The sequence below is a fragment of the Serratia bockelmannii genome, from assembly GCF_051803255.1.
GTDB lineage: Bacteria > Pseudomonadota > Gammaproteobacteria > Enterobacterales > Enterobacteriaceae > Serratia > Serratia bockelmannii.
In genome coordinates this window covers 3,008,966-3,121,491 of sequence record NZ_CP196512.1, presented here as the reverse complement: position 1 = coordinate 3,121,491, position 112,526 = coordinate 3,008,966, and the positions used below count along the sequence as shown (strand labels likewise).

Genomic DNA, 112,526 nt, shown 5'->3' with positions numbered 1-112,526 from the left:
ATCGACCGTCAGATCGATGGCGATGCCGCGCGCGAACACGATGGGGCCGGGTTCAGGCACTCGCCGATAGACCGGCCGCAGGTTGCAGTGGCGCACGCCCTGGATCTGTTTGGCGATCGCCGGCTCGCTCAGGTTGCCATACAGCCCCAGCAACTGGCGCAGGCTGGCGGCGCCCTGTTCCGGATCGCCGTCCATCATGCTGAGGTAATTCAGCTGCAGCTGACTGATCAACCGCCAGGTGATCATCCCTTCGGCCAGCGCCGGGCGTGGCGGGGTGGGGCCTTTGCGCAGCGAGACCTGCTTGATCGGGATTGAATCGGGCATCACGAAGTTGCCCTGATCCTGCTGCAGCAACATCAACGGCAGGTCGCGGCTGGTGCACAACACGTCGGCGGTGAGGTATTTCAGATCGCTGTGCCACGGCGATTGCCGTTCGTCCACCAGCGATACGAACACTTCCGAACCGGCATAGCCGGTGCGGGTGCCATAGCGGCGGGCGTGCTCCGAGAGCGTGCGCTGTTCGCGCCGCAGCGAGAAGTAGGCGCCATAGTTGCCGTCGTCCGCGCTCAGGGTGCTGTAAAACGGCCGAAACTCTTGCTCGTAGCGTTTTTCGCTGGCGCTGCCGCCGAGCCGCTGCACCGAGAACACTTCGTAATCCAGCGGCCGGATATTGTCGACCACCAGATGGTATTCGTGGTTTTTTTCGTTGATCGCGATGCGTTCGGCGATCTTCGGAAACAGGTTGATCACCGGCGTGCAGTGCAGCGCCAAATGGGCAACGTCGACCACCCGTTCCAGCGCGGCGTCGTGCCGATCCAGCAGCACCACGATCTCGAACTGGCGCAGCGCCTTTTTCCCTTCGCGCACGCTCTGCAGCAGCGGACGCAGGCCGTTGACGCTGAAAAACTGGAAGCGCGCCGGGAAGGCGAAATACTCCTGCAGCAGCCGGTAGCCTTCAAAGTTGCGCAGGTCGTTGGGCAGCAGCGCCTGCTCGGCGGCGAAGCCCTCCTGCCGCAGCCCGTCCAGCGCCAGCGCCCGCCGCTGCGGTTGCGCCTCCACCGTTTGGCAGACAAGCCCGACGCTGTGCTGCATCAGCAGTTCCAGCAGCTGCTGCGCCTGCATGTCCGGCCCGGCCAGGTAAAACATCAATTGGTCCAGCTGCAGGTTGTTGAGCGTCACGCTTTCGTAGCACTCGAGCCGAATGCGTAGCGCGCTGACGCAGCCGCTGTGCTGCAGCCCCAGCGAGGCCAGCGGAATATCGGCCGGAATGCCGCCCAGCTCGACGCCGGCGATGCGCACCGGCTGCAGCGTGACGTCATGCGCCGTGGTGTAACTGCAGGTGATGCCGCTTTTCTTCAGCGTCTGGCTGTCCATCATGGTGCCGCGCGGCACCACGAAACCGTTGCTGATGTCGCCTTTGCTGCTGTCCGGCTGCAGCTCGGCGATCGCCATCGACGGCGTCGGCGACAGGTAGTTGGGGTAGATGATCTCCAGCAAGCGCTGAGAAAAGCGCGGGAACTCGGCGTCCATTTTCAGCTGCACGCGCGAGGTGAGGAAGGCGAAGCCTTCCATCAGGCGCTCGATATAAGGGTCCGCCACGTCGATGCCGCGCATGCCAAGACGGCCCGCGACCTTCGGGTACTGTTCGGCGAACTCGGCGCCCATCTCACGCAGATAGGCCAGCTCGCGGTTGTAATAGTCTAACAGTTTACTGTCCATCGCCTTACCCTATGTCTTTCAGATCGAAGTGGCCGTTTTCCAGATCCACGTCGGTACGGAACAGAAACTCCAGCGGATAGGGCACGCACCACAGGCGGCCCTTGATTTCGATCGACAGCACGTTGTGCAGTTCCAGCGAACCGGTGTCCGAGATGCAGCGCACCTGCAGCCCTTCGGGCAGAATGCGCGGTTCGAAATGGAGGATGGAATCGGTCAGCGCGCGCTGAATGTCGAGCCATTCGATGTCCGACATGCGCTTGCCCGCCAGCGAGGCGATGCCGTAATTCAGCGTGGAGCGCCGCACCTGCGGAAAATCGCCGAGATCCAGATTGGATTCGCTGTTGACGCAGTTGAACAGCCACTGCAAATCGCGCAGCACCCGACGGCGCAACTCGCTGTGCGACACCAGGTTGCGCACCTGCGCCTCCTGTTTTTTCTGCGGTTCGTCGTCGGTCAGCATGTCGAGCAGCACCGGCTGCATTTTGTCGCGTGAAGTCAGGCGCTCGCTGTCCTGACGATTGCGATAGCCCTGGCGGCGCAGATCGCCGCCGTCGTAGTGGGGTGGGCGTTTATCGTTCATGTTCAGGCGCTCGCGTCGAAGCTCAGCTGCCGCAGGCTGTGCAGCGGGAATTCGTCGCTTTCGCTGAGCCAGGTCTTCAGGCCCAGCCCCGCATAGTGGGTGCCGTCGCCCAGCGGTTGCCATTCGGTGCGTTTGCCCAGCAGCAGCGCGTCGTCGCTGCCTTCGGCCAGCGGGTAACGGGCGGGCAGTTGGCATACCTGTTCGCGGCCGTCGGTCAGGCGCACCAGTGCATGGCTCCACACCAGATCGATGGCGCTCTGCGGCGCCTGGAACTGGATCGCGGCGATATCGGCGAACGGCAGCCAGTAGTAAACGCCGTTCAGCGCCAGCTCGCATACCGGCCCGAGGCGGCCGTCACCGTCGGTCAGCCAGTCGAAACTCAGCTGCCGCTCTTGGTCCCCATCGGCCAGCGTTAACTGCCCGGCGCCGGCCGGTGCGGCCTCCAGCGCTTCGTCACGCAGCGCCTGGGCCTGTTCGGCCGCCCCTTGCGCATCCTGATGCAGCGCCTGCACCAGCAGTTGCAGCCAGGGCTGATCCTGCCGCAGCAGCGCCGGCGCGGCCGCGCCGGCAAACACCGCCTGGCGTTGCAGCTCGGCGTTGACCGACTGCATCAGCAGCAGCGTGGTCGGTTGAGCGATCGGTTTCAGCGCCTGCCAGGATTTCAGCTGCGCGTTGGCGCGCGTCCAGTTGCCGCTCAGGCACAGCAGTTGCACCAGCGCAGCGCGCAGGTCGGCATCCGCCGGTTTCGCCTTGATATCGTTTTCGACGGCGGTGATGGCCGCGGCGATCGACTGGCCTTGCAGCATGCTTGCTAATGATTTCACAGGCTTTCCTTATAATCAGTGAGTGGCGCCGTTAACCGACAGGTAGCTGCCGCTGGCAGGATCGACGCGGTCTGCGGCCAGCTTTTCCACCAGCTTGAAGGTCAGCGGGGCGGGGGCGCTTAGCAGCGGCTGCCAGGCGGTTTGCGCCTGCTGTACGCGCTGTTTGACCTTGTTCTCGTCGGCGGCATCGACGCGCGGCATTTCAACGATCGCTTCACCGTTGAACGCCCAGGCGTGCAGCTTCGGTTCGAAGCTCAGCAGCAGGAAGCTGCCCGGCGCCTGCGGGTTGCCGCCCAAAACCAGCCGTTGGGCGTTGGCGCTGACGACGGTCAGCGCGCGATCGCCGCCGTTCACCTTCGCCAGCGGGTAACCTTGCAGGAACCACAGCGTCGGCGAGAGGGTTTGGCCGCCCTGTTGCAGCGTGACCGTGCCGCTGCCCTGCAGCCAGCCGTCCTCGCCGCAGCGCAGCGCCTCACCAGCGGGAATGAATAGCGCGCCGCCGTTGGCTTCGTCACCCCAGAAGGTGCGGAAGTGGCAGCCCTGCGGCAGGCTGAAACGCTGAGGCGGCGCGGTGTCCGCCTGCGGAGAAGTCACGGCCACTGCAGCAGGGATAGCCGGCTGCGGCGGGGTTTCCGGCTGCTCGACGGCCTCCTGTTTGACCACCGGTTTCCAGCCGCGCGCTTTGGCGGCTTCGCCGCTGGCCAGCTTCTCACCGCGCTTGTCGGTCAGCGTCCAGGGCAGGTGGCCGGCTTTCGGGCACTGCTTTTCCAACAGATTGCCGACGCGCGGCAGGAAGTCGTTCAGCACCGCCGGATCCTGGCTTTGCGCCGAGACGATGCGCAGCGGGATGCTCTTGCCGCACCAGCTTGCCGGATTGCTGTTTTTGACGTCATCGATAAACACTTCCAGCTTCTGGCTGGGGGAGTAAACCAGGCGATAGTTCATCGCCTGCGCGGTCGGCACCGCCATCAGGGCGACGAGCCCCGGCATCCAATATTTCATAGTGAACCTTGCTGTGAATGTGCGCTGCTCAGTCGCGGCTCAGAAACCGCTCCGCATCCGCCAGCGAATGCAGCAGGGTGGTTTCCTGCGGTGAGCCAATCCAGACGGCGATAGCGCTGTAGTTATCGCTGTTATTGTTTTTCTTCCATGCCTGCTGCATCAGGGCGATCCACTCGCTGGGGGAGTTGACCATATGCAGCGACTGTTCCAGTTCGGCCTGGCTGAAGCTGTGCCAGAAGCCGTCGGTGCACAGCAGGAAAACGTCGCCGTCTTCCAGCTGCAGCACGTCGCTGTAGGTGGCGTCGCGCTCTTCGTTGAGTCCCAGCGCGAAATACAGCAGGTTGCTGTTGATGCCGTTGGTCTGGTAGCCGGCGTCCTGCATCTGTTGGATCAGGCTGTGGTCGGTGGTGACGGTATGCAGGTAGCCGCGGCGGAACAGGTACAGGCGGCTGTCGCCGGCGTGCGCCCAGTAGGCCAGCTGGTAATCGCGATCGATAAACAGACTGACCAGCGTGGTGCCCATCTTGCTGTATTCGTCCGACTGCCGCTGCTGCTGGTGGATGGCGGCGTTGGCGCTGGTGATGTGCTGACGAATGCTCTGGGCGTTCAGGTGCTTTTCGCCGTCGAAGTTTTGCAAAATGGTGTCGCGTGCCAGTTTGGCGGCGATATCGCCGCCCGGAAAACCGGCGATGCCGTCGCACACCACGAAGCAGGCGGCGCGGTTGCCGAGCACCTCGCCGGTCTGATCCTGGTTGGAGGCGCGGCCGCCCTGGTTGGAGGTAGAGGCTATGGTGATATTCATTACGCGTCCGGTTTGGTCTGTGAGTCTTTGTATTGATTCACTTCAACGTCATAGGCGTGCAGGAAGGCTTCGCCGAACAGGGTGTGGAAATCGTCCTCGATTTCGCCGGAGGTTTGCTGATAGTTCTTTACGAAGTAGTCCCACAGCGCGGCCTTGCGGTTGGCGGGCAGCGACAGACGCGGCGCCACGCCTTCCTTGCGCGCTTCTTCTTCGAGACGCTCCGGGTTAAACGACTGCAGCATGGCGGCGATGATGGCGCGAATACCGGCGATCATCCCCAGCTGGTGCGCCTGCAGGTCGATCAGCGCGTCGCGCACCGCCTGCTCCGGCGGCATAAAGCCCGGCATCTGGCTGCCGAACATCTGCATCAGCACCGTTTTTCCCGAAGGCAGCAGCTTGAACGGGTTGTTGGCTTCGTCGAGGATCATGGTCATCTCGGCCTTCACGCCGCGCTTGAGGATCGAGCGGGATGAGAGCAGGGCGACGGTGCCTTGCGAGAACAGGCTCAACAGGCGACCGGCCTGGCGGATCTGTTGTTCGTCAAAGTGCGGCTGCGGTTGCAGATCGTCGAGACCGATGCCTTGCAGCAGCGCCGCCAGCAACGGCCCTTCCAATGCGTCGCCACTTGGCGCGGCGGCGTGCTGCCGCTGGGCAGACTGGTAGGCAACTGGATCGATGCCCAGGCGGTTGCCCTGGCGCGGGCGCGGCGGCTGTGCAGGCGGTTCCTGCTGGCTGAACTGCGGCGCAGGTTGGGGCTGTGGCTCAGGCGTCTGCACGGGCGGCGGCGTCGGCTGTGGGCGCAGCGCCGCCGGTTGTGCGGCGACCGGAGCCGGTGACGGCGGTGCGGGCGGCTGTACCGGCTCCTCCGGCTGGGCCAGCGGCACGGCGCCGCCCATCAGCAGCCCCAGCGGATCGTTGCTGTTTAACGTCTCTGGCGAAGCGGGCGCGGATGAACCGCCGAACAGCGCCAGTGGATCCAGCTCTTGTTCCGGTTGCTGCGCATTCTGGACGGGGGGAGCCGGGCGCGGTGGCGCAGCCTGCTCCGCCAGCAGCGCGCTGGGGGTGGTGTCGGCCAGAATGTGTTCGCGCTCAAAGGTGGTGTCGGTGTTGAACAGCGCCGCCGGATCGGTTTGTTGCTGCTGCAGCTGGCGCAGATCGACCTCGCCCGCCAGCTGCGCCAGCGGATCGGCCGGGTTCAGCTCGCGAGCGGGGGTCTCCAGCAGTGGATGGCTGTCTGGATTGGCGACTGGCGGCGGCGTGACGGCGGCCGGCGCGTTCGGCGTAAATTCTTCCACCAGGCTGTCCCAGATTTCGTTGGGGATCGGCGCGGCGGATTTTTCTTTGGCGGCGGCTGCGGGGGCCGCAGCCGCGGCAACGGCCTTGGCCACCGGTTGAGCCTGCGGCGCGGCGTGCTGTTGCAGCGCGCTGACTTCAATCTGGTAATCGTCGATGCCGAGCACGTCGCCGTCCTGCAGTTCAACCTGGCGGCCACGTTCCAGCGGAATGTCGTTCAGCAGCACGCGGGTAACGTTGCCGCGATTGGTGATGCGGCATTCGCCGTCAGCGGAAATGTGCACGATCGCCTGCAGGCGGGAAATGGCGCGCTCTTCGTCCGGCAGCACCAGGTTGTTGTCCACGCTGCGGCCGATGGTGCCGCCCGGCGGCAGAAAATCGCAACTGCTCTGCGGCGGAACCTGGCCGCTTTTATTTTTTACAATGGAAAATCGCATAAGGCATTCCTGCTGATGGGGATTTTAGACTGCTTTGGGCGTATGTTGATTTAGTCATCTAATCTGATGGCTAACTTCTATTCTGTTCTTTTTTGTAATAGGTGTTTTTTGGTAGTTGAGTTAAGTAGATAAAGGTGAATATCAAACTGCCATAGTGTATAGAGTCATAGTCATCGTTGCCTAGTGGGTAGAAGAGATTAAGAAAATCATTCCCGTATGCAAAAATTGAGAGCTGTATGACGCCCATGACAACTACAATGAGACAGTTGAAAACAAAAAATGGATAATTGTGTTTGCGAGCCGATAATTTTTTTAAGTAATATAATGCCACTAAAGTTATGAGTGACAATGAAAAATAGGAAGGTAAGAATCCATATGAGTAAGTTGATAGCGTGACGTCTGGAGTCATGTTAATAATCAATAAGTTTTAATTCTCTTGAGTTGATAACTTTATGAAATTGGATTCAACAATCCTGACTATTACTTAGAGTAACGTTCAAAAATGGTTTCAGCTTCACTGGCGTTCTGCAGTGAAAGACAATCTAAAGTATGGTAAGTCCCTTGAACTGAGCCTTGGCTATTTTTATTTGCGTACTGTTCAGCCAGTTTTTCACCTTGTTCAAATGCATCCATCGGCAGTTTACTCAATTCTAAATAGGCGGAAGCGGAACGGAAGGCGTCTTGCTTGGTTCTTTCTGAGTCAGTGGACTTCCCAATGCAGCGGCTGGTTAACCAATTTTTATAAAGTGCCTCTTGCGATAAAGCATTGAGCGAGTTTTCAGCAAGGACTACATGGCTTCCGAGCAGCAGAGACATTAAAAAGTACGTGTATCTTCTCATCCGAGATAACCTTTGATATGAGCCGTCGTTTGAGCAACTCTGATATCAGTTGTCGTCTTTTCCTTGGTATTTCTTGATGATGGCTTGCAGCTCTTGGCTGTGTACAAGATCGATGCACTTGGCCATCGTCATCGGCTCCCCTGACATACTGTCATAGGGCTTTGCCAGAAATTCTTTTGCCAGCGCCCTGACGGCGGTATGCGCTTCCAGAGAATAATCGCCGAATTCCGTGTAACCCCGAGCGGCGGCGGCGGCATCGTTTTTGACTTCTTTTGCTGAGTACCCCTCGGCGATGCAAACGCTAAGCGCGTAGTTTTTGAGGTACTCTTCGGGGGTATAGGTTTCTTTGGCTTGAGCCGATTGAATACATCCCAAAAATATCATGCTTGCAACACACAGGGATTTTATTTTAGTAACCATATAGATGCCTCGCTGGATTTTGGAAAGTAACAATGATCTGAGCAGGTTGTACCGTTCCATAATGTTGCGTGTCCGCTGGCATCATTCCATCCTGGAACAGTGAAAACCAATATCCCTTTGTCTTTTGAAAAATCACTAGGGGTAGGGTTTTTAATCGTTTTATCAGGTTTGCCGAACTTATAATTCAAAAAGTTAATAATATCTCTGACGCGATAAATGTACCAATTTTTATCTTTGCCTGAAACGGTCTTCCATGCTCCTCGTTCAACTTTAAAACCAGAATAATTGAGCGTGTAACTCATGCGTATTGCGCAGGCATTGGTGAATCCTTGCAATGGGTCATTGACGCCAAGCTCAATGTTAAGACCTACATTTCCACCTATCTTTTTGCCAACGTCAGTAATATCTACGTTGATTTCGCTAAATCGTTGCCACGCTTGTTGGAATGAAGGGCGACTCATTATAACGTCCTCTGTTGATAGATGCCCCTAAGTCGGGGCATCTGTGTGGGAAGATTAAGCTTCGCGGTTTTCCTTGATGTTCCAACCTGCGCTGCTTTCGGCGCCTTTGCCGCCTTTGTCGCTCTGCTCCCAGTATTGCTGTTTCACTTTCGCCGCCTGGAAGGAGTAGGTGACGCCCACGGTGTCTTCGCCGCCTGCGCCGGTGTACTGCACGGCGGTGACCAGCACGTCGTCCAGGGTGATTTTAACGTACTCAACCTGAGTACCGCCCGCCTTGCAGACAGACAACTCAACCTTGGTCAGGTGCTTACCGCTGGAGCAGTGCTTCAGCAGCGCCGGGGTTGACTTGTCGACCAGCGCGTTAACGTGCAGATCGTTGAAGCACACTTTGCCGGCGCCACCGCCGCCGCCAACGCCCATATTGCCCGGTTGAGAAGCGCCCCAGGAGAAAGAAGTGATGTCGGTCCAGCCTTTGTGATTCGAATCTTTAGATTCGCCGCTGGCACCTTCAACTTTCAGGAACATATCAATAGCCATAGTTTCTTCACTCTTTATTAAGGGTTAACAGTAGTATTAACGTTACGTTGAAAAACTCAGGTAATAGCAGCAGGAATTGCAAGTGTGGTAATGCATTACCAATTTATATCCTTGTGCCATGCACCTTCTTAAATACCGAAAACTATCGGTACGGGTTACCGAGCCACTATTAAGTGCTAATGGCTCAATGCTTAATTATTTCGCGTTATCTTGATTCCACGTGCGATCTGGGTTGCCTGCTATGAGCTGTCGAGAAAGCTTGTCCAATTCAGGGCTATGGTACAACCGCAGGCAGTTTAGGGTGACACCTTGACTCTTGTCTTTAGTTTCGCTGTGAAACTCATTGATTCTGGATTTATATTTGTCGATGAGAACATTGATTTTCTCATCACCTGATTCGATATCGAATGGCATCCATTCTCTCATCGCATTCGCCGTTCTGGCTGCATCAAGAGAGAATGCTTTATCCGAATCGGAGACCTGTGCCAGGCAGCGTGACAATGCCAGTTCTTTTACGACCTGGTGATAAGGCATCTGTTTGATAAATGCCACCGGATCCTGAATCGGCGCTGCTTGCAGCCTTAATGAGGTGATAAGCAAGCATGCAGTTAAACCAAACCTCATGCATTTACTGATAAGCCGATGGAACACTAGCTCAACTCCCAAAACCAGACCTCTTTGCAGTTAAAATAGCAATGGGAATGGCAGGTTAATAGCGAGTTTTCTGGTTCGATAAGATCAATGTGTCCGCCATCATAGTTGGTGATCTTATTGAAGAACACGACTCCTTTTTTATTGCCAATACCTTTCTCTGCATCTGGAGCATTAAAGAAAATTTTGGCTTTGCCAAAACTACTGGAGCGATGCAACTGATCGGCCAGCAATTTGGCTCCCGGTTCAATCGTTTTACCCTTATAGGCGCCTTTCTTGATTGGCAGGCGGCCTTTGAAGCTGATACCGGTTTTCAACAGCGCCAGGCTCATGCGGACGGCACAGGTATTGGCATAACCAGGATTTTGCTTTAGAAGCGTATCAAGCTCATAGCCAATCTCAGCGTAAACGGCTTCTGCTGCCAAATATCCCGGGCTAGAGTAATCAGAGGAGTAATGGCTGCTTTTTAGCTGACGATATAAAGGTTTCATGCTTTGCCTCCTTTGCAGGGGAAGCGAGTCGCCAGAGCCTCTTCAATCAGGGGGGCAGCCCTTTCGTGCAGGCGCGCAGCGGGAAGTTTATTAAAGAATTCGAACACAAACTCCTGCAGAGTGACGGTTTGTAGCTGGCTGTATTGGCACCAGCTTTTTCCTTCCGTCGCGTCCAGCACGCCCAGCAAATAAATCCGCGCTTTCTCTTTTTCCTGTTTATCTGCACTGCGATAGAAACGGAAAAAGTCGCTGCCTGGCAGATTGACATCATCGGACGTCAAATGCGCTATCGATGTCTGCTCTGCGAAAGCTGGCGGCGCGGCGGAGAGCGAGCAGACGACTGCCAACAGCGATGCCAGATAAAACCGTTTTGTCTTCATCTTTCTTTCCCTGTGATGAGGTTAATGTATCAGCCAGGCCGCACTACCGCGGCCTGACTTCAGCCCATCAGGACGCGTCGTTTTGTTTCAGCGAAGGCAGCTTCGACACCAGGCGCAGGGAGACGGTCAGGCCTTCCAGCTGGTAGTGCGGGCGCAGGAAGAACTTGGCGCTGTAATAGCCCGGGTTGTCTTCGATCTCTTCCACCTGCACTTCCGCCGCGGCCAGCGGTTTGCGCGACTTGGTTTCCTGCGAGGAGTTGGCCGGATCGCCGTCCACGTAGTTCATGATCCAGTCGTTCAGCCAGCGTTCCATGTCATCGCGCTCGCGGAAGGAGCCAATTTTGTCGCGCACGATGCACTTCAGATAGTGCGCGAAGCGGCAGCAGGCGAACAGGTACGGCAGGCGCGCGGAAAGCTGGGCGTTGGCGGAGGCGTCGGCGTCGTAGTATTCCGCCGGCTTCTGCAGCGACTGCGCGCCGATAAAGGCGGCGAAGTCGGAGTTTTTGCGGTGCACCAGCGGCATAAAGCCGTTTTTGGCCAGCTCGGCTTCACGGCGGTCGCTGATGGCGATCTCGGTCGGGCACTTCATGTCCACGCCGCCGTCGTCGCTCGGGAAGGTGTGGCACGGCAGGTTTTCCACCGCACCGCCGGATTCCACCCCGCGAATGGCGGTGCACCAGCCGAACTCTTTGAACGAACGGTTGATGTTGGCGGCCATGGCGTAGGCGGCGTTGGTCCAGGTGTAATTGCCGTGGGTCGCGCCGTCGGTGTCTTCTTCGAAGTCAAACTCGTCTACCGGGTTGGTGCGGATGCCATACGGCAGGCGCGCCAGGAAGCGCGGCATCACCAGCCCCAGGTAGCGTGCGTCTTCCGATTCGCGCAGGCTGCGCCAGGCGGCGTACTCGGTGTTCTGGAAAATCTTGGTCAGATCGCGCGGGTTGGAGAGCTCCTGCCAGGACTCCATCTGCATCACGCTCGGCGCGGTGCCGGCGATGAACGGGCAGTGCGAGGCGGCGCCGATCTTGGCCATTTCGCCCAGCAGCTCCACGTCCTGCGGGCTGTGATCGAAGTAGTAGTCGCCCACCAGGCAGCCGAACGGTTCGCCGCCGAACTGGCCATACTCTTCTTCGTAGACTTTCTTGAAGATCGGGCTCTGGTCCCAACCCACGCCTTTATAGCGCTTCAGCGTGCGGCCCAGCTCCTGCTTGGAAATGCTCATGAAGCGGATCTTCAGCATCTCGTCGGTTTCGGAGTTGTTGACCAGATAATGCAGGCCGTGCCAGGCGCCTTCCAGCTTCTGGAAGTCGTCGTGGTGAATGATCTGGTTGATCTGCTGCGACAGCTTTTCGTCGATTTCCGCGATCAGCGCCTGGATGGTGCGATAGGCGTCGGAAGAAACGGTGACGGTGTTTTCCAGCGCCTGCTGCGCCAGGGTTTTCACCGCGTTCTCGACCGCTTCTTTGGCCTGATCGGTCTTCGGCCGGAACTCTTTGTTCAGCAGCGCGCTGAATTCATCGCTGGAAAAAGTCTCGGTGGTTTGCAACGCATTCTGTTGCTGAGGCGAGTTGCTCATCGATTAATCCTCACGCTCGTTGTTGTCGTCGTTAACCGCCGGCTTCGGCGCGTCGGTCAGAGATTGCAGCAGCGCCGGGTTTTGCAGGATCTTGGAGATCAGCTCTTCGGCGCCGTTCTTGCCGTCCATGTAGGACAGCAGGTTGGAAAGCTGGGTGCGGGCGTCCAGCAGATTGTCCAGCGCGTCGACCTTGCGGGCGATAGCGGCGGGGGAGAAGTCTTCCATGCTTTCGAAGGTCAGATCGATGTTCAGCTTGCCTTCGCCGGTCAGGGTGTTGTCGACCTGGTAAGCGACGCGCGGCTTCAGCGATTTCATACGCTCGTCGAAGTTGTCGACGTCGATTTCCATGAATTTGCGCTCTTCCACGCTGGCTTGCGGGTCGACCGCTTTCCCCACCAGATCCGCCATCACGCCCATCACGAACGGCAGCTGGATTTTGCGCTCTGCGCCATAAATTTCGACATCGTATTCAATCTGTACGCGCGGCGCGCGGTTGCGGGCGATGAATTTCTGCCCGCTGCGGGATTTCGAGTTTGACATGATTTACTCCATCTAATGGCGATTGGGAACGCGCCTCGTCCGGCTGGGAGAGTCAGGTTCTGATTCGGGTCTGCGCAGGGCAGACGGTATCGGATGCGTCAAGAGAACAAAGGTCGGCGGCTAGCTGTTCTCCTCGTTGTCGGGGCGACCGAGAATGGTCTCCAGTTGGTTAAGCCCATCGGGCGCCAAATCGCGGACGATTTGCATAAAGTCCAGCGTAATCAGTCGCTGGACTCGATCGATCATCAGTGGCGCCGGGTGGCTCGGCTCATGAAGACGAAAATAGTTTTTCACCTTGTCCAGCATCAACTGGGCGTCGTCGCGCGACTGGATCTGCGCGCTGCGCCAGTTGAGTGGAGCGGTGGCGCTCTGTACGGCGGCCGGTTGCTGCATGGCAGCCGCTTCAGGCGTCGCGTCTGGTTCGTCGGCGGCCGGGGCATCGCTCTGGCCGGCGAGCGCCACCAGAGAAAACACCTTGGTCAGCGCGCTCATTTCCGGCAGCGCGCTTTCCCCCAGATGGCGGGTCACTTCGCTGCGAATGGCGCTCAGGGTGTTGGCGATGCGCGTCACCAGGGCGCCTTCGGGGCGATCCTGCTGCGCCAGTTCATCCTGCAGCCGCGCACGGCCGCCGGGAAAGTTGGGGCACTCCTGTTTGCTGCCGTCGAGCAGGGCACCGGCATCGCGCAGCGAGATTTCTCCGGCGGCGCTTTTCAGCAGCGGCGCGGCGCGTACGCTGGCGGCCAGCGCCGCTTTGTCGCCAAGGTCGGCCAGCGCGTTGATGCGAAACAGCGGATCGGCTTCTCCATCGAACTCCAGCGGCGGCTGCAGGGTGTTCCAGTAACGGGTCATCGACTGGTGGACCAGCGTCAGCCCGTCGGCGTAGCCCGGCAACCCGCGCAGCTGGGTCCAGGCGCGGGTGAGATACAGCATGACGCGCAGGTCTTTGGTGCGCGTTAGCAGCGAGGTCGCGAGGCGCTCGACCTGCACCCAATCCGGCGCTTCTTCCGGAATGATGGTGCTGCCGAACTGTTGTTCGGCCTTGCCGGTGGCGGCTTGTTCCATCGCCAGAAAGTCGGCGTCGTATTCCAGGTTGTCGCCGCAGGGATTGTCCGCGTCAACCGGGGCCAGCAGGGTATCGGTATCGATAGCCATAGAATTTCCTTCAACGAACGATGTTAATCAAACATTTGCGGGTACTGGCCGCCGCGGCCGGGGCGCGCCCAGCCGTTGGGTTCGAACAGCAGTGAAAACAGCTGCACGGTGAGGTTGCCGCTGTGCACGTGGGTGTAGAGCGGATGTCCGTCGGCCTGATTGGTCCACCAGAAGCTGGTGTACTGCGCCGGATCGAAGCAGTCGGCGGCCTGTTGCCAGCCGAGGCCCGGTACGTCCGGATGCTGGAAACCGATAATCGACAATATCTCGGAATCCGCTTCCGCCGGTGGGCTGGGCAGCGCCGGGATCGCCTGCAACGTGCGGTCGATCTGCTCGGCGGAGAAACCGTTGCGCACGCCGTTCAGCAGGGTATGGCCGAGCTGTTGATACCAGCTCGCCGCCATGTTCAGCTGTTGCGGGCGCCATTCTTGCAGGCTGAACAGGCGCAGTGCGCAGATGGGGTAGCGCCGCCCGACGCGATCGCGCGCCGGCAACAGGCAACCCATCTGCACGTACGGGCTGCCGAGCGTGGCGGGGATCACGAAGTTCCACACCGGTGCGTTGCTGAACGGGTGGCCGTTCGGCCCCTGTGCATCGCGCTGTAAATTCACCAGCCCGTTATGGAACCAGTGGGCCCAGTTGTTGACCACCGGGTCAGGCAAACGGCGTTGCAGGAAGTCACCGGCGGAAGGAAGTTTGCCGTACCAGCCGATGCTCGTCGGGGCGCTTGAATCAGTGCTCATGGTCATGTCCTTTCGGGGCTACGGGCACGAGAAGGCCGGCAGTTGGAACGGATTGCGGATGCTGTTGGGCGTGAACTCCAGCGTGACGCGGTGGCCGTCGAGATTGAACGTCGCCTGGCGGCCGAGGCCGCCGGTGCCCGACGATTGCGCCATGTCGACCAGGCGATTCAGCGCCCATGGTCCGCTGGTCACCAGGCTGGCGGTGGTGCCGTTGGCCAGCGCCAGCTGCAGATGCACCTGGTTGGTATTGCGGGTGCCCGGCCAACTGACCACCAGCGGTACCTGTGGGCCGTGGCTGTATTTGAACAGCTGCCCGTCGATATCCAGCGTCAGGTTGAGGATGTCGTTATCCATCCGCACCGGCCGCACGGTCACGCGGTAGGAGGGCGTCGCCGTGCCGTTGGCGAAAAAGGCGTCGCGGATGCGCTGCGCCTGCTGGAACGACCGCAGGATGCCTTCGCCGCCGGGCAGCGTCTTGCCGTCCACGCCGGGCGTGAAACGCCAGTTGGCGCGGGTGGTATCGACCTTGCCCTGCAGATTGTCGCGGAAGAAGCTGTCCATCAGCCCGCTGTTCGGCGCGAACATGCGCGCCAGATCGTCCGGCGTCACTTCCTGCCGCGCCCGGGCCACCAGCGGATAACGGCCGGCGATCGCCTGGCGGCAGAAGCTACCGACCTCGAAGCTGATGCGCTTTTTCACGTTCTCCATCTCTTTGCGCTGGGTATCGCTGCTGGCGCCGATCGCCAGCGACAGCAGCATCTGTTTGAACGGCACCGGCAAGCGGCCGGATTCGGCCTGCAGACGCGGGATAATGTCGCTCGGCGGCGCCGACATGCCGCTGTTGGCCGCGCCCTGCACCGCCGTCAGGTAACTGTACAGTTCATCGACCTGTTTCAGCACGCTGTCGAAAGGGATCGCCTTATTGCCTTCGCCCTGGCTTTGCGCCAGCTCCAGCAGCGGCGCGAAGTGCGCCATCACCAGCTGTTCCGGCTGGGCCGACACGTCACCGTCGGCGTTGGCCGGTCGGTTGGTGAACAGCGCTTCCAGCGTGCGGTTGGCATTTTGGTTCAGCTTATCTTCGGTTTTTGCCAGCAGCGAGCGCGAATCGGCGTCGTTTTTTTCGTCGCGCAGGGTGACGTTTTTGCTGACGTTGACCAGCAGATTGCGCATTGGCGACGGGTTGCCGGACAGCAGGCGCGCGCTGCTGATGCGCTGGGTCAGGTTGCCGATGTTGGCCAGTTGGATATCCCCCAGCAGCTCATCCCAGGCGCTGATGAAATCTTGCATGTACAGCTGGCGGATGGTCTTGGTCAGATCGGCGCTTTTCTGCTCCGGCGTCTGGCTGTTCAACACCCAGACGTCTTCCTTGCGCAAGGTGTCGGTCACCGGGTCGATGTTGTCGTTGAACGCTTTCCAGTACCCTTGTGAGGTGAACAGGCCCGGTACGCCGTCGGTGACCGGTTTGCCGCTTTTGCGGCTGAACGCCAGTTCGGTCTGCGGGCCGGCCAAATCGACCAGGCTGACCGGCTTGATGTCGGTCTGTTTCAGCAGCAGGCGCTTGAGGCGGCCATAGACGCGCTGCGACAGCGGCGCCCGATTGAGTGCGGCCTGCGCCTGCGCCACCAGCTGTTCGTCTTTGGCGTAAGGCGAGGCCTGGATCTGCGCATCCAGCAGTTGGCTGAGGTGCCATTCGATCTGCTGCAGCTGTTTCTGCGTGCTGCCCTGCGGCAGGTTGCGTTGCAGGTTGAGCATCACCCAGGCGCGCAGGAATTTACCGTCGTACTGCTTTGGCAGATACAGCATCTGATAGGCCTTCAGCGCTTCGTAGCTGAAGTCCGCGTCGCCGTGGTTGTCGTTGCGCAGCGTGGTGGCGATCTGTTGCGCCACCTGCGGCAGCAGCAGCTCTTTCAGCGCTTTTTGGTACAACGCATTGCCGGCGTCGCCCACCTGATCGCCGCGGAACAGCCCCATGCGGTAGGTGAACGGCGGATCGTCCAGCGAAAAGTTCTGGCTGTCCGGCAGATGCAGCAGGCTGTTGAGGAACGGCAGCAGCGAGAACATGTCGCCGTTGCCCAACGGGGTCAGGCTTTGTCCCTGTCGCTCGACGCCGGGCACCTTGGCGGCCACTTCCGCCAGATAGGCCTTGTTGTTGCCGTAGCTGGTGAACCACAACATCGCCAGCACCGCCAGGATCACCGCCAGCGCGATGTACCCTGCCCAGTGCAGGGCGCGGTTGCGGTATTCCCACCAGCGGTTGCTGCCCGCCAGCCCGGACTCCTGGAAGACCACCGATTCCAGCGTCTCTTTCAGGAAGAAGCTCTGGCCTTTGGCTGCCGGGATCGGCGTTTCCTGCCCCACGCTGTCCCAGGCCGCGTTGGCCTGCACCCCTGAGTTGGCCGTCGGCAGCTGCAGGTAGCGGTTCAGTTCGCCCATCACCCGGTCAAACGGCAGACCTTCCTGCGTGCCGCTGGTGAAATAGATGCCGCGCGGGGTAAAGCGGGTTTCAAAACTGGAGGTGGCGAACACCTGTTCCAGATATTGGCCGAGCAGCGGGCGCAGCGCGGCGAACTCCTGCGGGAACAGGTAGCTTTCGGCGCGTTGGCGCGCGTCGTGCTCCATCAGCAGCGTATCCGGCAGCGCCGCATCCAGCCGTTGTTGCAGCAGGGCGTATTGTTGTTCGAAGGCGGCGTTCAGGTTGAAGTCCGGCTGCCGTGAGCGCTCGTAAGGGAAGGTGAATCCCCAGATCTGGTCGCGCTGCGCTTTATCGAAGCTGCCGAAGTAGGCCATAAAGCCGTTGAGCAGGTCGGTTTTGGTCACCAGCACATAGACCGGGAAGTGAATGCCCAACTGTTCGTGCAGTTCAATCAGGCGTTTGCGCAGCGCGCTGGCCTGGGCGGCGCGTGCTTCGGCGCTGTCGCTCAGCAGATCGGCGACGCTGATGGTCACCATCACGCCGTTGATCGGCTGGCGGGTGCGGTATTTTTTCAGCAGCGCGACGAAGCTTTGCCATTCACCGGCGTCTTCTTCGCGCTGGCTTTCCTGGGTGGTGTAGCGGCCGGCGGTGTCGAGCAGCACGGCGTCGTTGGTAAACCACCAGTCGCAGTTGCGGGTGCCGCCCACGCCGCGCAGCGCGGCTTTGCCGAAGCGATCCGCCAGCGGGAAGTGCAGGCCGGAGTTGACCAGCGCGGTGGTTTTGCCGGCGCCGGGCGCGCCGATGATCACATACCACGGCAACTGGTACAGATATTGACGGCTGAAGCGGGTCATCCAGCGATGTTTACCGTCGCCCTGGCCCGGTGCGAAGCGCGCCTTTTTCAGCAGCTGCGCCGCTTCGTCGAAACGCTGCGCCAACTGATCGTCTTGTTTGACCTCGGGCTTGCCGTCTTCCGCCGGCACCGCTTCGGCGGCGCGCAGATTGCTCAGCAGGCGGCTGTTGAACCAGGCACTGTAGAGGCGCGGGATCAGGCGGCACAGGAACCAGATCAGGTAAATCACGCCGATGGCGATCTGGCGGTTGAGTTCCGGCTCCAGCGGGCGATAGTCGCCGATGGCCACCAGCGGGCCGATCGTCCAGATGATGAACGCCAGCGCGGTGATGCCGACAAAGCCCCACAGCAGGCGGCTGGTGATGATGGAGAATAACGTACTGAGCATTACTTTCCGGTTCCTTGCGGCAAGCCGTTGATTTCCGCCTGGGTGTTTTCAGGGGCGACCAACAGCGTAATTTCTACCCGGCGGTTCAACGCGCGGTTCACTTTGTTATCGTTCGGCGCGACGGGGTTGCTCTCGCCGCGGCCCTCGGCCTTGACCCGCTGCGGGTTGGCGAGGTGTTTTTGCAAGCGGGCGCTGACCGCTTCGGCGCGCGCCAGCGACAGCTCCCAGTTGGAGGCGAAACGGGCGCTGCGGATCGGCACGTTGTCGCTGTAGCCGGTGACCAGGATCTTGCCGCTGACGCCGTTCATGGCGGCGGCGATGCGGTCGATGACCGGAATATAGTTGGCGCGTACCGTGGTGGCGGCAGAGTCGAACAGCCCGTCACCTTTGAGGATCACCACGCTTTGCTGCGCTTCGTCGCGCACCACCACCAACCCCTCGGCGATCTCTTTACGCAGGAAACTTTTCAGGCTCAGCGTCGGCGGCGCGGCCGGCGCCGGGTTACCGATCGCCACCTGCGGCAGATTGGTTTGGTAAATCGCCGCCAGCACCGGGCTGGTGTTGTCGCCCAGTCGCCAGTTGAGGGCGATGAACAGCAGCGAAGCCAGGAAGCCGGTCAACGCCACGCAGGCCCACAGCGGCACCAGCGGGCGCCACAGTTTCTGCTGTACCGGCAGGTCCAGCGCATGAGGCGACAGCGGCGGGGCATAGCCGCCACGCACCGATCGGATCAGCTGCAGCAGGCGCTGCTTCATGGTTTCCAGCTGTGAGCGGCCGTTTTCCATCACCCGGTAGCGGCCTTCAAAGCCCAACAGCAGGCAATAATTGATCAGTTCCAGCAGGTTGATGTGCTCGCGCGGGCTTTGCGACAGCTTGGCCAGCAGCTGGAAAAACTTCTCGCCGCCCCAGGTTTCGTTATGGAAAGTCACCAGCAGCCCGCTGCCGGACCACACGCTGTTGCTGCCCCACGGGGTCAGCGCCGCCGCTTCATCCAGCGCGGTGCACAGACAATAACGCGCGCCGATGATCACCTCGTAAGGCAGGTTGGCGCGTTGGCCGCGGATCTCGAAGCGGCGCATTTCGTCAATCAGCTGTTGGCGCAGCTGCGCCGGGTTGGCGTGCGTGGCCGATTGGCGGATCTGCGAAATGGCGTTCAGCAGCGGGTTGGCGGCGTCTACCAGCGGGTTGGCCGCCGGCGCCATGCTATTTTCCTGAGTCATAGGTTACCGGTCCGTATGGCTGCGAATCGCCCAAAATTCCATGTCCAGCCCCGGGAATTCGCCGGCCAGGTGCAGGGCGAAGGCGCTGGATTTTTCCATCTGTTTCCACAGGTCGCCGCCTTTTTCCAGCTCGAAGTAGGTGTAGCCGGCGTGATAGGGGATCTGGCGCGGCGCAGCGGGCATGGTGCGCAGACCGATGCCCGGCAGCTGCAGCTGCACCAGATCGCGGATGCGCGTGACCGGGGCGATCTTCATCTGCGCCGGGAAATGGGTCAGCAACACCTCGGCGGCCACGTCGGCGCGCACTGCCAGCACGAAGCCAAAATCGCGCATCATTTTGGCGTCCTGCACGGTGGCGACGTTCAGCCCGTGGGAGCGTTCGACCAGCGTCAGCTGAATGGCGTTGTCTTCCAGCACCACCGACAGCCCCTGACGCAGCAGCAGCATCAGCTTGCCGAAGCACAGCGCCAGGTTGTCGTGGTCATACACCGGCAGGCGGCCTTCCGGGGTGCGCTGCGCCGAGAAGCTGGCGAGCTCGGTGGCGAACTGCAGCCAATCGGCGAACAGGCGCTCCGGGTGCAGATGGTCGAGGTGGTAGGCGTGGCTCACCTGGCCAAGATGGCGATTGATCAGCTGCAGCAGCATGAAATCGACCATTTCGGAACTGCCGCCGCGGCCCGGCTGCAGCAGGCGCTGGCTCATCTGCTGGCTGCGCTGTTGCAGCAGGCCCTGCAGATCGTTGATGAAGGTTTTCAGTACCGGGTTGCCCTGGCAGTTCAGCATCGGCGGGATCTGCGTGGTATCGAGACGCAGGCTGTTGTCGCCGCGCTTTTCCAGCACGCGGGTAACGCCGAGCGCCGTCCATTCGGCGTTGAGCTCACTCTCCAGCATCAGCCGCAGGCGCAGGCGACCGAACTGCAAGGCCGCGCTGCCCACCGAGACGGCGTTGAGATCGTCGACTTCGTTCTCATAAGCCAGATAGCGCGCCAGCGCCTCCGGGCTTTCCTGAAAGATCACGTCTTCACGCCCCGCGCGGTAGGTCGGCAGAGCCAGCACCACGTTTTCACCGGTCTTGTTTTCAGCGATGGTCAGCGGCGCGGGCGCCTGCTGGGCGCCGGAGAAGCGAAACGGCGTGCCGTCCGGCATGATGCCGCTGGCGGCGTTGAGCGCAATCTTGCCCTGGCGCAGCAGCGTTTGGTCCAGATCCAGGGTGAGGAACCCCCAGAAACAGCCGCTGTGGGCCTGGCCCCAGTTGCGCATATAGCCTTCGAGATAGTTTTCCGCCTGCTGGAAATGGTGAGGGCGCAAAAACATCCCCTCAGTCCAGACAACCTTATGAGCATCTTTCATCATCACACCTATAGTTACTTCGCTTCAGCGCAGCGGTAGGTCAGTCGACCTTTTTTACGGGGCGCAGGCCACTCACGCCCGCGACGATATGCGCTTCCAGCTCATCCGGCGAGAATTGCCATACCTTGTAGAAATTGGTTTCGGTAGGTTCCGGCAGCGGCAGTGACATGCGCCAGGTCTTGCCGTCCAGATTTTGATATTCGGCGATCACGCCGATGTAACGTGCGTCCAATGCGCTTTGCCCACCGAGCTTCTTGCCGGTCTGGCCCGGCGTCAGGAAGAACTGATCGCTGTCCAGCAGGCTGTTGCCGAGCACGCTTTTGGCGTCGTTTTGCAGACTGAAGAAGTCGGCATCCATGAATTCCGCATCCGAGCGCAGCAGCAGCACGCGAATTTTGATCGGCGCCGGTTGCGCGCCGGCGGCGGCGTTGACCTGGCGGTCAGCATCAAACACCAGACTGTAACGCGACGGCACGCTTTTGGCGGAAGACATGCAGCCGCCGAGCGCCAGCGTGCCCAGCAGCAGAAACAGCATCCCGCACCAGCGGGAAGCGATAGGGGTCGTCATCATAGGAATCTCGTCGCCCGCAGGCGTGCTGACTACTGGAGGATCCAGGTGGCTGAGCCGGCGTTTTTACACGCCTTGCTGTCGCCGCCGACTTTGACGCAGTCCTGTTTGGCTGCGCGCGCGCGACGCGGCAGATCTTTGCGCAGCGTTGATTTGTAGCGCGCTTCCGGCACGCCGGCGTTGGCCTGAATATACCCCATCAGATCGCCCCCGCGGATGGCGGAGATCGCCAGCCAGTTGTTTTCCACTTCGCCCAGCGCGTAGAACGCGGCGGCGTTGTCCAGGCTGCCGACGGCGGTGCCGGTATAATTCGGGCTACTCATGATGCTGGCGGCATACAGGCTGCGGTACTCCTCACCGATCGGCTTGAACTGTTTCGGCGCGCTTACCGCGGCGCGGTGCTGCAGGGTGACGCCGTTGACTTCACTGCTGATGAGGGCGTCGTTATTGAGCGCCGGCGGCGGTGGCGGCGGGGTGGAACAACCGGCAAGCGTCAGAGCGGTCAGCAGCGTCAGGGTAATCCGTGTTTTCACAATGTCCTCTTTTTCTTGATTGAATGGCTGTGTAATAAGGCGCCGTCATCAGGGCGCAAGCAGCAACACTTTTAATTGGCTCGGCACGATGCGCATGCCGAGCGCGTTGGTGGAATTCTGCAGGCTGAGGCTGGTCAGCCGGGTGGCCGGAGTGCCTTTGAGCAACACGGTAAAGGCGCCGGTCAGGTGGCGGGATGGCCCCATCACCGTCCCGGAAGCGACACCGGTGGCTACGCCGGGGTTGTCGCCGTTGGTCAGGGGCGTTACCGTCGCCATGTTGTGCGCCGGGGTACCGACGAACAGAATGTTGAACGCGTTCGGGATGGCGGTCGGCGCGAGGGCGATATCCGGGTAGGGTACGGGCACCGGCGCCGGGCTTGGCGTCAGACAGACGTCGGGAAACGCCAGGTCCACGCCGATCATTTGGCTGTTGGCAAACATAAAAGGCCTCCGCAGGTTATCCGACGTGGATTTGTTCCGAATCCAGCTTGGTGATGTCTTTTGAGGTAATGAGCGTGTTGCGGGCATGAATGCGGGCGTAATCTTCCGCCTGATAATCCAGCTGCCCGGCGCGCACGTGCTCGGTTTGGCGCACTTTGCGGAACAGCGAATGGCTGATCTGGCTGACCGAATGCCACAGCGACTCGCAGCGTTTACCGACCAAACGGCTGATGCTGACGAAGGCCGACAGCTCTTCGCCGCTGTATTTCATCTTGTCGACGTGGCAGTCGCCGCTGTTCGCCTGCAGCGTCATGGCGTCGCCGCTCAGTTTCAGCGCCTGCGCGCTGTGCAACGACAGCGAGCCGTTCGGCGTTTCAATCTGCAGATCGCCTGCGACGCAGAGCCGCGCCGTGCTTTGCGGCTCTGCCCGCTCGAGGACGGCGATCGCCCACAGCTGGTGGCCGCAGCCGGCGACCAGCACGTTATCGCCGAGGGCCGGCGTCAGCAGGCAGCTCGCCGCCCGGCGACAATGCCAGCCACGACCTTCACATTCCACCACCAGACTGCCGTCCGGCAACAGGTTGACGACCTGGCCAGCGGCCTGTTGGGGCGGTGCGATGTTGACGGCGCGAGTTGTGTTGGCAACGCTCATGGTGATCCCCTCGTGAAGTGGTCAATGCATTCAGATTCGGCTCTGGCGCTGTGCGCTCCAGGTTTCGGCGGCGTACAGCTCTTCGTCGCTCTCGAGGATCCCGCTGCGATCGCTCCAGCGCGTTTGCTGCTGGTGGGCGCGATGCATACGGGTGCGCATAAAGCGCGCGCGCCGGAAATCGGCGGCGCCAATGTCGGCATAACAGAAGTCGGCGTAGGTCAGGTCGCTGTCGCTGAAATCACAGCGCGCCGATCGGCTGTGCTGAAATACGCATTGATACAGGCGCGCCTGGCTGAAGTTGGCGGCATCCAACGTCGCTTCGCTGAAGATCGCCTGATCGAACTGCCCGCCGCGACACTGCGCCTGAGTCAGATTGGCCTCCAGCCACAGCGACTGCTGCGCCTGTACGCTGGTCAGGTTGGCGCGCCGCAGCGAAGCGCCCTTGAAATTGCTCTGGCGCAGCGTCGCCTGGCTGAAGTCGACGTCGTCCAATTGGTTATCGGTAAACTGGCAGGCGATCAGGCTCTGCCCGGCGTAACTTTTGCCGCGGTGGTCACATTCGAAAAACGTGACGCGGTCGAAGTTCACGCCTTCAAACTGCGTTTTACAGAGATTTAATCGAAAGAACGTGACAAGGCATAAGCGCGCCTGATTCAACATGGCGCCGTCGAGCGGGCTTTCGTAAAAGGTAGTGCGATCGTGCTGAGTGGCGGAAAAATTCGCGCCGGCCAATTGGCACGACATCCAGTGACTTTGGTTGAGCGACAGCCGGCTGAAGTCGCTCTGTTCAAGCCGACAATCGTTGAACATCGTCAGTTCGATATGGCTCTCGCTGAAGCGGCTGGCCGACATGGCGCACTGATTGAAGGCCGTTTGCTTCAGATCCGCCCGCGTAAATTGTGCGTGTTCGAGCTGGCAATCGCTGAAAACGCTGTCGCGCAGATCGCAGTCAGAGAAGTTCACGCCGTTCAGGTTCAGTTCGTTGAACATGCCGCCGGCCAAATCCAGACCGGCGAATGACAGGCCGTGCAAGTCCTCTCCGGCGATCGGCTCGCCGCGTTTTACGCGCTGGCGTATCTGCTCTGGTTTTGAGGTCATACTTCCTTCCCGTTGTGGCGAGGCAATGTTTTCACCCTGGCGGTATAGGCGCTCTCGAGCCGGGTTGCCTGATCCACTTGCGACTGCGACAGGTCAGCCCGGAACAGATTGGCGCCCTGCAGGTCGGCGCCTGACAGCACGCATTTTTGCAGGATAGCCGCAATGAAATTGGCATCGCGCAGGCTGGCGCGAGACAAATCGCTGCGGATGAACAGGCTGCCACTGCCGTTGGCCTGGCGGAAATCGGCCTCGTTCAATCGGGTTTCCGACAGATCGCAATTATTGAGACGCGCCCGGCTAAAATTGGCCCGCTGCAACGGCATCTGGCGTAAATTGCACTGGTTTAGCGTCGCGTCGCTGAAATCCGCCTGCGGCAACAGTGTCTTCGCTGCGAAGGCGCAGGCGGTGAGGCGCGCGGCGCGGAAGCTGAGGCTTTGCGTCTCGGTATCAACCCAGGCGCAGCTTTCCAGCCGCGCCTGACTGAAGTTCACCGCCAGCAGCCGGCATTTGACGAAGCTGACTTTGTCGAGCCGGGCGTGGCTGAATGTTAGCTGCTCCAGCTGCAGTTCCATCAACGTCATGTTGGCCAGCGTGGCGCGGCTGAAATCACATTGTCCGAGCAAGGTTTCGTATCCCAGCAAATCGCGTAATGACGCCATCGTGAAATCGCAGCGTTGAAACAACGTTTGCTGAATATTAGTCTCATGCAGCTGCGCGCCGCCGAAATCTGTCGCTTCGCATTTCGCCAGGGCCAAAGAGGCGTGGCTCAGATCGGCCTGCTGCAAGACGGCGCCGCTGAGATCGGCGCGCGCCAACATCGCCTCGCGAAGATCGCAACCCACCAGTCGGGTTTGGCGTAGATTGGCGTTTTCCAATAAAGCGCCGCGTAAGTTAGCCTGGCAGAGATCCATGCCGGACAGATCGGCGCCGGTGAGATCAAGGCCGCTGAGATCTTTATCGCGCAGCATGGCGGCGGCGACGCGTTGGCGAATGATTTGCGCCAGATCGCCACTTAAGCGCAGTGCAGGGCTTTGCGCCTGCGCTGACATTAAATACATTTGGTGCAGCGCGCGCTCGCTTTCCCCCAGCTGCTTCTCGCTGAACGCGTCGGGATGCTGGCGCGCCTCCTGGAACAGCAGATCGCGCTGCTGCTGGTAGCTTTCCGCACCGGAGGGCGACACGTGATCCCCTCCGGGGTTAAGCGGGTCGATACCCTCGGCGTGCGCCAGCTTGAGCATGTCCTGATACTGCACCTCGGCCTGGCTTTCCAGACGCTCGACGAATTCGGCGAGTTGGTCCAGCTTCGGCGGCGCTTCTTGCGACGGTAGCGGGAACAGTTCATCGATGTCCTGGCCTTCACGCAGCAGGCGCTGGCGATGCTCTTCGCGCTGCTGGTGCTCGTAGGCGGCGATATTTTCCGCCATTGGGCTTTGCTGCGTCGGCGTTTCCGTATCCAGCCAGGCACCGATGCACGCCTCCGGCAGCAATTCTTGTTCGCGAAAAGCGTGCAAAGCACCCTGTTCTTTATCCAGCCGCTGGGCCAACACCTGCCGATAATGCGCGGTGGAACGGGGCTCCCCTTCGGTTTCCAGGGCCGGCATCAGTTGCATCACGTCGGCGGCATCGTCCTCATTGATGCGCGCGCTACCCTGATAGATCAACAGCATCTGTTCCCGATGCGGGAAGAACCAGACGGTGGTATGGCGCATCGCGATCTCTTCGAAATGCGTTTCACCGCCGCGCAGTCGGTTGATGAAGCAGCGCGCGCGCCACGGCGGTAAATGCCCTTGCTGCACCGGTTCTGAAGGGTGCATATTCCAAATCCGATAGGCAGCCCGCGGCGGCAAGCTATCACGTTGAGGAAACTGCTGATCGCTTTCCGCCATGTTGAACAGGCGCCAGTCGATATCGTTGGCGAAGCCGGGAAAGCCGTGCTTCAACCAGTCGGCGTCGTAGTTTTTACCGATGCGGGAGAAGCGACGCGGCCAGGTGATATCCAGCGCGTCAAAGCTTGCCGGCAGGGCACTTTGCCGAGGAGACGCAAGGCGTCCCTGCAGCGGTTCAACATTGGGTAGGCGATGGATGCGGCCCTGCGGAAATGTTTCGGGAGTGGCGCCGATGCCGTGCGGATTATCGGCGAACTGGGTGCCGCCGTAAGCCCGGCGCCAGTCCAGACGCATTTCTGCAAAGGGAAGAGGCGTGGAGGGACGATCGTTGATCCAATGGCGATCGCCGAAAACCACCAGCGTTTTCTCCAGCGAATCAAACTGGATCTTCACGGCGCAGGCGGTTTTGTCTTGTTGATGGTGGGTGTAGGCGTTGCCAGTGGCGAGAAACTCCGCACAGGCTTTTGGGATAGCCAGATCGAGCACGCCGCCACTTAACGTAAGTTCGTCGGCGGCCAACTGCCACAGCTCCGGTTCGGGGCGCAGACGCGGGGAGGCCCCCATGTCGGCCAAGGCCAAAACGGAAACGCCCAGATGATTTTGCCCTTGCCAAGAGAAGGGGCGATGAAGCGCGCTGAGGCGCAGAGGTTTTACGACTTTCATTGTGTGTGTAAAGCTTCCTGTGGATATCAGCTGGCAGCCAGGCTGCTTGCTCAAAAACAATCCGTTTTTCGGTTTAATAGATATCAGGCTATGTCACAACAGATGAAGAAAACGATGCGGCGTTCAGCGCCGATCGCTAATGCGGGGAGAGTCCCACTTCGAAATGGATGATCAAGAGGACAGTGCGTTGTCCTTCCCGTTTATTCCGCGAGCCAGCAGCACGGCGGCGACGGACAATGACGCGGCGATCGCCTTGGCGGTAAATTGGCCGGTGCTCTCCAGGTGATAGGGCGCAAAAAATCCGACGCCGGCGGTGCTCAGAACCAGCAGCGCGACGAGCGCCGCAAAACAGGGCAGCTCTATCGCCAGCGTCAGTCTGCCGGGTGTCGCCGCACCGAGGTAACGCATCAAAAAACCGGGCAAAATCAGGAACCCGATCAGCTCTGCGGGAGCATTCACCGCAGACATCACCTGCTGATTGTATTTCAGGAGCGCCAGCATCAGCGCGACAAAGATCAGCAACCGCATGGGTAAGGCGGCCGCTCGGCTTGCCGACAAAAAGGTTTTGCCGATCGCAGCGAGCAATACGCAGCCGACCAGGATGCCAAAGACGGTAAACAGGATCTGTCCCCAGAGGCTGTCCTGCGTCGAAAAGGCAATGAACGCGCCCATCGTGACACTTCCTTATGCAAGGTGATTTAGCGAACTGATGAACGATAAGCCGTTTGCAGAACGTTGAAATCGGATCGCGTAATTGAAGGGATCCTTTTCGCTCAAAGCCGGGAAAGCTCTTCGATCACCGCTTTTTTGGGGTTCTTCGGATCGTACTTTATCGCGGTGAAATGGCCCGGTTGATAACGCGGCAGATCCACGACGCTGATCGGGCCTTTCGCCACGGCCGTATGGTTTTTTCCGTCTTGGGCGATGTACTTGACTTCGACTTCGCAGACCGGCCGATTTCCGTCCCACAGGTTGGTCTGGCGAATGCTGACGATTTGCCCAGAGGCGGAAATACCGTTCTCCATCACGCTGAGGGAAGAACCGATATGTTTGAAATAACCCCAGATATCGACCGTGATGAATTTGAAAAAGCCCACCAGACTGAGGATGGGAGCCAATAAAATCAACCCGATAACGGTGAAAACATTTTTGGCCTTCGACATGGGAGTCCCTTTACAAGAAGATCGCCAGCGCCTTGGTGCTCAGCCGTAAGGCGCCGTTGGTGACCAGCGCGCCAAGCTGAGTGAACGTCATGGGATCATTACTGAGCTTGAAATTGGTTTTGCTGATCGACAGTGGGTTATGCGAGATATCCAACATCGTGTGTTTAAGGCTGGTCGCCGTCAACGAAAGATTGGAGCCGTAGAAGGCAAAATTGGCCCCGGTCGCCACCCATTTCCAGCCGTGGCAGTTATCTTTCCAGTTCGGCGTTTGTACCGAGACGCCGTCCGCACTGGTGATATCAATGGTTTTCGCCTTGATGGTCAGCGTGCCGGTGATCGTCGTGTTCTGGTTATTATTATAGGTTTCGGTGACATCCCCGGTCACGGTAGCGGTCTGGCCGCCCGCTTCAATCGTCAGGACTTGCCCGCCGGCAGTAATGGTGGTGTGCTGACCGCCGGCGGTGATGTTGACGGTCTGCCCCTGCTTGATGGTGCTGGTCTGTTGCCCTTCGGTAATGTCGAGGGTCTGGTTGCCTTTCACCGTGACATGCTGGGTTTGCGTAATGTTTTGCGTCTGCGCGCCGTCAAGCTTGAAAGACTGATTGCCGGTGATGTCGATTTTATCGCCGCCGTCGATAATCGTCAGGTCGCGGCCGCCTTTGATGTTCACCGTCTGGTGAGCGTTCAGGTTGGCGGTGTCCAGCCCATTGACGGTCGTCGTGCGTTTCGCTTTGTACAGGAACGTGGCGTCGCCGGTGACGGTGTCGTCCTGCTGGCGCCCGATGGTGGTGGTGCGACTGCCGTCAATATTGACGTTCTTGTCGTTTTCCACCGTCATGTTCATGTTGCGTTCGGCATGCATGTCGAACGATTCGTTGCCGGGCGAGTCTTCCAGGAACAGGAAGCTGGCGTTGTCGGCGCCGCCGCCTTTACTGCGGCTCATAAAGCCCATTTTAGTGGCGTCGCCGGGCAGATCCCACGGCGGCATGCTGTCTTCGTTGTAAACGCGGCCGGTGATGATAGGGCGATCCGGATCGCCGTTGATAAAGTCGACCACCACTTCCTCACCCACGCGCGGGATCTGGATCCCACCGTATTTCCAGCCGGCCCAGGCGCTCGAGACGCGCACCCAACAGGAACTGGTTTCATTGCCGCTGCCGTGGCGATCCCAACGGAATTTGAGTTTCACCCGGCCATATTTATCGGTCCAGATGCTTTCGCCTTCCGGGCCCACTACTTCGGCAGTTTGCGGGCCGTGGGTTTTCGGCCAAGGCGTGGTGCGCGCCGGGCGCCAATTGATGTCCGCCGGAACGACCTGAAATTCGGTTCGCTGCTCGCCAACATCATTATCGTTGCTGGCGTAGCTGTTTTCCTGCATGAAGTACTGCGCGTTGACCACCAGGTAGGCGCGGTTGTCTTCCATACGCGGCGCCTGGGTCAGTTGAAAACGGTAGCCGGGCGCAATGCCCTGCGAATTGCCTTCGCCGCTCATCTGCTCGTGCTGCGCTTCGAACTCCTGTTGGCGAACCTTGACGTAAAACTGGCCGTGGGCGTGATCGGTATAGCGACCGGGCCAGTCGAACACCTCGGCTTTGTCCTGCGCGAACGAGGCGGGATTCTGCCGGGCCTCCAGCAACCGCGCGCGCGGCTTACGAAAATCGTAGTCATCCAGGCTATAGAGGCTGGGCGTGATGGCGTCAGAAACGCTCCAGCTATTGATGCTGTCCTTGTTTTCCACCAGGCCACCTTCCGCGAGCTGGTAGGGAATGCTGGCGTAGCCGGCGAGTTCCTGATGGGCCGCCGGCGCGTCAGCCAGCACCAGCGTATGGCCGTCTTGCTGGTGCGTGAAATAATAATAGATGCCTTCGTGTTCCATCAGACGGCTGATGAAATCGAAATCGCTCTCCTGATACTGCACGCAGTATCCCCAGATGCGGTAGTCGTAACTCAGGCGGTTATCGATTTTCACCTGATACTGCCCCAGCACTTGAGTCAGGATGTCGGGAACGGTTTTTTCCTGGTGGATGCGAAAATCGCGGTTTTGCGTCAGATACCACAGCGTGGGGCGCAGCACGGCGCGGTAGATATAGTAACGGTTGCCGCCAGCTTCTCGGCCGGAGAGGGTCATGCGCGTGATATTGCCGTTGAGATAACGCGGTGCCAACGGATTGCCCCGCAGCTCCAGCGTGATTTTTTGTCCCAGCAGCGCTTTCAGATCGAGCCGATTGTCGGGGCTGAGCAACTCGACGTCGAACTCGAACAATCCGGCCAGTTTTTCCTCGCCGGAAAGGCTTCTGAACAACAGCTGATGGGAGGGCAAGGGCGTGTGCGCAATGATAAGACGATCCATACTATTCCCCGCTTTAGGCATAGCTACCGCACGAGAATTGACGCGCGATCCCGATGGCGTATCTGTCACGAATAGAGACAGGAACTGACGAAAGATTTAACAAAGTTTACACAAAGGCACGATTTGTGCAGTCTACAATAGAGCTCTGCATTTGCAAAATAGCCTTGTGGATCAATGCTCAATTCGTTAACTTGCTCACGATCTTATTTTTTATTATCTAAAACATATAGATGCGAGCAGATCATTTTTTATCTCAAATTATTGGGAAATTGGTAATACCAAAGAATAAATGTGTAACACATAAGTCAACGTGCTTATAAAACAACTCTTTTTTTACGTAAAAAAAGTCGCTGACTGTTTTTTATCCTTACCATTTGCCAGTTAAAGATGATCAAATATATAAATTTGGCGAATGTTAATTCGGATGATTCCTATTTGGTGGGCGTCCCAGGGCCCACCGACGGGCCTGGGAACATGCGTTTGAACGGTTGAAAATGCAGCGAATACCGTCGTTAACGTGGAGAGGAGTCGAAGGAGAGTTGACCTACCAGCTCGCAGAGCCAGATTAACGCCGGGTCGCGTTGCGCCTGCCGGCCGGCGATCAGCTCAATGGGGAAAGGCGCGATGGCCAACTCGTCAGGCAGCGGGAGAATGCGTACGCGTTGCGGATCGGAAAAATGCCGGGCCGCGCTGGCGGCCAGCGTGGCGATCAGATCGCTGTCGGCGACCACGGCCGGCAGAGCGGCAATATGTGAAAAGGTCACGGCGACGCGCCGCTGACCGCCGATTTCCGCCAGACGCCGATCGACCAACCCTCTGGCAGAGCCGTCGTCTGCCGGCGCGTACAGCCCATGCGGCAGGCTGAGGTAGCGTGCCAGATCCCAGCGGCCATCCGCCAGCTGGGGGTGTGAACGGCTGGCGATACACACCAGGTGCTCTTCAAACAACGTGCGCACATAGTGGCTTTCCGCACCGGAAAGGTGCCCTCCCAGCGCGATATCCACCTCGCCGCGATCCAGTTGCCGATAAATATTGTGGCGATCCAGACGCGAAACGCGAATATCGATGCCGGGGGCGGTCTGACGCAACCGGCTGATGAGGGTGGGCAGCAGCAAGATATCGGCATAGTCGCCGGCCGCCAGCGTAAAACGCCGCTGCCCGGCGGTGGCCGGATCGAAACGGGCAGGGGGGGCCAACGCCAGATGGATCTGTTCAAGCACCTGCTGTATTTGCGGCATCAATTGGTGGGCGCGCGGCGTGGGTGACATGCCGCCGCCGCTGCGCACAAACAGGGGATCGTTGAGAAGAATGCGCAGCCGCGCCAATGCATTGCTGACGGAGGGCTGAGCGCGGTTTAGACGCCGGCCTGCGGCGGTGACGTTGCGCGTCTGATACAACGCCTCAAACACCACCAGCAAGTTGAGATCGACGCTGGCTAAATTCATTTTATGAATACTCTATATACAGATAATCCATTTCCAGAATCATACTGTGTTCTTTAGGCTGAAAGCACACAAATTTAGCCTTCAATCAGGGGAAATGATGAACAAAGTCTTGGTCACCGGCATTGAGCCGTTCGATGGCGATGCGGTGAATCCTTCCTGGCAAATTGCGCAGGCGCTGGCCGGTGAACATATTGCCGGCGCGGAGATCGCGGTGCTCGAGCTGCCCTGCGTATTGGGCGTGGCCAATCAGCAATTGATCGCGGCGATTGAGGCGCTGCAGCCGCTGGCGGTGATTTGTCTGGGCCTGGCCGGCGGCCGGGCCGAGATTTCGCTGGAACGGGTGGCCATCAATCTGATCGATGCCCGCATTCCCGACAATGCCGGTAAACAGCCGATCGACGTACCGGTGGTGGCGGGCGGGCCGGTAGGGTATTTTAGCACGTTGCCGGTGAAGGCCGCAGTGCAGCAGCTGCGCCGACAGGGGATCCCGGCGGCGGTCTCTTATACGGCAGGTACCTATAACTGCAACCATATTTTTTACGGTCTGCGGCACTATCTGGAGACGCAGCACGTGAGTGTCAGGGGGGGATTCGTACATATTCCGTACAGTCATGAACTGGCGGCGTCCCATCCGGGCAAGCCGAGCATGGCGCTGGCGACGATGGTGGAAGCGGTGCGCACGGTCGTACAGGTGACGCTGACGGTAGAGGAAGATGTGCGATTCGGCGACGGCGCCGTACATTAAAAGCAGGGCGTGGTGTACCACGCCCTGCTACGGGTTATTCGTCGGCGACGCGGATCACCAGTTTGCCGAAGTTTTTGCCCTGCAGCAGGCCGATAAACGCCTGCGGCGCCTGCTCCAGCCCATCAACGATGTCCTCGCGGAACTTGATTTTCCCCTGTTCGACCCAACTGCTCATTTGTTGCAAGAATTCGTCAAAGCGTGAGCCGTAGTCGTCGAAGATGATAAAGCCCTGCATGCGGATGCGTTTGCGCAGGATCAGCCCTTCCAGCAGGGGCAAGCGGTCCGGCCCCGCAGGTAATCCGGTGGCATTGTAATGGGCGATGATGCCGCACACCGGAATGCGTGCTTTGGTGTTCAACAGCGGCAGCACGGCGTCGAACACCGCCCCACCGACGTTTTCGTAATAGATGTCGATGCCTTTTGGGCAGGCGGCCGCCAGCTGTTCGGCAAAGTCAGGGGCGCGGTGATCGAGACAGGCGTCGAAACCCAACTCTTCCACCACATAGCGGCATTTTTCCGCACCGCCGGCGACGCCGACGACGCGGCAGCCTTTCAGCTTCCCGATTTGGCCGACCACCGAACCGACCGCACCGCTGGCGGCGGCGACCACCAGCGTTTCACCTGCCTGCGGTTGGCCGATGTCGAGCAACCCCATGTAAGCGGTAAATCCCGGCCTGCCCAGCACGCCCAGCAGGCGGGAAGGATGCGGCAGGTGCGGGCCTAGGTTGCGCAGGCCGCTGCCGTCAGACAGGGCGTAATCCTGCCAGCCGTCATAACCCAACACCCAATCGCCGACGTTGAAATCGGGATGCTGTGAAGCCGCCACGCGCGATACCGTACCGCCCACCATGACCTGACCGATCTCCACCGGCGGCGCGTAGGAGGGGGCATCGCTCATGCGCCCGCGCATATAAGGATCCAGCGACAGATAAACAGTGCGCAGCACCAGCTGCCCGGCGGCGGGCTGCGGTGCGGGGACGGTATCGAGACGGAAGTTGGCCGCCGTCGGTTCGCCGTGCGGACGCGAAGCCAGCAGGAAGCGGCGGTTCTGTTGAGAAGGGGACATCGAAAGCTCCTTTGCGTTGCGACAAACAAGATTCGTTAAGCCTAGTCCAGGGGCGGCAAGGCAACGTTACCGAATGTGCTTAGCCTTAGAGCGGAACGATCAGCACGTCGATATGGCTGATATTGATAAAGCGGGCGGCGGAACAGGAGACCTTATTCATCATGCCGTCGCGATGGTTGCCGCAGAGCAGCAGGTCGAACGGCTGACGGCGGCTGGCGTATTCCAGGCTATCACCCAGCTCGCCGTGCACGATCAACGTATCGGCGATCGGGTAACCGGCGCGTTGACGCAGTTCCTCCATAAACAGCCGGGTTTCCTCCTCCATCAACGTGCGTAAATCGCCCAGCATTGGCCCGGCGAAATTATTGTACATTTCCGGGTTGGCGAGCGTGCTCAGCAAGGTGATGCTGCCGCTGTAAGGGCGGACGATGGAGACGGCCTTTTCCACCAGACGGTGGCTGTCAGGGGCAACGGCAACGGTGACCAGAACGTTTTGATACCCCATATCCTACTCCTTGTTGTATCCATCGTGTTTCAGGCTGCCGCATCGGTGGCCTTGGTGGAAGTCTTGCGTCGGATAAAGGGTAGAACCTGGCGGGTGGAATAAATGTGTTTCGCATCACGCGCGGCAATAAAAGCTGAATTTGCACCGGTTATATAGCAATAAAAGATAAAACCGTTGCCGCACGTAATTTCACTGAATTAAAGCACCTGCGTCCACAGCGTTTTCGGCACCTTGCCCAGATCGAACAGTTTACCGGCAACCAGCTCAGCGCGACGGTGGTCGGCAGCGCGGTACATATTGCTCATTTCTGTATCATTTTCAATGGAGTAGTTCAGTTTGTCGTACACCTTCTCCAGGCTGTCCAAAGAGGAGCATTTACGGAATGTCAGCAGATATTCGAGCGTATCGGTCATGATTAAAATATAGCCTGTTAATAGTTAAAGCCGGGTGAATAACACATCGGCGGCTCACGGCGACGCCGTCGAGGTAGCGATGTACGACCTGACAAAAATCATTTCAAGTAGATAAATTGCACTGGGTAATGATGTCACGCCGCCCGTAGCGGCGCTTTGATAAATCATAATATGCCCGTGCGCCGTCAGCAATCTCATCCTGCTGATAAATGGAGAAATAGGGAAAGTCTCAGGGCGGCTGACGGCAGACGCGTCGTCGTCGCTGCTGTGCACAAGCACGCGCTGCCGTGCCAGGCCTCATTCTGCAGTGATTTTTTCACCCGGCCGCGGCATTGGGTGGTGTTTTTCGCCGCCGCTGACGTTAAAACGCCGTTTTTCTCGATGGAGAAATATGAAGAGTAAAACAAAACTGCGTTTTATTTTATGACCATAAGGGGATGAAATCGTAAGCCATGTAAATAATCATCTGGGGATGAGGGGAAATTATCACGACGACAAAAAAGAAATAAAAAGCATTAAAGTTTTATGGCGTGCTGCCGATATATCGTTTTGGCGGAATTTAACGCAAAAAAAGTATTCTTGCATCGTGCTAATACGGAAACATATCGTTACGTCTGTGAGCTTGTTCACTACGCCCGCGAATCATTGATAAGCCATAATCACCTGATGTTGAAAATTAAAACAGCCTCAGGCTGGGGGCTTAAGTCAAATCCGATAGCTAATAACCTTATAGTTTACACTGGTTATTTTTCAGCTTGGATATTTTTTAGTAACTCAAATGGTTATTTATACTGAGTTTGTTGCCTATATGCAGATTTTTGTTCTGTTATTTTGGTTTGGTGATGCTTTTGTTCGAATTGATCTAAAAAAGATAATTTTTTGGCGGATAAACATTGTTTTTAAGACGTTTTTTTACCTATGGTTGTTTTGTGTACAAAATGGCGGTCAATAAGTGAGCGTATTTGGGGGTATTTGGCTTAATTATTTTTTATTTTTGTGATCTATGTCACATTGTATTTAAAATTGCCTCTCACTTACATTGTGTGTGCTAATGGTTCGGGGGTAGAGTTGCGCTGCTTTAGGAATAATCTTATTAAATTTGTAAAAATAGTTTCATGGTGACTAAACACTATCGAAGCAGAATGCTGTACATCCATACACGTAGGTTTACGCTCGTAGCAAATACTGAACAGTGGTCGAATTTAGCGATTGTAGAAAATTATAGCAGTCGTTTTTGAGAGATTAATTTGCCAACTTTGGGAAACAACCCAAGTCACGGGCGATAAAATTTATCACCCAGCGTATGTTTTTAAACATAGTCTGTCGGGATGGGGAATATGGGTACGTCTGAATTACTTAAGCATATTTATGACATCAATTTGTCATATTTACTTTTAGCACAGCGTTTGATCAACGATGAAAAAGCGTCCGCGATGTTCCGCCTGGGTATTGATGAAACCATGGCCGATGCGCTGGCGCAGCTGACTTTGCCGCAAATGGTCAAACTGGCCGAGACCAACCAGCTGGTTTGCCACTTCCGCTTTAACGAAAGCCAGACCATCGAACGCCTGACCAAAGAGTCGCGCGTCGACGATCTGCAACAAATCCATACCGGCATTTTGCTATCAAGCCATTTACTGCAAGAGCTATCGAGTAAAGACGCTAGCCCGACGAAGAAAAGAGCCTGATGATGGTTGAGAAAAGTATCGTTCAAGAAGCCAAGGACATTCAGCTCGCTATGGAGCTGATTTCGCTGGGAGCCCGACTGCAGATGCTGGAGAGTGAAACTCAGCTCAGCCGTGGGCGCTTGATTAAACTTTACAAGGAGTTACGCGGCAGCCCGCCGCCAAAAGGAATGTTACCGTTCTCAACCGACTGGTTTATGACCTGGGAACAAAATATTCACTCGTCGATGTTTTACAACGCCTACCTGTTTCTGATGAAAAGCGGGCAGTGCAGCGGAGTGGAGGCGGTGATCAAAGCCTATCGCCTCTACCTGGAACAGTGCCCGCAGCAGGCCGGCGAGGCGCCGCTGCTGGCGCTGACCCGTGCCTGGACGCTGGTGCGTTTCGTCGATAGCGGCATGTTGCAGCTCTCCGCCTGCAGCTGCTGCGGCGGCGCATTTATCACTCATGCGCATCAGCCGCTGAATGGTTTCATCTGCAGTTTATGCCAACCTCCATCCCGCGCCGTAAAAAGACGTAAACTTTCGCCGCAACTGGCCGATATTATTCCTCAACTGCTGGACGAGCAGGTCAAACGCGCCATTTGAGCCGCCACGTTGCCGGCTCTCGGCAATGAATACCGACGTGTGATACGCAGGGGCGGCATGCCGCCCCCAGACACGCAGCCTGGTCTGTCGCGCCAGGGCGCGTTTGCCCCACCTTCCATCCACATTGTTAATTTAAGGAATGCGTGTGCTAGTTATTTTGGGTTATCTCGTGGTATTGGGTGCGGTGTTTGGCGGCTACCTGATCGTGGGCGGTCATCTCGGTGCGTTATACCAACCGGCGGAGTTTCTGATTATCGGCGGGGCGGGTGTCGGCGCTTTCATCGTCGGCAACAACGGCAAGGCGATCAAGGCCACGCTGCGCGCGCTGCCGCGGCTGATGCGCCGTTCCAAATACAACAAAGATCTGTACATGGATCTGATGGCGCTGTTGTTCCGCCTGCTGGCCAAATCGCGTCAGCAAGGCATGCTGTCGCTCGAGTTCGACATCGATAATCCGCAAGAAAGTGAAATTTTCTCTAATTATCCGCGCATCCTTGCCGATAACACCCTGGTGGAGTTCATTACCGACTATTTACGGCTGATGGTGAGCGGCAATATGAATGCGTTCGAGATCGAAGCGCTGATGGACGAAGAGATCGAAACCTACGAGCAGGAAAGCGAAGTGCCCGCCGGCAGTTTGGCGATGGTGGGTGACTCCTTGCCTGCGTTCGGTATCGTCGCGGCGGTGATGGGGGTGGTACACGCCCTGGCTTCGGCCGATCGGCCGGCTGCGGAACTGGGGGCGCTCATCGCTAACGCCATGGTTGGTACTTTCCTCGGTATTCTGCTGGCCTACGGCTTCATCTCGCCGCTGGCCACGTTGCTGCGCCAGAAGAGCGCCGAAAACGTCAAGATGATGCAGTGCATCAAGGTCACGCTGCTGTCGAGCCTGAACGGATACGCACCGCAGATCGCGGTCGAGTTTGGCCGCAAAACGCTGTATACCACCGAACGTCCTTCTTTCGTTGAGCTGGAAGAACACGTGCGCCGCGTGAAAGCGCCGGCGCAGCAGGCGACGGAAGAAGAAGAAGCATGAAACAGAATCATCCGGTCGTTCTGGTCAGAAAGCGCAAGTCGCATCATGCCGCCCATCACGGCGGCTCCTGGAAGATCGCTTATGCCGACTTTATGACGGCGATGATGGCGTTCTTCCTGGTGATGTGGCTGCTGGCGATCGCCAGCCCGCAGGAGCTGACGCAAATCGCCGAATATTTCCGCACGCCGCTCAAGGTTGCCCTGACCAGCGGCGACAAGAGCAGTTCCGAAAGCAGCCCAATCCCGGGCGGCGGCGACGATCCGACGCAACAGCATGGCCTGGTGAGAAAGCAGGTCGACTCGCCGGACTCGCGCGCCGAAGAGCTGCGCCTGAACAAGCTGCGCGAAAAGCTGGATGAGTTGATTGAGTCCGATCCGCGCCTGAAGGCGCTGCGTCCGCATCTGTTGATCAACATGATGGATGAGGGGCTGCGCATTCAGATTATCGATAGCCAGAACCGGCCGATGTTCAAAACCGGCAGCGCGCAGGTCGAGAGTTATATGCGCGATATTCTGCGGGCGATAGCGCCGATCCTCAACGACCTGCCGAACAAGATCAGCCTGTCCGGCCACACCGATGATATCCCTTACGCCACCGGCGAGCGCGGCTACAGCAACTGGGAACTGTCGGCCGATCGCGCCAACGCCTCCCGACGCGAGCTGATTGCCGGCGGCCTGGCGGAAGGCAAGGTGCTGCGGGTGGTGGGCATGGCGGCCACCATGAGCCTGAAACAGCACGGCGCCGATGATGCGATCAACCGTCGTATCACCGTGCTGGTGCTGAACAAGCAAACGCAAGAGGGCATCGAACACGAAAATGCCGAAAGCAACGCGATGGATATCGCCCAGCCGGATAGCCTGAAGCAGCTGGCGCCGTCGGCGACTGCGCCGGCCAGCCAAACGCCGGAACCCCAGGCGGTAACGCCGACCGATCAAGCGACGCCGCCGGCGATGGACCCTGCCGCCCAATCGCAGACATCCCCGGCGATAGCCCCGGCCGGCCAAACGCCGGAACAATCGGCGGCTGCGCCCGCACCGACTAACCGCGACTCACAGCCAGAGGTGACCCCGTGAGCATGGACATTAGCGATTTTTATCAGACCTTCTTTGATGAGGCGGACGAGTTGCTGGCCGACATGGAGCAACACCTGCTGGAGCTGGATCCGCTGGCCCCCGATATCGAGCCGTTGAACGCCATCTTCCGCGCGGCACACTCGATCAAGGGCGGTGCGGCGACCTTTGGCTTTTCGGTGCTGCAGGAAACTACCCACCTGCTGGAGAACCTGCTGGACGGTGCAAGACGCCAGGAAATGAGCCTGAGCACCGAGATTATCAACCTGTTTCTGGAAACCAAAGACATTATGCAGGAGCAACTGGACGCCTATAAAACCTCGCAACAGCCTGACGCCGAAAGCTTTGAATACATTTGCCAGGCGCTGCGCCAGCTGGCGTTGGAAGCGCAACAGCAGCAGGAGGCGCCCGCGGTTCAACCGGCCGTTCAGCAGCCCGTTGTTCAGCACGCAGCCGCGCCGGCGGCGATCGAAGGCGGCATGCGCATCAGCCTGAACGGGCTAAAAGCCAGTGAAATCCCCTTGATGTTGGAAGAGCTGGGTAACCTCGGCGAGGTTAAAGACCCGCATCAGACGGAACACAGTCTGGACGTGACGTTGCTCACCTCCGCCAGCGAAGACGACATCAGCGCCGTGCTGTGCTTCGTGCTGGAACCGGAACAAATCAGCTTCTCGACGCCGACGCAAAGCGTGCCGGCCGTCGCGGAGGCGAGCTTACCGGAAGCGGTCGCCGTGCCGGAACCTGCGCCAGCGCCGGTCGCCAGCGCCGTGCCGCCTGCCGCCAAACCGGCGGCCGCAGCGGCGGAAGCGCCGAAAGCGCGCGCCAAGGCGAGCGAATCCACCAGCATTCGCGTGGCGGTGGAAAAGGTGGATCAGCTGATCAACCTGGTGGGCGAGCTGGTGATCACCCAGTCGATGCTGGCGCAACGCTCCGGCACGCTGGATCCGGTGAACCACGGCGATCTGCTGAACAGCATGAGTCAGCTGGAGCGTAACGCACGCGATCTCCAGGAGTCGGTGATGTCGATCCGCATGATGCCGATGGAATACGTCTTCAGCCGCTACCCGCGTCTGGTGCGAGATCTGGCCGGCAAGCTGAACAAACAGGTGGAGCTGACGCTGCAGGGCAGCTCGACCGAACTGGACAAGAGCCTGATCGAACGGATTATCGACCCGTTGACGCACCTGGTGCGCAACAGCCTCGATCACGGTATCGAAGAGCCGGCCACCCGCATCGCCGCCGGTAAATCGGCGGTGGGCAATCTGGTGCTGTCGGCCGAACACCAGGGCGGCAACATCTGTATTGAGGTCATCGACGACGGCGCCGGTCTGAACCGCGAAAAAATTCTCGCCAAGGCCGCTTCGCAAGGGCTGGCGGTCAGCGACAGCATGAGCGACGAAGAGGTCGGCATGCTGATCTTCGCGCCGGGCTTCTCCACCGCCGAGCAGGTGACCGACGTTTCCGGCCGCGGCGTCGGCATGGACGTGGTGAAAAGAAATATTCAGGAGATGGGCGGCCACGTCGAGATCCGTTCGCAGGCCGGTAAAGGCACCACCATCCGCATTCTGCTGCCGTTGACGCTGGCGATCCTCGACGGCATGTCGGTCAAAGTGAACGACGAAGTCTTTATTCTGCCGCTGAACGCGGTGATGGAATCGCTGCAGCCGCAGGCGGAAGACTTGCATCCGTTGGCCGGCGGCGAGCGCGTGCTGCAGGTGCGCGGCGAGTACCTGCCGCTGGTGGAACTGTATCGGGTATTCGAAGTGGAAGGCGCCAAAACCGACGCTACGCAGGGCATCGTCGTCATCCTGCAAAGTGCCGGCCGCCGCTATGCGCTGCTGGTGGATCAGCTGATCGGCCAGCATCAGGTGGTGGTGAAGAATCTGGAAAGCAACTACCGCAAAGTGCCGGGCATCTCCGCCGCGACCATTTTGGGCGACGGCAGCGTGGCCTTGATCGTCGATGTCTCGGCGTTGCAAACCTTGAACCGTGAAAAGCGTCTGACGGACGCCGCCGCATAATAATGAGTTTATTGATTTAAAAGGTGAATGATATGGCAGGATTGGCAGCCGTCAGCAAATTGGCTGGCGAAACGGTAGGGCAAGAGTTTCTGATTTTCACCCTGGGCAACGAGGAGTACGGCATCGATATCCTCAAGGTGCAGGAAATTCGCGGCTACGATCAGGTGACCCGCATCGCCAACACCCCGGCGTTCATCAAGGGGGTCACTAACCTGCGCGGCGTGATCGTCCCGATCATCGATCTGCGGGTGAAATTCTCCCAGCAAAGCGTGTCTTACGATGAGAACACCGTGGTGATCGTACTGAACTTTGGCCAGCGCGTGGTGGGTATCGTGGTCGACGGCGTTTCCGACGTGCTGTCATTGACCGCCGAGCAGATTCGCCCGGCGCCGGAGTTCGCGGTGACGCTGGCGACTGAATACCTGACCGGCCTCGGTTCGCTGGGCGAGCGCATGTTGATCCTGGTGGATATCGAAAAGCTGCTGAGCAGCGAAGAGATGTCGCTGGTCGACAGCGTGGCGAAAAGCGTCTGATTCATGACCTCAGGGGGGCAGGGCGCTGCCCCCTTCATCCATCACTCTTCCTGACCTGTCGCGATGCCGCAGACCGTGCCCGGAACCCCCACTAAAAATAGTTACTTTCCCGCATAAAGTTTTGCCGCACGGCGCCGATAACTCTCACATTCAACGTCATCAGAGCCTGTCTGCGCGGGCTTCAACAAGGGAAATCATGTTAAATCGTATGAAGGTGGTCACCAGCCTGTTGCTGGTGTTGGTGCTGTTTGGCGCCTTGCAGTTGATTTCGGGCGGACTCTTTTTCTCCTCGCTGAAAAGCGATAAGGAAAACTTTACCGTCCTGCAAACTATCCGCCAGCAGCAGCTGCAGCTGAGTGAAAGCCGCGTTGACCTGCTGCAGGCGCGCAACTCCCTGAACCGTGCCGGTATTCGCTACATGATGGATACCAACAAGATCGGCAGCGGCGCCACCATTGATGAACTGCTGGCCAAGGCGAAAGAAGAGCTGGGCGAAGCGGAAAGACACTACGCCGCGTACGAGAAAATCCCTCAGGATCCGCGCCAGGATCCTCAGGCGGCGGAGCGCCTCAAGCATCAGTACGATGTGCTGTACGGCGCGCTCTCCGAGCTGATCCAACTGTTGGGCGAAGGCAAAATCAACGCGTTCTTCGATCAGCCTACGCAGAGCTACCAGGACAACTTTGAGCAGAGCTACAACGTTTACCTGGAGCAAAACGGCAAGCTGTACCAGATCGCAGTCGACGGCAGCAACAGCTCCTATAACTCGGCCATCTGGACGCTGATCGTGATCCTGGTGGTGGTGCTGGCGGTGATCGTGCTGGTCTGGACCGGTATCCATCACATCCTGGTGCGCCCGCTGAACCGCATGATCGATCACATCAAACAGATCGCCGCCGGCGACCTGACTCAGCAGATCGTCGTCAACAGCCGCAACGAAATGGGCGTGCTGGCGGCCAGCCTGAAACACATGCAAGGCGAACTGATTGAAACCGTCAGCGGCGTACGTCAGGGCGCGGATGCCATCTACAGCGGCGCGTCAGAAATCGCTGCGGGCAACAACGATCTCTCCTCCCGCACCGAGCAGCAGGCAGCGTCGCTGGAAGAGACCGCCGCCAGCATGGAACAGCTGACCGCGACGGTGAAACAGAACGCCGAAAACGCCCGTCAGGCTTCACAGCTGGCGTTGAGCGCCTCCGAAACCGCACAGAAAGGCGGCAAGGTTGTGGCCAACGTGGTGCAGACCATGCATGACATCGCCGGCAGCTCGCAGAAAATTGCCGATATCACCGGCGTGATCGACGGTATCGCCTTCCAGACCAACATCCTGGCGTTGAACGCCGCGGTGGAAGCGGCGCGTGCCGGCGAGCAGGGCCGCGGCTTCGCGGTGGTGGCCGGCGAAGTGCGTAACCTGGCGCAGCGCAGCGCGCAGGCGGCGAAAGAGATCAAAGGCCTGATCGAAGATTCGGTCAGCCGCGTCGATATGGGCTCTGTGCTGGTCGAAAGCGCCGGTGAAACCATGGGCGACATCGTCAATGCCGTCACCCGCGTGACCGATATCATGGGCGAAATCGCCTCGGCGTCGGACGAGCAGAGCCGCGGTATCGATCAGGTTGGCCAGGCGGTAGCGGAAATGGACCGCGTCACCCAGCAGAACGCCTCGTTGGTGGAAGAATCCGCCTCGGCGGCGGCGGCGCTGGAAGAACAGGCCAGCATGCTGACCCAGTCGGTGGCGGTATTCCGCCTGAGGCAGGAAGGCCAGGAAGAGTTTAAAGCGCCTGTCACCAGCAAGGCGACGGTAACACCGGTAATCAATCATAAGAAAATGAACGCCAGCGATCTGCAGGATAACTGGGAAACGTTCTGACCGGTATCGGGCCTCTCTCGCAGGGGCCCTTTTCCCTACGTAGGCCGGTCGCCGGCCGGCTGCAAGGAGGTTCACAGTGTTTAACCGAATCCGTATCTCTACCAGCTTATTCCTGTTGTTGATGACCTTCTGCGTTCTGCAGTTGGCCAGCAGCGGCCTGTCGTATTCCGCGTTTCGCTCCGATAACCACAACCTCGACATCATCACCCTCGGCAGCCAGCAGCGCGATTCGCTCAGCCTGAGTTGGGTGTCGCTGTTGCAGGCGCGCAATACGCTGAACCGCGCCGGCACCCGCGCGGCGCTGAAGCTGCCGCAGGAGCAGGTGAACGAACTGATGAGCAGCGCCCGCAGTTCGCTGCAGAAGGCCGATCTCTATTTCAATCAGTTCATGGCGGTTGAACGCAGCAGTGAACAGCAAAGCCAGCAGACGGCCACCACCAAGGCCAGCTACGAGCGGCTGCGCGGCGCGCTGCGTGAACTGATCGGTTTCCTGGAAAAGGGCGAGCTGCAGGCGTTTATGGATCAGCCGACGCAGAAAACCCAGGACCTGTTCGAGGCCGACTTCGTGCAGTACCTGCAGTTGGTCAACGGCGACATCAGCGAAGCCAGGGACGCCAACCAGTTCTCCTTCACGCTGGCGGGCCTGATGCTGGCGGGGGCGGTCTTGATGCTGATCGTGGTGACCGGCAGCGCCATGTGGTGGTTGCGCACCATGTTGGTACAGCCGTTGAACCAAATCCGCAGCCACTTTGAACGCATCGCCGCCGGCGATTTGGCGACGCCGATTCAGGTGTACGGCCGCAATGAAATCAGCATGCTGTTCGCCAGCCTGCAACGCACGCAGCAGTCGCTGATCGGCACCGTCGGCGCGGTGCGCGACGGGGCGGAGTCGATTCTGATCGGCCTGCAGGAAATCTCCGAAGGCAATAACGATCTGTCTTCCCGCACCGAGCAGCAGGCCGCTTCGCTGGAAGAGACCGCCGCCAGCATGGAACAGCTGACCGCGACGGTGAAACAGAACGCCGACAATGCGCGGCAGGCCTCTCAGCTGGCGCGTGACGCCTCGGCCACCGCGGCCAAGGGCGGCGAGCTGGCCGGCGATGTGGTCACCACCATGCACGATATCGCCAACAGTTCGCAGAAAATCGGCGCCATCACCAGCGTGATTGACGGCATCGCCTTCCAGACCAACATTCTGGCGCTCAATGCGGCGGTGGAAGCGGCGCGCGCCGGTGAACAAGGGCGCGGTTTCGCCGTGGTCGCCGGCGAAGTGCGCAACCTGGCGAGCCGCAGCGCGCAGGCGGCGAAAGAGATCAAGGGGCTGATCGACGAATCGGTCAGCCGCGTCAAACACGGCTCGGTGCTGGTGGAAAACTCCGGCGCCACCATGCAGGACATTGTGCGTTCGGTGACCCGCGTGACCGACATCATGGGCGAGATCGCGTCGGCGTCGGATGAACAGAGCCGCGGCATCGAGCAGGTGACGCAGGCGGTGACCCAGATGGATCAGGTCACCCAGCAGAACGCCGCGTTGGTGGAAGAGTCCGCTTCTGCCGCCACCGCGCTGGAAGAGCAGGCCATTACCCTGGCCGACGCGGTCGCGGTATTCCGTCTGGCGGACGATAACTTCGTCGCGCCAGGTAACAGCAGCAACGCAGTTTCACCCGTGGTAAAGGAAGCCCAAGATTGTTAAACCGCATAAGCAGCACGTTTTTCTCCGGTGAAGCGGCATGAAACAGGCGCCGTCAACTTCTAACCGGGATACAGCGTCGATGTTGACGCAAATGGTGCAGCGTCTGCCGCTGTCGGACGTGCATTTTCGCCGTATCAGCCAGTTGATTTATCAACGCGCCGGCATTGTGCTGGCGGAGCATAAGCGCGAGATGGTTTACAACCGCCTGGTGCGCCGGCTGCGGCTGTTGGGATTGCACGATTTCGGCGACTACTTGGCGCTGCTGGAAAGCGATCCGAACAGCGCGGAGTGGCAGGCGTTCATCAACGCGTTGACCACCAACCTGACGGCCTTTTTCCGCGAGGCGCATCACTTCCCGATCCTGGCGGAGCATGCGCGCTCGCGGCCGAACGGCTACAGCGTCTGGAGCACCGCGGCCTCGACCGGTGAAGAGCCGTATTCGATCGCCATCACGCTGAGCGATGCATTGGGCCAGCGGGCCGGCAGTTGCCAGGTCTGGGCCAGCGACATCGACACGCAGGTGCTGGAAAAAGCGGAAGCGGGCGTTTACCGCCAGGAAGATCTGCGCACCCTGACGCCGACCCAAATGCAGCGCTATTTCCTGCGTGGCACCGGGCCGCATCAGGGGCTGGTGCGCGTGCGGCCGGAGCTGGCGGCGCGGGTGAACTTCCAGCCGCTGAACCTGCTGGCGCCGGAGTGGGCGCTGCCGGGGCAATTCGACGCCATTTTTTGCCGCAACGTCATGATCTATTTCGATAAGGCGACGCAGGAGCGCATCCTGCGCCGCTTCGTTCCCTTGCTTAAGCCGGGGGGGCTGATGTTCGCTGGCCACTCCGAGAACTTCAGCCAGATCAGCCGGGATTTCTACTTGCGTGGGCAGACCGTGTATGGGCTGACCAAGGAGAGGTAATGAGTAAAATCAGAGTGTTATGCGTAGACGATTCTGCACTGATGCGTCAGCTGATGACGGAAATCGTGAACGGCCATCCCGACATGGAAATGGTGGCGACTGCGCCGGATCCGCTGGTGGCGCGCGATCTGATCAAAAAATTTAATCCTCAGGTGCTGACGCTGGACGTCGAGATGCCGCGCATGGACGGGCTGGATTTCCTCGAGAAGCTGATGCGCCTGCGGCCGATGCCGGTGGTGATGGTCTCTTCGCTGACCGGCAAAGGCTCGGAAATCACGCTGCGTGCGCTGGAGCTGGGCGCGGTGGATTTCGTCACCAAACCGCAGCTCGGTATCCGTGAGGGCATGTTGGCCTACAGCGAACTGATTGCCGAGAAGATCCGCACCGCCGCCAGAGCGCGCCTGCCGCAGCGTTCCAACAGCTCGGCGCCGGCGATCCTCAGCCACGCGCCGCTGCTGAGCAGTGAAAAATTGATCGCCATCGGCGCTTCCACCGGCGGTACCGAAGCGATCCGCCAGGTACTGCAGCCGCTGCCGGCCACCAGCCCGGCGCTGCTGATCACCCAGCACATGCCGCCCGGTTTCACCCGTTCGTTCGCCGAACGGCTGAACAAACTGTGCCAGATCACGGTGAAAGAAGCGGAGGACGGCGAGCGCGTGCTGCCGGGCCATGCCTACATCGCACCGGGGGACCGCCACCTGGAGCTGGCGCGCAGCGGCGCCAACTATCAGGTGAAGCTGCATGACGGTCCGGCGGTCAACCGCCATCGTCCGTCTGTCGACGTGCTGTTCCGTTCGGTGGCGCAATATGCCGGCCGCAATGCGGTGGGGGTGATCCTCACCGGCATGGGGAACGACGGTGCGGCGGGGATGCTGGAGATGCACCGCGCCGGGGCCTATACCCTGGCGCAGAACGAGGCGAGCTGCGTGGTGTTCGGCATGCCGCGCGAGGCGATCGCCAGCGGCGGCGTCAGCGAAGTGGTTGAGTTGGACAGGATGAGCCAGCGCATGTTGGCGCAGATTTCCGGCGGCCAGGCATTGCGCATTTAATTTTAGTCCGCAGGGTTTACCCGGCGGCGATATGACCCTGGTTCGCCGCGCGGCGGCCTGCGGTTTTGCATCATTAAACGGTTAACTATTTCAGGAGTAACAATGGCAGACAAGAACCTCAGATTTCTGGTTGTGGACGACTTTTCCACCATGCGCCGCATCGTCAGAAATTTGCTCAAAGAGCTGGGCTTCAACAACGTCGAAGAAGCTGAAGATGGCGCGGATGCGCTGAACAAGCTGCGCGCCGGCGGTTTCGACTTCGTGGTGTCCGATTGGAACATGCCGAACATGGACGGACTCGAACTGTTACAGACCATTCGCGCCGATAGCGCGCTGGCCGCGATGCCGGTACTGATGGTGACGGCGGAAGCCAAGAAAGAAAATATCATCGCGGCGGCGCAGGCCGGCGCCAGCGGTTATGTAGTGAAACCATTTACGGCGGCGACGCTGGAAGAAAAGCTCAACAAGATTTTTGAAAAATTGGGCATGTAAGGAGAGGGCGATGAGAGACATTCCAATGCCTGCCAGCGATGCAGCGACCGCGGGAGAGATCATCTCCCGCATCGGCCAACTGACCCGAATGCTGCGCGACAGCATGCGCGAACTGGGGCTCGATCAGGCGATCGCCCAGGCGGCAGAGGCGATCCCGGATGCGCGCGACCGTCTTGACTATGTCGTAACCATGACGGCGCAGGCGGCGGAACGGGCGTTGAACTGCGTGGAGGCAGCGCAACCGCGCCAGGCGGAGCTGGAATCCGGCGCCAACGCGTTGAAAGGGCGCTGGGACGAGTGGTTCGCCAATCCCATCGAACTGGACGATGCGCGTTCTCTGGTCAACGACACGCGCCAGTATCTGGATCAGGTGCCGGGCCATACGGCCTTCACCAACGCACAGCTGCTGGAAATCATGATGGCGCAGGACTTCCAGGATCTGACCGGTCAGGTGATCAAGCGCATGATGGATGTGGTGCAGGAGATCGAAAAGCAGCTGCTGATGGTGCTGATGGAAAACATGCCGGAGCAGCCGGTGAAGGAAAAACGGCCGAACGACAGCCTGCTGAACGGCCCGCAGCTCGACCAGAACGGCGTCGGCGTCATCGCCAACCAGGCGCAGGTCGACGATCTGCTCGACAGCCTCGGTTTCTGAGGCTTTTCGGGGCGCGCGACGGCGCGCCCCAACAACATTCCGCGCAGTTTTCGTCTCATCCCCTAAATAACCCGCCTTTTTCCCCGTTGTTCCGCCAATGACATCGCCAATTTTTTGGCATGCTGACCGCCATTCTTTACCCTCCCGACACAGGAACGGCGTTTCGTGGCTGAAGACAGCGATCTGGAAAAAAGCGAGGCCCCCACGCCCCACCGGCTGGAGAAGGCGCGTGAAGACGGCCAGATCCCGCGCTCCCGCGAGCTGACCTCGGTACTGATGCTGCTCTCGGGCCTCGCGATCATCCTGATGTCCGGCAGCAACATGGCGCAACAGCTGGCGGCGATGCTCACGCAGGGGTTGAACTTCGACCATGGCATGGTCAGCAACGATAAACAGATGGTACGCCAACTCGGCATGTTGCTGCGTCAGGCGGTGCTGGCGCTGTTGCCGATCATGGCGGGGCTGGTACTGGTGGCGCTCGCCGCGCCGATGCTGCTGGGGGGCATTCTGTTCAGCGGCAAGTCGATTAAATTCGACTTGAAGCGGTTGAACCCGCTGTCCGGGTTGAAGCGCATCTTTTCCACCCAGGTGCTGGCCGAGCTGCTGAAAGGGATCCTGAAAGCGACGCTGGTCGGTTGGGTGACCGGTCTTTATCTGTGGCACAACTGGGCAGCGATGCTGCATCTGATGACTCAGCAGCCGCTCGACGCGTTGGGCAATGCGCTGCAGATGATCCTGTTCTGCGGTTTTCTGGTGGTGCTGGGATTGACGCCGATGGTGGCGTTTGACGTGTTCTACCAGCTGTGGAGCCACTTCAAAAAGCTGAAGATGACCAAGCAGGATATTCGCGACGAATTCAAAGACCAGGAGGGGGATCCGCACGTCAAGGGACGCATTCGCCAGCAGCAGCGGGCGATCGCCCGGCGCCGCATGATGGCCGACGTGCCTAAGGCGGACGTGATCGTCACCAACCCGACGCACTACGCCGTCGCGTTGCAGTACAACGACAAAAAAATGAGTGCGCCGAAAGTGCTGGCCAAAGGGGCCGGCGAAATCGCCTTGCGCATTCGTGAGCTCGGTGCGGAGCACCGCATTCCGATGCTGGAGGCGCCGCCGCTGGCGCGTGCGCTGTATCGGCACAGCGAGATTGGACAACATATTCCGGCCACCCTGTATGCCGCCGTCGCCGAAGTGCTGGCCTGGGTGTACCAGCTGCGCCGCTGGCGGCGCGAGGGCGGCCTGATCCCGAAAAAACCTGAACGTTTACCGGTGCCGGAAGCACTGGATTTTGCAAGAGAGAGTGACTCTGATGGCTAATTTGGCCTCCCTGCTTCGTTTGCCGGGCAATTTTAAAGATACGCAGTGGCAGGTGTTGGCCGGCCCGGTGCTGATCCTGTTGATCCTGTCGATGATGGTGCTGCCGCTGCCGGCGTTTATCCTCGATCTGCTGTTTACCTTCAACATCGCGCTGTCAATCATGGTGCTGCTGGTGGCGATGTTCACCCAGCGCACGCTCGAATTCGCCGCCTTCCCGACCATTCTGCTGTTCTCCACATTGCTGCGTTTGTCGCTCAACGTCGCGTCGACGCGCATCATCTTGCTGGAGGGCCACACCGGTTCCGCCGCCGCCGGGCGCGTGGTGGAAGCCTTTGGCCACTTCCTGGTGGGGGGCAACTTCGCCATCGGCATCGTGGTGTTCATCATCCTGGTGCTGATCAACTTTATGGTAATTACCAAAGGTGCAGGGCGTATCGCCGAAGTGGGCGCGCGCTTCGTGCTGGACGGCATGCCGGGTAAACAGATGGCGATCGACGCCGACCTGAACGCCGGGCTGATCGGTGAAGACGAAGCGAAGAAACGCCGCGCTGAAGTGACCCAGGAGGCCGATTTCTACGGCTCGATGGACGGTGCCAGTAAATTCGTACGTGGCGATGCCATTGCCGGCCTGATGATCATGGTGCTGAACGTCGTCGGCGGCCTGTTGGTCGGTGTCGTGCAGCATGGCATGGAGCTGGGGGCGGCGGCGGAAAGCTATACGCTGCTGACCATCGGTGACGGCCTGGTGGCGCAGATCCCAGCGCTGGTGATCTCCACCGCCGCCGGCGTCATCGTCACCCGCGTCGCGACCGATCAGGACGTCGGCGAGCAGATGGTGGGCCAGCTGTTCAACAATCCGCGCGTGATGTTGCTGAGCGCCGGGGTACTGGGGCTGTTGGGCCTGGTGCCGGGCATGCCGAACCTGGTGTTCCTGCTGTTTACCGCCGCTTTGCTGGGCCTGGCCTGGTGGCTGCGTGGCCGTGAACAACAGGCACCGAAAACGGTGGAAGAACCGGCGATGCCGGAGAATCCGCAGGCCGCCGAGGCCAGCTGGGCCGACGTTCAGTTGGAAGATCCGCTGGGGATGGAAGTGGGCTACCGGCTGATTCCGATGGTCGATTTTCAACAGAACGGCGAGCTGCTGGGGCGTATCCGCGGGATCCGCAAGAAATTCGCGCAGGACATGGGCTATTTGCCGCCGGTGGTACACATCCGCGACAATCTGGAACTGCCGCCAGCCAGCTACCGCATCCTGATGAAAGGCGTTGAGATCGGCAGCGGTGAAGCGCAGCCGGGCCGTTGGCTGGCGATCAACCCCGGCAATGCCGTGGGCGAGCTGGCGGGAGACAAAACCGTCGATCCCGCCTTTGGGCTCGAGGCGGTATGGATCGACAGCGCCTTGCGCGAGCAGGCGCAGATCCAGGGCTTTACCGTGGTGGAAGCCAGTACCGTAGTGGCGACGCACCTTAATCACCTGATCGGCCAGTTCGCCAGCGAGCTGTTTGGCCGCCAGGAAACTCAGCAGCTGCTGGACCGTGTTTCACAAGAGATGCCGAAGCTGACCGAAGACTTCGTGCCGGGCGTGGTGTCGCTGACGACGCTGCACAAAGTGCTGCAAAACCTGTTGGCCGAACGCGTTTCTATCCGCGATATGCGCACCATCGTCGAAACGCTGGCGGAACATGCCCCGGCGCAAAGCGATCCTTATGAGCTGACGACCGTGGTGCGGGTGGCGCTGGGCCGGGCGATCACGCAGCAGTGGTTCCCGGGCAACGGCGAGATTCAGGTTATCGGCTTGGATACCCAGCTGGAGCGCCTGTTGCTGCAAGCGTTGCAGGGCGGCGGCGGTCTGGAGCCGGGGCTGGCCGATCGCCTGCTGGAACAGGCGCGTCAGGCGCTGCAACGGCAAGAGATGCTCAGCGCGCCGCCGGTGCTGTTGGTTAACCATGCGCTGCGTCCTTTACTGGCGCGCTTCCTGCGCCGCAGCCTGCCGCAGCTCGTGGTGCTGTCCAACCTGGAGATTAACGACGATCGCCAGATTCGCATGACGTCGACCATTGGAGCCGCCTGATGAAACGCTGTCTGTTCGTGTTGTGTTTGCTGGCGCCGTTAACCGCCGGTGCGGTGTCCGGCTCCTGGGTGGCCGAAGGGGCGGGCGTGACGTTGGAACAGGGCGGCATGCGCGATGAGTCCGCCGGTTTGCGGCCGCCGAACGCGTTGCCGGATGCCAATGCGCGCATCACCCGCGTCAGCTGGCGCTACCGTTTGCTGGGGCCTGAACCAGTGGGGCTGCAGGCGCAGCTTTGCACGGTGAACCGCTGCATTCCGCTGGGCGGCGGCAGCGGCAGCAGCAACGGTCTGCAGGGCGAGCCGGCCAATGCGGAATTGCGTTTCGTCTATTACGTGCAGTCGCAAGGCGGGTTGAACCCGCCGCTGCGGGTGATTGGCAATCAGGTGATCGTCAATTATCAGTAAGATCAGGCCAGAATTTGCAGGCCGTTGCGTTCCACCAGCGTCAGCAGCTTCATCGCGGCGGAGTTCGGTTGCGCTTCGCCGCGCTCCCATTTCTGTACCGCCTTTTTGCTGACGTTGAGATACAGCGCAAACACCGGCTGACTGACGTTTTCCCGTTCGCGCAGCGCGCGGATCTCGGCCGGCCCGAACTGCTTCACCGGCCGCAGGCACAGCATGTCGAAAGTGCGCATGGTCACGTCGTCGACGAAACCGGCGCGGTGCAGGCCCTGAACTTCCTGGTGGATCTCGGCAAGAATTTTACTCATCGCTTAGCCTCCGTAACTCCCTGTTGTTGACCAGCTGGTAGAGTCTGAATGGCGAATAATCCAGATACAGCGCAGCCAGATGTTTCAATCCCTGTAACTCATCCGCACTGATGTTTTCTCTCTCGCTTTTGGCAAAGCCGCGCATAAAAAACAGGCGGTCTTCATCGCGAAAAACGATCAGCACCCGATAGCCGCCACGTTTGCCCGCACCAGCCCGAGCGATGCGCTTTTTGTATACGCAACCGCCAAGATTGGCGTCGTACCGCTGATGCTGCATTTCTCGCGCCGCTTTCACTATCGTGGCGTCGCTAATGCGCTCGCGTGCGGCAAAACCCTGAAAGGTTTTGGTGAGATAGATATCAGCCATTCGCTCTCCCTGCGAATCTATACCCGTTAAGGGTATATTTCAAGTGATTTAAAAATCACCACAGGGTGACAAGTGGCCAAAGGGAAAGAAACAGCCAAATTCACGTTCTGCGCAGCCTGACGCATAACGTTAAGGGAACTCAGGAGGTGATGAGGTGAAAATGCGAGGGGATGCGCAAAAGTCGGCTAACGCGTGCCCGGTGATAGGCTCACCGGGCGAAATGAGTCAGGTCAGACGCCGATTTTTCTGCCGAGCAGGCTGCCGGCGTGCGACTGGCCGTCCGGGCCATACAGCGATTTGTTGTTCTTACTGAGGATAGCCAGCGCCTGAGCGTTGTGGTCGATCTGCTGATTGAGCAGCAGGCCGTTGTGCTGGTTCTTCTCACGCAGCGTTTGGCTCAGCAACTGAACGCGTTGCCAGCGATCGGCCAGAGGCGCATGGCTGGCATAGGGCGCGCGTTGCCCGCAGGTTTTTTCCTGCCCCAGGCGCTGTTGCTCGAGGTAAGCGACCGTCGCCAGCAGTTGGCTTTTGGCATCGGTGACGCGCTGCAAGGCCACGCCGGGCAACTGGCCGGAACACAGCAAGTCGTGCTCTTCCTCCAGCACGCCATTGAGCGCCTGCAGTGTTTCCAACAGTTTGTCCAGCAGTTGTACCAGCTTTTCCATAGTGATGACTTATCCTTTATCGCTACCCGCCGCCGCGTTGTCAGTCGCGTCCGGCGATCCATTGAACATCGCTCTGCGCGTCTTGCAGCAGTGTGTCGGCGATTTTGCCGGCGTCCATCTTCAGTTCACCGTTGCGGATCGCCTGTTTGATGGCCTCGACCCGGCCCATATCGATATCCTGGGTGCCCGGTTGCATCAGGCGCGCCTGCGCCTCGCTCAGTTTGACCTGCGTGCCGCTGACGGCGGTTTCGGCCACGGCGGCCTTGCGCGGTTGGAGCGGGTTGTCGGCCGGGGTTTCACGCGGTTGCACAGTGGAAACCGGCTGTAACCGCTGGGTGCGATCGATACTCATGGTCCATCTCCGTTTACGCCGTGGCCGCTCGGGGGCGACGACGCTGCAATGAAAGTTTTGCGGCCCTGGTGGCCAATAAAATGCTGCTTGATTTGTCTTATCGGCAAGGTTTGCGGAACCTTTACTTTTTTATAACGTAATGCGGATCGCGCCGTCGTCCCCGACCACGCCACTGACGATCTGCCCGGACGCCATGCGCACCCGCACGCTGTCTTCGGCGGCGGCGTTGTTCATCGCCTTACCCGCACCGCTGATGCTGAATCCTTCGCCCTGTGCATTGACCTGTACCGATTGCCCGGCCTTGATAATCCAGGCGCGGCGCAGCATGGCGAGGGTCAGCGGCTGACCGGGGCTAATGTTGCGCAGGCTGACGGCACCTAACGCTTTGCTCGCTTCGGTCAGCGCACGCGGCGGCAGGGTATCGAGCCGACCTGCTTTCAACGTCAGATCCGCCGCCGTCAACCGGCTGCCGGCGCTGATGCCGCGCGCCGAAACGAGATAGCGGCCAAACACCTGCACCTGCGTCTGGATAAAACGCCGCTCCTGGCCACAGCGCGCCGAAATGCTGACGTTGCCGCCGATCCGCGCGTTGGGCGGCAGCGACAGCTGCGGCAGTTCGCAAGCGGGCCATTGGTTCGGCGGCGTGCGCACCCGCACTTTCACCTGTACCGGTTCGCCGCTGAACTTGCCTTGGATGAAGCTTTCGATTTGCGTCGCCAGATCGTCGGCGCGCGCGTTCAGACTGCACAGCAGGCCGATAAGCAGCAGCATTTTACCTTTCATCGTCATCTTCTCAAGCTTCATCGGGATACGCGTAAGTGTACCCGCAGCGCGCGCAGGCTAAGCAGATAAATAGCGCCCCATTTTGCGTTTATTCCCGCGATAGGGTAGCGCGGGGGGCGTTTATGCTGTCGACTCCAAATTCTAACCTCGCGGAGGGAGCATGCTCGACAAACTGGACGCGGCTCTGCGCTTTGGCCAAGAGGCGCTGAACTTGCGCGCCCAGCGGCAGGAAATTCTGGCCGCCAACATCGCCAACGCAGACACACCGGGTTATCAGGCGCGGGATATCGATTTCGCCAGCCAATTGAACAAAGTGATGGAGCAGGGGCGCGTCAGCGGCAACGGCATGTCGCTGAACCTGACGGCGGCGCGCCACATCCCGGCGCAGACCCTGCAGCCGCCGCAGCTCGATCTGCTGTTCCGGGTGCCGGATCAGCCGTCGATGGACGGCAACACGGTGGACATGGATCGCGAACGCACCAACTTTGCCGATAACAGCCTGAAATATCAGACCGACCTGACGCTGCTCAACGGTCAGATCAAAGGGATGATGTCCGTGCTGCAACAAGGATAAGGCGCATGTCTTTACTGAATATTTTTGATATCTCCGGCTCGGCGTTATCGGCGCAATCCCAGCGCATGAACGTCAGCGCCAGCAACATGGCCAACGCCGACAGCGTGACCGGCCCGGACGGCGAGCCTTACCGCGCCAAGCAGGTGGTGTTCCAGGTCGCGGCGGCCCCCGGGCAGCCGACCGGCGGCGTACGCGTCGCTCAGGTGGTGGACGATCCGGCGCCCGAGCGTCTGGTCTATCAACCGGGCAACCCGCTGGCGGACGCCAAGGGCTACGTGCGCATGCCGAACGTCGACGTGGTGGGTGAAATGGTCAACACCATCTCCGCTTCCCGCAGCTACCAGGCCAATGTCGAGGTGCTCAACACCACCAAGTCGATGATGATGAAAACCCTGACGTTGGGTCAGTAACCGGAGATTCCCATGGCTATCGCCGCAACCACGAACGAGTCGTTGGACAACACCGTCATCGGTAACAACAGCAAAAATACCAACAGCCAGGATCTGCACAACAGTTTCCTGACGCTGCTGGTGGCGCAGTTGAAAAACCAGGATCCGACCAATCCGATGCAGAACAACGAACTGACCTCGCAGCTAGCGCAGATCAACACCGTGCAGGGCATCGAAAAACTCAACACCACGCTGGGGTCGATCTCCGGCCAGATCAACAGCAACCAGTCGCTGCAAGCCACTGCGCTGATCGGCCACGGCGTGATGGTGCCGGGCAATAACATTCTGGTCGGCAGCAAGGACGGCAAGGTCAGCACGACGCCGTTCGGCGTGGAACTGGAGCGCGCCGCCGATCAGGTGACCGCTACCATCACCAACGCCAGTGGGCAGGTGGTGCGCACCATCGAAATCGGCGGCCTGACCGCCGGTGTGCATGCCTTTACCTGGGACGGTTCGCTGGATGACGGCTCTACCGCACCCGACGGCGCCTACAAAGTGGCGATTAACGCCAAAGGCAATGGCGAGCAACTGGTGGCGCGCAGCCTGCACTTCGGCCTGGTGAACGGCGTGATCCGCGACGGCAACGGTGCCAAGCTGGATCTCGGTCTGGCGGGCAACGCCACCCTGGAAGACGTGCGACAGATCTTATAACCCTAAGCATCAGGCTCAATCGGACGATAGCCTGACCACTATTCGGAGAATAACATGGCCTTTTCTCAGGCAGTCAGCGGCTTGAACGCGGCAGCAACCAACCTGGACGTGATCGGTAACAACATCGCCAACTCCGCGACTGCGGGCTTCAAATCCGGCAGCGTCTCCTTTGCCGATATGTTCGCCGGTTCACAGGTCGGTCTGGGCGTCAAAGTGTCCGGCATCACTCAGAACTTCAAGGGTGGCACCACCACCGGCACCAGCCGTTCATTGGATGTGGCCATCAACGGCAACGGTTTTTTCCGCATGCAGGATAAAGACGGCGGCATCTTCTATACCCGCAACGGTCAGTTCAAGCTGGACGAAAACCGCAACCTGACCAACATGCAGGGGCTACAGCTGACCGGCTACCCGGCGGCCGGCTCTCCGCCGACCATCCAGCAGGGCGCCAACCCGGTGCCGCTGAGCATTCCTGAAGGTATGATGAACGCCAAGGCGTCCACCTCCGGCGAGATGGTGGCCAACCTGAAGTCCACCCATAAAGTGCCGGAGAACAAGACCTTCGATCCGACCAAGCAGGACAGCTACAACTACGTCAACACCATCACCGCTTACGACTCGCTGGGTAATGCGCACAACATCAACGCCTACTTTGTGAAGACAGCAGACAATAAATGGCAGGTCTACACCCAGGACGGCAGCGCCGCGCCGGTTGACGCCGGCACCATGGAGTTCAGCCCCAGCGGCAACCTGGTGAAAACCACCAGCACCAACGGCGCACCGGGCGAGTTCAGCATGGTGATCCCGATGACCGCCAAAGATGGTGCTCCGGCGCAAAACTTTACCCTGAGCTTCGCCGGCAGCATGCAGCAGAACGTGAGCAGCGACTCGGTGAGCAAGGTATCGCAGGACGGTTATGCCGCCGGTGAATACACGGGCTACCAGATCAACAATGACGGCACCATCGTGGGCGTCTATTCCAACCAGCAGACCCAGCTGTTGGGCCAGATCGTCATGGCCAACTTCTCCAACCCGGAAGGGCTGGCGTCGCAGGGCGATAACGTGTGGCAGGAAACCGGTGCGTCCGGTCAGCCGCGCGTTGGTCTGTCGGGCGGCGGCGGCTTCGGTAAGCTGACCAGCGGCGCGCTGGAGTCTTCCAACGTCGATCTGAGCCAGGAGCTGGTGAACATGATCGTCGCACAGCGTAACTACCAGTCCAACGCCCAGACCATCAAGACGCAGGACTCCATCCTGCAGACGTTGGTTAGCCTGCGCTAATAAGGCCGAGTTATGGATCACGCGATTTATACCGCGATGGGCGCGGCGCGCCAAACGCTGGAACAGCAGTCCATTACCGCCAACAACCTGGCCAATGCGTCGACGCCGGGCTTTCGCGCCCAGCTCGCCGCATTGCGCGCGGTGCCGGTCGACGGGCCGAGCATGGCGACGCGCACCTTGGTGACCGCGTCGACGCCGGGCGCCGATATGAGCCAGGGGGCGCTGAACTACACAGCGCGTCCGCTGGACGTGGCGCTGCAGCAGGACGGTTTCCTGGCGGTGAGCCTGCCGGGTGGGGGGAAGCCTATACCCGCAACGGCAACATTCAGATCTCCTCCACCGGGCAGTTGACGGTGCAGGGATTGCCGGTGATGGGTGACGGCGGCCCGATCGAGGTGCCGCCGTCGGCGGAGATCACCATCGCGGCCGACGGTACCATTTCGGCGCTGAACGCCGGCGATCCGCCGAACACCATCGCGCAGATCGGCCGTCTGAAGCTGGTGAAAGCCGATGCGCGCGAAGTGATGCGCGGTGACGACGGGCTGTTCCGCCTGACGCCGGAAACTCAACAGCAGCGCGGCAATCAGTTGCAAAACGATCCGCAGGTGCGGGTGATGCCGGGCGTGCTGGAGGGCAGCAACGTCAAGCCGATGGAGACCATGGTCGACATGATCGCCAACGCCCGCCGTTTTGAAATGCAAATGAAAGTCATCCACAGCGTGGATGAAAACGAACAGCGTGCCAACTCACTGCTCTCAATGAGTTAAGCAGCAAGGAAATAACCGATGATTCCATCCTTATGGATTGCCAAAACCGGTCTGGACGCGCAGCAGACCAACATGGACGTGATCGCCAACAACCTGGCGAACGTCAGCACCAACGGCTTCAAACGCCAGCGTGCGGTATTTGAAGATCTGCTGTACCAGACCATGCGTCAGCCGGGGGCACAGTCCTCCGAGCAGACCACGCTGCCTTCCGGTCTGCAGATCGGCACCGGCGTGCGCCCGGTGGCGACCGAGCGTCTGCACAGCCAGGGCAACCTGTCGCAGACCAACAACAGTAAAGACGTCGCCATCAAGGGGCAGGGGTTCTTCCAGGTGATGCTGCCGGACGGCACCCAGGCCTACACGCGCGACGGCTCGTTCCAGATCGATCAGAACGGCCAGCTGGTCACATCCAGCGGTTTCCAGGTGCAGCCGGCGATCACCATTCCGGCGAACGCGCTGTCCATCACCGTCGGCCGCGACGGCATCGTCAGCGTCACCCAGCAGGGGCAAACCGCCGCCCAGCAGGTGGGTCAACTGACGCTGACGACCTTTGTCAACGACAGCGGTCTGGAGAGCGTGGGCGAGAACCTGTATCAGGAAACCGAAAGCTCGGGCGCGCCGAACGAGAGCACGCCGGGGCTGAACGGCGCCGGTCTGCTGTATCAGGGCTACGTGGAGACCTCCAACGTTAACGTGGCGGAAGAGCTGGTCAACATGATCCAGACTCAGCGCGCTTACGAGATCAACAGCAAAGCGGTTTCGACTTCCGATCAGATGCTGCAAAAGCTGACACAACTGTAATCTGTCATTGACGGGCCCGGCTTGCCGCGCCCGTCATTCTCTTTCGTGAAACAAAGGCGATACCCGTGGTAACCACATATTCGATGGCAATCCTGCCGCGGCAGGGACAACGCTGGCTGGCGGGAATGGTGATGCTGACGCTGAGCGGCTGCGCTTATATTCCGCATAAACCGCTGGTGGACGGTGCGACCACGGCGCAGCCCGCGCCGGCCAGCGCGCCGATGCCGAACGGCTCGATCTTCCAGACGGTGCAGCCGATGAACTACGGCTATCAGCCGCTGTTCGAAGACCGCCGTCCGCGCAACGTCGGTGACACCCTGACCATCGTGCTGCAGGAAAACGTCAGCGCCAGCAAGAGCTCTTCCGCCAACGCCAGCCGCAACGGCGCCAGCAAGTTCGGCGTCGCCACCTCGCCGCGTTACCTCGACGGTCTGTTGGGCAATGCGCGCGCCGATATGGACATTTCCGGCGACAGCACCTTCGGTGGCAAGGGCGGCGCCAACGCCAACAACACCTTCAACGGCACCATTACGGTGACGGTCAACCAGGTGCTGGCCAACGGCAACCTGCACGTGGTGGGGGAAAAGCAGATCGCCATCAACCAGGGCACCGAATTCATTCGCTTCTCCGGCGTCGTTAACCCGCGCACCATCAGCGGCAACAACTCGGTCACCTCGACGCAGGTGGCGGACACGCGTATCGAATACGTCGGCAATGGCTATATCAACGAAGCGCAGACCATGGGCTGGCTGCAGCGCTTCTTCTTAAATGTTTCACCGTTCTAAGGATTGACTGATGCTGAAAAAATGGTTTATCGCGCTGTGCGTCGGGCTGGTGTGCTTGCCGGCGGCGGCGGAGCGCATCCGCGATCTGGTGACGGTGCAGGGCGTGCGAGACAACGCCCTGATCGGCTACGGCCTGGTGGTGGGGCTGGACGGTTCCGGCGACCAGACCATGCAGACGCCGTTCACCACCCAAAGCCTGAGCAACATGCTGTCGCAGCTGGGCATCACCGTGCCGCCAGGCACCAACATGCAGCTGAAAAACGTGGCGGCGGTGATGGTGACCGCCAAACTGCCGCCGTTCTCGCGCGCCGGGCAGAACATCGACGTGGTGGTTTCATCGATGGGCAACGCCAAGAGCCTGCGCGGCGGCACCTTGCTGATGACGCCGCTCAAAGGCGTGGATAACCAGGTCTATGCGCTGGCGCAGGGCAACGTGCTGGTCGGCGGCGCGGGCGCGGCGGCCGGCGGCAGCAGCGTGCAGGTCAACCAGCTGGCGGGCGGGCGCATCAGCAACGGCGCCACCATTGAGCGCGAGCTGCCGACCACCTTCGGCAGCGGCGGCGTACTCAACCTGCAGCTGAACGACGAAGACTTCACGCTGGCGCAGCAGATCAGCGACGCCATCAACCGCCAACGCGGCGGTGGCACCGCGACGCCGCTCGACGCCCGCACGATCCAGGTGCTGGTGCCGCAGGGCAACAGCTCTCAGGTGCGTTTCCTGGCGGAGATTCAAAACATCACCGTCAACGTCGGCGCGATGGACGCCAAAGTGATCATCAACTCGCGCACCGGGTCGGTGGTGATGAACCGCGATGTGATCCTCGATTCCTGCGCCGTCGCCCAGGGCAACCTGTCGGTGGTGGTCGATCGGCAGAACACCGTCAGCCAACCGACGACGCCGTTCGGCGGCGGCCAGACGGTGGTGACGCCAAACACCCAGATCTCGGTGCAACAGCAGGGCGGATCGCTGCAGAAGGTGAACGCCAGCGCCAACCTGAACAACGTCATTCGCGCGCTGAACGCGCTGGGCGCCACGCCGATCGATCTGATGTCGATCCTGCAGGCGATGCAGAGCGCCGGCTGCCTGCGCGCCAAGCTGGAAATCATCTGATGGCCGGCGATCTGATGGCAATGTCGGGTGCGGCCTATGACGCCCAGGCGCTGAACGGTCTGAAGCGCGATGCGGCGGCCGACCCGCAGGGCAACCTCAAGCAGGTGGCCCAGCAGGTAGAAGGCATGTTCGTGCAGATGATGCTGAAAAGCATGCGATCCGCCTTGCCGCAGGACGGGGTATTGAGCAGCGATCAAACGCGGCTCTATACCTCGATGTACGACCAGCAAATCGCCCAGCAGATGTCGCAAAAAGGGCTGGGGCTGGCCGACATGATGGTCAAGCAGATGAGCAACGCCAACGCGGTGCCGAGTGAAACGGCGGGCCTGTCGCCGATGGCGCTGGACAACGAGGTGCTGCAAACGCTGCCGAACCAGGCGCTGGAGCAGATGGTGCGCCGCGCGATGCCGAAAGCCCCGCCGGCCGCCGCGCCACTGTCGCTCAACAACGGCAACTTCGTCGCTCGCCTGTCGATCCCGGCGAAGGTCGCCAGCCAGCAGAGCGGCATTCCGCATCAGCTGATCGTCGCGCAGGCGGCGCTGGAGTCCGGCTGGGGGCAGCGCGAGATCCCGACCTCAGACGGCACGCCGAGCTACAACCTGTTCGGCATCAAGGCCGGCGGCAGCTGGAACGGGCCGGTGACGGAGATCACCACCACCGAGTTCGAACAGGGCGCGGCGAAGAAGGTGAAGGCGAAGTTCCGCGTCTACGGGTCGTATGTCGAAGCGATTGCCGACTACGTCAAACTGCTGACCAACAACCCGCGCTATGCCGACGTGGCCGCCGCGCGCAGCCCGGAGCAGGCGGCGCATGCGCTGCAACGCGCCGGGTACGCCACCGATCCGCAGTACGCCAGCAAACTGGTCAGCGTGATTCAGCAGATGAAGAGCGCGGGGGAACAGGCGGTGAAAGCTTACACCCACGATCTGAAAGATTTGTTCTAAATCCCCGTCATTCTTGACGCCGCAGCGGCGTTGACTGCACAAGCTCGCCCCGGTCACTTGGCTTAACCAAGCGCTCGGGACGCCCTTGCTTGTCGCCTTGCTGCGACGCCAATTATTTAGGGGATAGGCGGTAACGAAGGCTAGCTGGATGCTGACCGCGTTGCCGCTTTTTTTCCTCAAGTTCTTCTCATTTTGGCCGATAACCGAAACAGGCTGAGCGAACAGGCTCAGCAGCTCAATTAAGAACCCTGTGGGCCACCGGCGCCGCAGCATAAGGAATTCCGATGTCCAATAGCTTAATCAATACCGCGATGAGCGGGCTGAATGCGGCTCAGGTGGCGCTCAGTACCGTCAGCAACAACATCTCCAACTACAACGTGGCGGGCTACAACCGCCAGACCGCGATCCTGGCGCAGAACGGCGGCATGGCCACCATGAGCGGCTTTATCGGCAACGGCGTGACCGTCACCAGCGTTAACCGCGAGTACAACCAGTTCATCACCAACCAGCTGCGCGGCGCACAAAGCGCGTTCGGGGCGCAGAACGCCTATTACGAGAAGATTTCGCAGATCGACAATCTGTTGGCGAGCAAGACCAACCCGCTGTCGACCAACATGCAGGATTTCTTTACCAACCTGCAGAACCTGGTGAGCAACGCCGGTGACGACGCCGCGCGCCAGACGGTGCTGGGCAAGGCCAACGGTCTGGTGAACCAGTTCAACAACACCGATAAATTCCTGCGCGACATGGACAACGGCGTTAATCAGCAGATCAGCGATACGGCGCAGCAGATCAACAGCTACGGCCAACAGATCGCCAAGCTGAACGATGAGATCACCCGTTTGCGCGGCAGCGCCGGCGGCGAGCCAAATGCGTTGCTGGATCAGCGCGATCAGCTGGTCACCGAATTGAACCAGCTGGTGGGCGTACAGGTCACGCAACAGGACGGCGACGCCTATACCGTCTCCTTCGCCAACGGCTTGACGCTGGTGCAGGGCAGCAATACGTATCAGGTGGAAGCCGTGCCTTCCAGCAGCGATCCTTCCCGTCTGACTATCGGCTATAACCGCGGCAACGGCGCCAGCGAAGTGCCGGAAGGCCAGATCACCAGCGGCACGCTGAGCGGCGTGCTGAAATTCCGCAGCGAAACGCTGGACGGCGTGCGCAATCAGCTGGGCCAGTTGGCGCTGGCGATGGCGGACAGCTTTAACCAACAGCATCGCGCCGGCTTCGATCTGAACGGTGACGCAGGCGGCGACTTCTTCAGCTTCAGCGGCGGCCGGGTGGTGGATAACACCCGCAACACCGGCGACGCGTCGCTGTCGGTTTCTTACACCGATACCGGCAAGGTGAAGGCTAACGATTATCGCGTTGAGTTCGACGGCAGCAACTGGCAGGTCAGCCGCCTGCCGGACAATGTGAAAGTCAACGCCACGCCGGGCACCAGCGCCGACGGCAAACCGACGCTGAACTTCGACGGGTTGGAAGTGAGCATCGACGGCAATGCGCAGGCCAAAGACAGCTTCACCGTGAAGCCGGTCAGCGACGTGGCGGGCAACCTGAAAGTGGCCATCACCGATTCGTCCAAGATCGCCGCCGCCGGTAAAGACGACAGCGGCCGCGGCGATAACGAGAACGCCAAGAAGCTGCTGGATCTGCAAACCAAAAACCTGGTGGACGGCAAGGCGACCCTGAGCGGCGCTTACGCCGGCATCGTCAGCGGCGTCGGCAACCAGACCGCCGCCGCCAAGGCCATCGCTACCTCGCAGGCCAAAATCGTCACGCAGCTGGGCGCGCAACAGCAGTCGATGTCCGGCGTCAACCTTGACGAAGAGTACGGTGAACTGCTGCGTTTTCAGCAGTACTACATGGCCAACGCGCAGGTGATTCAGACCGCCAGCTCGCTGTTCGACGCGCTGCTGAACATTCGTTGATTTCATTGTTAATCGGCGCCGATAACGGCGCCGGTCGCTCAGAGTAAGGAACCCACAGCATGCGTATGAGCACCAGCATGATGTACCAACAGAACATGAACGGCATCACGGGCAACCAGTCGCTGTTCATGAAGGCGGCCGAGCAGCTTTCCTCGGGCAAGCGGGTGATCAACCCGTCCGACGATCCGCTGGCGGCGTCGCGCGCGGTGATGTTGTCGCAGTCGCAGGCGGAAAACAGCCAGTACACCCTGGCGCGCACCTTCGCTCGTCAGAACGTGTCGATGGAAGAAACGGTATTGGCCGGCGCGACCTCCACCATCGCGGATATGAAGGCGCTGATCGTCAACGCCGGCGGCACCGAAAGCGATAACGATCGCCAGTCGCTGGCCACCCAGCTGCAGGGGCTGAAAGATCAGCTGCTGAACCAGGCCAACAGCACCGACGGCAACGGCCGCTATATGTTCGGCGGATATGTGAACGACAAGGCGCCGTTCGTCGATAACGGCGGCACCGTCAGTTATCAGGGCGGGGACAAGACGGTTCAGCAGAAAGTGGACGCCAACCGCACCATGACCATCGGCCATACCGGCAACGCGGTGTTCATGTCGTTGACCAGCAATCCGAAGCCCGAGCCGGACGGCAGCGCGCCGGTCAGCAACGTATTCGAGAGCATCGATATTGCGCTGAACGCGTTGAAAACCCCGCTGCAGGGCGCCGACGAGGCCACCAAGCAGCAGGTGAACGATGCCTTGGCGAAAGCCAACCGCGGTCTGGACAACTCCTACAACAACGTGTTGAGCGTGCGCGCCGAGCTGGGCAGTCAGCTGCAGGAAATGGATCAGCTGGACAGCATCGGTAAAGAGCGTGACATGACCAACCAGATCCAGATGAGCGCGTTGACGGATGCCGATCTGGCCGAGTCTATCTCGTCTTATTTCATGCAGCAGGCAGCGCTGCAGGCGTCGTATAAAACCTTCAGCGATATGCAGGGCATGTCGCTGTTCCAGATGAATCGTTAAGAGCAATACCCCGTTGCCTGACCGCGACGGGTTTCCCTTTAGTGCGCTTAGAAAATGCCTTCTCCGCCTCGCGGGGAGGGAGGCTTCTTGAAACCGGGTGCACTCGTTTGGCGCGTCGCTCGTTCTCCCACTACTGACTGAGTGACGCGCCTTTTTTTCATCAGGAAAGAAATAATACGATTGTCACCCCTGTTTAATGCGCAATGGCATTATTGAAATCAGCGGTGGAAGAATCGCGATGGATATTATTTCCCTGACGATAAATAGCGCTGCTATTTCTTTTTCTTCTCCACTTTCCATTTTCCGCCGTCGGCCGTCTCGGTAAACGAAACTCTAAACTTGTTGCTTTTCCAGTGGGTCAGACCGAATAACCGGCGTGCTTTGCGGTTGCTTTTCGCTTTAATCATGAACTCGCTCCTGTGGTTAGCAAAGGTCGATGCTGCGCCCTGCAGCCGGTAGGCGCCGGACGCATTTATTCAGGGTGTAAGTTATCTGTCGCGCATTTTACCCTGCGTGACTGCGTTATTTTTTATTTCCAATTGGGAGTCAGCGTTTTTATCGCCGCTGATGACTAGCGTGGTACAAGCGATATTTCTGTTGCCGGGTCTATTCTAGGTCGGGGTTTTATTTATTCAAGCCGCCGGAGACATTTGAACCTTAATCCGGATAAAAGGCGTTTCTCAGGCTTTTGTCCCAAGAAAGCGTTTTTATTGCCATTTTGTCTCAGGCAGATAAGGGGGAAAGGGAGGGGCGTTGCAGGGGCTTAGAAGGTCATGCCGCCGATTACCGCCGCCAGTCGATCGAAGATTTCACCGAACAGATGTTCACAGAACGGCGCCAGCATCGGCATCATCATACCCAGCGTCATGATGCCGAAGGTCATGGTGACCGGGAAACCGATCACGAAGACCGACAGCTGCGGGGTCATGCGATTGAGCAGGCCGAGCGCCATGTTCAGCGTCAACAGCAGGCAGATCAGCGGCAGCGCCAGCATCATGCCGTTGATGAAAATCAGCGAGCCAACCTGGGTCAACACCAGGAAGCCGTTGCCGTTCAGCGGCTGCGTTTGGATAGGTAGGGTATGGAAGCTGTCCGCCAGCAGTGAAATCAGCCACAGATGGCCGTCGAAGCTGAGGAACAGCAGCATCGCCAGCAGGTTGAGCAGGCGCGCCAGCACCGGCATGTTCGGGCCGCCGCTGGGATCGAAGAAGGTGGCGAACGACAGACCCATCTGCATGCCGATCACTTCGCCCGCCAGGCGCACCGCCGCGAAGGCGAACTGCATGGTCAATCCCAGCGCCACGCCGATCAGAATCTGTTGAACCGCCAGCCACAGGCCGGCGGCGGAGAAGATCGGGATATTGCTGGCGGGCAGCGTCGGCGCGATCAGGATGACGATCAGCCCGCCAAGGCCGATTTTGACCTTTTTGCTGATTTGTTTTTCGCTGAATATCGGCGCGGTGCTGATCAGCGCCAGAATGCGCAGCAGCGGCCAAAAATAGTGGCTGAGCCAGACGGTGAGCTGGGCGCTGTCGAAGGTGAGCACGGTCAGCCGATCAGGGTGGGCAGGTTGCTGAACAGAGTGCGCATGTAGTCCAGCAACAGATTCAACATCCAGGGACCGGCGATGATGATGGTGGCCACCACCGCCAGAATTTTAGGGATGAACGACAGCGTCATTTCGTTGATCTGGGTGGCGGCCTGCAGCAGGCTGACGACCAGGCCGCTGATCAGCGCCGCCAGCAGCAGCGGGGCGGCCAGCGCCAGCGCGACTTTCATCGCTTCGGTGCCGAGCGCCATAACCGATTCAGGTGTCATCTCGCGTTCTCCGGTCAGGGGTTACGAATAGAAGCTCTGCGCCAGCGAGCCGAGCAGCAGCTGCCAGCCATCGACCAGCACGAACAGCATCAGCTTGAACGGCAGCGAGATGGTGGCGGGCGGCACCATCATCATCCCCAGCGCCATCAGCACGCTGGCGACCACCAGGTCGATAATCAGGAACGGAATGAACACCGTAAAGCCGATCTGGAAGGCGGTTTTCAGTTCGCTGGTGACGTAGGCGGGCAGCAGGATGCGCATCGGCACCGCCTCCGGGCCGGCCAGCGGCGGCTGATTGGCCAATCTGGCGTACAGCGCGAGATCGGTTTCGCGCGTTTGGCGCAGCATGAATTCGCGCAGTGGCTGCGCGCCTTTATCCAGCGCGACTTCCAGCCCGATTTTGTCCTGGCTGAACGGCAGGTAGGCATCCTGATAAACCTTGTCGAACACCGGCGACATGATGAAGAAGGTCAGGAACAACGCCAGCCCCAGCATCACCTGGTTCGGCGGCGCCGACGGCGTGCCCAGCGCGTTGCGCAGCAGGCCGAGCACGATGATGATGCGGGTGAAGCTGGTCATCATCAGCAGCATGGCCGGCAGGAAGGTCAGCGAGGTCAACAGAACCAGCGTCTGCACCGGCAGCGACCAGCTTTGGCCGCCGTTGGCCAGCGGCTGACTGATCAGCCCCGGCAGTTGTGCCAAAGCCGCCGGGCTGATGAACAGCAGGGCGGCAGGGAGCCAAACCGCCGGACGGCGGACGAGGGTATGAAGAGTCGAGGTCATGCCGATTTTTCCGGGCGTTTCAGAACTTTTTGCATCAGTTGGCGGAAGTCCGCCGGCGTCGCCACGTCGGCCGCGCCCTCGTCTTTCGGCGGGGCGGGCAGGGTGTGCAGCGGGGTGATCTGCTGGGCGGTGACGCCCAGTACCAGCAAGGTGTCATCGACTTCCACCACCACCACGCGCTCGCGCTGCCCGACCTGGCAACTGGCGCGCAGGTTGAGCAGTTTGTTGTTGCGCGCCTGCGGGGCGAAACCCAGCCGACGGAACAGCCAACCGGCCAGCAGGATCAGCAGCAGAATGCCGCCGAGCGCGCTGCTGACCTGCATCAACACCGAACCGGCCGGCAGGGCCGGCGCGGCGGGGGATTGGCTGCTTTGAACGGTTACGGGCGCCGCAACGGTCATCAGCGGCTCAGTCGACGCATGCGTTCGGATGGGGTGATAATGTCGGTGATGCGCACGCCGAACTTGTCGGCCACCACTACCACTTCACCTTGTGCGATCAGGTAACCGTTGATCAGGATGTCCAGCGGCTCGCCGGCCAGGCCGTCCAGCGCCACCACCGAGCCTTGCGACAGGCGCAGCAGCTCTTTGATGGTCATCTTGGTGCGCCCCAGTTCCACGGTCAGCTTGACCGGAATATCCAGGATCAGGTCGATATCCTGCAGGCTGCCGAGCGCATCCTGAGCTTCCAGCGACTTGAACACCCCTTCGGTGCTCGCGCCGGATTTCACTGTCGACTGCTGCTCGTTAAACGCATCAGCCCACAGATCGTCTACGGATTCCTTTCCTTCGCCAGACGGTTGCTTAGGATCACTCATTGGGCTGTTCCTCACTCAGAGCATTCAAAATAGGGTTAATCAAATGTTCAACACGCAGGGCATATTGCCCGTTTAACGTGCCGTATTGGCTGGTCAGAACCGGTACGCCGTCCACATGGGCGATCAGGCGTTCCGGCTTGTCTATCGGTAATACATCGCCCGGTTGCAGCTTCAGGACTTTCGACAGCCGCATCGGGATATCGACGAAGTTGGCGATCAGCTCCAGTTCGGAGTGCTGCACCTGCTTCACCAGCGTTTCGCGCCAGTGGCTGTCTTCCTGCCGCGAATTTTCCAGCGGCGGGTTGGTCAACAGCTCGCGCAGCGGTTCGATCATCGCGAACGGAATGCAGATGTTGAACTCGCCGGTCAGCGCGCCGATCTCCACCTGGAACGGCGTGGTGACCACGATGTCGTTCGGCGAGGTGGTGATGTTGGTGAACTTCACCTGCATTTCGGCGCGCACGTATTCCACGTCGATCTTGTAAATGGCGCTCCAGGCGTCGCCATAGGCGTCCAGCGCCAGGCGCAGCATGCGTTTGATCACCCGCTGTTCGGTCGGGGTGAATTCGCGGCCTTCGACTTTGGTCGGGAAGCGGCCGTCGCCGCCGAACAGGTTGTCGACGGCGATGAACACCAGACTCGGCGCGAACACGAACAGGGCAGTGCCGCGCAGCGGATTCAGATGCACCAGGTTCAGGTTGGTCGGCACCGGCAGGTTGCGGGCGAACTCGTGATACGGCTGGATTTTGATCGGGCCGACGGTAATGTCCGGGCTGCGGCGCAGCAGGTTGAACAACCCCATGCGGAACTGCCGGGCAAAACGTTCGTTGATGATTTCCAGCGCGTGCAGACGCTCGCGCACCACGCGGCGCTGGGTGTTCGGATCGTAAGGCTTGACCTCGCTCTCTTTGCCGACTATCGCTTCGGGTTCATCACCCGCGCTGTCGCCGTTGAGCAAGGCGTCGATCTCTGCCTGTGAAAGAATGCTATCGCCCATAGTGATTACCGCAGTATGAAGGCGGTGAACAGCACGTCGCTGACCACCTGCTTCGGTTGTCCCTTAACCAGCGGCGGGCTGAGCACGTCCTTAATCTGCGCCACCAGCTGTTGCTTCCCTTGTTCATTGGCCAGCTGGCCCGCTTCCTGACGGGAGAGCAGCATCAGCAAGCGGCTGCGCACTTCCGGCAGAAAATCGTTCAGCTGACGGCGGGTACTTTCGTCCGGCAGACGCAGCGTGAGGCCGATATACAGCACGCGATCCGGGTTGTTGTCCGGCGTCACCAGGTTGACGGTAAAGGTGTCGAGCGGCATGAACACCGGCGCGGCCGGCGGTTGCTGTTTGACGGCGGCCGGTTCGGCGCCGTTTTTATGCTGTTGCAGCAGCCACCAGCTGTAGCCCGCGGCGCCACAGGCGACGACGCTGATCAATACCAGCAGGATGACCAGAAGGGAGCGTTTCGGTGCTGCCGGAAGGGTGTTCTGAGACATAGCCAAATCTAATTCCTGTTGTTCCACCCGCAACCTGCGAGGCGGCGGGCATGGCGCGCGGCAAAGCCGCACGCATGACATGTAAAGGTATTATCGCGTCTATCACGGCGTGCAATAGCCTGAATAGACGCGCAAATGGGTGCCAGCTTGGGCGTTTGCGGCGGCTCAGGCGAAAATATCGACGCCGTTGACCGCACTGGCCATGCGCTGCAGCGCCACCGGCGCGCTGACGCCGTCGGCGGCCGCAGCCTCACCGCCAGCATGTTCAGCATAGCTGGAACGCCCCTGGCCGTTGGACGCCTGCTGCTGCCCCTGTTGCCATTGCGGGGTGGACTCGCCGCCCACGCTGCTTTGCCCCAGGTTGATGCCGCTCTCCGCCAGCGCGTGACGCAGCTGCGGCATCGCTGCTTCCACCGCCGCGCGCACCTGACCGTGGGCGGAGGCAATGTGCAATTGCGCCTGCTGATCGTCCAGTTTCAGCGTGATCTGCAAGGCGCCCAGCTCCTGCGGGTGCAGGCGCAGCTCGGCACTTTGCTGGCCGTTGCGGTGGAACATCAGCACCTGTTGGTTCAACGCCTGCTGCCATTCCGGGCTGCCCAGCTGCGCGTTGAGCTGCGGCGTAGGCGGTGCGGTCACCAGTGCGCTGGCCGGTGCGGCCGTTTGCGTTGGGCTGGCGGCGGCCAGGGCGACGGCATGGTTGAGCGTCGGTTGCTGCTGCGCATCGCTCGCCGGCAGCGGCTGTGCGGTACTTGCGCGCTCACCGCTGATCGGTTGCGGGAGCGCCGCCTTGGCATTATCGTCGCCGGTGGCCGGCGTTTTCGCCCCTGTCAGCGACGAAGCAGGGGATGCCGATGAACGCGCGGCGGTTTTATCACCGGCCGCCGCAATGTTCAGCAGGCCATTGCCGGGCAGCAGTGCAGTCGCCTCGTCAGCGTTTTCCACCGGCAGCGAACGTTGGCCTTCGGTCGGTTGCGCCTGGGCGACGAGCGCGGCCGGCAGCATGGCGTACAGCGCCTGCAGCGTTGCGGCATCCAGCTCTTTGGCGGCGGCGATCGGTGGTTGCGCCGGTTTGTCGCCGGCGGTGGGTGCCTCGGCTTCGGCGCCTTCAGGTGAAAGCGCATCGGCTGGGGTGGCCGGGTTCTGCAGCAGGCCGCCGCGCTCGCCGAAGGTGGCTAGCAGTTGATTGAGCTGGTTGCGGCTCAGGGCCGGGGCGCGTTCCTCGTCCGCGCTCAGCGCGACCGGCGGCTGTTTGCCATCGGCGGCGGGCGCGAAACGTGCGCCGAGCAGCTGGGCGAAGGCCGACGACAACTGGCTCTCATCCAGCGCCGACGTCAGTTCGGCCAGGCCGCCGGCGTCGCCGGGTAAGGCCAGGCCGGGCAGGGCGTTCAGATTCATGGGTTGATATTCCTTTGTGCACTGCGTTGAGCGAACTCATCCATCAGTTTTTGATCCCGTTTGTTCTCCTGCTGCTGCTCCGCATTTAAGGCGCGGGTATGCAGGGTCTCGAAAGCGTTCAGCCGCTGTTGTTTGTCTTGCCATTGCTTCACCGCATGATCCACTTTCTGCCCCCACTGCAGCAGCTGCTGGCGGTGCTGGTCGATGGCCTGTTCCAGCGTGCCGATAAACTGCTGGTAGTTTTGCCAGCTAGAGCTGTCCATGCCGTCGCAAAGCGTATGATTCAGCTTCTGGCGGTATTCGTCCTGATAGTTGAGCAGCATCGACAGCTGTTGCTCTGCCGCCTGCTGCGCCTGCCGTACCTGGCCCAGCTGTTGCGCGGCCTGTTCCACCGCGTCCTGCGCCAGATCTCGCAGGGTAATCAGGGGGGATTGTGATTTCATCGCTGTGCGCCTCTGGTGACGTTAAACAATCAACTGCTGCAGCTGTTGACAGGCTTCATCATAGCCGCTGCGTTCAAAGATGCCCTGCTGCAGGTAAGCTTCCATCTGCGGATACAGCGTCATCGCTTTGTCCAGCAACGGATCGCTGCCCGCCGCGTAGGCGCCGACGCTGATCAGATCGCGGTTGCGCTGATAGCTGGCCAGCATCTGTTTGAAGGTGCGTACCCGGCGGTAATGCTCTTCGTCGATCAGCGACGTCATGGCGCGGCTGATTGACGCTTCGATGTCGATAGCCGGGTAATGGCCGGCTTCCGCCAGGCGCCGGGACAGCACCACGTGGCCGTCGAGGATGGCGCGCGCCGAGTCGGCGATCGGGTCTTGCTGATCGTCCCCTTCGGTCAATACGGTGTAGAAGGCGGTAATGGAACCGCCGCCGCTGATGCCGTTACCCGCGCGTTCCACCAGCGCAGGCAGTTTGGCGAAGACCGAAGGCGGATAGCCTTTGGTCGCCGGCGGTTCGCCGATGGCCAGGGCGATCTCACGCTGCGCCATGGCGTAGCGGGTAAGGGAGTCCATGATCAGCAACACGTGCTGCCCGCGATCGCGGAAATCTTCGGCGATGCGGGTGGCGTAGGCCGCCCCCTGCATGCGCAGCAACGGCGATACGTCCGCCGGCGCAGCGATCACCACCGAGCGCGCCCGGCCTTCGGCACCGAGAATGTTCTCGATAAAGTCTTTGACCTCGCGGCCGCGCTCGCCGATCAGGCCAACGACGATCACATCTGCCTGGGTATAACGGGCCATCATGCCGAGCAACACGCTCTTGCCGACGCCGGAGCCGGCGAACAGGCCCATGCGCTGGCCGCGACCGACGGTCAGCAGACCGTTGATGGTGCGCACCCCCACGTCCAGCACCTGCTCGATCGGCGTGCGCTGCAAGGGGTTGAACGGCGCGGTGATCAGTGGCGCGCGGTAACCGGTTTCCGGTGAAGGCAGGCCGTCGAGCGGTTTGGCGCTGCCGTCCAGCACCCGTCCCAACAGGGCTGGGCCGAGCGGCAGCTGTTTGCCGGCGCTTTGGCCTTCCGGCGCGATGCGGGCGTAAACCCGCGCGCCCGGCACGATGCCTTCGACTTCTTCCAGCGGCATCAGGAACAGCCGCTGGCCGTTGAAGCCGACCACTTCGCTTTCCACTTCCTGCACTTCACCGGCGTCGTGCCGTTCGATGAGGCAGGTCGCGCCGAGCGGCAGCTGCAGGCCGGTAGCCTCCAGCACCAGCCCGGTGGCGCGGGTCAGGCGGCCGTAGCGGCGCACCGTCGGCGCGCGGGCGATGCGTTTTTCCAGCGTATCCAGAGAACTCAGCCAGCGGCCGAGACGCGCGGTCATCAGACTTCTCCCGGTGCCGCCAGGCGGCACAGTTCATGCCAGCGCGTCGCCAGGCTGGCGTCGAGATCGCCTTCCTCGGCGCTGACCTTGCAGCCGCCCGGATGCAGTTCGCCGTCCGCCAACAGGCGCCAGCCGTGCAGGCTGAGGGTAACCCCCAACTGTTGCTCGACGCGGGGGTAGTCGTACGGGTGGACCCGCAGCTGCGGCTTGCCGTTGAACATCGGCTCCTGCTGGATCAGCTGTTGGATCTGCGCGAGCAGGGCGGTGCCGTCGCACACCGGCGGCTGGCCCAGCACCTGTTTGGCGGCGGTCAACGCCAGCTGCATCAACCGTGAAGCGATCACGCTGTCGAGCGCGTCCAGCGTGTGCTGGAATTCGGTAACCAACTGCTGCCAGTGGGCGGTCAGCGGCTGTTGCTGCTGCTGCGCTTCCAGCAGCCCTTGCTGACGGCCTTCTTCCAGACCGGACTGAAAACCGGCTTCATAGCCTTTTTGCTGGCCGTCGGCATAGCCCAACTGCTGGCCCTGTTGCTCAGCCTGCAGCCGCAGCGTCGCCAACTGCTGTTGCAATTCGGCCTGCGCGTCCGGCGACGGATCGCTTTGTTCGAGATCCGGCAGCGGCGGCAGGTCGAACGCCGGTTTCTGTTCGCCCAAATCGTTGAGCGACCAGGGCTGCCAGGGCAGGGTGTTAATGCGATCAGACATAGGTGTCCTCGCCGCCGCCAATGATCATTTCGCCGGTTTCCGCCAGGCGTCTTACCACCAACAGGATGGCTTTCTGCTCGTTCTCCACCTGCGACATGCGCACCGGCCCACGGTTGGCCAGATCGTCGCGCAGGATGTCGGCGGCGCGTTGCGACATGTTCTTGAGGAACTTCTCGCGCAGCGGCTGTTCGGCGCCTTTCAATGCGATCAGCAGCGACTCGCCTTCCACTTCCTGCAGCAGACGCTGGATGCTGCGATCGTCGACTTCCACCAGGTTTTCGAACAGGAACATCTCGTCGATGATCTTCTGCGCCAGCTCGCCGTCGTATTCGCGCATCGCGTCGATGACCGCTTCTTCCTGCTGGGTTTTCATCAGGTTGATGATCTCGGCGGCGGTGCGCACCCCGCCCATTTTGCTGCGCTTGAGGTTCTGGCCGTCGAGCAGGTTGTTCAGCACTTCGGTCAGCTCCGCCAACGCCGCCGGCTGCACGCCGCCGAAGGTGGCGATACGCAGCATCACGTCGTTGCGCAGACGTTCGTCGAACAGGGCCAGGATATCCGCCGCCTGGCCGCGTTTGAGGTGCACCAGAATAGTGGCGATGATCTGCGGGTGTTCGTCGCGGATCAGATCGGCAGCGCTCTGCGGCTCCATAAAGTTGAGCGTTTCCATGCCGGTGGTGGTCTCGCGCGATTCGAGAATGTCTTCCAGCAGGCTGGCGGCGCGCTCTTCGCCCAGGGCCTTGACCAGCACCGAGCGCAGATAGTCGCTGGCGTTGACGCTCAGCGCCGCGTATTGCTCGGCGTCGTCTTCAAACTCGGTCAGTACTTCGCCGAGCTGTTTGTGCGAAACCTGGCTCATGCCGGCCATGGTGCCGCTCAGCAGCTGTACTTCGCGCGAGGAGAGGTGCTTGAACACCTCCGCCGCGCGATCTTCACCCAGCGTCATCAGCAAGATGGCGCTTTTGTCGGTTCCGGTCAGGCTCATATCTCGTTACTCATCCATTGGCGGATTACCAGAGCGACCACGCGTGGGTCTTTATCAGCCAGATCGCGGATCCGCTGGCTCTGGACTTCTGCGCTGACGCGCTGCTGCGATTTACGACGCTGCGCCAGCTCCTCGTTGCTCGGTTTGCCGCTGTCGGCCGGTTTGGCGGCAGGGGCATTGGCGGCGGCGATGGCGGCCTGTTGCGCCGCCTGGCGCTGTTGCAGCTGTGGCCGCACCAGTTTGCGCCACAGCAGCCAGGCCACCAGCAGCACCAGCAGATAGCGGCCCGCGTCGATCAGGCGATCGATAAACGACTGGCTTTGCCAGAACGGCAGTTCGCCACCGGTCACCTGACTGTCGGTAAACGGCGTGTTGACCACGTTCAGGGTATCGCCACGGCTGCTGGAGTAGCCCATCGCTTCACGCACCAGCGCTTCGATCTGCGCCAACTGCTCTTTGCTCATTGGCTGCGGTTTGCCGTCTTTATCTACGCCGAGGTAGTTGACTACCACGGCGACCGACAGGCGCTGCACGGTGCCGGCCTTTTGCTGGGTGTGGCGAATGGTGCGGTCGAGTTCGTAGTTGGTAGTCGCGTCGCGACGGGTGTTTTGCGGTACGCCGTTGGCCGCCGCGCTGCGGGTGGTTGCGGCGTTTTGCGCGGTGGCATTGGCATTGTTGCCTGCGGCGTTGGCCGGCTTGACGGTCTCAATCGGCGCGGTGGCCGGTGCGCTTGGCTGATTGGACAGCGCGCCTGGCACGCCGCCCACCTGTGGCCCGCCGATCTGCTCGCTCAGGCTGGTTTGCTGAGAGCGAATAGCGGCTTTGTCAGGCTGTTGGTTAGGTTGGTACTGTTCATCGGTTTGCTCGCGCGTGGCGAAGTCGATCTGCGCCGTGACCTGCGCGCGCACGTTGGCGCTGCCGACCACCGGGGCGAGGATCGCCTCGATGCGGCGCTGGAAGCCGTTTTCCACTTCGTTGGCGTATTTCAGCTGCGAGGCGTTGAGATCGCGCCCGGTGCCGTCGGACTGCGTCAGCAGGCGGCCAGCCTGGTCGACCACGGTCACGTTGCCCGGCGGCAGGCCGGCGACGCTGCTCGACACCATATAAACGATGGCGTTGATCTGGCCGTCGTCCAGCGCACGGCCGGGTTGCAGGGTCAGCGTCACCGACGCGGAAGGAGATTTCTGTTCGCGTACGAACAGCGAGGGTTTCGGCAACGCCAGGTGAACGCGGGCGTTTTGCACCGGCCCCAGCGACTCGATGGTGCGCGACAGCTCGCCTTCAAGGGCGCGCTGATAGTTGATCTGCTCGCTGAACTGGCTGATGCCGAATTTTTCCTGATCCAGCAGTTCGAAACCGACGGCGCCGCCTTTCGGCAGCCCTTGCTGCGCGAGGCGCAGACGGGTTTCATGCACTTTTTCCGCCGGGATCAGCAGCGCTGCGCCATTTTCGGCAAAGCGATAAGGGATATTCATCTGCGTCAGCTGGGTGACGATGGCGCCGCCGTCGCGGTCGTTCAGATTGCTGTACAGCACGCGGTAGTCGGGGCTTTTCACCCACAACAGCAGCGCGACGACGATCGCGATCGCGGCGGAAGCGGCGACCAGCAACGGAATTTTCGGGTTGGCGCGCAGACGATTCCAGATGGCTTGCAGGCCGTTGTCGCGGCTTTCGCCGGCGGTTATCGAAGCACTCATTTTAGGTCTCGTCCTTCAATGGCGCTCACGATCCCGTATGGGCGGCTGAGCAGCTCCCTGCCAGGCTGATGAACGGTATGGTTAGCGTTGTGTGACAAAACAGACTCCCTGATACACATATCTTCTAAATAGCGGCGCTCCCATTTCTGGGCAGGCCATTATTCGCCTTATCAGACGATTCCGATTGCCCGATAAGCCGGGTTTTTTGCAGTTAATTAACCGCTTTAGGTCTGAAAACGCTGTGCTAGGGTGTGCATCATTGGAGAAGTGCAGGGTGAAAACGTTACCCGGCGAGACGAGATGATTGAGGATCAGATGGCGATTCAGGGCATTGAAGGGGTACTGCAGCAGATGCAGACCATGGCGGTTCAGGCCGGCAAGATGGGGCAGAATGCGGCGCCGCAGGGCGTCAGCTTCGCCAGCGAACTGACCGCGGCGCTCGGCAAGATCAGCGAGACCCAGCAAACGGCGCGCAAACAGGCGCAGGATTTCGAACTGGGCGTGCCGGGCATCAGCCTGAACGATGTGATGGTCGATCTGCAGAAATCGTCGGTGTCTTTACAGCTGGGCGTACAGGTGCGCAACAAGCTGGTGGCGGCCTACCAGGATATTATGAATATGCCGGTGTGATGAACGTGCCGATCATTTTTCAGTGAAATTTGGGTCGGCGCTGTTACCCTATAGCGACGGTCATTTATCGGGATAGGATGATGTACAAATCGCTGTATCTTGCTCTGGGTATCATGGCGTTGTCTGGATGCGCCGGGCAAAACGATGACTATTCATCGGCACAAAAAAACGCGGCTCATCAGGACGCCGGCAAAGAATGGAAAGCGTTTGTCGCGCCACTGTCGGTGAAAACGCAGTCGCCCGGCGAGCGAGAAATGAAACGCGCTGCCCGGCAATACTGAAGTCACGACTTCAGCCAATAGGCAAAAAAAACCAGCTATCGAAATAGCTGGCTGAAGGTGCGATAAAACATTTATGTATGTGATGTAGGAGCGTCGACGCCCGCTCGAAGTGGTGCCGACGCGGTTATCATATTTGTTATGTTATAACAAATCAATGCTGCTGTGCGTTTGCTTCAGCCTGCCAATTCTGCGATCCGCTCGCGGGCGTTCGCCAACCCCTGAGCGAGGCCGTGCGGTTTCATATCCAGCCCTTCGGCATAGATAAACTGCACGTCGCCGATCCCCATCAGCCCCATCACCGAGCGCAGGTACGGCGTCACGGCGTCGGTCGGCTGGCCGGCGTGTATGCCGCCGCGTGAACTGAATACCAGCGCATTGACGCCTTCTACCAGCCCCACTGGGTAAGTGGCGGTATAGTTGAACGTCACCCGGGCGCGGGCCACCAGATCGAACCAGTTTTTCAGCTGGGTTGGAACGTTGAGGTTATACATCGGCGCGCCGATCAGCAGCAGATCGCTCCCTTTCAGTTCGGCAATCAGCCGGTCGGAGAGCGCTACCGTCGCTTTGGCGCGTGGGCTGATGTTTTCTGCGCCTCGCAGCGCATCGAACAGCTCGCCGTCCAATACCGGCAGATCCAAGGCCGCCAAATCGTGTTCGACGATCTGATCTTCATATCCTTTGGCCCGACGCGCCGCCAGATAGTGGTCAATCAGGTTATTGGTCTGCGAGTCGTTTCCCATAATGCTGGATTTGAGTACCAGTATTTTTTTCATGCTGTTGTCCTCTGACGGTAATCTGTGGTTTTCACCGGGACTCCGGAATGACTGCAGGTTACCATTGCCTGATGCTCACCAGTGGTGATAGGTTTTCACTTAATTGATTCCAATTTGGAAGCATTAAGATGAAAAGCGATCTCAGCGCACTGCCGGCGTTTGTTGCCGTAGCGGAAGGCGGCAGTTTTGCCGCCGCCGCAGAAAAATTGCATCTGACACGTTCTGCGGTCAGCAAAATCGTGTCGCGTCTGGAGGCGCGGCTGGGCGTGATGTTGTTTATGCGCACGACGCGCAGCCTGAGCCTGACGGATGAAGGGGCGTTGTACTACGAGCACTGCCGGCAGGCGTTGGCGAACGTTCAGGCGGCGGAAAACCAGTTGGACAGTGGCAAGATGCAGGTCCGAGGCCGGCTCAGGATCTCGATGCCGGTGTTGTTCGGCCATCTGTGCATTGCACCCTTGATGACGGCACTGGCGAATGAGCATCCCTTACTGACGCTGGAAATTTCGTTCAACGACCGCAGGATCGATCTGATCGATGAGGGGTTCGATCTGGCGGTTCGCATCGGCGAACTGGCGGACAGCGGCAGTTTGGTTGCCCGGCGCTTGGGCGAACACGGCATGCTGCTGTGCGCCTCGCCCGACTACCTGCGGCGCAGTGGTGAACCGAGCACGCTGGACGCGTTAAGCCAACACCAGGCGGTGGGGTATCTGCACGCCGGCGCCGTGTTGCCCTGGCAACTTCGCGGCGAAAACGGTGAGCTGCAGTCGTTCAGGCCACCGGCCAAGATGATGATGGATGACATGCAGGGGATCGTCGATGCCGTTTCCGCCGGAGCCGGTATTGCCTGGCTGCCGGAGTGGCTGGTACGCGAGCGGCTGATGGCAGGGACGCTGGTGGAAATCATGCGCGGTGGATCCAGCCTCAGTTTTCCGGTGAATGCCGTGTGGCCCTATATGCCTTACCAGCCGCTCAAGGTGCGGCTGGCGGTGGAAAAACTGGTGGCGGAGCTACCGGGGAAATTGGCGCTTGTGGCACCACCGGTATTGCCGTGCTAATGGCCGGTGTCGCAACCGACAAGGAATGGGCGCTAATCTACCGAATAGAGGGGCGAAAACGGTGCTGTCAGGCTTATTGAATACGCAGGTGACCGTTTATTATAGCCTGATTAGTAGGGTTATTATTCGAGGCAGGTCAATGAGCACGAAAAGCGAATCCAGATGGCGTCTGATCAGTATTTTAATGCTGACGGTACTTGCCGTATTAATTGGCGTTCTGGTTAAACTGGACTGAAGTCTGACCAGGCGATAAAAAGCCTGGCCGTTTTATTGTGCGGCAAGTAAACGCATCATGTCTTCTTCATACAACAATACCAACAGCCACAGCCCCAACAACGTGATTGCTAGAGAAAATAATCGCTTTTCATTACGCATCATTTATTTCGCTCTTCGGCGGATGAACGTTGCGTAGCGTATCTCGGCGGTGTGACAATCGTTAGGGATCTGTGTCAAATAAAGCCATTTTGTTACGCGTCTATTTAGGTTTCTCCGGCGACCAGCGACTCAATGCCTTGAGAGCCGGGTTCCATAATCCTTTGATGACCGCGAATAGCGGTAGGGGCGAAACCGAAACGTTTGCGAAAACGTTCGGCGAAACGTGATGCGCTTTCATAGCCGACATGTTGCGCAATGGCGGAGATCGGCCAGTCGGTCGACTGCAGCAGGGCCAGCGCGCTACTCATGCGCACGTCGATCATCAGATTACGCAATGCGGTATTTTCCATCGACAGTTTGCGGCGCAGCATCACTTCACTCATCGACAGGCTTTCCGCCACTTTGGCCGCCGTCCAAATGCTGTGCGGATCGGTTGCCAGGCAGCGACGCACGCGTTGGGTGAGGTCTTTGGCTTCGTTGTGGATGAAGCGAATGCCGAACTGGGCCAGCCACAGCAGAATTTCCAGCATTTTGTGCCGCACGATGATGGTGGGAAACCGCTGCCGGAGCGCCAGCGCCAGGCTGGTCGTCTCAAAACTGTGCTTCAGGGCGCAGGGCAGGTTGCGCAGCGCCAGGACGGCATCGAACGGCATTGGCGTCGGCGCTTCCTCAGCCGGAGGCTGAATCGTGAGCAGCCGTGGATCGCAGGTCAGCAACTGGCAGCTGAAAACACCTTCTGCGGATGGGCCATTAATAATATCCACCGTTTGCCCCCCGTCGATAATCAACAGCTCGCCGGCATGAGCCACCACCTCGTGTTGTTGCCAGCGTACGCGCTTATGGCCTTGTTGTATCAGATACAGATGTGGTTGCTCAAAATAGACTGAAGGGAATAATAATTCAGTATGCTGAATGATGTGCGCTGAGGCGCCAATTCCTGGACAGAGATTAATTGTACGTTCCATCGATATTCATTTCGCAGCCATTATCTGAGAATATCTTTACGCTTTGATCCGCGTTGGAGCAACATTTTTCCATGGGCCGTGAAACACAGCGGCGTGTTTTATCTATCAAAAATCAATTTCCTGCTGAACAGAAAACGTCCGTGTCGGGATAATGTTTATCCATTAAAGTGAGAGCCAGGCTCGAAGCGCGCATTTTACCAATTACCCATAAACTGAATAATTCAAATGCCATAGATTAATATCCTAACGTAACCCGAGAGTAATAGCGCATAGTGCTATTTAATCCATTTTCGTCAGTATTGTCGATCTTATCGGACCTGTGGTTCCCCCAGCAACAGCGCACGATCATGAAACTGGCCGTAGGTATTGTTGACCACGTTCTGGCGCGTGGACTGTTCGATCAGCATCTTCAGCTCATCCATCCGCTGCTGTAACAGACGTTTGAGCTCGGTTTCGTTGTCGAGGATCTGTTGCAGCTTATTGCGCAGCATCTCCTGCAAGGCCATTGACGGGCCGGCTTGCCCGGTGAAGGCGGCGGTTTTTTCCACCGCCGTCACGTAAGCGAATTCGAGCTCGACGAGCTCCTCCCAGCGCCCGGTTTGCGCCAGCGCGATCATCTGGCTGCTCAGGCTATAAATTTGTTGATAAGCGGCTAACAGCTGCTGTTGACGTTCCATTACATGGCGTCCTGCGAAGGTTGGTAGTTAGGGCCAATCTGGCGCCAGGCGTCGGCGATGTTTTCCAGCAGTTTGACCACTTCGGCGATCGCCGCTTCGTCGTTGTGCAGGTTGGCCTGCATCAGCCGACGCTTCATATAGTCGTACAACGCCGCCAGGTTTTCGGCGATCTCGCCGCCCTGCTGAGGGTCGAGGCCGCTTTTCAGACCGTTGTCGATGATATTGATGGCTTTGGACAGCGCCATACCTTTGCCGGCGATATCGCCCTGGTTCATCAGGATGCGTGCGCGAAGCAGGGCGCTGAGCGCCCCGTCGAACAACATCACGATTAACTGGTGCGGGCTGGCGCTCATGGCGCCGCTTTCCAGACTGACCTGCGCATAGGCCTGAGTGCCGCTACGGTTATACATGCTGTTTTCTTTACCTTGTTAAAGGGTTACTTGAACTGTTGAGCCAAATAGTTACTGGTGCCGTTCATTTTCGACATCATGGTATCCAGCTGAACGAACTGTTGTTTATAACGATCGATGGTGTTCTGAATGCTGGCGGTGACCGTGGTGATCTGGCTGTTCAGGCGATCGAGGTTGGTGTTGATGCTTTTGGTCGAGTTCTCGATGATGCCGCCGGATTTGATGTAGCTTTGGATCTGGTTGTGGATCTCGGTGGCCATGCCGGTGTCTTTGCCGTTGCCGACGAAGAAGTTGCTGACCTGATCCGGCTTCTCATCCATCGCTTTCTTCAGCTTGGCGCTGTCGATTTCCAACTTGCCGGTTTTGGTGTTGGTGGAAATGCCGAGGTTGCCCAGGCCTTTCAACTCCGGGTTGTCCTGGGCTGCACTCAGGGCGCTTTTGATCGACGACTGAACGCCGCGCAGGGTGTTGTCGCCCAGCAGCGGACCGTTGCTGGGGTTTGGCGCTTCGCCGGTTTTCACCGGGGTGAACTTGGACAACGCGTTGAAGGTATCCAGCAATGAGTTATAGCTGTCGACCCACTCTTTGATTTTGTCGGTGGTGCCGGCGGTGTTGGTGCTGATCACCAGGTGCTGCGGTTCATCGGTTTTGGTTTTGGTTTTCAAATCGATGGTGACGCCCTGCAGGGCATCGCTGATCGAGTTGGTGCTGCGTTTGATGGCAGTGCCGTTCACCATCAGCTCCGCATCCTGCGGCGCGACCGTCTGCTTCATGGCGGTGGAGGTGCCACGCGTGGCGTTGTAGTTCAGGATATCGCCCAGCTTATCGTCGTTATCGACCTGGAGGGAAATCTTGTTGTTTTCGCCGGTGGTGGAGGAACTGACCGCCAATTGATAATCGTTGTCGCCGACGCGCATGATGCTGGCGGTGACGCCGGCTTTGGCACCGTTGATGGCGTCGCGCAGCTCAACCAGCGAAGTTTGATCGTCGCTGAGCGGGATTTTGGTTTCTTTCGGCGGGTTGCCGGCGGTGATGGTCAGCGAGCGGTCGGTGGCGCCTTCGGTACCTAATTTAGCGCCTTGGTCGCTGACTTTCGCCTGAGTGGTCAGAGTTTGCGCCTGCGCCAGGTTCTTGACTTCTACCACGTAGTTGCCCGGCACCGCCTTGGCGTTGGTGGTGATTTTAAAGGCGTCGTGTTCGGTGGCGGTAGTCGCCTTGAAGAAATCCTCCTTCGCCATCTCTTTGCTGAGGTTGTCGAATTTTTCCAGCGCGCCTTTCAACGTGCCGTAACCGGTCAACTGGGCGTTATAGCTGGATTGCTTGGTGGTGTAAGGGGTCAGACGCTGTTGTTCCGCTTTGGTCAGCTTATCCAGCAAGCCGTTGAGGTCGAGTCCTGAGCCGAGACCTAATGAACTGATCGTTGCCATGAGTAATTCTCCTTGATGATGACTTTATTCGCTTTACGCGTTATCGGCCCAGTGATGAAAAAGTTTACCGATAAAAGCAAAAAACCGATGGCGCAATAGAGGAGGGAAAAACCGCGTTATTTCTGCCATTGCCGCAGACGCAAAAAATTTTAAAAAATTGCTAAAGGTTGTTAGGGGAGGGCCGATACCTGAGGAGACGGTGGTTGACGCCGTGGGCAAATAAGCCCGAACCTTTTAACCGTGTTGCGAAGAACGCAACTGACTCGTAAGGAAAGCAAACAATGGCACAAGTAATCAACACTAACAGCCTGTCGCTGATGGCGCAGAACAACCTGAACAAATCTCAGTCTTCTCTGGGCACTGCGATTGAGCGTCTGTCTTCCGGTCTGCGTATCAACAGCGCGAAAGACGATGCTGCGGGTCAGGCGATCTCCAACCGTTTCACCGCGAACATCAAAGGCCTGACTCAGGCTTCTCGCAACGCCAACGACGGTATCTCTCTGGCGCAGACCACTGAAGGCGCACTGAACGAAGTTAACGACAACCTGCAGAACATCCGTCGTCTGTCTGTACAGGCGCAGAACGGCTCCAACTCTTCCAGCGACCTGAAATCCATCCAGGACGAAATCACTCAGCGTCTGTCTGAAATCAACCGCATCTCCGAGCAGACCGATTTCAACGGCGTGAAAGTGCTGAGCAGCGATCAGAAACTGACCATCCAGGTTGGCGCTAACGACGGTGAAACCATCGATATCGACCTGAAAAAGATCGATTCTAAAGAGCTGGGTCTGGATAAGTTTGACATCACCACTAAAGGCACTAAAGTTGGTGGCGCAGTAACCGATGGTTCGACTATCAAATACAAAGATGGTGCTGATACTGTAGATGCAAAAGTAAAAATTGATGCTACATCCATCAAAGACGGCGACAAATTGGTCAGCGGTACCGACAAAGATGGCGCAACTGTATATATGGTCGAGTCAACTGCTAAAGATGGTTCTAAGTCTTATGTTGAAGCTAAAGCAACATACGACAAAACAGCTGGTACCGTGACTTATACTAAAGACACTAAGACAGTTGATGACATTCAAAACCCACTGGCAACTCTGGACAAAGCGCTGGCACAGGTTGACGGCCTGCGTTCTTCTCTGGGTGCGGTACAGAACCGTTTCGATTCTGTTATCAACAACCTGAACAGCACCGTGAACAACCTGTCCGCTTCTCAGTCCCGTATCCAGGATGCTGACTACGCGACCGAAGTGTCCAACATGAGCCGTGCCAACATCCTGCAACAGGCTGGCACCTCTGTTCTGGCACAGGCTAACCAGTCTACTCAGAACGTTCTGTCCCTGCTGCGTTAATCGTCTCTCCCGATTAACTGTCGCAAAGAAACCCCGCTTCGGCGGGGTTTTTTATGCTCGCGCACCGCGCGGTTATTACATGGCGCAAATAAAGCCTGTTTTGTGCGACTGTTCAGCCGATTGGCATTTCGCCCCCTACGCATAATAGCGCTGACTCTCTTATCCGCAGGTTTAAGACATAGTGAGCGATCTGTATACCGCCGAAGGCGTGATGGACAAAAATTCTCTCTGGCTGCGCTACGTGCCGTTAGTGCGCCACGAGGCGTTGCGCCTGCAGGTCAGGCTGCCCGCCAGCGTGGAGCTTGACGACCTGCTGCAGGCCGGGGGAATCGGGCTATTGAACGCCGTTGAGCGTTATGACGCCCTACAGGGAACCGCCTTTACCACCTATGCGGTGCAGCGCATTCGCGGCGCGATGCTCGACGAGCTGCGCAGCCGCGACTGGGTGCCGCGCAGCGTGCGGCGCCATGCGCGCGAGGTCGCGCAGGTGATGCGGCAACTGGAACAGCGTTACGGCCGCCCGGCGAGCGAGACGGAAGTGGCGCAGACGCTGAATATCTCGCTGGATGAGTACCGTCAAATTCTGTTGGACACCAATAACAGCCAGCTTTTCTCCTACGACGAATGGCGCGAGGAGCATGGCGAGAACGCGGAACCGATGCTGGAAGGGCATGAAGAGGCCAACCCGCTGCATCACCTGTTGGAAGGCAGCCTGCGCCAACGAGTGATTGACGCCATCGAGGCGTTGCCGGAGCGCGAAAAAATGGTGCTGACGCTGTATTACCAGGAAGAGTTGAATCTCAAAGAGATCGGCGCCGTGCTGGACGTCGGGGAGTCCCGCGTCAGCCAACTGCACAGTCAGGCGATCAAACGGCTGCGTGCGCGGCTGGCGAACGATACCTGACGGCGACCCGCCGCCCCTCAACTCGATGACTCATGCGACAATCGGACTGCCCTTTATGCCAGGAATACTGTTGAAGAAACGGCCGCTTAGCCGTTACCTGAAAGACTACAAGCACAGCCAGACCCATTGCTCCCAGTGCGGCAAACTGTTGGACCGCATGGCGCTGGTGTTTCGCGGCAAGATTATCAATAAAGAAGCCATCGCGCGCATGGATCAGCCGATCGACGATGCGGTCTGGCAAAACGTGCAGCACGAGCTGACCGCGCTGTGCCGCTTTTGCAGCGAGATCTCCTGCAACAGCCACCCGAGCTATTTCGACATCATGGCGTTCAAGCAGTATCTGTTCGAACAGACCGAGATGAGCCACAGCACCATCCGTGAGTATGTAGTGCGGCTGCGCCGGCTGGACGAAATGCTGGTGGCGCGCAACTATCCGGCGGATAAATTCGCCAGCAGCGCCAGCCATCAGCGCATCATCGACGATCTGCCTACCGCAGCGCACAATAACTACCGCATTGCGCTGCGCAAATACGATCAGTATCTCGCCTGGCAGCGCAGCTACTGAGACTTTTCCCCGGCCGTTGGGCCGGGGCCTGCTGTTTCCCCCGTGATAAAGGATGATTATTCAGTTCACATCTGCTAAATCTATCGGTTATCAGATGTTGATATTCGATTCCCTGGGGGGAAGTAGTGAACCTGCAACAACAACTGGCGCAATTTCCGCGTCTGGATCTGGTTGGCACCGCCACACCGCTCGAAAAGCTGTCCCGTCTCTCCGATTACCTCGGCCGCGAAATCTACCTCAAACGTGACGATGTCACTCCAATGGCCATGGGTGGCAACAAGCTGAGAAAGCTCGAGTTTCTGGCCGCCGACGCGCTGCGACAAGGCGCCGATACGCTGGTCACCGCCGGCGCCATTCAATCCAACCACGTGCGCCAGACGGCGGCGGTGGCGGCGAAACTCGGCCTGCACTGCGTCGCGCTGCTGGAAAACCCTATCGACACCCGCGCGGAAAACTACCTGACCAACGGCAACCGCCTGTTGCTCGGCCTGTTCAACGCCGAGGTGGTGATGTGCGAAGCGCTGCACGATCCGCAGCAACAGCTGGCGGAACTGGCGACGCGCCTTGAGGCGCAGGGGTTCCGGCCTTACGTGGTGCCGGTGGGTGGTTCCAATGCCCTGGGCGCGCTGGGATACGTGCAGTGCGCATTGGAAATTGCCGAACAGAGCCAACGCAGCAACGTGGCGTTCAGTTCTGTGGTGGTGGCGTCCGGCAGCGCCGGCACTCACGCCGGGCTGGCGGTAGGATTGCAGCAGCTGTTGCCGGAAACCGAGTTGATCGGCGTGACGGTCTCGCGCACCGTGATCGATCAACTGCCGAAGGTGGAGCAGATCCAGAAAGCCCTGGCTTGTTCGCTGAATATCGACGAGCTGGCGCCGATCGCGCTGTGGGACGATTATTTCGCGCCGCAGTACGGCATGCCGAACGAAGAGGGCATGGCGGCCGTGCAGCTGCTGGCGCAGCAAGAGGGCGTGTTGCTGGATCCGGTATACACCGGCAAAGCGATGGCCGGTTTGATCGACGGCATCGCCCAGCGGCGCTTCCGCGATGAGGGCCCTATTCTGTTCGTTCACACCGGTGGTGCGCCGGCGCTGTTCGCCTACCATCCGCAGGTGTAAAAACCGCTTGTTATTCCATTTTGAACTATATTTATAAAGTTATATTCCTTTATGCGGGCGGTCGCACTGTTAAAGTGCTGATATCAAAAAAGATAAATAACACACAGGGGTGTTTATGATGTTTGCGAAAGTTCGTCGTCAATGGTTGTTGGGCGTGGTGGGTATTGCGTTGGCCGCCGGTGTGACGACTCAAACCTACGCCGCTGATAACCTGCTGCAGCAGGTGAAACAGCGCGGCACGCTGATCGTCGGGCTGGAAGGCACCTATCCGCCGTTCAGCTTCCAGGGTGAAGACGGCAAGTTGACCGGTTTTGAAGTGGATTTCGCCAACGCGCTGGCGGAACATCTGGGCGTGAAAGCCAAGCTGAACCCGACCAAGTGGGACGGCATGCTGGCGTCGTTGGACTCGAAACGTATCGACGTGGTTATCAACCAGGTGACGCTCTCCGATGAGCGCAAGAAGAAATATGACTTCTCCACTCCGTATACCGTTTCCGGTATTCAGGCGCTGGTGAAAAAGGGCAACGAAGGCACCATCACCAAGCCGGAAGACCTGAAGGGCAAGAAGGTCGGCGTTGGCCTGGGCACCAACTATGAGCAATGGCTGCGCGAGAACGTGCAGGGCGTAGACGTGCGCACCTACGACGACGATCCGACCAAGTATCAGGATCTGCGCGTTGGCCGCATCAACGCCATTCTGGTGGATCGCTTGGCGGCGCTGGATCTGGTGAAGAAAACCGGCGATACGCTGGCGGTAGCCGGCCCGGCGTTCTCTCGCCAGGAATCCGGCGTGGCGCTGCGCAAGAACAACCCAGAGCTGCTGGCCGCGATTGACCAGGCGATCGCCGAGATGCAAAAAGACGGCACGCTGGCGAAGATCTCCGAGAAATGGTTTGGCGCGGACGTAACTAAATAATGCACGAAAGTATTCAACTGGCGCTGGATTCAGCGCCATTTTTATTGAAGGGCGCAATACTGACGCTTCAGCTCAGCCTGGGCGGTATGGCGCTAGGCTTGTTGCTCGGTTTTCTGCTGGCGCTGATGCGCCTTTCGCCGCTGTGGCCGCTGTCGTGGCTGTCGCGTATTTACGTGTCGCTGTTCCGCGGCACGCCGTTGATTGCCCAGCTGTTTATGATCTATTACGGTCTGCCGCAGTTCGGCATCGAATTCGACCCTTTCCCGGCGGCGCTGATTGGCCTGTCGCTCAATACCGCCGCCTACACCTCGGAAACGCTGCGCGCGGCGATTTCGTCGATCGATAAAGGGCAGTGGGAAGCCGCCGCCAGCATTGGCATGACCCGTTGGCAAACCCTGCGCCGGGTGATCCTGCCGCAGGCGGCGCGCACCGCCTTGCCGCCGCTGGGCAACAGCTTTATCGGCCTGGTGAAAGACACCTCGCTGGCCGCCACCATACAGGTGCCGGAACTGTTCCGCCAGGCGCAGCTGATCACCTCGCGCACGCTGGAAGTGTTCACCATGTACCTGGCGGCATCGCTGATTTATTGGGTGATGGCAACCCTGCTTTCCGCGCTGCAAAACCGTCTGGAAGCCCACGTTAATCGCCAGGATCAGGAGTAGCGCATGAGTGCCATTGAAGTTAAGCAATTGACCAAGCAGTTCAAGGGTCAGACGGTGCTGCATGGGATCGATCTGGCGGTGGACGCCGGCGAAGTGGTGGCGATCATCGGGCCGAGCGGTTCGGGGAAAACCACCTTGTTGCGCTGCATCAACCTGCTGGAGGAGCCGGATTCCGGCACCATTCGCGTCGGCGATATTCAGATCGACGGCAGCAAGCCGCTGAGCAAACAGAAAAATCAGGTGCGGGCGCTGCGTCAGCAGGTCGGTTTCGTGTTCCAGAACTTCAACCTGTTCCCGCACCGTTCGGTGCTGGAAAACATCATCGAAGGGCCGGTTATCGTTAAAGGCGAGGCGAAAGCCAGCGCGGAACAGCGCGCCCGCGCGTTGCTGGCCAAGGTGGGCCTGAGCGGCAAAGAGCAGGCTTATCCACGTCGACTGTCCGGCGGGCAGCAGCAGCGGGTGGCTATCGCGCGCGCGCTGGCGATGCAGCCGGAGGTGATTTTGTTCGACGAGCCGACGTCGGCGCTCGATCCCGAGCTGGTGGGGGAAGTGCTCAATACCATGCGCTCACTGGCGGAAGAGAAACGCACTATGGTGATCGTCACGCATGAGATGAGCTTCGCCCGCGACGTGGCCGACCGGGTTATCTTTATGGATCACGGCCGCATCGTCGAACAGGGCCCGGCCAAAGCGCTGTTCGCCAATCCGCAGCATCAGCGCACCCAGCAATTCCTCGACAAGTTCCGGAATCAATAAGGCGTCGGGGGCGTTTCCCCCGACCGCATTCACTCCGCTTTCAACCATTCGTTTCGCGCGGCGGCGAGAAATCCGCTGCGGCTGCCGTATCCCGGATATTGCCGAACCCGAGAGTCAATGCGTCTCGTAGCGCTCTGACGCGGCTTTCAAACAGAATAATCCGTCTATGTTGTTATCGTCCAAGAGCGACGCCCCACCCTGTAAGGATAATAAGGCGCTAACGGCTGATCGGCCTGCGGACAATAAAAAACCCTGCACGAGTGCAGGGTTTGCGTAGCGGTGAGCCAATCAGGCGGCCATGCATGGCCGCCTTGGCGATGCGTTAACCGATGGTCATCAGGCTGGCGTTACCGCCGGCGGCGGCGGTGTTGACGCTCAGCGAACGTTCGATCAGCAGGCGTTCCAACAGGATGTTGGTTTCACCGTGGGCGAAGCCCTGCACCGAAACGATGGCGCCGCCGCGCTGCGCGATCTGCTCGCACAGGGTGCGCAGCTGGTCGGCATCGCCGTGGTAGATGGCGGCGTCGAACTCGACCTTATCCTGCTGCCAGTCTTTGCTGAAGGCGATGCGCGCCTGCACATCGTTCGGCAAGCGGCGGAACAGATTGCGCTGCAGTTCCGCTTCCGGCCACAGCACGCAGCTGCCAACCGCCAGCACGGCGGCCAGCTGGGTCAGCGCGTCGGTTTCGTTATCCGCCAGGCACAGCACGCGTTCACGCGGCAACAGGGCATAGGTATTGCGCTCGCCGGTTGGGCCCGGCAGCGGGCGTACGGTGCCGCCCTGGCCCAGTTCCGCATAGCGCTGCGCCAATGCCGCCAGTTCGCCGTGTTGGCTGGTGACCGCCCATTTCTCCAGCGATTGCAGCGCACCCAGCAGCTGCGGCCGTGCGGTGGCTTCCATCGGGCGCTCTTCGTCCTGACGGTGCAGCGTACGTTGCAGCGCGTCGTCCGGGCGGTTGGCCAGCAGACGGTACAGGTACAGCGGACCGCCGGCTTTCGGGCCGGTGCCTGACAGGCCTTCGCCGCCGAACGGCTGCACGCCGACCACTGCGCCGACCATGTTGCGGTTGACGTACAGGTTGCCGACCTTGGCACGTTCGGTCACCCGGGCGATGGTTTCATCGATACGGGTGTGAATGCCCAGCGTCAGGCCATAACCGGCGGCGTTGATCTGATCGACCAGCGCGTCCAGATTGTTGCGCTGGAAGCGCACCACGTGCAACACCGGGCCGAAGATCTCTTTCTGCAGCTCGTCGAAGCTGTCGAGCTCGATCAGCGTCGGCTTGATGAAGGTGCCGCGCGCCCACTCTTTCTCATCCTGCGCGCTGCCTTTGGCGGCCTGGTAGACCTTGCGGCCTTTGGCACGCATCGCTTGGATGTGGCGTTCGATGCCGGTTTTGGCTTCGGCGTCGATCACCGGCCCCACGTCGGTCGACAGGCGCTCCGGATTGCCCATGCGGCATTCGGCCATCGCGCCGCGCAGCATTTGCAGCGTGTGCTCGGCCACGTCTTCTTGAATGCACAGGATACGCAGCGCGGAGCAGCGTTGGCCGGCGCTGTCGAAGGCGGAGGCCACCACGTCGGTCACCACCTGCTCGGTCAGGGCGGAGGAGTCGACGATCATGGCGTTCAGGCCGCCGGTTTCGGCGATCAGCGGCGTCGGACGGCCTTGCGGATCCAGACGGCCGGCGATGCTGCGTTGCAGAATGCCGGCGACGTCGGTGGAGCCGGTAAACATCACGCCGCGGACGCGGGCATCGTTAACCAGCGTTGAGCCGACGGTTTCACCCTGGCCCGGCAGCAGCTGCAGCACGCCTTGCGGAATGCCGGCTTCCAGCAGGATACGCACCGCCTGCGCGGCCACCAGCGGCGTTTGCTCGGCCGGTTTGGCCAGCACGCTGTTGCCCGCCGCCAGCGCGGCGGCGATTTGGCCGGTGAAGATCGCCAGCGGGAAGTTCCACGGGCTGATGCAGACCACCGGGCCCAGCGGGCGGTGGCTGTCGTTGGCGAAGTCGTCGCGCACCTGGCCGGCGTAGTAGTGCAGGAAGTCGACCGCTTCGCGCACTTCGGCGATGGCGTTGTTGAAGGTTTTACCCGCTTCGCGCACCAGAATGCCCAGCAGGCTTTGCAGCTGGCTCTCCATCAGCTCGGCGGCGCGTTCGAGGATCGCGGCGCGCTCCGTCGGCGGCGTAGCGAACCAGATTGGGCCGGCGGCCGCGGCGGCGTCGAGCGCACGGCTGACTTCGCCTTCGGTGGCTTCACGCACGTAGCCGACCACATCGCCTGGCTCTGCCGGGTTGATCACCGGCTGCTCGACGCCCTGATCCAACTCGGCATCGATGATAGGTTCCGCGCGCCACGGATGGCTGGCGCTGGTGAGCAGGGCACTGGAGAGTGAGGCCAGACGCTGTTCGTTGGACAGATCCAGGCCGCTGGAGTTGGTACGTTTCTCGCCATACAGCTCGCGCGGCAGCGGAATGCGCGGATGCGGCAGACCAATCTGGCCTTCGCTGGCCGCCAGCGCTTCCACGGCGCTGACCGGATCGGCCACCAGCTCGTCGAGCGGCAGGGTGGCGTCGGCGATGCGGTTGACGAACGAGGTGTTGGCGCCGTTTTCCAGCAGGCGGCGCACCAGGTAAGCCAGCAGCGTTTCATGGGTGCCGACCGGTGCATAGATGCGGCAAGGGCGGTTCAGTTTGCCGTCGGCCACTTTGCCCACTACCTGTTCGTACAACGGTTCACCCATGCCGTGCAGGCATTGGAACTCATACTGGCCAGGGTAGTAGTTATTGCCGGCCAGGTGATAAATGGCGCTCAGCGTATGGGCGTTGTGGGTCGCGAACTGCGGATAAATCAGGTTCGGCACCGACAGCAGCTTGCGGGCGCAGGCCAGGTAGGATACGTCGGTGTACACCTTGCGGGTGTAAACCGGATAACCTTCCAGGCCATCCATTTGGGCGCGTTTGATTTCGCTGTCCCAGTAAGCGCCTTTCACCAGACGGATCATCAGGCGACGGCGGCTGCGCTGCGCCATGTCGATCACCGCGTCGATGGCGAACGGGCAACGTTTTTGGTAGGCCTGGATCACGAAGCCGATGCCGTTCCAGCCGGCCAACTGCGGCTCGAAGCACAGTTTCTCCAGCAGATCGAGCGAGATTTCCAGTCGGTCGGCCTCTTCGGCGTCGATGTTGATGCCGATATCATACTGGCGTGCCTGCAGGGTCAGCGACAGCAGGCGCGGGTAAAGCTCTTCCATCACGCGTTCGTACTGCGCGCGGCTGTAGCGCGGGTGCAGGGCGGACAATTTGATGGAGATGCCGGGGCCTTCATAGATGCCGCGGCCGTTGGAGGCTTTGCCGATGGCGTGGATCGCCTGCTGGTAGGAAACCAGGTAGGCCTGGGCGTCGGCCTCGGTCAGGGCGGCTTCGCCCAGCATGTCGTAGGAGTAGCGGAAACCTTTTTCTTCCAGCTTGCGCGCGTTGGCCAGCGCCTCGGCGATGGTTTCGCCGGTCACGAACTGTTCGCCCATCAGGCGCATCGCCATGTCCACGCCTTTGCGGATCAGCGGCTCGCCGCTCTTGCCGATAATGCGGTTCAGCGAGCGGGACAGATTGGCTTCGTTATGGGTCGACACCAGCTTGCCGGTGAACAGTAGGCCCCAGGTGGCGGCGTTGACGAACAGCGACGGGCTGCGCCCGAGGTGCGAATGCCAGTTGCCGTTGCTGATCTTGTCGCGGATCAGGGCATCGCGGGTCGGTTTGTCCGGAATGCGCAGCAGCGCTTCCGCCAGGCACATCAGCGCTACGCCTTCCTGCGAGGAGAGGGAGAACTCTTGCAGCAGGCCTTGCACCATGCCGGCGCGGCCGTTTGCACTTTTTTGGTTACGCAACTTCTCGGCGATGCCGTAGGCCATTTTGTGAGTAGCCTGAGCAAGATCGGCAGGTAATCGCGCCTGTTCGAGCAACATCGGCACCGCTTCGGTCTCCGGGCGACGATAGGCGGCGGTGATGGCGGCGCGGGTCACCGATTGCGGCAGAATTTGTTCGGCGAAATCGAGGAATGGCTGGTGTGACTCTTCCTGCGCTTGCGGCATAATGTCGTCCGCTTCAGGCTGGCCCGCAGCGGCCAGCGCTGGAATTTCAGGAATATCGGTACCGCTCTCGAGACGCTCGAGGTAATTAAAGATGGCCTGCTTGATGAGCCAGTGCGGCGTGCGATCGATGCGCTGCGCGGCGCTCTTGATCCGGTCGCGTGTTGCCTCGTCGAGTTTCACGCCCATTGTGGTAGTGCCCATGCCTATCCAACTCCTGTGTTTAGAACCTATCCCATCAGGCTAGACAAACTGACCTGCCCCCAGGATTAGATACAACCTTCAGTTAGTAATGTCGGTTGGTTTTTCTTCATATTTCCTGTTTCGCCAGTCCGTTGCGAATTCAGCTGGTGTCTGGTAATCCAGCGATGAATGGGGACGGCACTCGTTATAATCCTGCCGCCAGTCATTAATCGTTTTCCGGGCATGGAGAATATCGCTGAACCAGTGTTCATTCAGACACTCATCGCGAAAGCGTCCGTTAAAACTCTCAATAAATCCGTTCTGCGTTGGCTTACCTGGCTGGATAAGCCGTAGTTCCACACTATTCTCAAAGGCCCATTGATCGAGCGCGCGGCAGGTAAATTCCGGGCCCTGATCGGTTCTTATTGTCGTCGGATACCCCCGAAACAACGCGATGCTGTCCAGAATACGCGTGACCTGAACGCCTGAAATACCGAAAGCAGCGGTGATCGTCAGACACTCCTTCGTGAAATCATCCACACAGGTCAGGCACTTGATCCTGCGACCGTTGGCCAGTGCATCCATAACGAAATCCATCGACCATGTAAGGTTCGGTGCATCCGGGCGCAGAAGCGGAAACCGTTCGGTCGCCAGCCCTTTACGGCGTCGTCTGCGTTTTACGCTCAGTCCATTAAGGTGGTAAATACGGTATACCCGCTTGTGATTGACGTGAAGGCCCTCCCTACGCAGCAACTGCCAGATGCGCCGATAACCAAAACGTCTGCGTTCAAGCGCCAGCTCAGTAATACGCCCTGATAAATGTGCATCAGCAGCTGGACGCTGAGCATCATAACGGCAGGTCGACAGGGACAAACCTGTAAGCCGGCAGGCACGACGTTGCGACAGACCGGTCGCATCACACATCAACACCACGGCTTCCCGCTTCTGGCCTGTCGTCAGTACTTTCGCCCCAGAGCCACCTGAAGCGCCTCCTTATCCAGCATGGCTTCGGCAAGCAGCTTCTTGAGCCTGGCGTTCTCTTCCTCAAGCGACTTCAGGCGCTTAACCTCGGGCACCTCCATACCGCCATACTTCTTACGCCAGGTGTAAAAGGTGGCGTCGGAAATGGCGTGCTTACGGCAGAGCTCACGGGCAGAAACCCCGGCTTCAGCCTCGCGGAGGATACTGATGATCTGTTCGTCGGAAAAACGCTTCTTCATGGGGATGTCCTCATGTGGCTTATGAAGACATTACTAACATCGCGGTGTATTAATCAACGGGGAGCAGGTCAAAACAGCAGGCTGGAAAGCCTGTTGGGATAGGTTCGTGTGATGTGTGGTGTCAAGAATGCAGACAATATCCTGCATGTTGCAACTTTGTGCAACCTTGTTAAATCAGGCGGATGAACGAAGTGTGAGTTTCATCGATTTTTTAACACAGGCAGTTGGCACGAATGTTGCGTTATTGAGCGAACGCGGCGGGGTTTATTACGCCGCAGGCGCTTTACCTTGCGGTATATGAGGGTAATAGCAGGGTGCAACTCATTTTGTTTGTCGTGAGTGCAACCTTTGAGCCCGGTAAATGTGACGCAGGGTAAACTTTGTGTAACTTTGTTGTTAAATATCTTGTTGGTTGATGAAAGGCTCATCTAGGATAACCGACGGTCAACAATTACGGGCAGAAACTATTTTACCTGCACTTGCTCGCAGGCTGCGCCACGTTCCGGCGCGGCGGCCAGTGAAATGCATTGCGCGTGGGTTTACCGGCGCCGGCTTGGCCGGAGCGAAACGCGAATAATAATGAAAGTGGAGAATTAAATGACAATGAGCACACCTATGCTGGTGACCTTCCTGGTGTACATTTTCGGGATGGTGCTGATCGGCCTGCTTGCCTACCGGGCAACCAACAACTTTGATGACTATATTCTCGGCGGCCGCAGTTTGGGCAGCGTGGTGACCGCGCTGTCCGCCGGCGCTTCCGACATGAGCGGCTGGTTGCTGATGGGCCTGCCGGGCGCCATCTTCCTCTCCGGCATCTCCGAAAGCTGGATCGCCATCGGCCTGACCATTGGCGCTTACCTGAACTGGAAGCTGGTGGCAGGAAGGCTGCGCGTACATACCGAAGCCAACAACAACGCCCTGACGCTGCCGGACTATTTCACCAGCCGCTTTGAAGACAACAGCAAGTTGCTGCGGGTGATCTCGGCCATCGTCATCCTGGTGTTCTTCACCATTTACTGCGCCTCCGGCATCGTGGCCGGCGCGCGCCTGTTCGAAAGCACCTTCGGCATGAGCTACGAAACCGCCCTGTGGGCCGGCGCCGCAGCGACCATCCTCTACACCTTTATCGGCGGTTTCCTGGCGGTGAGCTGGACCGACACCGTGCAGGCCAGCCTGATGATTTTCGCGCTGATCCTGACCCCGGTGATCGTGATCTTCGCCGTTGGCGGCATCGATACCTCGATGCTGGTGATCCAGGCACAGAACCCGGCCAACCTTGACATGTTGAAGGGGCTGAACTTCGTCGCCATCCTGTCGCTGCTGGGTTGGGGCCTGGGCTACTTCGGCCAGCCGCATATCCTGGCGCGTTTCATGGCGGCGGATTCTCACCGCACCATCCGCAGCGCGCGTCGCATCAGCATGACCTGGATGATCCTGTGCCTGGCCGGCACCATCGCCGTCGGTTTCTTCGGCATTGCTTACTTCGCCAATAACCCGGATCAAGCCGGTAACGTGTCGCAGAACGGCGAACGCGTGTTCATTGAACTGGCGATGTTGTTGTTCAACCCATGGGTGGCGGGCGTGCTGCTGTCGGCGATTCTGGCGGCGGTCATGAGTACCCTGAGCTGCCAGCTGCTGGTGTGCTCCAGTGCGATCACTGAAGACCTGTACAAGGCATTTCTGCGCAAAGGCGCCAGCCAGCGTGAGCTGGTATGGGTCGGCCGCGTGATGGTGCTGGTGGTGGCGTTGATCGCCATCGCGCTGGCGGCCAACCCGGAAAACCGCGTACTGGGCCTGGTGAGCTATGCCTGGGCCGGTTTCGGCGCCGCCTTTGGCCCGGTGGTGCTGATTTCGGTGATGTGGTCGCGCATGACCCGCAACGGCGCGCTGGCCGGGATGCTGGTCGGTGCGGTGACGGTGATCGTCTGGAAACAGTATGAATGGCTGGGCCTGTATGAAATCATCCCGGGCTTTATTCTGGGCTGTTTCGCCATCGTGGTTGTGAGCCTGATGGGCCGCCAACCTTCCGCCACCATGACCGAACGTTTCGATCAGGCGGAAGCCGAGTACAAAACGGTGTAACGCCGTTCGATGTCAGTCAGCAAGGGGCGCGCAGAGCGCCCCTTCTTTTTGCCTGTTCGCCACTGTCACTCAGCTGTAACACCTGGCGACATTTGATTAGAAAAAATCACGCTTGCGCCTCTTGTATTTCTTCTTGGCAGAATGATAATCACTCTCGTTGTATTTTACGTTTCTTTACAGAGTTGCCGCCGCTCATTTTGAGTCAGTTTTCTCTGCCGCCGCGGTCTTTTCAGGGGTGTTTATTTATGTTTGTTCCCTTTCTTATCATGTTCCGCGAGGGGCTGGAGGCTGCGCTGATCGTCAGCCTGATCGCCAGCTACCTGAAACGCACGCAGCGCAGCCAATGGCTCGGTGCGGTGTGGATCGGCGTGATTGTCGCCGCGGCGCTGTGTCTGGCGCTCGGCATCTTCATCAATGAGACCACCGGCGAGTTCCCGCAAAAACAGCAGGAGCTGTTTGAAGGCATCGTGGCGGTGGTGGCGGTGCTGATCCTCACCTATATGGTGTTCTGGATGCGTAAGGTATCCAAATCGGTCAAGGTGCATCTGGAAGGGGCGATCGATCAGGCGCTTAACGCCGGTAAAGGGCAGGGTTGGGCGTTGGTGGCGATGGTGTTCTTCGCCGTAGCGCGTGAAGGGCTGGAGTCGGTGTTCTTCCTGTTGGCGGCGTTTCAGCAAGACGTGGGTGCCGCGGCGCCGATCGGTGCGGTGCTCGGGCTGGTTGCCGCCATCGTGCTGGGCATGATGATTTACTGGGGCGGGGTGAAGCTGCACCTGGCCAAATTCTTCAAATGGACCAGCCTGTTCATTCTGTTCGTCGCCGCCGGCCTGGCCGCCGGGGCGATCCGCGCCTTCCACGAAGCCGGTCTGTGGAACCATTTCCAGGACATCGCCTTCGATTTCAGCGGCACCCTGTCGACCCATTCGCTGTTCGGCACCCTGCTGGAAGGCATTCTCGGCTATCAGGAAGCCCCAACGGTCAGCGAAGTGGCGGTCTACTTCCTGTATCTGATCCCGGCGCTGATTTTCTTTTTCCTGCCGCAGCGCTCGGAGCCGGCAGCGGCCCCGGCGCAACGTAAAATCAATCATTAATGTTTAATAGGGAATCTCGTATGTCTACTCCGTTATTTCGCCGTAAGGCGTTGCACGCAGCATTACTGGCTATCCCGGCGTTTGCGCTGAGCATCGACGCCTTGGCGGCGGACGTGCCGCAGGTCAAGGTCACGGTCAACGACAAGCAGTGCGAACCGATGCAGCTGACGGTGCCAGCCGGCAAAACGCAATTTGTGGTGCATAACACCAGCCAGAAAAATGTCGAATGGGAAATCCTGAAAGGGGTGATGGTGGTGGAAGAGCGCGAAAACATCGCGCCGGGCTTCACCCAGAAAATGACCGCCACGCTGGAAGCGGGCGAATATGACATGACCTGCGGGCTGCTGAGCAATCCGAAAGGCAAACTGATTGTCACTGCGGCGGCCAACGGCGCTACCGACGGCAAGCCGAGCGCGCTGGATCTGGTTGGCCCGATCGCCGAATACAAAGTCTACGTCACCAAAGAAGTCGATGGGCTGGTGAAACAGACCAAGCTGTTCACCGACGCGGTGAAGGCCGGTAACGTGGAGCAAGCGCGCAAGCTGTACGCGCCGACCCGCCAGCACTATGAGCGCATCGAGCCGATCGCCGAGCTGTTCTCCGATCTGGACGGCAGCATCGACGCCCGCGAAGACGACTACGAGAAGAAATCGGCGGATCCGAACTTCACCGGTTTCCACCGTCTGGAGAAGGCGCTGTTTGCCGACAACTCAACCAAAGACATGGGCGCCTACGCCGATCGCCTGTACCACGACACCGTCGAGCTGCAAAAGCGCGTGAGTGAACTGACCTTCCCGCCGAGCAAAGTGGTGGGAGGCGCAGCCGGGCTGATCGAAGAGGTGGCGGCCAGCAAGATCAGCGGTGAAGAAGACCGCTACAGCCGCACCGACCTGTGGGACTTCCAGGCCAACGTCGACGGCGCACAGAAGATAGTCAACCTGCTGCGTCCTTTGCTGGTCAAGGCCAATAAGCCGCTGCTGGACAAGATCGACGCCAACTTCAAAACCGTGGACACCATCTTGGCGAAGTACCAAACCAAAGACGGCTATGAGTCCTATGAGAAGCTGACCGATGCCGATCGCAATGCGTTGAAAGGGCCGATCACCACGCTGGCGGAAGATCTTTCCCAACTGCGCGGCGTGTTGGGTCTGGACTGAGGCATAAGGTTATGAGCAACAAGGTAGGCCCGAATAACGGGCCTCATCCGCACTCTCAGGGGGCGGCATCGCCTTCGCGGCGCCGTTTGCTGCAAGGGCTGGGGCTGGGCGCACTGGCACTGGGCGGCACCCGTCTGGTGCAGGCGGCGGACAAAGCGGCGGAGCCGTTGGCGACGCCGCAGGATGAGCGCTGGCAGAAGCAGCCGTTTTATGGCCGCCATCAGGCCGGGGTGCTGACGCCGCAACAGGCGGCGATGATGCTGGTGGCGTTCGATGTGCTGGCGACCGACAAAGCGGGGCTGGAGCGCCTGTTTCGGCTACTGACCGATCGCATCGCCTTCCTGACTCACGGCGGCAAGGCGCCGGAGGTGGACGCCAAACTACCACCGCTCGATTCCGGCATCATGGGGCCGGAGATTTACCCGGACAACCTGACCATCACCGTCTCGGTCGGCGCATCGCTGTTCGACGAACGCTTTGGTCTGCAGGCGCACAAACCGCTGAAATTGCAGAAAATGACCCGCTTCCCCAACGATGCGTTGGACGCCGGGCTTTGCCACGGCGACCTGCTGCTGCAGATCTGCGCCAACACCAACGAAACCGCTCTCCACGCGCTGCGTGACATCATCAAGCACTCGCCGGATCTGCTCAGCGTGCGCTGGAAGCGGGAAGGGTTCATCTCCGCGCACGCGGCGCGCAGCAAAGGCAAAGAGACGCCGATTAACCTGTTGGGGTTCAAAGACGGCACCGCCAACCCGAAAACCGACGACAAACCGCTGATGGATAAGGTGGTGTGGGTCGGCGACAGCGTCGGCGAACCGGCGTGGACGGCGGGCGGCAGCTATCAGGCGGCGCGTATTATTCGTTTCCGCGTCGAGTTTTGGGATCGCACGCCGCTGCAGGAGCAGGAAACCATTTTCGGCCGCGAGAAGCACAGCGGTGCGCCGCTCGGCATGAAGCATGAACATGACGAGCCGAATTACGCGAACGATCCCGACGGTAAGGTGATCCCGATGGACGCGCACATTCGATTGGCTAACCCCCGTACGCCGGAAAGCCAAAGCAACCTGATGCTGCGGCGTGGCTACAGCTATTCGCTGGGGGTATCCAATGCCGGGCAGTTGGAAATGGGGCTGCTGTTTGTCTGTTATCAGGCCGATCTGGAGAAAGGCTTCCTGACGGTGCAAAAAAGGCTGAACGGCGAAGCGTTGGAGGAATACATCAAGCCGATTGGCGGCGGGTATTTCTTCGTGCTGCCGGGCGCGAAAGAGAACGGTGACTATCTGGCCAGCGGCCTGCTCAAGGCCTGAACCCGAAATGACGAGGCGGGATCGCCTGCCTCGTTTTACTTTGTTTTGCCTGCCGTACGGAAGATTGAGCGTCGAAACTCAATTCAACACCTGGCCTATGGATTAAAAAGCACGCACCGCGTGCGCTTTTGTGGTGTGCAAAATTTAATCAGGAAACCAAAGTGTCATTCGCACTGTTTAATTATAATTTATTGATATTTATAGATTATAAATTCTTGTGGAATGACGTGTCGTGCGTGATATAGTGTTTTAGCGATAACTAAAAACAAAAAATATAAATTTTTTTACATTTTAGTAACGCGACAGGATTGAATGTCATTATACTGTAATCATCTGGCGGTAGTTTTCACACGGTGCACAGCTTGAAGCTGTAAATATCACTGCGGGGATCGCTAATGGTAAAGTCCTTGGTTGGGCTGGAAAGAAAAAATAACACATCTCCCCTGATTTCTCGTTGTAACGAGGGTTCTCTCTCCGACTCTCTTTTACCGGCAACTCCGCACTCTTATCGCTACCGAATCTCACCACTTTTTACTCCACGTTTATTGATGCAGTCCGCGTTGTCCCGTGAAAAAACGGCGCTTAAGCGTTGCCGTCAATTCACATTGTCCCTTGGCTCTTATTGGCTCGGAGGAGGCCAAAACCTAATACGTGTGTGAAACATAATCGCACGGCCTGGCCGTTGCGGTAGGTGAAACAAACTGTAAGGTGCCACTATGGGTAGACAGAAAGCAGTGATCAAAGCACGTCGTGAAGCGAAACGCGTTATTCGTCGTGACGCTCGTAGTCATCGCCAGCTGGAAGAAGAGTCTGTGACCTCGCTGGTGCAAATGGGGGGAGTCGAGTCTATCGGCATGGCGCGAGACAAGCGCGATAGCTCACCCATCGAGGCTAGAACCGAAGCTCAGGGTCATTACTTATCAGCCATAGAGAATAAGCAGCTGATCTTCGCCACCGGCGAAGCGGGCTGTGGCAAAACATTTATCAGCGCCGCCAAGGCGGCGGAGGCGCTGATCCATAAAGAGGTGGATCGGATTATCGTTACCCGTCCTGTTTTGCAGGCGGATGAAGACCTCGGTTTCTTGCCGGGGGATATCTCCGAGAAGTTCGCCCCTTATTTCCGCCCGGTGTATGACATTCTGGTACGTCGTTTAGGATCTTCCTTTATGCAGTACTGCCTGCGCCCGGAAATCGGCAAGGTAGAGATTGCACCGTTTGCTTACATGCGCGGACGCACCTTCGAAAATGCGGTCGTTATCCTGGATGAAGCCCAGAACGTGACCGCCAGCCAGATGAAAATGTTCCTGACCCGCCTGGGGGAAAACGTGACGGTTATCGTTAACGGCGACGTGACCCAGTGCGACCTGCCGCGCGGCGTGAAATCCGGCCTCAGCGATGCCCTGGAACGCTTCGAAGAGGACGAGATGATCGGCGTTATCCGCTTTGAAAAACAGGACTGCGTGCGTTCCGCTTTGTGCCAGCGCACGCTCAACGCTTACAGTTAACCTATCCGCTAATGGAAAGGCCGCTTCGGCGGCCTTTTTTATCTCCGCAATTTCCTCTCTCGTTTAACCTTTGTGTAAATTATTGTGGTTTTCTGTATAGATTTTCGTTGAGTTAGCGTTAATGATTAATGGGTTCCAGATTGGCGCGCAATTTGCCTGTGCCGCCAAAAGGACATTATCTGGGGTGTGCGCCGCGCGGCGCATAGCGTGTGGGTTCCTTGATGCGATTCAAACATGAAATACATCATTCTGATTTTGCTTATTTTATGCGTCGTCTATGTGCATTACCGCGGACGGGTGCGCTACAACGTGTGGCGACAGCTGTCTGACCATTCCACTTTTACCGCACCGTTGAACGTTTTCATGTATCTGTTTTCCCGTGTGCCGACCACGCCGTACCTGAAGCCGGAGCAGTTCCCTGAGCTGGCGGTACTGCGGGAGAACTGGGAAACCATCCGCGACGAAGGACAGAAGCTGATGGAGATCCAGCAGATCAAGGCGTCCGATCAATTCAACGACGCCGGTTTCAACTCGTTCTTCAAGACCGGTTGGAAGCGCTTTTACCTGAAATGGTATGAAGACAGCCATCCTTCCGCTATGACCCTGTGCCCGCAGACCACGGAACTGCTGCGCAGCCTGCCTTCGGTCAAGGCGGCGATGTTCGCCGAACTGCCGGACGGCAGCCGTTTGCCGCGTCACCGCGACCCTTATGCCGGTTCGCTGCGTTATCACCTGGGGTTGATTACCCCCAACGATGACCGCTGCTTCATTGAGGTGGACGGTGAGCGCTACAGCTGGCGCGACGGTGAAGGGGTGATGTTCGATGAAACCTATCTGCACTACGCGGAAAACCAGAGCGGGCAGAATCGTCTGATCCTGTTCTGCGACATCGAACGGCCGATGCGCTACCGCTGGGCGCAGGCGGTGAATCACTGGCTGGGGCGCAACCTGATGAGCGCCGCCACCGCGCCGAATGAAGAGGGCGATCGCACCGGCGGCGTCAACAAGATGTTCAAATACATCTATGCGATACGCCGGGTGGGGAAACGCCTGAAGGCCTGGAACCGCACCGGTTATTACATCATCAAGTGGATTTTGTTCGGGGGGATCGCCGCGGCGATATTCTTCTCGGTATAACGAAGGCAGGGGCGCACAGAGTGCGCCCCTTTTTGATCAGGCGAAGATAGTCATCATGTAGGCGGCGAACAGCGCCAGGTGGGCGGTGCCGTTCAGCACGTTGGTGCGGCCGGTCGAGAACGACAGCTGGCACAGCAGCAGCACCGTCAGCATCACCACGATATGCGGCGTTTGCAGGCCGAAGATCAGCGTCTGCCCGGTCAGGGTGGCGATGATGGTCACCGCCGGCACGGTCAGGGAGATGGTCGCCAGCACCGAACCGAAGAACAGGTTCATGGCGCGTTGCACCTGATTGTTCAACACGGCGCGCAGCGCGCCCAGACCTTCCGGCGACAGGATCAACAGCGCCACCAGGAAACCGGTGAACTGCGCCGGTGCATTCATCTTGGTCAGCAGGCCTTCCAGCGGATTGGCGTTGAACTTGGTGACGGCGATCACTGCGATCAGGTGCACGATGAGCCAGGCGGCGTGCCAGGCGCTGCTGTGCGAAGAGGGCTTGCCGTGATGCGGATCGCCATCGTCGTCTTCATGCTCGTACACGAACAGGCTCTGGTGGGTTTTGGTCTGGATCACCAGGAACACGCCATACATGGCGGCGGAGATCAGTGCCACCAACAGCGCTTGTCCGGTGCTGAAGTTGCCGCCCGGCAGCGCGCTCGGGAACACCAGCACGATCACCGCCAACGGGAAAATCGCCATCAGGTACTGTTTGATGCCGCCGAGGTTGACGTACTGGGTGGCGAACTTGCGCCCGCCGAGGAGCAGCGCGAAACCGACCAGGCCGGCGGAAACGATCATAATGATGGAATACAGCGTGTCGCGCATCAGCGCCGGTGCGGCGTCGCCGGTGGCCATCAGCGCGGAAATCAGGCTGACCTCGAGGATCACCACCGACAAACTGAGGATCAGCGAGCCGTAGGGTTCGCCCAATCGGTGGGCCAGCACGTCGGCGTGGCGCACCACGCTGAAGGCGCTGCTGAGGATCCCCACCAGCGCGAGAATATTGATGCCGACGATTAGCGGAAAGTTATCGGTGCTACCCCATAGATTTAGCACTACCAACGCGGCGATAGGGAAGATCAGAGAGTATTCGGTGTGGCGAGATTTGGTGGATCGGCCAGGATCGTGTTGCGACTTCATGAGGGTGGCACTCCTTCTCAAACAGCGTAGCCCGTCAGCGCCGGTTGCCGTGATACGGCAACTCTGCGTTTCCAGTAGGTATTTTATATTAGGATACACCCACGGCGCCGGTGTGATGTTGTTTTTATCTGAGAAAGCAATTGCTTGCTTTATGTGATCAGGGTAGCAAAAAAACCGCACGGGGTGCGGTTTTATTTACTTACTTTTACGCAATAACGCCAAGTTTTAACGTTAGATTTGAGAAAAGTGATGTTTACTTGTTTAGTACTCGGTTAATCAAGGATGATGAGACGATCAGTCGTCAATATTATCCATGATTTCATGCCGTTTATTGTGGTAACCCTCTTCATTTAGCCCCTCACGCCAGTAAGGCACAGCATAAAGACGATTACGATCGCATTGACGTTCACGGCGTAGGTAGCGGCGCAGCTCTACCACCAGGCGATCTTCACCGGCGAGCCAGAAGTGGGTATCGCTCTGCGGCACGGATTGCGCGCGGAACCGAGCGACCAATTCGTCGGTTTTCTCTGTGCCGCCGACAACCCAATTCACCTCAACGCCGGCAGGCTTTTTCAGGTCAATGACGTCAGCGTTGCTGTCGACGCGGACGAAAGCGCGTCCGGCGCTGTGCGGCGGCAGGTTTTCCAACAGCGCGGCCAGCGCAGGCAGTGAGGAAGGATCGCCCGCCAGGGAGTAGAAATCGGCGGCCGGCAGCATCGGTTTGGGGCCGCCTGGGTTGCTGATGCCGATTTTATCGCCGGCTTTCGCCTGGCGCGCAAAGTCGACCGCCGGGCCCTGATGGTCATGAATGGCGAACTCGATGTCCACTTCCGCCAGTTCCGGGCGCACGGCGCGGATGGAATAGGTGCGCACGATCGGGCGTACGGCATCTGCGGCCCAACGCGGGCCGTTTTCGGTCAGCGTCGGCAGGTCCGGCTGCGTCTGGCCGGCGAGCGGCAAAAAGACTTTGATGTGTGCAGCGGCGGCATTGGCCGGGTAGTAACGCAGATCGGGGGCGGTAAAGGTAATGCGGCGCAGGTGCGGCGTAATGTCCTGTACGCGGCTGACGGCGATCAGGTAGGGGGCGCGTGAGCGAGGGGCTTCGGTAGTCACGGGGATCTCCTTATAGTTCGTTTGGCGGTGAGTATAACATGTCGTTTGATAATGAGAATTGTTTGCTAATTGAGACGAAACCGCATGTGGGCTAGGCTTAAGGTTCACTCATCCTGAAAGGGGAGGCCATATGCCCTACCACAGCACGAACGACTTGCCGGACAATGTGAAGCATGTGCTGCCGGAACATGCGCAGGCGATCTATAAAGAAGCGTTCAACAGCGCCTGGCAACAATACCGCGATCCCGATGACCGGCGCGGTGACGACAGCCGTGAAGAGACGGCGCATAAGGTGGCTTGGGCGGCGGTCAAGCAAAGCTATCGTAAGGGCGATGACGAACGTTGGCATAAAAAGTAACGAATTATCACGCAGCAAAAATCGCGCAGACATTATGTGGAGCCCGGCAATTAATATTATTGCTGCTCAGTACAAATACTTTTTCACTTTAACGCCGCTTTGTAACTTGATTGCACGTCAGGAAAAGAATAAGGTCATTCTTATAAGGCGCGGTGATTGAATTAATAAAAATCCGCAGCCGAAAATAAAACATCAAAGGTTCAGCAGTGGCGAGGGAAGGCGAGAAATCGTATTCCCGGGAGGTAATATCAGTGTTAACGCGAGATTTTCTGCAAAAAGCGGATTGCAAAACTGCATTCGGCGCTATTGAGGAGTCGTTGTTGCTGACGCCTGAACAGCGTGCAGCCTCGTTGGATTGCACCTTATCGCGCCGGCCGGGTCACAGCCCCGTATGGATATTCGGTTACGGTTCGCTGATGTGGAACCCGGTTTTCGAATCGGAAGAAGTGCGGCCGGCCAAGCTGCAGGGTTGGCACCGGGCGTTCTGTATGCGCTTGACCGCCGGGCGCGGCACGCTGCATCAGCCGGGGCGCATGCTGGCGTTGAAGGCCGGAGGCCACACTACGGGCCTGGCCTTTCGCTTGCCGGAAAGCAAACTGCGTGAAGAGTTGGAGCTGCTTTGGAAGCGCGAAATGGTGACCGATTGCTACGTGCCGACCTGGTGCGAGCTGGAGTTGGATGGCGGCGAGAAGGTTACTGCGTTGGTATTCGTGATGAACCCGCAGCATCCGCTGTTTGAAGAAGACACCAGCTACCAGGTGATCGCGCCATTGATCGCCAGCGCCAGCGGCCCGCTGGGCACCAACGCGCAATATCTGTTTGCGCTGGATAACGAGTTGAAGCACCACGGCATGCAGGATGATTGCATCGGCGATCTGGTGCGCTGCGTGCAGCAATGGCTGCAGCAGAACCGCACCGGCGGCATCGGCAGTGAGGCCACCGCCTGAGGCTGCTGCGGGAATGCGAACGGTGAGGGGCTCAGCATGCTGAGCCCTTTTTTTATATCTAATGCCTATATTTAATAACTTTAATTTGCACAGTGATTGAAGGCATGTTTTTATTGTGGTTATCTATCCCTTTATTTTTAAAGTCATTCGCTGTTTTTTGTCAGTTTCCCATCCCCTATGCGAAGCAGAATGATCGACTTAGTATTAAATTGCATAAGTAAAGGTTATTTCTTATTTGTTCAGCCCCGCGGGACTCCGTATCAATATGGCTAACGCTACTGGAAGAAACAGGGAGACGGGGATGAACTTTCAACAATTAAAAATTATTCGTGAATCGGCGCGCTGCAACTACAACCTGACCGAGGTCGCCAATACGTTATTTACCTCGCAGTCCGGCGTCAGTCGGCATATTCGCGAGCTGGAAGAAGAGCTGGGCATCGAAATATTCATTCGCCGGGGCAAACGGCTGCTGGGCATGACCGAGCCCGGCAAAGAGCTGCTGGTGGTGGCGGAGCGCATTCTCAACGACGCCAATAACATCCGTCGCCTGGCGGATGTCTTCAGCAGCAACGACTCGGGCCAGCTGCATATTGCGACGACGCACACCCAGGCGCGCTATAGCCTGCCGGGGGTGATCAAAGAGTTTCGCGCGCTTTATCCGCGGGTGCGGGTGGTGCTCAATCAGGGCAGCCCTGAAGAGATCGTCTCGATGTTGGCCGCCGGCGAAGCCGATATCGGCATTGCCAGCGAACGGCTGATGAGCGACGAATCGCTGGCGTCGTTCCCATATTACCGCTGGCATCACACCATTCTGGTGCCGGAAGGGCACGAGTTGACGCGTCAGCCGCAGGTGACGCTGGAGATGCTCAGCACTTTGCCGCTGATCACTTACCGGCAGGGCATTACCGGGCGCGCGAAGCTGGATGCGGCGTTCAAAGCGGCGGGCCTGACCCCGGACATCGCGCTCAGCGCACAAGACTCCGACGTGATTAAAACCTATGTCGAACTGGGATTGGGCGTGGGCGTGCTGGCGGACATGTCGTATGAAAAAGAGCGCGATCGCGGGTTGGTCAGCCTCAACGCCGAGCATTTGTTTGAACCCAATACGGTATGGCTGGGCCTGAAACGCAGCCAGCTGCAGCGCAACTATGCCTGGCGCTTTATCCAACTGTGCAACCCGACGCTGTCGCTGACCGAAATCAAAGACAAGGTCTTCTCGTCGCAGTTGGACGCGGTGATTGATTACCAGATTTAACCGATAAGCGGCAGGCAATTCCTGCCGCGCATTCTGCATTGCCCGCCTAATAATCAAAACCCCATCTATATACATAAAAAGAATATCTATAGTGATTTAAGTACCTTCAGCTGCCGATCGCGCTCGCATACACTCGCAAAATTATTATAAATTCCATCCGCTTGGAGAGTTTCAGATGAAAGCGCTCGTTCCTTCTTTGCTGTTTTTGGCCGTGGCGGCCAGCGTTAACGCACAGGCGGCGACGCCGGCCAACACGTTGGTGATCGCACAGTCTATCGATGACGTGGTCAGCTTTGACCCGGCCCAGGGATTTGAGTTAACCACGGTGCAGTCGTTCAACAGCCTGTATCAACGTTTGATCCAGTCCGATCCGCACAACCCCATCGATCTCAAGCCGACTCTGGCCAGCAGCTGGCAGGCCGGCGCCGATAACCGCAGCCTGACTTTCAGCCTGCGCCCGGACGCTAAATTCGCCAGCGGTAACCCGCTGCGGCCGGAGGACGTGATCTTTTCGCTTTCACGGGTGGTGAAATTGAATCTGGAGCCGTCGTTTATCCTGACGCAGCTGGGCTGGAACGCGAAGAACGTGGATCAACACCTGACCAAGGTGGATGACCATACGGTAAAAATCAGCTGGGATGAAAACGTCAGCCCGGCCTTCGTGCTCAGCCTGCTGTCGGCGCCGGTATCCTCGATTGTCGACGCCAAAGAGGCGCTGGCGCACCAGCAGGGCGACGATCTGGGGCACCAATGGTTGAACAGCCACTCCGCCGGCAGCGGCCCTTACAAAATTCGCACCTATGTGCCGCACGAAGTGGTGGTGCTGGACGCGAACCCCGGCTCGCCGGAAGGGGCGCCGACGTTGAAAACCATCCTGATCAAAAACGTGCCCGATCCGGCCGCGCGCCGTTTGCTGATTGAGCAGGGCGATGCCGATATCGCCCGCAACCTGGGGGCGGACCAGATGGCGGCTCTGAAGGGCAAGCCGGGCGTCAAACCGTTGGCCATTCCTTACGCCTCGCTTTATTACCTGCAGTTCAACGCCAAGGCGTCGCCGGTGCTCGGCAACCCGGCGTTTTGGGAGGCGGCGCGCTGGCTGTTCGATTACCAAGGCATCGCCGACGATCTGCTGAAAGGGCAGTTCCAGAGCCATCAGGCATTCCTGCCGGACGGTTATCTGGGCGCGCTCAAGGATCAGCCGTACAGCTTCAATCCACAGAAAGCCAAAGAAATACTGGCCAAAGCGGGGCTGAGCAACGTCAGTTTCCGTCTGGACGTCAACAACCAGCCGCCGTATCTGGATATCGCTCAGGCGTTGCAGGCCAGTTTTGCTCAGGGCGGCGTGAAGGTCGAACTGGTGCCGGGCATCAGCTCGCAGGTCTCCACTAAGGTGAAAACGCTTAACTACGATGCGACGCTGACCTCCTGGGGACCGGATTACTTCGATCCTAACACCAACGCGGCCGCCTTTGCCTACAACCCGGAGGACGGCAGCAAGACGCTGGCCTGGCGAGCCAACTGGCAGATCCCGGCGCTGAGCAAGTTGACGCTGGCCGCCACTGCAGAAAACGACACCGCCAAACGGGTGGCCGACTACCAGCAACTGCAGAAAGAGGTGCAGCAAAGCTCGCCGTTTGTCATCGGCCTGCAGGCGCGCAGCCTGATCGCAGTGCGTGACAACCTTAAGGGCTATGTGCAGGGCATCAACCCTGACATGGTGTTCTACAGCAAGGTCAGCAAGTAATGGCTGCTGACCTGTCCGCCAGCGCCGGGGCGGCCCGGCGGTATTGGCGCTGGGGCGGGCGGCTGCTCGGCGGCGCGCTGTCGCTGGCGTTAACGCTGCTTGGTCTGCTGCTGTTCACCTTCATGCTGTCGCACCTGGCGCCGATCGATCCGGCGCTGCAGGTGGCGGGCGATCACGCCAGCGAAGCCACCTATGCGCAGGTGCGGCACGAGCTGGGGCTGGATCAGCCTCTGCCGGTGCAATTTTGGCGCTATCTGGTGCACCTGGCGCATGGCGATCTGGGCATTTCGCGCATCACCGCCCAGCCGGTGTTGAGCGATCTGCTGCGTACCTTCCCGGCGACGGTGGAACTGGCCACCTGCGCCATTATCCTCGGCGCTCTCGGCGGCATTACGCTGGCGTTTCTGGCGGTGCTCAAACCAGGCAGTTGGCTGGATAACGCGGCGCGCTTGCTGTCGCTGATCGGTTATTCGGTGCCGATTTTCTGGTTGAGCCTGCTCGGGCTACTGCTGTTCTACGCCACGCTGCACTGGTCGGCGGGGCCGGGGCGGCTGGATGACATTTACTTGTACAGCATGGAGCCGCGTACGGGTTTCGTGTTGATTGACAGCTGGCTGTCCGGCGATCGCGAAATGTTCTACAACGCCATCAGCCACCTGTGGCTGCCGGTGGTGGCGCTGGCGCTGCTGTCGATGGCGGGTATCACCCGGCTGCTGCGCGCGGCGATGCTGGAAGAATGCAACAAGGAATACGTGACGCTGGCGCGCTCCAAGGGCGCCGGCCGCCTGCGCATTCTGCTGCGCCATGTGTTCCCCAACGTGCTGGGCACGCTGATCACCGTACTGTCTCTCTCCTACGCCAGCCTGCTCGAGGGCGCGGTATTGACCGAAACGGTGTTCGCCTGGCCCGGCGTCGGGCGTTACCTGACCTCGGCGCTGTTTGCCGCCGACACGCCGGCGATCCTCGGCGCCACGCTGCTGATCGGCACCTGTTTCGTGCTGTTGAATGCGCTGGCTGACGCCTTGACCTATTTAGTGGATCCGCGAACCCGATGAGCCAATATCTCTCTGAACACGAACCGCAAAGCGAGCCGGCCGTCGGTTACCGCCGCGGTCGGCGCCTGACCACGCTGACGCTGGGCGCGGCGCTGGTGGCGATCCTGATCGTCACCGCGCTGCTGGCTCCGTGGCTGGCGCCTTTCGATCCCAATCTGCAGCATATCGAGCTGCGGTTACTGCCGCCTTCCGCCGCACATTGGCTGGGCACCGACGGCTTCGGCCGCGACTTGCTCTCCCGCGTGATTTACGGCGCACGGCCGACGTTGATCCTGGTGTCGTTGATTCTGGTGTTGACCATTCCCATTGGTCTGCTGGTCGGCATTTGCGCCGGTTATCTCGGCGGCTGGGTAGAGCGTATTTTGATGCGTCTGACCGACATTTTCCTGTCGTTGCCGAGCCTGGTGATCGCGCTGGCGTTCGTGGCGGTCATGGGGCCGGGGCTGATGAACGGCGCGCTGGCGTTGGCATTGACCAGCTGGCCGGCCTTTGCCCGCCAAGCGCGGGCCGAAACCCTGGCGCTGCGCCGCAGCGACTACCTGGCGGCAGCGCGTATGCAGGGCATCAACGGGCTGCGGCTGATGGTCGGCCACATTTTGCCTTTATGCCTGCCGAGCGCGGTGGTGCGCGCGGCGTTGAGTCTGGGCGGCATCATCTTGTCCGCCGCCGGTCTGGGGTTCCTCGGCATGGGCGTCGCGCCGCCGACCGCCGAATGGGGATCGATGGTGGCGGAAGGCAGTAAAGTGATTTTCGACCAATGGTGGGTCGCCGCCGCACCGGGCGGGGCGATCCTGTTCGCCAGCCTGGCGTTTAACCTGCTGGGCGATGGCCTGCGCGACAAAATGGATCCTCGTCATGGGCACTGATAACACCTTATTGACCGTTGAACGTTTGGCGATCGGCGTGCCGGGGCCGCAGCCGGTGGCGCTGGTGAAGAATATTTCGTTCAGCATGGGGCGGGAGCGACTGGCGCTGGTCGGTGAGTCCGGCTCCGGCAAATCGTTGACCGCGCGTGCGCTGATGGGGCTATTGCCGCCGCCGTTGCAGCTGCAGGCGCAGCGCCTGACGTTGGGCGATGAAGACTTGACGCGCCTGAGCGAACGCCAGTGGAGCCGCCTGCGCGGCGACCGGGTGGCGATGGTGATGCAAGATCCCAAACATGCGCTGAATCCCAATCAGCCGATCGGCCGTCAGGTGGAGGAACCGCTGGTGCTGCATGCCAAGCTAAGCCGCGCCGAGCGGCGTGAAAAAGTGCTGGATATGTTGGCGGCGGTGGGGTTGCCCGATCCGGCGGCGCTGTGCGGCCGTTATCCGCATCAGCTCTCCGGCGGGATGGGGCAGCGGGTGATGCTGGCCATTGCGTTGATCAACGATCCGCAGCTGTTGATTGCCGATGAACCCACGTCGGCGCTGGATCACCAGATGCGCGATCAGGTGCTGCAACTGATAGACAATCTGGTGGCGCAACGCAACATGGGGCTGATCCTGATCAGCCACGATTTGCAGCAGGTGGCGCACCACTGCGAGCGGGTGCTGGTGATGTACAAAGGCGAGCTGTTGGATCAACTGCCGGCAGCAGAGCTGGCGCAGGCCACGCACCCTTATACTCGCACGCTGTGGGCGTGTCGGCCGAGCCGCGAGACGCGCGGCAAACCGCTGCCGGTACTGGACCGCGCGCTGTTGGAGACGTTGAAATGAGCGTAATTGCACTGGAGAACCTCAGCGTCAGTCACCGTCAGGGCTATGAACAGCGCACCGTGGTGCACGACGTTAACCTGCGCATCGAACCGGGCGAGTGTTTCGGCCTGGTGGGGCCTTCCGGCTGCGGCAAGTCCTCGTTGCTGTGGGTGCTGGCCGGGCTGAACGACAGCTGGCGCGGCGGTTTTGAACTGCTCGGGCGGCAGCTACAACCGGGGCAGGCATTTACCGGCGAACTGCGGCGCGAGGTGCAGATGGTGTTTCAAGATCCCTATGCTTCGCTACACCCTAAACACCGGCTGTTGCGTACGCTGTCGGAACCGCTAAAACTGCTGCAGGAAAGCGACATCGAACGCAAAATCGGCGCGGGCTTTCGCCAGGTGGGGTTGGATCCGCGCCTGCTGGATCGCTATCCGCATCAGCTGTCGGGCGGGCAGCGGCAGCGCGTGGCGATCGTGCGCGCATTGCTGCTGCGGCCGAAGCTGTTGCTGCTGGATGAGCCGACCTCGGCGCTGGACATGTCAGTGCAGGCGGAAATCCTTAACCTGCTTAACGAGCTGAAACAGGCGGGCGATCTGACTATGGTGCTGGTCAGCCACGATGCGGACGTGATTGACCACATGTGCGATCGTTCGGTGGCAATGGCGCACGGCCGCATCATCGTTTGACCCTATGCCC

General features: G+C 59.5%; 111 protein-coding genes and 2 pseudogenes (1 of these 113 cut by a window edge). 51 read left to right on the top strand and 62 right to left on the bottom strand.

The window, feature by feature from the left end:
- From tssF to ACSJLU_RS14795, 30 genes are all read right to left on the bottom strand, one after another.
- Positions 1 to 1,719, bottom strand: partial view of a type VI secretion system baseplate subunit TssF gene (gene tssF / locus ACSJLU_RS14940; protein ID WP_025303301.1) — the 5' portion only. 168 nt of this gene lie to the left of the window's left edge; 1,719 of the gene's 1,887 nt are visible here — the first part of the coding sequence; it begins with the start codon at positions 1,717 to 1,719; the stop codon falls past the left edge of the window.
- A gap of 4 nt (positions 1,720 to 1,723) precedes the next feature.
- Entirely contained in the window at positions 1,724 to 2,299 is a 576-nt protein-coding gene (locus tag ACSJLU_RS14935) for a type VI secretion system baseplate subunit TssE (protein WP_043138711.1), read from the bottom strand.
- A gap of 2 nt (positions 2,300 to 2,301) precedes the next feature.
- Positions 2,302 to 3,123, bottom strand: a complete 822-nt coding sequence (locus tag ACSJLU_RS14930; protein WP_275585104.1) for a type VI secretion system accessory protein TagJ — start codon at positions 3,121 to 3,123, stop codon at positions 2,302 to 2,304.
- Positions 3,124 to 3,138: 15 nt separating this feature from the next.
- Positions 3,139 to 4,125, bottom strand: coding sequence for a type VI secretion system-associated protein (locus ACSJLU_RS14925; protein ID WP_380824883.1), 987 nt, complete (start codon positions 4,123 to 4,125; stop codon positions 3,139 to 3,141).
- A 28-nt stretch (positions 4,126 to 4,153) separates the two neighbouring features.
- Positions 4,154 to 4,927 (bottom strand): PP2C family protein-serine/threonine phosphatase, encoded by a 774-nt coding sequence (locus ACSJLU_RS14920; protein WP_025303297.1) that lies wholly within the window; start codon positions 4,925 to 4,927, stop codon positions 4,154 to 4,156.
- The gene (tagH, locus tag ACSJLU_RS14915) at positions 4,927 to 6,657 is read right to left on the bottom strand and encodes a type VI secretion system-associated FHA domain protein TagH (protein ID WP_380824888.1); all 1,731 of its coding nucleotides are present in this window, start codon (positions 6,655 to 6,657) and stop codon (positions 4,927 to 4,929) included. The genes ACSJLU_RS14920 and tagH overlap by 1 nt, the downstream gene beginning before the upstream one ends.
- 480 nt (positions 6,658 to 7,137) lie before the next feature.
- Positions 7,138 to 7,473: a T6SS amidase immunity protein Tai4 family protein gene (locus ACSJLU_RS14910; RefSeq protein WP_227255704.1), complete on the bottom strand. Its 336-nt coding sequence runs from the start codon at positions 7,471 to 7,473 to the stop codon at positions 7,138 to 7,140.
- A gap of 69 nt (positions 7,474 to 7,542) precedes the next feature.
- Entirely contained in the window at positions 7,543 to 7,881 is a 339-nt protein-coding gene (locus tag ACSJLU_RS14905; protein WP_227255705.1) for a T6SS amidase immunity protein Tai4 family protein, read from the bottom strand.
- 20 nt (positions 7,882 to 7,901) lie between these two features.
- Positions 7,902 to 8,381 (bottom strand): type VI secretion system amidase effector protein Tae4, encoded by a 480-nt coding sequence (locus ACSJLU_RS14900; RefSeq protein WP_089180537.1) that lies wholly within the window; start codon positions 8,379 to 8,381, stop codon positions 7,902 to 7,904.
- A 51-nt stretch (positions 8,382 to 8,432) separates the two neighbouring features.
- Complete coding sequence (locus ACSJLU_RS14895) at positions 8,433 to 8,915, bottom strand: Hcp family type VI secretion system effector (RefSeq protein WP_004961372.1); 483 nt, start codon at positions 8,913 to 8,915, stop codon at positions 8,433 to 8,435.
- A gap of 195 nt (positions 8,916 to 9,110) precedes the next feature.
- Complete coding sequence (locus ACSJLU_RS14890) at positions 9,111 to 9,539, bottom strand: T6SS amidase immunity protein Tai4 family protein (protein WP_025303294.1); 429 nt, start codon at positions 9,537 to 9,539, stop codon at positions 9,111 to 9,113.
- Positions 9,540 to 9,565: 26 nt separating this feature from the next.
- The gene (locus ACSJLU_RS14885; protein WP_025303293.1) at positions 9,566 to 10,057 is read right to left on the bottom strand and encodes a T6SS effector amidase Tae4 family protein; all 492 of its coding nucleotides are present in this window, start codon (positions 10,055 to 10,057) and stop codon (positions 9,566 to 9,568) included.
- Positions 10,054 to 10,437 (bottom strand): Rap1a/Tai family immunity protein, encoded by a 384-nt coding sequence (locus tag ACSJLU_RS14880; protein WP_025303292.1) that lies wholly within the window; start codon positions 10,435 to 10,437, stop codon positions 10,054 to 10,056. The genes ACSJLU_RS14885 and ACSJLU_RS14880 overlap by 4 nt, the downstream gene beginning before the upstream one ends.
- 67 nt (positions 10,438 to 10,504) lie before the next feature.
- Positions 10,505 to 12,010: a type VI secretion system contractile sheath large subunit gene (gene tssC, locus ACSJLU_RS14875; protein WP_016927259.1), complete on the bottom strand. Its 1,506-nt coding sequence runs from the start codon at positions 12,008 to 12,010 to the stop codon at positions 10,505 to 10,507.
- 3 nt (positions 12,011 to 12,013) lie between these two features.
- Positions 12,014 to 12,550: a type VI secretion system contractile sheath small subunit gene (gene tssB, locus ACSJLU_RS14870; RefSeq protein WP_016927260.1), complete on the bottom strand. Its 537-nt coding sequence runs from the start codon at positions 12,548 to 12,550 to the stop codon at positions 12,014 to 12,016.
- Between the two features lie 120 nt (positions 12,551 to 12,670).
- The gene (tssA, locus tag ACSJLU_RS14865) at positions 12,671 to 13,702 is read right to left on the bottom strand and encodes a type VI secretion system protein TssA (RefSeq protein WP_049206021.1); all 1,032 of its coding nucleotides are present in this window, start codon (positions 13,700 to 13,702) and stop codon (positions 12,671 to 12,673) included.
- Between the two features lie 23 nt (positions 13,703 to 13,725).
- Positions 13,726 to 14,445 (bottom strand): type VI secretion system-associated protein TagF, encoded by a 720-nt coding sequence (tagF, locus tag ACSJLU_RS14860; RefSeq protein ID WP_025303290.1) that lies wholly within the window; start codon positions 14,443 to 14,445, stop codon positions 13,726 to 13,728.
- Between the two features lie 18 nt (positions 14,446 to 14,463).
- The gene (gene tssM, locus ACSJLU_RS14855) at positions 14,464 to 18,099 is read right to left on the bottom strand and encodes a type VI secretion system membrane subunit TssM (protein ID WP_197790857.1); all 3,636 of its coding nucleotides are present in this window, start codon (positions 18,097 to 18,099) and stop codon (positions 14,464 to 14,466) included.
- Entirely contained in the window at positions 18,099 to 19,301 is a 1,203-nt protein-coding gene (locus ACSJLU_RS14850) for a DotU family type VI secretion system protein (protein WP_049272050.1), read from the bottom strand. Before ACSJLU_RS14850 ends, tssM begins: the two co-directional genes overlap by 1 nt.
- A gap of 21 nt (positions 19,302 to 19,322) precedes the next feature.
- Complete coding sequence (gene tssK / locus ACSJLU_RS14845) at positions 19,323 to 20,669, bottom strand: type VI secretion system baseplate subunit TssK (RefSeq protein WP_025303287.1); 1,347 nt, start codon at positions 20,667 to 20,669, stop codon at positions 19,323 to 19,325.
- Between the two features lie 40 nt (positions 20,670 to 20,709).
- Positions 20,710 to 21,240: a type VI secretion system lipoprotein TssJ gene (gene tssJ, locus ACSJLU_RS14840; protein WP_213928274.1), complete on the bottom strand. Its 531-nt coding sequence runs from the start codon at positions 21,238 to 21,240 to the stop codon at positions 20,710 to 20,712.
- 29 nt (positions 21,241 to 21,269) lie between these two features.
- Positions 21,270 to 21,770, bottom strand: coding sequence for a type VI secretion system accessory protein TagV (gene tagV / locus ACSJLU_RS14835; RefSeq protein ID WP_025303285.1), 501 nt, complete (start codon positions 21,768 to 21,770; stop codon positions 21,270 to 21,272).
- Between the two features lie 48 nt (positions 21,771 to 21,818).
- The gene (locus tag ACSJLU_RS14830) at positions 21,819 to 22,211 is read right to left on the bottom strand and encodes a DUF4150 domain-containing protein (protein WP_004934933.1); all 393 of its coding nucleotides are present in this window, start codon (positions 22,209 to 22,211) and stop codon (positions 21,819 to 21,821) included.
- Between the two features lie 16 nt (positions 22,212 to 22,227).
- On the bottom strand, positions 22,228 to 22,863 hold the full coding sequence (locus ACSJLU_RS14825) for a DUF3540 domain-containing protein (RefSeq protein ID WP_025303284.1): 636 nt from the start codon (positions 22,861 to 22,863) through the stop codon (positions 22,228 to 22,230).
- A gap of 30 nt (positions 22,864 to 22,893) precedes the next feature.
- On the bottom strand, positions 22,894 to 23,961 hold the full coding sequence (locus ACSJLU_RS14820) for a pentapeptide repeat-containing protein (protein WP_043138675.1): 1,068 nt from the start codon (positions 23,959 to 23,961) through the stop codon (positions 22,894 to 22,896).
- The gene (locus ACSJLU_RS14815) at positions 23,958 to 26,510 is read right to left on the bottom strand and encodes a DUF2169 family type VI secretion system accessory protein (RefSeq protein ID WP_380824906.1); all 2,553 of its coding nucleotides are present in this window, start codon (positions 26,508 to 26,510) and stop codon (positions 23,958 to 23,960) included. The genes ACSJLU_RS14820 and ACSJLU_RS14815 overlap by 4 nt, the downstream gene beginning before the upstream one ends.
- Positions 26,511 to 26,681: 171 nt before the next feature.
- Positions 26,682 to 27,182, bottom strand: coding sequence for a hypothetical protein (locus ACSJLU_RS14810; RefSeq protein ID WP_025303281.1), 501 nt, complete (start codon positions 27,180 to 27,182; stop codon positions 26,682 to 26,684).
- A gap of 101 nt (positions 27,183 to 27,283) precedes the next feature.
- On the bottom strand, positions 27,284 to 27,673 hold the full coding sequence (locus tag ACSJLU_RS14805) for a DUF3592 domain-containing protein (RefSeq protein ID WP_025303280.1): 390 nt from the start codon (positions 27,671 to 27,673) through the stop codon (positions 27,284 to 27,286).
- A gap of 10 nt (positions 27,674 to 27,683) precedes the next feature.
- A complete protein-coding gene (locus tag ACSJLU_RS14800) occupies positions 27,684 to 30,023 on the bottom strand; it encodes a type VI secretion system Vgr family protein (protein ID WP_439040999.1) in 2,340 nt (779 codons plus the stop codon).
- A gap of 512 nt (positions 30,024 to 30,535) precedes the next feature.
- Entirely contained in the window at positions 30,536 to 31,468 is a 933-nt protein-coding gene (locus tag ACSJLU_RS14795) for a LysR family transcriptional regulator (protein ID WP_025303278.1), read from the bottom strand.
- A gap of 97 nt (positions 31,469 to 31,565) precedes the next feature.
- Between ACSJLU_RS14795 and pcp the strand changes: the two genes are divergently transcribed.
- Positions 31,566 to 32,213, top strand: a complete 648-nt coding sequence (gene pcp, locus ACSJLU_RS14790; protein ID WP_025303277.1) for a pyroglutamyl-peptidase I — start codon at positions 31,566 to 31,568, stop codon at positions 32,211 to 32,213.
- A 34-nt stretch (positions 32,214 to 32,247) separates the two neighbouring features.
- On the opposite strand, the gene ACSJLU_RS14785 is transcribed toward pcp, so the two are convergent.
- From ACSJLU_RS14785 to ydgT, 3 genes are all read right to left on the bottom strand, one after another.
- Positions 32,248 to 33,279, bottom strand: coding sequence for an NADP-dependent oxidoreductase (locus tag ACSJLU_RS14785; protein ID WP_380824911.1), 1,032 nt, complete (start codon positions 33,277 to 33,279; stop codon positions 32,248 to 32,250).
- Positions 33,280 to 33,364: 85 nt separating this feature from the next.
- Entirely contained in the window at positions 33,365 to 33,784 is a 420-nt protein-coding gene (uspC, locus tag ACSJLU_RS14780; RefSeq protein ID WP_025303275.1) for a universal stress protein UspC, read from the bottom strand.
- Positions 33,785 to 33,981: 197 nt separating this feature from the next.
- Positions 33,982 to 34,197 (bottom strand): transcription modulator YdgT, encoded by a 216-nt coding sequence (gene ydgT / locus ACSJLU_RS14775; RefSeq protein ID WP_025303274.1) that lies wholly within the window; start codon positions 34,195 to 34,197, stop codon positions 33,982 to 33,984.
- A gap of 1,337 nt (positions 34,198 to 35,534) precedes the next feature.
- On the opposite strand from ydgT, the gene flhD reads away from it, so the two are divergent.
- The 15 genes from flhD to ACSJLU_RS14700 all read left to right on the top strand — a co-directional run bounded on the left by flhD (position 35,535) and on the right by ACSJLU_RS14700 (position 51,587).
- Positions 35,535 to 35,885 carry a flagellar transcriptional regulator FlhD gene (gene flhD / locus ACSJLU_RS14770; RefSeq protein WP_004934891.1) on the top strand — a complete coding sequence of 117 codons (351 nt, stop codon included), beginning with the start codon at positions 35,535 to 35,537 and terminating at the stop codon, positions 35,883 to 35,885.
- Positions 35,885 to 36,469, top strand: a complete 585-nt coding sequence (gene flhC / locus ACSJLU_RS14765; protein ID WP_016927281.1) for a flagellar transcriptional regulator FlhC — start codon at positions 35,885 to 35,887, stop codon at positions 36,467 to 36,469. Before flhD ends, flhC begins: the two co-directional genes overlap by 1 nt.
- A 145-nt stretch (positions 36,470 to 36,614) precedes the next feature.
- Positions 36,615 to 37,505 (top strand): flagellar motor stator protein MotA, encoded by an 891-nt coding sequence (gene motA / locus ACSJLU_RS14760; RefSeq protein WP_015378266.1) that lies wholly within the window; start codon positions 36,615 to 36,617, stop codon positions 37,503 to 37,505.
- Positions 37,502 to 38,578 carry a flagellar motor protein MotB gene (gene motB, locus ACSJLU_RS14755; RefSeq protein ID WP_043138656.1) on the top strand — a complete coding sequence of 359 codons (1,077 nt, stop codon included), beginning with the start codon at positions 37,502 to 37,504 and terminating at the stop codon, positions 38,576 to 38,578. The genes motA and motB overlap by 4 nt, the downstream gene beginning before the upstream one ends.
- A complete protein-coding gene (gene cheA, locus ACSJLU_RS14750) occupies positions 38,575 to 40,596 on the top strand; it encodes a chemotaxis protein CheA (protein WP_043138653.1) in 2,022 nt (673 codons plus the stop codon). Before motB ends, cheA begins: the two co-directional genes overlap by 4 nt.
- A 32-nt stretch (positions 40,597 to 40,628) precedes the next feature.
- The gene (cheW, locus tag ACSJLU_RS14745) at positions 40,629 to 41,129 is read left to right on the top strand and encodes a chemotaxis protein CheW (RefSeq protein ID WP_025303271.1); all 501 of its coding nucleotides are present in this window, start codon (positions 40,629 to 40,631) and stop codon (positions 41,127 to 41,129) included.
- Positions 41,130 to 41,325: 196 nt separating this feature from the next.
- Positions 41,326 to 42,996, top strand: coding sequence for a methyl-accepting chemotaxis protein (tsr, locus tag ACSJLU_RS14740; protein WP_043138649.1), 1,671 nt, complete (start codon positions 41,326 to 41,328; stop codon positions 42,994 to 42,996).
- A 76-nt stretch (positions 42,997 to 43,072) separates the two neighbouring features.
- Positions 43,073 to 44,689: a methyl-accepting chemotaxis protein gene (locus ACSJLU_RS14735; RefSeq protein WP_038629515.1), complete on the top strand. Its 1,617-nt coding sequence runs from the start codon at positions 43,073 to 43,075 to the stop codon at positions 44,687 to 44,689.
- 37 nt (positions 44,690 to 44,726) lie between these two features.
- Complete coding sequence (cheR, locus tag ACSJLU_RS14730; protein ID WP_025159837.1) at positions 44,727 to 45,599, top strand: protein-glutamate O-methyltransferase CheR; 873 nt, start codon at positions 44,727 to 44,729, stop codon at positions 45,597 to 45,599.
- The gene (locus ACSJLU_RS14725) at positions 45,599 to 46,648 is read left to right on the top strand and encodes a protein-glutamate methylesterase/protein-glutamine glutaminase (RefSeq protein ID WP_380824922.1); all 1,050 of its coding nucleotides are present in this window, start codon (positions 45,599 to 45,601) and stop codon (positions 46,646 to 46,648) included. The genes cheR and ACSJLU_RS14725 overlap by 1 nt, the downstream gene beginning before the upstream one ends.
- 102 nt (positions 46,649 to 46,750) lie before the next feature.
- A complete protein-coding gene (gene cheY, locus ACSJLU_RS14720) occupies positions 46,751 to 47,140 on the top strand; it encodes a chemotaxis response regulator CheY (RefSeq protein ID WP_004934862.1) in 390 nt (129 codons plus the stop codon).
- Between the two features lie 10 nt (positions 47,141 to 47,150).
- A complete protein-coding gene (gene cheZ / locus ACSJLU_RS14715) occupies positions 47,151 to 47,795 on the top strand; it encodes a protein phosphatase CheZ (protein ID WP_004934858.1) in 645 nt (214 codons plus the stop codon).
- Between the two features lie 165 nt (positions 47,796 to 47,960).
- Entirely contained in the window at positions 47,961 to 49,112 is a 1,152-nt protein-coding gene (flhB, locus tag ACSJLU_RS14710; protein WP_043138644.1) for a flagellar biosynthesis protein FlhB, read from the top strand.
- On the top strand, positions 49,105 to 51,183 hold the full coding sequence (gene flhA, locus ACSJLU_RS14705; protein WP_025303268.1) for a flagellar biosynthesis protein FlhA: 2,079 nt from the start codon (positions 49,105 to 49,107) through the stop codon (positions 51,181 to 51,183). The genes flhB and flhA overlap by 8 nt, the downstream gene beginning before the upstream one ends.
- Positions 51,183 to 51,587 (top strand): flagellar protein FlhE, encoded by a 405-nt coding sequence (locus ACSJLU_RS14700; RefSeq protein ID WP_038629510.1) that lies wholly within the window; start codon positions 51,183 to 51,185, stop codon positions 51,585 to 51,587. Before flhA ends, ACSJLU_RS14700 begins: the two co-directional genes overlap by 1 nt.
- A 2-nt stretch (positions 51,588 to 51,589) precedes the next feature.
- Here the strand turns inward: ACSJLU_RS14700 and ACSJLU_RS14695 are convergent, their stop codons facing one another.
- The 5 genes from ACSJLU_RS14695 to flgA all read right to left on the bottom strand — a co-directional run bounded on the left by ACSJLU_RS14695 (position 51,590) and on the right by flgA (position 54,059).
- Complete coding sequence (locus tag ACSJLU_RS14695) at positions 51,590 to 51,892, bottom strand: helix-turn-helix domain-containing protein (protein ID WP_015378258.1); 303 nt, start codon at positions 51,890 to 51,892, stop codon at positions 51,590 to 51,592.
- On the bottom strand, positions 51,885 to 52,259 hold the full coding sequence (locus ACSJLU_RS14690; protein WP_025303266.1) for a type II toxin-antitoxin system RelE/ParE family toxin: 375 nt from the start codon (positions 52,257 to 52,259) through the stop codon (positions 51,885 to 51,887). The genes ACSJLU_RS14695 and ACSJLU_RS14690 overlap by 8 nt, the downstream gene beginning before the upstream one ends.
- Positions 52,260 to 52,489: 230 nt before the next feature.
- Positions 52,490 to 52,924, bottom strand: a complete 435-nt coding sequence (locus ACSJLU_RS14685; RefSeq protein WP_025303265.1) for a flagella synthesis protein FlgN — start codon at positions 52,922 to 52,924, stop codon at positions 52,490 to 52,492.
- A gap of 40 nt (positions 52,925 to 52,964) precedes the next feature.
- Positions 52,965 to 53,276 carry a flagellar biosynthesis anti-sigma factor FlgM gene (flgM, locus tag ACSJLU_RS14680; protein ID WP_380824929.1) on the bottom strand — a complete coding sequence of 104 codons (312 nt, stop codon included), beginning with the start codon at positions 53,274 to 53,276 and terminating at the stop codon, positions 52,965 to 52,967.
- Between the two features lie 129 nt (positions 53,277 to 53,405).
- Positions 53,406 to 54,059: a flagellar basal body P-ring formation chaperone FlgA gene (gene flgA, locus ACSJLU_RS14675; RefSeq protein WP_025303264.1), complete on the bottom strand. Its 654-nt coding sequence runs from the start codon at positions 54,057 to 54,059 to the stop codon at positions 53,406 to 53,408.
- A 160-nt stretch (positions 54,060 to 54,219) separates the two neighbouring features.
- On the opposite strand from flgA, the gene flgB reads away from it, so the two are divergent.
- The 11 genes and pseudogenes from flgB to flgL all read left to right on the top strand — a co-directional run bounded on the left by flgB (position 54,220) and on the right by flgL (position 64,372).
- Positions 54,220 to 54,633, top strand: a complete 414-nt coding sequence (gene flgB, locus ACSJLU_RS14670) for a flagellar basal body rod protein FlgB (RefSeq protein WP_025303263.1) — start codon at positions 54,220 to 54,222, stop codon at positions 54,631 to 54,633.
- A gap of 5 nt (positions 54,634 to 54,638) precedes the next feature.
- Positions 54,639 to 55,043 (top strand): flagellar basal body rod protein FlgC, encoded by a 405-nt coding sequence (gene flgC, locus ACSJLU_RS14665; RefSeq protein WP_004934826.1) that lies wholly within the window; start codon positions 54,639 to 54,641, stop codon positions 55,041 to 55,043.
- 12 nt (positions 55,044 to 55,055) lie between these two features.
- Entirely contained in the window at positions 55,056 to 55,733 is a 678-nt protein-coding gene (gene flgD / locus ACSJLU_RS14660; protein ID WP_016927297.1) for a flagellar hook assembly protein FlgD, read from the top strand.
- A 54-nt stretch (positions 55,734 to 55,787) separates the two neighbouring features.
- The gene (flgE, locus tag ACSJLU_RS14655; protein WP_025303262.1) at positions 55,788 to 57,011 is read left to right on the top strand and encodes a flagellar hook protein FlgE; all 1,224 of its coding nucleotides are present in this window, start codon (positions 55,788 to 55,790) and stop codon (positions 57,009 to 57,011) included.
- A 12-nt stretch (positions 57,012 to 57,023) separates the two neighbouring features.
- A pseudogene (locus ACSJLU_RS14650) lies at positions 57,024 to 57,778 on the top strand (flagellar basal body rod protein FlgF).
- An 18-nt stretch (positions 57,779 to 57,796) separates the two neighbouring features.
- Positions 57,797 to 58,579 (top strand): flagellar basal-body rod protein FlgG, encoded by a 783-nt coding sequence (gene flgG, locus ACSJLU_RS14645; protein WP_004934819.1) that lies wholly within the window; start codon positions 57,797 to 57,799, stop codon positions 58,577 to 58,579.
- An 83-nt stretch (positions 58,580 to 58,662) separates the two neighbouring features.
- Complete coding sequence (flgH, locus tag ACSJLU_RS14640; RefSeq protein ID WP_380825259.1) at positions 58,663 to 59,364, top strand: flagellar basal body L-ring protein FlgH; 702 nt, start codon at positions 58,663 to 58,665, stop codon at positions 59,362 to 59,364.
- Between the two features lie 10 nt (positions 59,365 to 59,374).
- Positions 59,375 to 60,475, top strand: a complete 1,101-nt coding sequence (locus tag ACSJLU_RS14635; RefSeq protein WP_004934816.1) for a flagellar basal body P-ring protein FlgI — start codon at positions 59,375 to 59,377, stop codon at positions 60,473 to 60,475.
- Positions 60,475 to 61,419, top strand: coding sequence for a flagellar assembly peptidoglycan hydrolase FlgJ (flgJ, locus tag ACSJLU_RS14630; protein ID WP_004934815.1), 945 nt, complete (start codon positions 60,475 to 60,477; stop codon positions 61,417 to 61,419). The genes ACSJLU_RS14635 and flgJ overlap by 1 nt, the downstream gene beginning before the upstream one ends.
- 284 nt (positions 61,420 to 61,703) lie before the next feature.
- Positions 61,704 to 63,353, top strand: a complete 1,650-nt coding sequence (gene flgK, locus ACSJLU_RS14625; protein ID WP_033643519.1) for a flagellar hook-associated protein FlgK — start codon at positions 61,704 to 61,706, stop codon at positions 63,351 to 63,353.
- A gap of 59 nt (positions 63,354 to 63,412) precedes the next feature.
- Positions 63,413 to 64,372: a flagellar hook-associated protein FlgL gene (gene flgL / locus ACSJLU_RS14620; protein WP_016927302.1), complete on the top strand. Its 960-nt coding sequence runs from the start codon at positions 63,413 to 63,415 to the stop codon at positions 64,370 to 64,372.
- A 272-nt stretch (positions 64,373 to 64,644) separates the two neighbouring features.
- Here the strand turns inward: flgL and sra are convergent, their stop codons facing one another.
- The 14 genes from sra to fliF all read right to left on the bottom strand — a co-directional run bounded on the left by sra (position 64,645) and on the right by fliF (position 75,885).
- Positions 64,645 to 64,779, bottom strand: coding sequence for a stationary-phase-induced ribosome-associated protein (gene sra / locus ACSJLU_RS14615; protein WP_087763075.1), 135 nt, complete (start codon positions 64,777 to 64,779; stop codon positions 64,645 to 64,647).
- Between the two features lie 356 nt (positions 64,780 to 65,135).
- Positions 65,136 to 65,918: a flagellar biosynthetic protein FliR gene (gene fliR, locus ACSJLU_RS14610; protein WP_043138626.1), complete on the bottom strand. Its 783-nt coding sequence runs from the start codon at positions 65,916 to 65,918 to the stop codon at positions 65,136 to 65,138.
- A gap of 2 nt (positions 65,919 to 65,920) precedes the next feature.
- Positions 65,921 to 66,190: a flagellar biosynthesis protein FliQ gene (fliQ, locus tag ACSJLU_RS14605; RefSeq protein ID WP_004934803.1), complete on the bottom strand. Its 270-nt coding sequence runs from the start codon at positions 66,188 to 66,190 to the stop codon at positions 65,921 to 65,923.
- A gap of 21 nt (positions 66,191 to 66,211) precedes the next feature.
- A complete protein-coding gene (fliP, locus tag ACSJLU_RS14600; protein ID WP_025303257.1) occupies positions 66,212 to 66,973 on the bottom strand; it encodes a flagellar type III secretion system pore protein FliP in 762 nt (253 codons plus the stop codon).
- The gene (fliO, locus tag ACSJLU_RS14595; protein WP_025303256.1) at positions 66,970 to 67,374 is read right to left on the bottom strand and encodes a flagellar biosynthetic protein FliO; all 405 of its coding nucleotides are present in this window, start codon (positions 67,372 to 67,374) and stop codon (positions 66,970 to 66,972) included. Before fliO ends, fliP begins: the two co-directional genes overlap by 4 nt.
- Positions 67,374 to 67,790, bottom strand: a complete 417-nt coding sequence (gene fliN, locus ACSJLU_RS14590; protein WP_342096354.1) for a flagellar motor switch protein FliN — start codon at positions 67,788 to 67,790, stop codon at positions 67,374 to 67,376. Before fliN ends, fliO begins: the two co-directional genes overlap by 1 nt.
- On the bottom strand, positions 67,783 to 68,787 hold the full coding sequence (gene fliM / locus ACSJLU_RS14585) for a flagellar motor switch protein FliM (RefSeq protein ID WP_025303254.1): 1,005 nt from the start codon (positions 68,785 to 68,787) through the stop codon (positions 67,783 to 67,785). Before fliM ends, fliN begins: the two co-directional genes overlap by 8 nt.
- 5 nt (positions 68,788 to 68,792) lie before the next feature.
- A complete protein-coding gene (gene fliL, locus ACSJLU_RS14580) occupies positions 68,793 to 69,278 on the bottom strand; it encodes a flagellar basal body-associated protein FliL (RefSeq protein ID WP_025303253.1) in 486 nt (161 codons plus the stop codon).
- A gap of 165 nt (positions 69,279 to 69,443) precedes the next feature.
- Positions 69,444 to 70,673, bottom strand: a complete 1,230-nt coding sequence (locus ACSJLU_RS14575; protein ID WP_342096353.1) for a flagellar hook-length control protein FliK — start codon at positions 70,671 to 70,673, stop codon at positions 69,444 to 69,446.
- Positions 70,670 to 71,116 (bottom strand): flagellar export protein FliJ, encoded by a 447-nt coding sequence (fliJ, locus tag ACSJLU_RS14570; protein WP_043138615.1) that lies wholly within the window; start codon positions 71,114 to 71,116, stop codon positions 70,670 to 70,672. The genes ACSJLU_RS14575 and fliJ overlap by 4 nt, the downstream gene beginning before the upstream one ends.
- Before the next feature lie 21 nt (positions 71,117 to 71,137).
- Complete coding sequence (fliI, locus tag ACSJLU_RS14565; RefSeq protein WP_004934781.1) at positions 71,138 to 72,499, bottom strand: flagellar protein export ATPase FliI; 1,362 nt, start codon at positions 72,497 to 72,499, stop codon at positions 71,138 to 71,140.
- On the bottom strand, positions 72,499 to 73,203 hold the full coding sequence (gene fliH, locus ACSJLU_RS14560) for a flagellar assembly protein FliH (protein WP_342096352.1): 705 nt from the start codon (positions 73,201 to 73,203) through the stop codon (positions 72,499 to 72,501). The genes fliI and fliH overlap by 1 nt, the downstream gene beginning before the upstream one ends.
- Positions 73,196 to 74,188 (bottom strand): flagellar motor switch protein FliG, encoded by a 993-nt coding sequence (fliG, locus tag ACSJLU_RS14555; protein WP_025303249.1) that lies wholly within the window; start codon positions 74,186 to 74,188, stop codon positions 73,196 to 73,198. The genes fliH and fliG overlap by 8 nt, the downstream gene beginning before the upstream one ends.
- Entirely contained in the window at positions 74,185 to 75,885 is a 1,701-nt protein-coding gene (gene fliF / locus ACSJLU_RS14550) for a flagellar basal-body MS-ring/collar protein FliF (RefSeq protein ID WP_025303248.1), read from the bottom strand. Before fliF ends, fliG begins: the two co-directional genes overlap by 4 nt.
- A gap of 315 nt (positions 75,886 to 76,200) precedes the next feature.
- Between fliF and fliE the strand changes: the two genes are divergently transcribed.
- Together fliE and ACSJLU_RS14540 are read left to right on the top strand one after the other, a co-directional pair.
- On the top strand, positions 76,201 to 76,515 hold the full coding sequence (gene fliE, locus ACSJLU_RS14545; RefSeq protein WP_025159836.1) for a flagellar hook-basal body complex protein FliE: 315 nt from the start codon (positions 76,201 to 76,203) through the stop codon (positions 76,513 to 76,515).
- A gap of 77 nt (positions 76,516 to 76,592) precedes the next feature.
- The gene (locus tag ACSJLU_RS14540; RefSeq protein WP_141998313.1) at positions 76,593 to 76,796 is read left to right on the top strand and encodes a hypothetical protein; all 204 of its coding nucleotides are present in this window, start codon (positions 76,593 to 76,595) and stop codon (positions 76,794 to 76,796) included.
- Between the two features lie 173 nt (positions 76,797 to 76,969).
- Here ACSJLU_RS14540 and ACSJLU_RS14535 read toward each other — a convergent pair whose 3' ends face one another.
- Positions 76,970 to 77,569 (bottom strand): FMN-dependent NADH-azoreductase, encoded by a 600-nt coding sequence (locus ACSJLU_RS14535; RefSeq protein ID WP_060433359.1) that lies wholly within the window; start codon positions 77,567 to 77,569, stop codon positions 76,970 to 76,972.
- A 128-nt stretch (positions 77,570 to 77,697) separates the two neighbouring features.
- Here ACSJLU_RS14535 and ACSJLU_RS14530 point away from each other — a divergent pair, with 128 nt between their 5' ends.
- Entirely contained in the window at positions 77,698 to 78,627 is a 930-nt protein-coding gene (locus tag ACSJLU_RS14530) for a LysR family transcriptional regulator (protein ID WP_025303245.1), read from the top strand.
- A gap of 479 nt (positions 78,628 to 79,106) precedes the next feature.
- Here ACSJLU_RS14530 and ACSJLU_RS14525 read toward each other — a convergent pair whose 3' ends face one another.
- The 4 genes from ACSJLU_RS14525 to fliD form a co-directional block, all read right to left on the bottom strand.
- Positions 79,107 to 79,967 carry a helix-turn-helix transcriptional regulator gene (locus ACSJLU_RS14525; protein WP_025303244.1) on the bottom strand — a complete coding sequence of 287 codons (861 nt, stop codon included), beginning with the start codon at positions 79,965 to 79,967 and terminating at the stop codon, positions 79,107 to 79,109.
- Positions 79,968 to 80,275: 308 nt separating this feature from the next.
- Positions 80,276 to 80,644 (bottom strand): flagella biosynthesis regulatory protein FliT, encoded by a 369-nt coding sequence (gene fliT / locus ACSJLU_RS14520; protein ID WP_004934765.1) that lies wholly within the window; start codon positions 80,642 to 80,644, stop codon positions 80,276 to 80,278.
- Positions 80,644 to 81,054 (bottom strand): flagellar export chaperone FliS, encoded by a 411-nt coding sequence (fliS, locus tag ACSJLU_RS14515; RefSeq protein WP_025303243.1) that lies wholly within the window; start codon positions 81,052 to 81,054, stop codon positions 80,644 to 80,646. The genes fliT and fliS overlap by 1 nt, the downstream gene beginning before the upstream one ends.
- A 26-nt stretch (positions 81,055 to 81,080) precedes the next feature.
- Positions 81,081 to 82,481 (bottom strand): flagellar filament capping protein FliD, encoded by a 1,401-nt coding sequence (gene fliD / locus ACSJLU_RS14510; protein WP_127146012.1) that lies wholly within the window; start codon positions 82,479 to 82,481, stop codon positions 81,081 to 81,083.
- 281 nt (positions 82,482 to 82,762) lie between these two features.
- Here fliD and ACSJLU_RS14505 point away from each other — a divergent pair, with 281 nt between their 5' ends.
- From ACSJLU_RS14505 to tcyN, 7 genes are all read left to right on the top strand, one after another.
- A complete protein-coding gene (locus ACSJLU_RS14505) occupies positions 82,763 to 83,842 on the top strand; it encodes a FliC/FljB family flagellin (RefSeq protein WP_127146011.1) in 1,080 nt (359 codons plus the stop codon).
- A 181-nt stretch (positions 83,843 to 84,023) separates the two neighbouring features.
- On the top strand, positions 84,024 to 84,746 hold the full coding sequence (locus ACSJLU_RS14500) for an RNA polymerase sigma factor FliA (protein ID WP_004934752.1): 723 nt from the start codon (positions 84,024 to 84,026) through the stop codon (positions 84,744 to 84,746).
- Between the two features lie 55 nt (positions 84,747 to 84,801).
- Positions 84,802 to 85,311 carry a flagella biosynthesis regulatory protein FliZ gene (fliZ, locus tag ACSJLU_RS14495; protein ID WP_025303240.1) on the top strand — a complete coding sequence of 170 codons (510 nt, stop codon included), beginning with the start codon at positions 84,802 to 84,804 and terminating at the stop codon, positions 85,309 to 85,311.
- 125 nt (positions 85,312 to 85,436) lie between these two features.
- On the top strand, positions 85,437 to 86,429 hold the full coding sequence (locus ACSJLU_RS14490; protein ID WP_025303239.1) for a D-cysteine desulfhydrase: 993 nt from the start codon (positions 85,437 to 85,439) through the stop codon (positions 86,427 to 86,429).
- Positions 86,430 to 86,544: 115 nt separating this feature from the next.
- On the top strand, positions 86,545 to 87,345 hold the full coding sequence (gene tcyJ / locus ACSJLU_RS14485) for a cystine ABC transporter substrate-binding protein (RefSeq protein WP_025303238.1): 801 nt from the start codon (positions 86,545 to 86,547) through the stop codon (positions 87,343 to 87,345).
- The gene (tcyL, locus tag ACSJLU_RS14480) at positions 87,345 to 88,007 is read left to right on the top strand and encodes a cystine ABC transporter permease (protein ID WP_025303237.1); all 663 of its coding nucleotides are present in this window, start codon (positions 87,345 to 87,347) and stop codon (positions 88,005 to 88,007) included. The genes tcyJ and tcyL overlap by 1 nt, the downstream gene beginning before the upstream one ends.
- A 3-nt stretch (positions 88,008 to 88,010) precedes the next feature.
- Positions 88,011 to 88,763 (top strand): L-cystine ABC transporter ATP-binding protein TcyN, encoded by a 753-nt coding sequence (gene tcyN / locus ACSJLU_RS14475; protein ID WP_197780454.1) that lies wholly within the window; start codon positions 88,011 to 88,013, stop codon positions 88,761 to 88,763.
- A gap of 29 nt (positions 88,764 to 88,792) precedes the next feature.
- Here tcyN and ACSJLU_RS14470 read toward each other — a convergent pair.
- From ACSJLU_RS14470 to ACSJLU_RS14460, 3 genes and pseudogenes are all read right to left on the bottom strand, one after another.
- Positions 88,793 to 88,885, bottom strand: a pseudogene (locus ACSJLU_RS14470) (type II toxin-antitoxin system HicB family antitoxin); the annotation flags it as partial.
- A gap of 200 nt (positions 88,886 to 89,085) precedes the next feature.
- Positions 89,086 to 93,057 (bottom strand): trifunctional transcriptional regulator/proline dehydrogenase/L-glutamate gamma-semialdehyde dehydrogenase, encoded by a 3,972-nt coding sequence (gene putA, locus ACSJLU_RS14465; protein ID WP_025303235.1) that lies wholly within the window; start codon positions 93,055 to 93,057, stop codon positions 89,086 to 89,088.
- A gap of 78 nt (positions 93,058 to 93,135) precedes the next feature.
- Positions 93,136 to 94,256 (bottom strand): IS3 family transposase gene (locus ACSJLU_RS14460; protein ID WP_103682169.1). Its coding sequence is split into 2 segments (ribosomal slippage): positions 93,136 to 93,998 and positions 93,998 to 94,256, totalling 1,122 coding nucleotides; the frame shifts between segments, so codons are not numbered across the junction.
- A gap of 597 nt (positions 94,257 to 94,853) precedes the next feature.
- Here ACSJLU_RS14460 and putP point away from each other — a divergent pair.
- The 6 genes from putP to lpxO all read left to right on the top strand — a co-directional run bounded on the left by putP (position 94,854) and on the right by lpxO (position 102,538).
- Positions 94,854 to 96,338 carry a sodium/proline symporter PutP gene (gene putP / locus ACSJLU_RS14455; protein ID WP_025303234.1) on the top strand — a complete coding sequence of 495 codons (1,485 nt, stop codon included), beginning with the start codon at positions 94,854 to 94,856 and terminating at the stop codon, positions 96,336 to 96,338.
- Positions 96,339 to 96,583: 245 nt separating this feature from the next.
- The gene (gene efeU / locus ACSJLU_RS14450) at positions 96,584 to 97,429 is read left to right on the top strand and encodes an iron uptake transporter permease EfeU (protein ID WP_049204115.1); all 846 of its coding nucleotides are present in this window, start codon (positions 96,584 to 96,586) and stop codon (positions 97,427 to 97,429) included.
- A 20-nt stretch (positions 97,430 to 97,449) separates the two neighbouring features.
- Positions 97,450 to 98,586 carry an iron uptake system protein EfeO gene (efeO, locus tag ACSJLU_RS14445; RefSeq protein WP_043138585.1) on the top strand — a complete coding sequence of 379 codons (1,137 nt, stop codon included), beginning with the start codon at positions 97,450 to 97,452 and terminating at the stop codon, positions 98,584 to 98,586.
- Positions 98,587 to 98,597: 11 nt separating this feature from the next.
- Positions 98,598 to 99,896, top strand: a complete 1,299-nt coding sequence (efeB, locus tag ACSJLU_RS14440; RefSeq protein WP_260514696.1) for an iron uptake transporter deferrochelatase/peroxidase subunit — start codon at positions 98,598 to 98,600, stop codon at positions 99,894 to 99,896.
- Between the two features lie 716 nt (positions 99,897 to 100,612).
- Positions 100,613 to 101,401: a phosphate starvation-inducible protein PhoH gene (gene phoH / locus ACSJLU_RS14435; protein ID WP_015378226.1), complete on the top strand. Its 789-nt coding sequence runs from the start codon at positions 100,613 to 100,615 to the stop codon at positions 101,399 to 101,401.
- A gap of 234 nt (positions 101,402 to 101,635) precedes the next feature.
- Complete coding sequence (gene lpxO, locus ACSJLU_RS14430) at positions 101,636 to 102,538, top strand: lipid A hydroxylase LpxO (protein ID WP_025303230.1); 903 nt, start codon at positions 101,636 to 101,638, stop codon at positions 102,536 to 102,538.
- A 36-nt stretch (positions 102,539 to 102,574) separates the two neighbouring features.
- Here the strand turns inward: lpxO and chaA are convergent, their stop codons facing one another.
- Positions 102,575 to 103,678, bottom strand: coding sequence for a sodium-potassium/proton antiporter ChaA (chaA, locus tag ACSJLU_RS14425; RefSeq protein ID WP_025303229.1), 1,104 nt, complete (start codon positions 103,676 to 103,678; stop codon positions 102,575 to 102,577).
- A gap of 294 nt (positions 103,679 to 103,972) precedes the next feature.
- Positions 103,973 to 104,791 (bottom strand): siderophore-interacting protein, encoded by an 819-nt coding sequence (locus ACSJLU_RS14420; protein ID WP_025303228.1) that lies wholly within the window; start codon positions 104,789 to 104,791, stop codon positions 103,973 to 103,975.
- Between the two features lie 130 nt (positions 104,792 to 104,921).
- On the opposite strand from ACSJLU_RS14420, the gene chaB reads away from it, so the two are divergent.
- The 8 genes from chaB (at position 104,922) to ACSJLU_RS14380 (ending at position 112,516) form a co-directional block, all read left to right on the top strand.
- On the top strand, positions 104,922 to 105,149 hold the full coding sequence (chaB, locus tag ACSJLU_RS14415) for a putative cation transport regulator ChaB (protein WP_025303227.1): 228 nt from the start codon (positions 104,922 to 104,924) through the stop codon (positions 105,147 to 105,149).
- A gap of 251 nt (positions 105,150 to 105,400) precedes the next feature.
- Positions 105,401 to 106,096, top strand: coding sequence for a gamma-glutamylcyclotransferase (locus ACSJLU_RS14410; RefSeq protein WP_025303226.1), 696 nt, complete (start codon positions 105,401 to 105,403; stop codon positions 106,094 to 106,096).
- Positions 106,097 to 106,397: 301 nt separating this feature from the next.
- Entirely contained in the window at positions 106,398 to 107,351 is a 954-nt protein-coding gene (cbl, locus tag ACSJLU_RS14405) for an HTH-type transcriptional regulator Cbl (RefSeq protein WP_025303225.1), read from the top strand.
- A 175-nt stretch (positions 107,352 to 107,526) separates the two neighbouring features.
- A complete protein-coding gene (locus tag ACSJLU_RS14400; RefSeq protein WP_197819134.1) occupies positions 107,527 to 109,095 on the top strand; it encodes an ABC transporter substrate-binding protein in 1,569 nt (522 codons plus the stop codon).
- Positions 109,095 to 110,150: an ABC transporter permease gene (locus tag ACSJLU_RS14395; protein WP_025303223.1), complete on the top strand. Its 1,056-nt coding sequence runs from the start codon at positions 109,095 to 109,097 to the stop codon at positions 110,148 to 110,150. The genes ACSJLU_RS14400 and ACSJLU_RS14395 overlap by 1 nt, the downstream gene beginning before the upstream one ends.
- A complete protein-coding gene (locus ACSJLU_RS14390; RefSeq protein ID WP_016927339.1) occupies positions 110,147 to 111,016 on the top strand; it encodes an ABC transporter permease in 870 nt (289 codons plus the stop codon). The genes ACSJLU_RS14395 and ACSJLU_RS14390 overlap by 4 nt, the downstream gene beginning before the upstream one ends.
- Positions 111,006 to 111,848 carry an ABC transporter ATP-binding protein gene (locus ACSJLU_RS14385; RefSeq protein ID WP_025303222.1) on the top strand — a complete coding sequence of 281 codons (843 nt, stop codon included), beginning with the start codon at positions 111,006 to 111,008 and terminating at the stop codon, positions 111,846 to 111,848. The genes ACSJLU_RS14390 and ACSJLU_RS14385 overlap by 11 nt, the downstream gene beginning before the upstream one ends.
- Positions 111,845 to 112,516, top strand: a complete 672-nt coding sequence (locus ACSJLU_RS14380; RefSeq protein WP_043138574.1) for an ABC transporter ATP-binding protein — start codon at positions 111,845 to 111,847, stop codon at positions 112,514 to 112,516. The genes ACSJLU_RS14385 and ACSJLU_RS14380 overlap by 4 nt, the downstream gene beginning before the upstream one ends.
- The last annotated feature ends 10 nt before the right edge of the window (positions 112,517 to 112,526 follow it).

Excerpts from the sequence above, each read along its gene's own strand:
- ACSJLU_RS14935 (WP_043138711.1), bottom strand. The coding sequence starts at position 2,299 with ATGAACGATAAACGCCCACCCCACTACGACGGCGGCGATCTGCGCCGC.
- ACSJLU_RS14925 (WP_380824883.1), bottom strand. The coding sequence starts at position 4,125 with ATGAAATATTGGATGCCGGGGCTCGTCGCCCTGATGGCGGTGCCGACC.
- ACSJLU_RS14920 (WP_025303297.1), bottom strand. The coding sequence starts at position 4,927 with ATGAATATCACCATAGCCTCTACCTCCAACCAGGGCGGCCGCGCCTCC.
- tagH (WP_380824888.1), bottom strand. The coding sequence starts at position 6,657 with ATGCGATTTTCCATTGTAAAAAATAAAAGCGGCCAGGTTCCGCCGCAG.
- ACSJLU_RS14910 (WP_227255704.1), bottom strand. The coding sequence starts at position 7,473 with ATGTCTCTGCTGCTCGGAAGCCATGTAGTCCTTGCTGAAAACTCGCTC.
- ACSJLU_RS14905 (WP_227255705.1), bottom strand. The coding sequence starts at position 7,881 with ATGATATTTTTGGGATGTATTCAATCGGCTCAAGCCAAAGAAACCTAT.
- ACSJLU_RS14895 (WP_004961372.1), bottom strand. The coding sequence starts at position 8,915 with ATGGCTATTGATATGTTCCTGAAAGTTGAAGGTGCCAGCGGCGAATCT.
- ACSJLU_RS14890 (WP_025303294.1), bottom strand. The coding sequence starts at position 9,539 with ATGAGGTTTGGTTTAACTGCATGCTTGCTTATCACCTCATTAAGGCTG.
- ACSJLU_RS14885 (WP_025303293.1), bottom strand. The coding sequence starts at position 10,057 with ATGAAACCTTTATATCGTCAGCTAAAAAGCAGCCATTACTCCTCTGAT.
- ACSJLU_RS14880 (WP_025303292.1), bottom strand. The coding sequence starts at position 10,437 with ATGAAGACAAAACGGTTTTATCTGGCATCGCTGTTGGCAGTCGTCTGC.
- tssC (WP_016927259.1), bottom strand. The coding sequence starts at position 12,010 with ATGAGCAACTCGCCTCAGCAACAGAATGCGTTGCAAACCACCGAGACT.
- tssB (WP_016927260.1), bottom strand. The coding sequence starts at position 12,550 with ATGTCAAACTCGAAATCCCGCAGCGGGCAGAAATTCATCGCCCGCAAC.
- tssA (WP_049206021.1), bottom strand. The coding sequence starts at position 13,702 with ATGGCTATCGATACCGATACCCTGCTGGCCCCGGTTGACGCGGACAAT.
- tagF (WP_025303290.1), bottom strand. The coding sequence starts at position 14,445 with ATGAGCACTGATTCAAGCGCCCCGACGAGCATCGGCTGGTACGGCAAA.
- tssM (WP_197790857.1), bottom strand. The coding sequence starts at position 18,099 with ATGCTCAGTACGTTATTCTCCATCATCACCAGCCGCCTGCTGTGGGGC.
- ACSJLU_RS14850 (WP_049272050.1), bottom strand. The coding sequence starts at position 19,301 with ATGGCGCCGGCGGCCAACCCGCTGGTAGACGCCGCCAACCCGCTGCTG.
- tssK (WP_025303287.1), bottom strand. The coding sequence starts at position 20,669 with ATGAAAGATGCTCATAAGGTTGTCTGGACTGAGGGGATGTTTTTGCGC.
- tssJ (WP_213928274.1), bottom strand. The coding sequence starts at position 21,240 with ATGATGACGACCCCTATCGCTTCCCGCTGGTGCGGGATGCTGTTTCTG.
- ACSJLU_RS14830 (WP_004934933.1), bottom strand. The coding sequence starts at position 22,211 with ATGTTTGCCAACAGCCAAATGATCGGCGTGGACCTGGCGTTTCCCGAC.
- ACSJLU_RS14825 (WP_025303284.1), bottom strand. The coding sequence starts at position 22,863 with ATGAGCGTTGCCAACACAACTCGCGCCGTCAACATCGCACCGCCCCAA.
- ACSJLU_RS14820 (WP_043138675.1), bottom strand. The coding sequence starts at position 23,961 with ATGACCTCAAAACCAGAGCAGATACGCCAGCGCGTAAAACGCGGCGAG.
- ACSJLU_RS14815 (WP_380824906.1), bottom strand. The coding sequence starts at position 26,510 with ATGAAAGTCGTAAAACCTCTGCGCCTCAGCGCGCTTCATCGCCCCTTC.
- ACSJLU_RS14810 (WP_025303281.1), bottom strand. The coding sequence starts at position 27,182 with ATGGGCGCGTTCATTGCCTTTTCGACGCAGGACAGCCTCTGGGGACAG.
- ACSJLU_RS14805 (WP_025303280.1), bottom strand. The coding sequence starts at position 27,673 with ATGTCGAAGGCCAAAAATGTTTTCACCGTTATCGGGTTGATTTTATTG.
- ACSJLU_RS14800 (WP_439040999.1), bottom strand. The coding sequence starts at position 30,023 with ATGGATCGTCTTATCATTGCGCACACGCCCTTGCCCTCCCATCAGCTG.
- ACSJLU_RS14795 (WP_025303278.1), bottom strand. The coding sequence starts at position 31,468 with ATGAATTTAGCCAGCGTCGATCTCAACTTGCTGGTGGTGTTTGAGGCG.
- pcp (WP_025303277.1), top strand. The coding sequence starts at position 31,566 with ATGAACAAAGTCTTGGTCACCGGCATTGAGCCGTTCGATGGCGATGCG.
- ACSJLU_RS14785 (WP_380824911.1), bottom strand. The coding sequence starts at position 33,279 with ATGTCCCCTTCTCAACAGAACCGCCGCTTCCTGCTGGCTTCGCGTCCG.
- uspC (WP_025303275.1), bottom strand. The coding sequence starts at position 33,784 with ATGGGGTATCAAAACGTTCTGGTCACCGTTGCCGTTGCCCCTGACAGC.
- ydgT (WP_025303274.1), bottom strand. The coding sequence starts at position 34,197 with ATGACCGATACGCTCGAATATCTGCTGACATTCCGTAAATGCTCCTCT.
- flhD (WP_004934891.1), top strand. The coding sequence starts at position 35,535 with ATGGGTACGTCTGAATTACTTAAGCATATTTATGACATCAATTTGTCA.
- flhC (WP_016927281.1), top strand. The coding sequence starts at position 35,885 with ATGATGGTTGAGAAAAGTATCGTTCAAGAAGCCAAGGACATTCAGCTC.
- motB (WP_043138656.1), top strand. The coding sequence starts at position 37,502 with ATGAAACAGAATCATCCGGTCGTTCTGGTCAGAAAGCGCAAGTCGCAT.
- cheW (WP_025303271.1), top strand. The coding sequence starts at position 40,629 with ATGGCAGGATTGGCAGCCGTCAGCAAATTGGCTGGCGAAACGGTAGGG.
- tsr (WP_043138649.1), top strand. The coding sequence starts at position 41,326 with ATGTTAAATCGTATGAAGGTGGTCACCAGCCTGTTGCTGGTGTTGGTG.
- cheR (WP_025159837.1), top strand. The coding sequence starts at position 44,727 with ATGAAACAGGCGCCGTCAACTTCTAACCGGGATACAGCGTCGATGTTG.
- ACSJLU_RS14725 (WP_380824922.1), top strand. The coding sequence starts at position 45,599 with ATGAGTAAAATCAGAGTGTTATGCGTAGACGATTCTGCACTGATGCGT.
- cheY (WP_004934862.1), top strand. The coding sequence starts at position 46,751 with ATGGCAGACAAGAACCTCAGATTTCTGGTTGTGGACGACTTTTCCACC.
- cheZ (WP_004934858.1), top strand. The coding sequence starts at position 47,151 with ATGAGAGACATTCCAATGCCTGCCAGCGATGCAGCGACCGCGGGAGAG.
- flhA (WP_025303268.1), top strand. The coding sequence starts at position 49,105 with ATGGCTAATTTGGCCTCCCTGCTTCGTTTGCCGGGCAATTTTAAAGAT.
- ACSJLU_RS14700 (WP_038629510.1), top strand. The coding sequence starts at position 51,183 with ATGAAACGCTGTCTGTTCGTGTTGTGTTTGCTGGCGCCGTTAACCGCC.
- ACSJLU_RS14695 (WP_015378258.1), bottom strand. The coding sequence starts at position 51,892 with ATGAGTAAAATTCTTGCCGAGATCCACCAGGAAGTTCAGGGCCTGCAC.
- ACSJLU_RS14690 (WP_025303266.1), bottom strand. The coding sequence starts at position 52,259 with ATGGCTGATATCTATCTCACCAAAACCTTTCAGGGTTTTGCCGCACGC.
- ACSJLU_RS14685 (WP_025303265.1), bottom strand. The coding sequence starts at position 52,924 with ATGGAAAAGCTGGTACAACTGCTGGACAAACTGTTGGAAACACTGCAG.
- flgM (WP_380824929.1), bottom strand. The coding sequence starts at position 53,276 with ATGAGTATCGATCGCACCCAGCGGTTACAGCCGGTTTCCACTGTGCAA.
- flgA (WP_025303264.1), bottom strand. The coding sequence starts at position 54,059 with ATGAAAGGTAAAATGCTGCTGCTTATCGGCCTGCTGTGCAGTCTGAAC.
- flgB (WP_025303263.1), top strand. The coding sequence starts at position 54,220 with ATGCTCGACAAACTGGACGCGGCTCTGCGCTTTGGCCAAGAGGCGCTG.
- flgC (WP_004934826.1), top strand. The coding sequence starts at position 54,639 with ATGTCTTTACTGAATATTTTTGATATCTCCGGCTCGGCGTTATCGGCG.
- flgD (WP_016927297.1), top strand. The coding sequence starts at position 55,056 with ATGGCTATCGCCGCAACCACGAACGAGTCGTTGGACAACACCGTCATC.
- flgE (WP_025303262.1), top strand. The coding sequence starts at position 55,788 with ATGGCCTTTTCTCAGGCAGTCAGCGGCTTGAACGCGGCAGCAACCAAC.
- flgG (WP_004934819.1), top strand. The coding sequence starts at position 57,797 with ATGATTCCATCCTTATGGATTGCCAAAACCGGTCTGGACGCGCAGCAG.
- flgH (WP_380825259.1), top strand. The coding sequence starts at position 58,663 with ATGGCAATCCTGCCGCGGCAGGGACAACGCTGGCTGGCGGGAATGGTG.
- ACSJLU_RS14635 (WP_004934816.1), top strand. The coding sequence starts at position 59,375 with ATGCTGAAAAAATGGTTTATCGCGCTGTGCGTCGGGCTGGTGTGCTTG.
- flgJ (WP_004934815.1), top strand. The coding sequence starts at position 60,475 with ATGGCCGGCGATCTGATGGCAATGTCGGGTGCGGCCTATGACGCCCAG.
- flgK (WP_033643519.1), top strand. The coding sequence starts at position 61,704 with ATGTCCAATAGCTTAATCAATACCGCGATGAGCGGGCTGAATGCGGCT.
- flgL (WP_016927302.1), top strand. The coding sequence starts at position 63,413 with ATGCGTATGAGCACCAGCATGATGTACCAACAGAACATGAACGGCATC.
- sra (WP_087763075.1), bottom strand. The coding sequence starts at position 64,779 with ATGATTAAAGCGAAAAGCAACCGCAAAGCACGCCGGTTATTCGGTCTG.
- fliQ (WP_004934803.1), bottom strand. The coding sequence starts at position 66,190 with ATGACACCTGAATCGGTTATGGCGCTCGGCACCGAAGCGATGAAAGTC.
- fliP (WP_025303257.1), bottom strand. The coding sequence starts at position 66,973 with ATGACCTCGACTCTTCATACCCTCGTCCGCCGTCCGGCGGTTTGGCTC.
- fliO (WP_025303256.1), bottom strand. The coding sequence starts at position 67,374 with ATGACCGTTGCGGCGCCCGTAACCGTTCAAAGCAGCCAATCCCCCGCC.
- fliN (WP_342096354.1), bottom strand. The coding sequence starts at position 67,790 with ATGAGTGATCCTAAGCAACCGTCTGGCGAAGGAAAGGAATCCGTAGAC.
- fliM (WP_025303254.1), bottom strand. The coding sequence starts at position 68,787 with ATGGGCGATAGCATTCTTTCACAGGCAGAGATCGACGCCTTGCTCAAC.
- fliL (WP_025303253.1), bottom strand. The coding sequence starts at position 69,278 with ATGTCTCAGAACACCCTTCCGGCAGCACCGAAACGCTCCCTTCTGGTC.
- ACSJLU_RS14575 (WP_342096353.1), bottom strand. The coding sequence starts at position 70,673 with ATGAATCTGAACGCCCTGCCCGGCCTGGCCTTACCCGGCGACGCCGGC.
- fliJ (WP_043138615.1), bottom strand. The coding sequence starts at position 71,116 with ATGAAATCACAATCCCCCCTGATTACCCTGCGAGATCTGGCGCAGGAC.
- fliI (WP_004934781.1), bottom strand. The coding sequence starts at position 72,499 with ATGACCGCGCGTCTCGGCCGCTGGCTGAGTTCTCTGGATACGCTGGAA.
- fliH (WP_342096352.1), bottom strand. The coding sequence starts at position 73,203 with ATGTCTGATCGCATTAACACCCTGCCCTGGCAGCCCTGGTCGCTCAAC.
- fliG (WP_025303249.1), bottom strand. The coding sequence starts at position 74,188 with ATGAGCCTGACCGGAACCGACAAAAGCGCCATCTTGCTGATGACGCTG.
- fliF (WP_025303248.1), bottom strand. The coding sequence starts at position 75,885 with ATGAGTGCTTCGATAACCGCCGGCGAAAGCCGCGACAACGGCCTGCAA.
- fliE (WP_025159836.1), top strand. The coding sequence starts at position 76,201 with ATGGCGATTCAGGGCATTGAAGGGGTACTGCAGCAGATGCAGACCATG.
- ACSJLU_RS14540 (WP_141998313.1), top strand. The coding sequence starts at position 76,593 with ATGATGTACAAATCGCTGTATCTTGCTCTGGGTATCATGGCGTTGTCT.
- ACSJLU_RS14535 (WP_060433359.1), bottom strand. The coding sequence starts at position 77,569 with ATGAAAAAAATACTGGTACTCAAATCCAGCATTATGGGAAACGACTCG.
- ACSJLU_RS14530 (WP_025303245.1), top strand. The coding sequence starts at position 77,698 with ATGAAAAGCGATCTCAGCGCACTGCCGGCGTTTGTTGCCGTAGCGGAA.
- ACSJLU_RS14525 (WP_025303244.1), bottom strand. The coding sequence starts at position 79,967 with ATGGAACGTACAATTAATCTCTGTCCAGGAATTGGCGCCTCAGCGCAC.
- fliT (WP_004934765.1), bottom strand. The coding sequence starts at position 80,644 with ATGGAACGTCAACAGCAGCTGTTAGCCGCTTATCAACAAATTTATAGC.
- fliS (WP_025303243.1), bottom strand. The coding sequence starts at position 81,054 with ATGTATAACCGTAGCGGCACTCAGGCCTATGCGCAGGTCAGTCTGGAA.
- fliD (WP_127146012.1), bottom strand. The coding sequence starts at position 82,481 with ATGGCAACGATCAGTTCATTAGGTCTCGGCTCAGGACTCGACCTCAAC.
- ACSJLU_RS14505 (WP_127146011.1), top strand. The coding sequence starts at position 82,763 with ATGGCACAAGTAATCAACACTAACAGCCTGTCGCTGATGGCGCAGAAC.
- fliZ (WP_025303240.1), top strand. The coding sequence starts at position 84,802 with ATGCCAGGAATACTGTTGAAGAAACGGCCGCTTAGCCGTTACCTGAAA.
- tcyJ (WP_025303238.1), top strand. The coding sequence starts at position 86,545 with ATGATGTTTGCGAAAGTTCGTCGTCAATGGTTGTTGGGCGTGGTGGGT.
- tcyL (WP_025303237.1), top strand. The coding sequence starts at position 87,345 with ATGCACGAAAGTATTCAACTGGCGCTGGATTCAGCGCCATTTTTATTG.
- tcyN (WP_197780454.1), top strand. The coding sequence starts at position 88,011 with ATGAGTGCCATTGAAGTTAAGCAATTGACCAAGCAGTTCAAGGGTCAG.
- putA (WP_025303235.1), bottom strand. The coding sequence starts at position 93,057 with ATGGGCACTACCACAATGGGCGTGAAACTCGACGAGGCAACACGCGAC.
- putP (WP_025303234.1), top strand. The coding sequence starts at position 94,854 with ATGACAATGAGCACACCTATGCTGGTGACCTTCCTGGTGTACATTTTC.
- efeU (WP_049204115.1), top strand. The coding sequence starts at position 96,584 with ATGTTTGTTCCCTTTCTTATCATGTTCCGCGAGGGGCTGGAGGCTGCG.
- efeO (WP_043138585.1), top strand. The coding sequence starts at position 97,450 with ATGTCTACTCCGTTATTTCGCCGTAAGGCGTTGCACGCAGCATTACTG.
- efeB (WP_260514696.1), top strand. The coding sequence starts at position 98,598 with ATGAGCAACAAGGTAGGCCCGAATAACGGGCCTCATCCGCACTCTCAG.
- phoH (WP_015378226.1), top strand. The coding sequence starts at position 100,613 with ATGGGTAGACAGAAAGCAGTGATCAAAGCACGTCGTGAAGCGAAACGC.
- lpxO (WP_025303230.1), top strand. The coding sequence starts at position 101,636 with ATGAAATACATCATTCTGATTTTGCTTATTTTATGCGTCGTCTATGTG.
- chaA (WP_025303229.1), bottom strand. The coding sequence starts at position 103,678 with ATGAAGTCGCAACACGATCCTGGCCGATCCACCAAATCTCGCCACACC.
- chaB (WP_025303227.1), top strand. The coding sequence starts at position 104,922 with ATGCCCTACCACAGCACGAACGACTTGCCGGACAATGTGAAGCATGTG.
- cbl (WP_025303225.1), top strand. The coding sequence starts at position 106,398 with ATGAACTTTCAACAATTAAAAATTATTCGTGAATCGGCGCGCTGCAAC.
- ACSJLU_RS14400 (WP_197819134.1), top strand. The coding sequence starts at position 107,527 with ATGAAAGCGCTCGTTCCTTCTTTGCTGTTTTTGGCCGTGGCGGCCAGC.
- ACSJLU_RS14395 (WP_025303223.1), top strand. The coding sequence starts at position 109,095 with ATGGCTGCTGACCTGTCCGCCAGCGCCGGGGCGGCCCGGCGGTATTGG.
- ACSJLU_RS14390 (WP_016927339.1), top strand. The coding sequence starts at position 110,147 with ATGAGCCAATATCTCTCTGAACACGAACCGCAAAGCGAGCCGGCCGTC.
- ACSJLU_RS14385 (WP_025303222.1), top strand. The coding sequence starts at position 111,006 with ATGGGCACTGATAACACCTTATTGACCGTTGAACGTTTGGCGATCGGC.
- ACSJLU_RS14380 (WP_043138574.1), top strand. The coding sequence starts at position 111,845 with ATGAGCGTAATTGCACTGGAGAACCTCAGCGTCAGTCACCGTCAGGGC.